General features: G+C 52.8%; 58 protein-coding genes and 2 tRNA genes. 25 read left to right on the plus strand and 35 right to left on the minus strand.

Features of this window, described 5'->3' with window-relative positions; genetic code table 11:
* Positions 1-358 precede the first annotated feature (358 nt).
* From FUA23_RS16200 to FUA23_RS16220, 5 genes are all read left to right on the plus strand, one after another.
* A complete protein-coding gene (locus FUA23_RS16200) occupies positions 359-2,290 on the plus strand; it encodes a DUF294 nucleotidyltransferase-like domain-containing protein (protein ID WP_147931809.1) in 1,932 nt (643 codons plus the stop codon).
* Complete coding sequence (locus FUA23_RS16205; protein ID WP_147931810.1) at positions 2,290-3,012, plus strand: 3'-5' exonuclease; 723 nt, start codon at positions 2,290-2,292, stop codon at positions 3,010-3,012. Before FUA23_RS16200 ends, FUA23_RS16205 begins: the two co-directional genes overlap by 1 nt.
* A gap of 334 nt (positions 3,013-3,346) precedes the next feature.
* Positions 3,347-5,590 carry a glycosyltransferase family protein gene (locus tag FUA23_RS16210; protein ID WP_147931811.1) on the plus strand — a complete coding sequence of 748 codons (2,244 nt, stop codon included), beginning with the start codon at positions 3,347-3,349 and terminating at the stop codon, positions 5,588-5,590.
* A 160-nt stretch (positions 5,591-5,750) separates the two neighbouring features.
* Positions 5,751-6,446 (plus strand): CoA transferase subunit A, encoded by a 696-nt coding sequence (locus FUA23_RS16215; RefSeq protein WP_147931812.1) that lies wholly within the window; start codon positions 5,751-5,753, stop codon positions 6,444-6,446.
* A 76-nt stretch (positions 6,447-6,522) separates the two neighbouring features.
* Positions 6,523-7,176 carry a CoA transferase subunit B gene (locus tag FUA23_RS16220; protein ID WP_147931813.1) on the plus strand — a complete coding sequence of 218 codons (654 nt, stop codon included), beginning with the start codon at positions 6,523-6,525 and terminating at the stop codon, positions 7,174-7,176.
* Positions 7,177-7,323: 147 nt separating this feature from the next.
* Here FUA23_RS16220 and FUA23_RS16225 read toward each other — a convergent pair whose 3' ends face one another.
* The 4 genes from FUA23_RS16225 to FUA23_RS16240 form a co-directional block, all read right to left on the minus strand.
* Positions 7,324-7,941, minus strand: a complete 618-nt coding sequence (locus tag FUA23_RS16225) for a low molecular weight phosphatase family protein (protein WP_147931814.1) — start codon at positions 7,939-7,941, stop codon at positions 7,324-7,326.
* Positions 7,942-8,236: 295 nt separating this feature from the next.
* Positions 8,237-12,001, minus strand: a complete 3,765-nt coding sequence (locus FUA23_RS16230; protein ID WP_147931815.1) for a metallophosphoesterase — start codon at positions 11,999-12,001, stop codon at positions 8,237-8,239.
* A gap of 385 nt (positions 12,002-12,386) precedes the next feature.
* Positions 12,387-13,856, minus strand: coding sequence for a PQQ-dependent sugar dehydrogenase (locus FUA23_RS16235; protein ID WP_147931816.1), 1,470 nt, complete (start codon positions 13,854-13,856; stop codon positions 12,387-12,389).
* Between the two features lie 161 nt (positions 13,857-14,017).
* Complete coding sequence (locus tag FUA23_RS16240; RefSeq protein ID WP_147931817.1) at positions 14,018-16,294, minus strand: glycoside hydrolase family 113; 2,277 nt, start codon at positions 16,292-16,294, stop codon at positions 14,018-14,020.
* A 516-nt stretch (positions 16,295-16,810) separates the two neighbouring features.
* Between FUA23_RS16240 and FUA23_RS16245 the strand changes: the two genes are divergently transcribed.
* Positions 16,811-17,236: a hotdog fold thioesterase gene (locus FUA23_RS16245; RefSeq protein WP_147931818.1), complete on the plus strand. Its 426-nt coding sequence runs from the start codon at positions 16,811-16,813 to the stop codon at positions 17,234-17,236.
* Positions 17,237-19,614: 2,378 nt separating this feature from the next.
* Here the strand turns inward: FUA23_RS16245 and FUA23_RS16250 are convergent.
* The 6 genes from FUA23_RS16250 to FUA23_RS16275 form a co-directional block, all read right to left on the minus strand.
* The gene (locus FUA23_RS16250; protein WP_147931819.1) at positions 19,615-21,192 is read right to left on the minus strand and encodes a sulfatase family protein; all 1,578 of its coding nucleotides are present in this window, start codon (positions 21,190-21,192) and stop codon (positions 19,615-19,617) included.
* A gap of 267 nt (positions 21,193-21,459) precedes the next feature.
* Positions 21,460-21,888: a DUF1801 domain-containing protein gene (locus FUA23_RS16255; RefSeq protein ID WP_147931820.1), complete on the minus strand. Its 429-nt coding sequence runs from the start codon at positions 21,886-21,888 to the stop codon at positions 21,460-21,462.
* Between the two features lie 41 nt (positions 21,889-21,929).
* A complete protein-coding gene (locus FUA23_RS16260; protein ID WP_147931821.1) occupies positions 21,930-22,691 on the minus strand; it encodes a hypothetical protein in 762 nt (253 codons plus the stop codon).
* A 339-nt stretch (positions 22,692-23,030) separates the two neighbouring features.
* A complete protein-coding gene (locus FUA23_RS16265; protein ID WP_147931822.1) occupies positions 23,031-23,498 on the minus strand; it encodes a hypothetical protein in 468 nt (155 codons plus the stop codon).
* Between the two features lie 20 nt (positions 23,499-23,518).
* Complete coding sequence (locus FUA23_RS16270) at positions 23,519-24,976, minus strand: sensor histidine kinase (protein ID WP_147931823.1); 1,458 nt, start codon at positions 24,974-24,976, stop codon at positions 23,519-23,521.
* A 156-nt stretch (positions 24,977-25,132) separates the two neighbouring features.
* Positions 25,133-26,644: a M28 family peptidase gene (locus FUA23_RS16275; protein ID WP_147931824.1), complete on the minus strand. Its 1,512-nt coding sequence runs from the start codon at positions 26,642-26,644 to the stop codon at positions 25,133-25,135.
* A 3,772-nt stretch (positions 26,645-30,416) separates the two neighbouring features.
* On the opposite strand from FUA23_RS16275, the gene FUA23_RS16280 reads away from it, so the two are divergent.
* Positions 30,417-31,082: an MCP four helix bundle domain-containing protein gene (locus tag FUA23_RS16280; RefSeq protein ID WP_147931825.1), complete on the plus strand. Its 666-nt coding sequence runs from the start codon at positions 30,417-30,419 to the stop codon at positions 31,080-31,082.
* Between the two features lie 156 nt (positions 31,083-31,238).
* Entirely contained in the window at positions 31,239-32,327 is a 1,089-nt protein-coding gene (locus tag FUA23_RS16285; protein WP_147931826.1) for a fatty acid desaturase family protein, read from the plus strand.
* A gap of 35 nt (positions 32,328-32,362) precedes the next feature.
* Here the strand turns inward: FUA23_RS16285 and truB are convergent, their stop codons facing one another.
* The 6 genes from truB to FUA23_RS16315 form a co-directional block, all read right to left on the minus strand.
* On the minus strand, positions 32,363-33,085 hold the full coding sequence (gene truB / locus FUA23_RS16290) for a tRNA pseudouridine(55) synthase TruB (RefSeq protein ID WP_147931827.1): 723 nt from the start codon (positions 33,083-33,085) through the stop codon (positions 32,363-32,365).
* Positions 33,086-33,267: 182 nt separating this feature from the next.
* Positions 33,268-34,233 (minus strand): c-type heme family protein, encoded by a 966-nt coding sequence (locus FUA23_RS16295; protein ID WP_147931828.1) that lies wholly within the window; start codon positions 34,231-34,233, stop codon positions 33,268-33,270.
* Between the two features lie 187 nt (positions 34,234-34,420).
* Entirely contained in the window at positions 34,421-35,212 is a 792-nt protein-coding gene (locus FUA23_RS16300) for an undecaprenyl-diphosphate phosphatase (protein WP_406603410.1), read from the minus strand.
* Between the two features lie 63 nt (positions 35,213-35,275).
* A complete protein-coding gene (locus tag FUA23_RS16305) occupies positions 35,276-35,629 on the minus strand; it encodes a DUF3098 domain-containing protein (protein ID WP_147931830.1) in 354 nt (117 codons plus the stop codon).
* Between the two features lie 72 nt (positions 35,630-35,701).
* Complete coding sequence (locus FUA23_RS16310) at positions 35,702-36,559, minus strand: cell division protein FtsX (protein ID WP_147931831.1); 858 nt, start codon at positions 36,557-36,559, stop codon at positions 35,702-35,704.
* Positions 36,560-36,686: 127 nt separating this feature from the next.
* Entirely contained in the window at positions 36,687-37,823 is a 1,137-nt protein-coding gene (locus tag FUA23_RS16315) for a T9SS type A sorting domain-containing protein (RefSeq protein WP_147931832.1), read from the minus strand.
* 267 nt (positions 37,824-38,090) lie between these two features.
* On the opposite strand from FUA23_RS16315, the gene FUA23_RS16320 reads away from it, so the two are divergent.
* A complete protein-coding gene (locus tag FUA23_RS16320; RefSeq protein ID WP_147931833.1) occupies positions 38,091-41,288 on the plus strand; it encodes a glycoside hydrolase family 2 TIM barrel-domain containing protein in 3,198 nt (1,065 codons plus the stop codon).
* A gap of 149 nt (positions 41,289-41,437) precedes the next feature.
* Here FUA23_RS16320 and FUA23_RS16325 read toward each other — a convergent pair whose 3' ends face one another.
* From FUA23_RS16325 to FUA23_RS16345, 5 genes are all read right to left on the minus strand, one after another.
* Positions 41,438-45,412: a sulfatase-like hydrolase/transferase gene (locus tag FUA23_RS16325; protein WP_147931834.1), complete on the minus strand. Its 3,975-nt coding sequence runs from the start codon at positions 45,410-45,412 to the stop codon at positions 41,438-41,440.
* Between the two features lie 91 nt (positions 45,413-45,503).
* Complete coding sequence (locus FUA23_RS16330; protein WP_147931835.1) at positions 45,504-47,423, minus strand: sulfatase-like hydrolase/transferase; 1,920 nt, start codon at positions 47,421-47,423, stop codon at positions 45,504-45,506.
* Between the two features lie 757 nt (positions 47,424-48,180).
* Positions 48,181-49,659, minus strand: a complete 1,479-nt coding sequence (locus FUA23_RS16335; protein ID WP_147931836.1) for an arylsulfatase — start codon at positions 49,657-49,659, stop codon at positions 48,181-48,183.
* Positions 49,660-49,740: 81 nt separating this feature from the next.
* A complete protein-coding gene (locus FUA23_RS16340; protein ID WP_147931837.1) occupies positions 49,741-51,306 on the minus strand; it encodes a RagB/SusD family nutrient uptake outer membrane protein in 1,566 nt (521 codons plus the stop codon).
* Between the two features lie 21 nt (positions 51,307-51,327).
* Positions 51,328-54,366 (minus strand): SusC/RagA family TonB-linked outer membrane protein, encoded by a 3,039-nt coding sequence (locus FUA23_RS16345; RefSeq protein ID WP_147931838.1) that lies wholly within the window; start codon positions 54,364-54,366, stop codon positions 51,328-51,330.
* Between the two features lie 237 nt (positions 54,367-54,603).
* Here FUA23_RS16345 and FUA23_RS16355 point away from each other — a divergent pair, with 237 nt between their 5' ends.
* Positions 54,604-58,725, plus strand: a complete 4,122-nt coding sequence (locus FUA23_RS16355) for a hybrid sensor histidine kinase/response regulator transcription factor (protein ID WP_222707051.1) — start codon at positions 54,604-54,606, stop codon at positions 58,723-58,725.
* Between the two features lie 150 nt (positions 58,726-58,875).
* On the opposite strand, the gene FUA23_RS16360 is transcribed toward FUA23_RS16355, so the two are convergent.
* Positions 58,876-59,553 carry a cell division ATP-binding protein FtsE gene (locus FUA23_RS16360; RefSeq protein WP_187271098.1) on the minus strand — a complete coding sequence of 226 codons (678 nt, stop codon included), beginning with the start codon at positions 59,551-59,553 and terminating at the stop codon, positions 58,876-58,878.
* Between the two features lie 315 nt (positions 59,554-59,868).
* Between FUA23_RS16360 and FUA23_RS16365 the strand changes: the two genes are divergently transcribed.
* The gene (locus FUA23_RS16365; RefSeq protein WP_454786870.1) at positions 59,869-60,963 is read left to right on the plus strand and encodes a putative type IX sorting system protein PorV2; all 1,095 of its coding nucleotides are present in this window, start codon (positions 59,869-59,871) and stop codon (positions 60,961-60,963) included.
* 157 nt (positions 60,964-61,120) lie between these two features.
* A complete protein-coding gene (locus tag FUA23_RS16370; RefSeq protein WP_147931842.1) occupies positions 61,121-61,843 on the plus strand; it encodes an L-type lectin-domain containing protein in 723 nt (240 codons plus the stop codon).
* A 124-nt stretch (positions 61,844-61,967) separates the two neighbouring features.
* Here FUA23_RS16370 and FUA23_RS16375 read toward each other — a convergent pair.
* From FUA23_RS16375 to FUA23_RS16395, 5 genes are all read right to left on the minus strand, one after another.
* Positions 61,968-62,043, minus strand: a tRNA-His gene (locus FUA23_RS16375).
* Between the two features lie 85 nt (positions 62,044-62,128).
* Positions 62,129-62,938 carry an orotidine-5'-phosphate decarboxylase gene (gene pyrF, locus FUA23_RS16380; protein WP_147931843.1) on the minus strand — a complete coding sequence of 270 codons (810 nt, stop codon included), beginning with the start codon at positions 62,936-62,938 and terminating at the stop codon, positions 62,129-62,131.
* Positions 62,935-63,540: a hypothetical protein gene (locus FUA23_RS16385; RefSeq protein WP_147931844.1), complete on the minus strand. Its 606-nt coding sequence runs from the start codon at positions 63,538-63,540 to the stop codon at positions 62,935-62,937. Before FUA23_RS16385 ends, pyrF begins: the two co-directional genes overlap by 4 nt.
* A 101-nt stretch (positions 63,541-63,641) precedes the next feature.
* Positions 63,642-69,386 carry a choice-of-anchor L domain-containing protein gene (locus FUA23_RS16390; protein WP_147931845.1) on the minus strand — a complete coding sequence of 1,915 codons (5,745 nt, stop codon included), beginning with the start codon at positions 69,384-69,386 and terminating at the stop codon, positions 63,642-63,644.
* 545 nt (positions 69,387-69,931) lie between these two features.
* Entirely contained in the window at positions 69,932-71,023 is a 1,092-nt protein-coding gene (locus FUA23_RS16395; protein WP_147931846.1) for an XdhC family protein, read from the minus strand.
* A gap of 325 nt (positions 71,024-71,348) precedes the next feature.
* Between FUA23_RS16395 and FUA23_RS16400 the strand changes: the two genes are divergently transcribed.
* Together FUA23_RS16400 and FUA23_RS16405 are read left to right on the plus strand one after the other, a co-directional pair.
* Positions 71,349-71,819 carry a DUF6428 family protein gene (locus FUA23_RS16400; RefSeq protein ID WP_147931847.1) on the plus strand — a complete coding sequence of 157 codons (471 nt, stop codon included), beginning with the start codon at positions 71,349-71,351 and terminating at the stop codon, positions 71,817-71,819.
* Positions 71,820-71,941: 122 nt separating this feature from the next.
* Positions 71,942-72,268, plus strand: coding sequence for an ArsR/SmtB family transcription factor (locus FUA23_RS16405; protein WP_147931848.1), 327 nt, complete (start codon positions 71,942-71,944; stop codon positions 72,266-72,268).
* Between the two features lie 33 nt (positions 72,269-72,301).
* On the opposite strand, the gene aceK is transcribed toward FUA23_RS16405, so the two are convergent.
* Positions 72,302-74,071, minus strand: coding sequence for a bifunctional isocitrate dehydrogenase kinase/phosphatase (gene aceK, locus FUA23_RS16410; RefSeq protein ID WP_147931849.1), 1,770 nt, complete (start codon positions 74,069-74,071; stop codon positions 72,302-72,304).
* 8 nt (positions 74,072-74,079) lie between these two features.
* On the minus strand, positions 74,080-75,597 hold the full coding sequence (locus FUA23_RS16415; protein WP_147931850.1) for a sulfatase-like hydrolase/transferase: 1,518 nt from the start codon (positions 75,595-75,597) through the stop codon (positions 74,080-74,082).
* Between the two features lie 225 nt (positions 75,598-75,822).
* Here FUA23_RS16415 and FUA23_RS16420 point away from each other — a divergent pair, with 225 nt between their 5' ends.
* A complete protein-coding gene (locus FUA23_RS16420; protein ID WP_147931851.1) occupies positions 75,823-77,181 on the plus strand; it encodes a pyridoxal-phosphate dependent enzyme in 1,359 nt (452 codons plus the stop codon).
* 64 nt (positions 77,182-77,245) lie between these two features.
* Here FUA23_RS16420 and FUA23_RS16425 read toward each other — a convergent pair whose 3' ends face one another.
* Positions 77,246-77,905 (minus strand): metallophosphoesterase family protein, encoded by a 660-nt coding sequence (locus tag FUA23_RS16425; RefSeq protein WP_147931852.1) that lies wholly within the window; start codon positions 77,903-77,905, stop codon positions 77,246-77,248.
* Between the two features lie 62 nt (positions 77,906-77,967).
* Positions 77,968-78,108: a hypothetical protein gene (locus FUA23_RS22595; protein ID WP_222707052.1), complete on the minus strand. Its 141-nt coding sequence runs from the start codon at positions 78,106-78,108 to the stop codon at positions 77,968-77,970.
* Here FUA23_RS22595 and FUA23_RS16430 point away from each other — a divergent pair.
* On the plus strand, positions 78,107-80,254 hold the full coding sequence (locus FUA23_RS16430) for a right-handed parallel beta-helix repeat-containing protein (protein WP_147931853.1): 2,148 nt from the start codon (positions 78,107-78,109) through the stop codon (positions 80,252-80,254). The genes FUA23_RS22595 and FUA23_RS16430 overlap by 2 nt on opposite strands.
* A 145-nt stretch (positions 80,255-80,399) precedes the next feature.
* Here FUA23_RS16430 and FUA23_RS16435 read toward each other — a convergent pair whose 3' ends face one another.
* Positions 80,400-80,822, minus strand: coding sequence for a hypothetical protein (locus FUA23_RS16435; RefSeq protein ID WP_147931854.1), 423 nt, complete (start codon positions 80,820-80,822; stop codon positions 80,400-80,402).
* A 212-nt stretch (positions 80,823-81,034) separates the two neighbouring features.
* Between FUA23_RS16435 and FUA23_RS16440 the strand changes: the two genes are divergently transcribed.
* The 3 genes from FUA23_RS16440 to FUA23_RS16450 all read left to right on the plus strand — a co-directional run bounded on the left by FUA23_RS16440 (position 81,035) and on the right by FUA23_RS16450 (position 85,352).
* On the plus strand, positions 81,035-82,612 hold the full coding sequence (locus FUA23_RS16440) for a bifunctional GNAT family N-acetyltransferase/carbon-nitrogen hydrolase family protein (protein WP_147931855.1): 1,578 nt from the start codon (positions 81,035-81,037) through the stop codon (positions 82,610-82,612).
* A gap of 112 nt (positions 82,613-82,724) precedes the next feature.
* Positions 82,725-84,017 carry a S28 family serine protease gene (locus FUA23_RS16445; RefSeq protein ID WP_147931856.1) on the plus strand — a complete coding sequence of 431 codons (1,293 nt, stop codon included), beginning with the start codon at positions 82,725-82,727 and terminating at the stop codon, positions 84,015-84,017.
* A 27-nt stretch (positions 84,018-84,044) separates the two neighbouring features.
* On the plus strand, positions 84,045-85,352 hold the full coding sequence (locus FUA23_RS16450) for a serine hydrolase domain-containing protein (protein WP_147931857.1): 1,308 nt from the start codon (positions 84,045-84,047) through the stop codon (positions 85,350-85,352).
* Between the two features lie 9 nt (positions 85,353-85,361).
* On the opposite strand, the gene FUA23_RS16455 is transcribed toward FUA23_RS16450, so the two are convergent.
* Entirely contained in the window at positions 85,362-86,531 is a 1,170-nt protein-coding gene (locus tag FUA23_RS16455) for a DegT/DnrJ/EryC1/StrS family aminotransferase (RefSeq protein ID WP_147931858.1), read from the minus strand.
* A 262-nt stretch (positions 86,532-86,793) separates the two neighbouring features.
* Between FUA23_RS16455 and FUA23_RS16460 the strand changes: the two genes are divergently transcribed.
* The 3 genes from FUA23_RS16460 (at position 86,794) to FUA23_RS16470 (ending at position 88,267) form a co-directional block, all read left to right on the plus strand.
* Positions 86,794-87,117 (plus strand): hypothetical protein, encoded by a 324-nt coding sequence (locus FUA23_RS16460; RefSeq protein WP_147931859.1) that lies wholly within the window; start codon positions 86,794-86,796, stop codon positions 87,115-87,117.
* 84 nt (positions 87,118-87,201) lie between these two features.
* Positions 87,202-88,059 carry a hypothetical protein gene (locus tag FUA23_RS16465; RefSeq protein WP_147931860.1) on the plus strand — a complete coding sequence of 286 codons (858 nt, stop codon included), beginning with the start codon at positions 87,202-87,204 and terminating at the stop codon, positions 88,057-88,059.
* Between the two features lie 134 nt (positions 88,060-88,193).
* A tRNA-Ala gene (locus tag FUA23_RS16470) sits at positions 88,194-88,267 on the plus strand.
* 729 nt (positions 88,268-88,996) lie between these two features.
* On the opposite strand, the gene FUA23_RS16475 is transcribed toward FUA23_RS16470, so the two are convergent.
* Both FUA23_RS16475 and FUA23_RS16480 read right to left on the minus strand, forming a co-directional pair.
* Positions 88,997-89,698, minus strand: a complete 702-nt coding sequence (locus tag FUA23_RS16475) for a hypothetical protein (RefSeq protein WP_147931861.1) — start codon at positions 89,696-89,698, stop codon at positions 88,997-88,999.
* 10 nt (positions 89,699-89,708) lie between these two features.
* On the minus strand, positions 89,709-91,253 hold the full coding sequence (locus tag FUA23_RS16480; RefSeq protein ID WP_187271099.1) for a type IV secretion system DNA-binding domain-containing protein: 1,545 nt from the start codon (positions 91,251-91,253) through the stop codon (positions 89,709-89,711).
* Here FUA23_RS16480 and FUA23_RS16485 point away from each other — a divergent pair.
* From FUA23_RS16485 to FUA23_RS16495, 3 genes are read left to right on the plus strand one after another with little or no spacing between them, the layout of a single operon-like run.
* The gene (locus FUA23_RS16485) at positions 91,252-91,629 is read left to right on the plus strand and encodes a hypothetical protein (RefSeq protein WP_147931863.1); all 378 of its coding nucleotides are present in this window, start codon (positions 91,252-91,254) and stop codon (positions 91,627-91,629) included. The two genes, FUA23_RS16480 and FUA23_RS16485, sit on opposite strands and share 2 nt — an antisense overlap.
* Before the next feature lie 3 nt (positions 91,630-91,632).
* Positions 91,633-92,031, plus strand: a complete 399-nt coding sequence (locus FUA23_RS16490; protein ID WP_147931864.1) for a hypothetical protein — start codon at positions 91,633-91,635, stop codon at positions 92,029-92,031.
* A complete protein-coding gene (locus FUA23_RS16495) occupies positions 92,031-92,927 on the plus strand; it encodes a hypothetical protein (RefSeq protein WP_147931865.1) in 897 nt (298 codons plus the stop codon). Before FUA23_RS16490 ends, FUA23_RS16495 begins: the two co-directional genes overlap by 1 nt.
* Positions 92,928-93,010 lie beyond the last annotated feature (83 nt).

Below are 93,010 nucleotides of genomic sequence, written 5' to 3' on the forward strand. Positions count from 1 at the left end.
GATGTCTGATATCGTGACGGCCTATCGCAACGAACGCATAGCGTATCACCTTTTGGACAAGTGTGGTGTCGACCCACACACGCCCAAAATGCAAGCGGTAATTGCAGAGCTTAAAGTCTTTGGGGCCCGAGCGGCCTAAAATCGTAGCGGACCATTGTATCACGAGATGCACTACTATCACGAACTTGCCGCTTGTCACGTCTCCCCTCTCCCGAGGAGAGGGGCCGGGGGAGAGGGGGATCCGTGCATCTCGTGATATACACCTTTTGGGGAGCCATATGGGATGTCCGCTAATGAATTCCTACCTTAAGCCCCGCAAACTGCGCTAAGCGCCAGTTCAACCAACTTTTTCAGTCTGATGCCAAACCAGGTAACCCGCCGCATATTCGATTTCCTGAAGGACATACCACCTTTCACTTTTGTGGATAGTGAAGAAGCACTGATGAAAATTGCGGAAAGAGCAGAGGTGGAGTATCTGCCACCAGGCACAGTGATTTTCAGGCCGGGCGATCCGCCGCTCGATCGCTTTTACATCGTAAAAGAGGGCGCGATTGACCTGCTTCGCTTGGTCGGTACCGAGGAACAACTCGTCGAGCGCTGCGGCGAAGGAGAGAGCTTTGGGTTGAGGCCTTTACTTGCCGAAGACAACCACTTGTTTTTGGCGCGGTCTGCAGAAGAGAGTCTCGTTTATGCCATCAATACCGAAGGCTTCAAAAATCTGCTCAACAACTTCCCGGCGTTGACCCAATACCTTGCGGTGAGCATGGCGGGCAGCAACCGCTACACGATGGCGCCTCCGGCGCCAACCACAAGCACTACCGCGGAGGTGCCATTGGTTACCAGCCTGCTGGAGTCGCAACGCCTCGAGCGTTCGCGCCTGCCGATCACCTGCCAGACGACCGCCCGGATCATCGATGCCGCCAAACTTATGACGGAGCACAATGTGGGGTCTATCGTAGTGGTGGATCCGGCCGGGCATCCTGTTGGGATTATCACAGACCGGGACTTCCGGCAGAAGGTTGCTACCGGTGTTCGCAGCCCTAAAGACAAGGTTGGAACCATTATGGGCAAACCGGTGGTTTGCATCAGCCGGGATAAAACAGCTGCCGACGTACAAATCATGATGGTTCGTAAGAAAGTGAATCACCTGGTGCAAACTGAGGACGGGACGGATAAGAGCCGCATCACCGGTGTTGTCAGTAAGCACGACTTATTGGTCATTCAGGGCAACAACCCTGCGGTCCTGATCCGGGAAATCGGGCGGGCTAAATCGGCGGGTTACCTGCGCACCCTACGGGAGCGTGCCGAGAAGATGCTGGCTACTTACCTGGGGCAGGAAATAAGCATATCCTTCATCACCACCGTGATGACCCAACTCAACGACGAGATAATACGAACGTGCATGAAACTTAGCCTGGCCCGGATGCAGGCCGAAGGCAAAGGCAACCCGCCCGCTCCTTTCGACTGGCTGGCGCTGGGCAGCCAGGGCCGGGGCGAACAACTGCTGCGCACCGATCAGGACAATGCCCTCATTTTTGAAGATGTAGCGCCCGCCCGCTACAACGCCGTAAAAGACTACTTCCTCCAACTGGCGGGCTACGTCACCGAGTTCCTCCACCAGGTAGGGTTTAAGTATTGCCCGGCCGATATGATGGCCAGCAACCCGAAATGGTGCATGCCCGTAAGCCAGTGGAAACAACAGTTTAGCCACTGGATGGCCGAAAACACCGCTGAAAACCTGCTCAACATCAGTATCTTCTTCGACTTCCGCGGAGTATGGGGAGATGGTAGTTTGCCCGCTAAACTCACTAAGCATATCTTCCAGGAGTTGGAAGGAGGCCGTGACCGCTTTTTGGCATCGCTGGCACAATCTGCCCTGGATAACCCAAGTCCGCTCACCTTTTTCCGGAACTTTGTTGTGGAGCGTTCCGGAGAGAACAAAGACCAGTTCGATCTTAAAAGAAGAGTTATGCGCCCCCTGACCGACGCGGCAAGGGTACTGACCCTAAAGGCGCAAATAGGGTCGGTCAACAATACCTTCCGGCGTTACGAGGCACTGGCAAAGCTGGAGCCCCAAAACGCTGAACTTTACCGGGAAGCCGCACAAGCTTATGAACTACTCATTCGCCTGCGGGCGACCATTGGTCTGCAACGCAACGACTCGGGGCGCTACCTCAAACCAAAGGAATTGTCCTCCACTCAGCGCCTGTTGCTGCGCAACAGTTTTACGCCCGTTAAAGAAATACAGAGCCTGCTCGAGCTTAGGTTTCAGTTAACCTTTTTGCGCTGATGAAAAAGGAAAGCTGGTTGAACAAAATATGGGGGTACCTGCCCGGAAGATATACCCCTGACCGGGCAGAATGGCCGGAGTGGTACACGTCTTATGCTGATGCTTCAGCTGCGGATCGCCCCCCAGGAAAATCGTTACTGAGCAGCGCAAGAATCCTCGTCATCGACGCCGAGACCACCGGTCTCGATTACCGCAAAGACCGGCTCATCAGCTTGGGGGGATTGCGACTGAGCGGATCTACCATTTACGTAGCAGATCACTTTGAAGCTTACCTCCCTACCCCAACGGAGCTGAGCGCTGAAAGCGCAGTTTCTATTCATGGCATTGTTCCCAACTCCAGCAGGTACGTCTACGATACCGAAGCCGAGCTACTGCGCCGGCTACTGCTGTTCCTGGGGCCGCAGGGAATAATAGTGGGCCACCACATCGGGTTCGATGTGGCCATGATCAATATGGCATTGGGTCGTCAGGGAGCGGGGCCTCTGCTCAATAAAGTCGTGGATACCGGCGGTCTGGCCGAACGGCTGCAACCAGCCGGTTACTGGACTCCGCCGGAGAAATTCAGCCTCGACAACCTTGCGCGCCGGTACAGGATTCCGCTCTCCGACCGTCACACTGCTCTGGGCGACGCTTACATCACTGCCGTTTTGTGGCTGAAGCTCACCGCCCGGCTCTCTGATAAATTAGGACGAGAACTTACCGTTGAGGACGTGGCAGGATAAACGCGTCCTTTCGAGAAATTAGCTACCCGTTTATGGATTCCCCAAAAACGAGCACTGCTCCTGCGTCAGCGCCCCATGATGCTTTATTTAGCTGCCTCCGCCGAAGTACCCGGGATTCCACCAAACAGTAATGAGCGGAAATGCAGAAGATGGGCAATCATAGCACTACACAGACGCACAACCGGGTGGTTGCAAAGAGGATTCAGGTTAAAATTTATTTTTAGATTATTACGGATGAGTAAAATTAACTTCTTCTCCGCTGCTTCGCATCTCCGGGGCTGCATTTTGGGGACAGGGGCGATCAACTCCCCAATTACCCTTATTTTGGCCGCAGATGTCGAAGTTACCCATTTCACCGCCGTACCAGCACCTGATCGTTTTTATCGTTGCCAGTTTAGTTTTTGGTCTGTTCTTTCAGGACCTGATGCTTAAACCGGGCGAGAGCTCTCCGGTCGTTTCGGGAGATGGCCTTACCATACACTACAACCTTGCCTACCATACAACTTACGGGAACGGGGCATTGCTGAAGAGCCAGTACCATCCGTACGCCGAAAACATATTCATGACCGACGGTCATGCGCTCCTTGCGGTTGTTCTTTCAGCACTGAGACCTGTTTTCCCCGGCATTGGGGAACACGCCATCGGAATAAGCAATTTTCTGGTTTTCTGGAGTAATCCTCTGGCGGCGCTGCTGCTGTTCCTTGTTCTGCGCCAACTGAAAGTACGCTGGCCGCTGGCCATGGTCGGGGGCATCCTTATTGCGATGCTTTCTCCGCAGATTCACCGGCAAATGGCCGGTCAGTTCACACTGGGGTTCGCCTGGCTTATACCACTGGTTATCTGGTACTTGCTGGCATGGAACAAAGGAAAGCTTTACTGGTTAAAAAGCCTGGGTGTAGCGCTCGTAATTTACTTTCTGGGCCTCAATAACCCGTACATGTACGCCATTGCAGCTACGTTGATCCTGGCTACAACGGGGTTCGCAGCAATTGCCAAATTACTGGGGCTACGCCTGCCAGAGTGGAAACAAACCGGTTACTGGCTACTGGTCTTTGTGGCTTCTACTATTGCGCTGTACGCTACGGTTAGCTACTTCGACACCGTAACCGACAGGGTTGAAGTTCCCTTCGGCTTTTTCCATAACATGGCCAACTGGGGTGGTTTGCTTTCCAGCACCGGGTTGTTCGCGTACGACTTCTTTCACGGCCTGTTGCCAGAGCTGGGCAAGCCACGCCACGAAAACCAGATTTACCTGGGGCTGATACCAATGGCCCTCGCCGTGGCTGTTCCTGTCCTGTTGGCATTCAGGCGCTGGCGTGCTGAATTCAGCAGCCAGCCCGTGCTTCTGCTCGCCTTGCTCGGTTCGCTTGCCGGGCTGGTGTTTGCCTTCGGATTGCCCTTTAAGTGGTTCGAATACTGGAGTTACGACCACCTGGGCTCCGTACTCCAGTTTAGAGCACCGGCGCGTTTCGGCTGGCCATTCTATTATTTACTGAGCCTCTCGGCTGTTTATTTCCTCGACAGGTTATACGAAGGGCCGAAACTGAAAATTTCGGCTGTGGTATTCATCGGAGCAGCCCTCCTGGTGTGGACTGTAGAAGCGGGGCAATACCTGGCGCAAAAGCTTGACGGTATGCACAAAGAAAATGCTCTCGGTAAAGACCTGCTCGACCGTTACCGGGTCATTGCTTCGGAGAACGACATCAGCAAAGAAAACTATTCAAGTATTTTTTTGCTGCCAACAGAACTGGGCTGGTCCGACAAGATCCACCACAACGGAACCTGGCGAAGCAACCACGATGGATACCAACTCGCCTTAGCTACCGGAATCCCCTTGCTCAATGGGAAACTATCGCGTGTTTCGTTGAGTCGTTCGCTGCAAAGCCTCCAGATTACTTCCGATCCGTTGGTCGAAAAGCCCCTGCTGGATGAGATAGATGACGGAAGAGACATCCTTATTTTAGCGGTGAAAGACGACGTGCTTGACCCGGAAGAACTGGGCGTCAAGAAACTGGGAACCACCATTTACAGGAATGAAGAGGTAGAACTGCTTAGACTCTCGCCCTCAGACTTCAAAGCCGCGAACCGCAGGGCCATCGTACAGGCATTGGCCGATACCACAATTACCAATGAATACCTGCGGTACGACTACGAAACGAATCAGGAAACCGCGTTTACGGGTATTGGTAGCCGGAGGGTAGAGAAAGGATGGACCGACTTGCTGAACCTATCCTTAGACAGTCTACCGGGCGCGAACGAATGGCAACTTAGCGCATGGGTCTTTGCTGACAAACGCAGATTCGGAGGACCAAAATTCGATCTGAAACTGATCGACCCGGAAGGAGAAAGAATTGAAATTCAGAACAAGTGGATCAACACCGTGTACCAAACCCAGAACGGTTGGCAACGCCTGGATTTTAGCTTTTCCGCAAAAGCCGGCGCAGCCCGGCTGGTGCTCACGGCTAATTACGACCATCCGTTTTACTTCGATGAACTGATGATCAGGCCCGCAGGGCATGATGTACGCATAATGCGGCAAGACGGAACGCTCTACAACGGCTTTTGGATTCAGGATTAAAACCGCTCCTCTACCCTGCCGTTGAACTTACTTTGCACCTGCGGCCCCGCCTGATCTGCGGCGCAGGTTCACGTCCGTTTCCCTCCTGGAGCATCAATAAAAAAAATAAAGTTGTCGGAACAACAGTCCAATTTACGTACCTTACCCAAAATTTAAGATCATGAACAAAGTATGCGCGAACGCAGGTGCGGCGATAGTTGGAATCAGCAATGACATGACACTTATGCTCGGTGGCTTCGGCCTCTGTGGTATCCCGGAAAACTGCATCGCTGCTCTGGCGAAAAGCGGCGTTACCGGACTTACCTGTATCAGCAATAATGCTGGTGTGGACGACTTCGGCCTCGGGCTTATGCTGCAGAGCCGTCAGATCAAAAAAATGATTGCGAGCTACGTAGGCGAGAACGCAGAATTTGAACGCCAGATGCTCTCGGGCGAGCTTGAGGTAGACCTCATCCCTCAGGGTTCGCTTGCCGAACGCTGCCGTGCCGGAGGTGCAGGGATCCCGGCCTTCTTCACCCCTGCGGGCTACGGCACCGAGGTAGCTGAAGGAAAAGAGGTTCGCGAATTCAACGGTAAGCCGCACATTCTCGAATCTGCTCTCACTGCCGACTTCGCTATCGTTAAAGCCTGGAAAGGAGACACCCTCGGCAACCTGGTGTATAAAGGAACGGCCCGCAACTTCAACCCCGTAATGGCCATGGCCGGTAAAATCACCATCGCTGAAGTGGAAGAACTCGTTGAACCAGGAGAACTTGACCCAAATCACATCCACACCCCCGGTGTTTTTGTCCAACGCATCTTCCAGGGCAAATCCTTCGAGAAGCGCATTGAGCAACGTACCGTTCGTAGTAAATAGCAGGCAGAACGCAGTCGGTAGTTCCCGACTCCTGACTCCCGACTCCAAACTCCAGACTTATTACTCCCCCTTACCAATGTTAGACCGCAACCAAATAGCCCAAAGAATCGCCCAGGAAGTACAAGATGGCTGGTACGTGAACCTCGGCATCGGCATCCCGACGCTGATCGCTAACTACGTCCCCGAAGATATCAGCGTCGAATTTCAGTCGGAGAACGGCATACTGGGCATGGGCCCTTTCCCCTTTGAAGGCGAAGAAGACGCCGACCTTATCAATGCCGGTAAACAAACCATTACCGCCCGCCCCGGCGCTGCGATCTTTGACTCCGCCACAAGCTTCGCTATGATCAGAGGGCAGCACATCAACCTTACAGTTCTGGGGGCGATGGAAGTAGCCCAGAACGGCGACATCGCCAACTGGAAAATCCCCGGAAAACTCGTGAAAGGAATGGGTGGTGCGATGGACCTTGTTGCCTCCGCCGAAAACATCATCGTAGCGATGATGCACACCAACCGAAAGGGGGATTCCAAAATTCTGGAGCAGTGTACCCTACCCCTCACCGGCGTTGGCTGCGTAAAAAAGGTAGTCACCAACATGGCCGTTCTCGAAGTCCTCGGCGATGGCTTCCGTCTTCTGGAACGTGCACCCGGTGTAAGCGTGGAAGACATCCGGAACGCAACCGCTGCCCGCCTCGTCGTTGATGGTGAAGTACCCGAAATCACCTTCTGAAGCCTAAGCCCCTAAGGCCAAAAAAGCGATACCGACTTGAACAACGGTGAATACAATAGTAGAACAATTGCTATCCTGTCGTCGGTATCGCATTAAATAGTGCAAAAAAGCTGGATTATCCAGCCGTAGAATTAAACTTAGTGGTTCTTAGCGGGCGTTGCTTAGCGCAAAGAAAATCTCACGCCCGATCTGTCGGACCCGCTCGTCGTAACGTTCCGCCTCCTGAGGCGTATCGTCAGCGACCTTGGGGTCTTCGTAGGTGAGTGGCAAACGGAGGTCCACACCGGGAATGAAAGGGCAGTTTTCGTCAGCGTCCGAGCAAGTCATAATGGCGGCGAAGTCACCCTCGGGGTTCGCAGGATCATCAAACGTTTTAGACCAACACTCAAGAGGTTCGGCAGCTTCCCCGAACTTTACGCGGTAATGAGGATTTTCGCCTCCCGGGTTTACGATATCGAAACCGGCTCTTTGGAGAGCAGCCACCGCACGGGGATTGAATGCCGTAGCTTCTGTACCGCCAGAAAAGGTAGTAACCTGCTCCAGCCCGAACCAGGCGGCAGCAACACTGGCCCAGATCTGAGCCAAATGGCTGCGACGTGAGTTGTGCGTGCAAATGAAATTCAACTGAACTGGCCCGCCTTTCTTTTTCTGGATATATCCGCTGAGCTTAAGCAATAACTCTTTGCGCTCCTGCGGAATCAAGGTTTCCTCATCGGTCAGTTCCTTTATGTAGGCATCCAGTTGAGGAAAAAATTGTAGGGACATTATCCAGCTTTTTAAGATGACGAAGGCTCAGTGACTGGCTTAAAACCGCTTAGCGAATTATAGACTCCTTTATTCGGATCACTGAAAAAGACCAGGAAGAGCGCAATGAGCAAATCAACGTATGCAAATATAGCAATATCGCAATCAAATAAGCAAGCGTATCTCTTTCTATGTCAGATTTTACTCTTTTTGTTCTCTGAGAGGTTCATTGCAGTCTCCGCTTCTATACTTCTGGTCCACTAGGGGGGGAGAAAACCGTAGAATTAACCCTTAGCCACCCTGTTAAGCGGTATCCTTAGAAAAAAAAGCCGGTCCCAAACGAGAAACGCCCGATCTCACCGTCACCGATGAAGTAGGAAAAACTGACCGTAGCGTAATCAAGCGGGCTGATAAAAAAACCGCCTCCATAACTATAATGCCATTTGTTGGATCTTTCACCTTCGAGCCACACCCGCCCCAGATCATACCCGGCAATCACCCCCAACGAAAATGGCAACCTGCTGTTTCGTGAACTCAGTATTCGGTATCGGATATCGGAATTGAAATAAAAGGCCTGATTGCCCGAAAACCGCTCCCGGCGAAAACCGCGAAAATTAGGAAGCTCTCCCGATCCGCCCAAGGTCGCAGCCTGAAAATACGCGAGGTCATCGGCGAAGACGTGGTGGTACCCCACCCTGTTGGCAATAATCAAGTCGCCGTAATCGTCCACTTGCTGGTTAAAGGTGAGGTTAGTTCTGAAGGTGAAGAAATCCTCGCCCGGCCCGTACAGCGAAAGCTGGTACCCGCCCTCTATCAAAAAACGTATTCCCCGGCCGGGGAGGTAAGACGGGATGCGGTTATCGAAGGTAAACCTGCCATTCAGTCCGAGATAATGGTAATTGCTGAAGATTCCTTCGTCAGACTGATCATCGGAATTTTCAGCCAGAAACCTTCCCGGAATGCGGTCAGTTTCGACGACTGAATAAGATGGGCCGTACGAATAGCTCGCCGCAGGGTTCAGCCGGCGCAGTACCTGCGGAGAGAACTGGACGTATTGCTGCCGCACCCGGTTGTAATCTCTGCCCAGCGGCTCAGTCTCCTCGTTGTTTACCGTCTCATTGCCGAAGCCGTAAAAGTTTACTCCAAAAAGGGAAGTGGAGGCTTTCGACTCTATCAGCAATTCACGGTCTCCGAATACATCCGTAAACTCGCCCCGGTAGGCAAAACGGAATCCGTTAGTGGCTGCAGCATAGCGGCCGTTGAGAACCTGCCGGCTGGCAAAAGGCTCTTTCTTGAACCCGTAAGTCGTTTTAGTAGCTATTGCCCCCAGCAGCAGTCCATTGTCAGGGTTGCTGCCCAGGATGGGCAGCAGGGAAAAAAAGTCGTAGTCCTTGTTCTCCGATAAACGGCTGTAGATGTTATACCTGGCCGCCGAAGCTCTTTTGTCGCGCATACCACGCACCCCCGCAATCAAACTGGCTTCAGTCCGAGCTTTATAGTCGTAATAGAATACTTTTCCCAGTTTAACTTTATCTCCACCAGGGCCGTAGGCAACGGTATCTTCGTCTGGTCCGCCAACGATTCGGATAATCATACCCGGCTTGCCCGCGCCGTTAAAAACAAATTTGTCCTGATCCCGCAGACCATACAAAATGAGCTCCCGGGTTTCGTCGGCAAGAAAAGTACGGTCGTAGCAGGCCCTCCCTTCCTGAAGGCTATTTATGGCCGGACCAAACACCTGAACGCGTACATCGCCTCCGGAGAGGACGTCGATCTGAAAAAGGTCAGTAGTGTCTGAACCAGTAATTTCAACTTCCCGGGCACGAAAGTCATAGTAGTCTTCTACAATCCGGCGAAGGTTATTACGACGGAGTTTCAGGATCGATACTATTTTGTTTCCGTCTAGTTCCATCATCTCATCGGGCCATACTTTCTGAAAGGACATGTCTATTACCCGGTCGGTGAGTTTTTCCTGCAGGTGTTTCGTTTCCTCCATGAGCATGTCTCTGTTGACGCCAGCCATAAATGTGGCGTCGAAAAAGCGTGCTCCGCGGGTAGATATACCCACTTTTTGGGGGTTAGCGACAAACGGCCGCAAGGGAGCTACGTCGGGCACTATTCTTCGCGCAATGCCCAACAAAAGGCCGTCGTAGTTGGAAAAAACCTGATCGCGGTCGCGCGGGATGGGGACGTAGTACGTGCGCCCGTCTTCCCTCTTCTCTACTTTCCAGCGCCACTGATCATCCTGCCGGTCCCAGTCACCTAGCAAAAGGTCAAAAGCCCGGGCCCGGGCCACCGCCCGGAAGTCGATCAGGTGATCGGGATGAGTACGTATCGATTTCAGGGCTTGATCCGTACTCCGTATATCCTGTGGCTTCCCGAAATCAGCGTAAGACCTCCAGTCTTCATCGTCCGGGCGCTCTTCCAGGAGGTAAACTTTTTCGCCGTACGCCGGGTTGTATTTCCCTAATGCCGGTTGAGCGGGAACATAGTAAATCCCCGGATTGGTATGGTTGATTCCTACAGCTTTTGCCATCCCGATAACAGGTAGCGCACCGATCGGGTGCGCAGCGGTGAATCCATCAGCCACGAGGGCCTGTACAATTCTGGAACGCGAAAGCCGTAACCCGAGTGTAGACGTCGGATCTTTTTCTAACGATCTCATTGTGTATTCTCTGCCATCTTCGGCAACAAGCCGCAGGGAGACCGTCTGTGTTCCACTTCCGACTTTTACGGGTTCCAGGCCTCCTTTGAATGTACTAAGATCGAGCAGCGGAATATCGACGGCCATATCATAAGCGTCACGATAGTGATCGCCCAGGAAGAAACGGCCAAACTTGCCGACGTTATAATCTTCCCGAACGAGTTGTGCTTTCAGCGTAGGCCTGGTGATGGGATAGTCGGTATAGCTCGCCGGGGGCTCGTAAAGGTCAGCCGCCCTGGGGGCGGCAATTTCCTTACGGTAAAGCAATTCTTTAGCGGTACCGGCATCGTTGACGGTGAAGAACGACAGCCACAAGGAGCCATCTTCGTAAAGGTCTAACTCTCCGTAGCCGCGTCCGCCGTAGGCAAAGCGGCTGCCGTCTCCCATGCCCGAAGGAGCCGTTTTTGAGGCTGCTCCACTCACGATGTACCGCTGCCGGTCTTTTTCGATGTACTGCAGGTTGTGGTCGTGCCCGGAGACGAAGGTTGCGTTCCCGTTCAGTTTTACAGCGCTAAGCATTTTTTTGCGCAGTTCCTGAAAACGGGCGTTCAGGTTGTCCTGGGAAGTCCCGATGTTGCCGCGTACGAAGGGAACCACAGAGCCAATTACGGGAAGCGGAGAAAGGTGATCCTTCAGGGTGAAATGCCCGCCGTGCCGGCCGTAGGTTTCCATGGGGTGGTGCATTACCACCACAATTTGCTTCTCTTTATTCTTCTTTACGGCTTCCCGGAACAAGCGGATAAACTCTGTGCGATTGCTGGCCGCGCAGCCCTCGTTCACACCAGGATGTTTTTTCCAGTTGGCCAGGTACCACTGGGTATCGATAATGATGTATACCAGGTTTTCGTGTGCTTCCACGACTTCTGGCCCACCACAATTTACTTTAGGGAGCCAGATGTTTTTACGTCCGGTTTGAGCTCTCAGGAAACGCCTTTGCTCCTTCAGCCCCTCAAGGCCGAACCTGTACCAATCGTGGTTTCCGGGAACCCAGAGCACCCGGCCGGGGTAGTTTGCAACCGCGTTTGTCTGTACGATCAGGCGGTGCTCGGCAATTTCCCGTTCGGGATGATCGGGCGGTGGGAAGCCGCCCGGGTAGATATTGTCGCCCAGAAAAATTGCCGTACTGTTTGCGGGTGCTGCGGAGAGCTCAGTTTTCAGGTAGGAAAGTACGGGCGGCACTTCCCCCGAACGCGCATTGCCGGCATCGCCGATCAGGTAGGTTTTATGGGCGAGGACGCGGGTGCCTGGTCCGTTGATTTCAGCCCAGTTTTTCTCAGCTTCGTCGAGTTGCACCTGGTAGCTGGCGCAGCCCGCCAAAAGAACAAATACGAAGAAGGACAGTGTACGTCTGAGACACAAGGCTAAAAAGTGCGACAATGTTGTTGGCTTAAGTTCACTGGGCTTAACAGTATTTCAGGGACTGGTGTTTGCTGAGAACAAACCGAATTGTGTCCCCTGTAATACCAGCTTCACCGCTGCAGGTCTGCAGAGAGGAGAACGGGTAAAACCAATTGGCTAGCATCCGGGAGAGGGCGGACGCAACGAACGGATTTTAAAAAACCATCTCAGGCACCTGCGTCCGCGCCCGCATTTTTCAACAAGCCGCATACGTAAATGCACGAATTCAGACCATAAGAGAACTATTCCCCCGCCGAATCTGCTATAGCAATAAGGGATTTATCAACTACCCTTATTACCTGTTTTTCTGTAGCCCGTCCGTATCACTTCCGATACTTTCGGGCTATTTGGTTGCTTTTGAGCACTACTTCACCACCAGTCTTCTGATGAATTTCCCTTGGTCGTAGGTAATCAAGACCTGGTAAACGCCCGCAGGAACGTCGGGCAAAACGTAAGTTCCCCGCACCGGTCCGCCATTTTCAACGTGTATCTTTTGGTACACCAGCGTTCCGTCTCCCGCAAACACCCGTACGCTCACCGGACCTGCCTGCTGCAACTCAGGAATACGGATCGCAAAATCTCGATCAGCAGGGTTCGGAATGATATGCGGACCTGAGTTTACGCTTTGTACATCAGTCGTGTTTACCGGATTGCCTCCACCAGAAACGCTGTAAATTTCTCCGTCCGATAAATTCGCGACGTAAAGGTTCCCTTCATCGTCTTCGCCGAAAGTAGAAACGGAACGAATGGACAGGTCTCCCTGCACTGTGAGGCTACGCCCCTCCCCCGTGTCTGGTGAAAGGATGAAAAAATTGCCCGATACGTAATCAGCGCAGATGTAGTGTCCACTGAGGTCGTTTGCCGCAGGCCCACGGTACACATACCCTCCTGACACCGAAAAGCCACCGGTCTCGGGATCACGCGGATAATCGAAGACCGGATCGGTATATACACTTCCGTTACCACAAAGCGACGAACTGTTGCCGCTGTATTCAATCTCGCCTTCCCGGCAATCCCAGCCATAGTTTTCACCACCCTCACTACCCGCGGGTTGCAGGTTGATTTCCTCTCTTGCAACCTGCCCTACATCCGCGATCCAGAGGTCTCCGGTTGTCCGGTCAAAAGATATCCGCCACGGATTACGGAGCCCCAGTGCCCAGATTTCGTCTCTCACCCCGTCGTTACCCACAAAAGGGTTGTTGGCCGGGATTTCGTAGGGAACTTCATCGTCTTCAACGTCTACATCGAGGCGGAGCATTTTACCCAGCAGTGCCTGAGGGTTCTGGCCGTTTCCATCGGGGTCTCCCCCGCTGCCGCCGTCTCCCGTGCCGATGTACAGGTACCCGTCAGGACCAAAAGCGAGCCCTCCGGCGTTGTGATTGGAGTAAGGTTGATCGATCCGGAGGATTATTTTCTGGCTGCCAGGGTCTGCCGTTTCCAGGCTTTCACCCGTGGCTGTATACCGGGCAATTACGGTTTGCCCGTTGTTGGTACTGCCTCCGTATTCGTTGGAGGTGAAGTTGACGTAGAAGTATCCGTTGGCCGCAAAGTCGGGATGAAACGCCAGGCCGAGCAGCCCCTGCTCGTTGCCCCCGTTCAGCACGATCGGGGTGATGTCCAGAAAGTCATCCGGTTGGACCACGCTGGTTGTTTGGTCGATTACCCTGATCCGACCAGCCTGCTCTACCACAAAGAGCCGGTCGCTGTTGTCTCCTGCACCCGAGATGTCTACCGGACGGTTGAAGCCGTCGGCCAGGAGTTCAATTTCTACCGCGGGTTGAGCGAAACAGAGCAGAACGGACAGGCTGCAAATGAACGAAAGTAGATAACGCATAAGACAGGAATTTTGGTAGTTACTGCTGAGGAATGAAAAACCGGTCGCTCCATGCTGAATGGTTTTTAGAGCGTACCGAAACCGGTTCATTGCATATATGCCGCGCGGAGGCTTCAATGTTCACCCTGCGTTTCAGCCTTCGGTATTTTGTGCGGCAAAACTCATCGTTTGGCCCATGCATGGTTGAAGATTTCCAGCACTTTAGCGGCGGGTTTACCGCCGGGCGAGAACTCCTTTCCGGTGCCTCGTCTGCTTGTACGGCCCAGGTAGCTGGGCCACTTCCAGATAAACATTCCTTTGAGTTCCGGGGTCTCGGTGGCAGCGGTAGTCAGGGCTGCGAAGCAGCGCGCCTGGGCCTGGCCGTTGACGTTGCGGTCACCTCCGTCGGCGTGGGGATTTACCCAGGCGTTGTCTACCGAACGGAAGCCCACCTCGGTGAGCCACAGCGGGCGGTCGACGGCACGGCTTACCCCGGCCGCCATGCTCATCCAGCGGCGGGCGCCGTTGAGGAGTTCTTCGTCGGTGGGGTCGTCTTTTTCGCTTAGGGGATAGTAAGAATTGAGGCCGATAGCATCGAACTCCTCCCAAAACGTGAAGCCTTCAAATTCTTCTCCCCAGTTGGCAGCGTAGGTGAGCTGGCCGCCGTAGACCAGGCGAACTTTGCGGATGATCTCTTTCCAGCGGGCGGGGTGCTTCAGGGTAGTTTGTACCAGTTCCGTTCCCAGGCAGAGCGCTCCGATCTGTTCTCTTTCGGCCAGCATGGCGTAGTGCATAATCCAGTAGGTGTAGTTAGCGAAGAAGGTGTCCCATTCTTCGTCGGTGGCGAAGTCTACGTCGCCCGGCCAGTGTCCGCCCCCGATCCAGATTTGAGGTTTCAGCATCGTGAACCATCCCCGTTGGTGGGCTTCGCGGGCCGAGCACATGGTGGCCCAGTCGTTCTCCTGGCCGGCATCGTTGGGGATGGAAAGCGTGGTGGGCGCGTTTGGGTTTCGCATAAAAGTATAGGGCACAATGGCCAGCGCATTTACGTGCAGTTTGCCCAGGCTGTCCAACGATGGTTTTATCTTTTCGCCTCCATATCCGTTGTGAATGCGGTAGCCCTCGTGGGCAAAGGTCATCCCTGCCAGCGTTTGGGTCGGGGGGAGTAATTTCAATACGGGCGCGGTCGCAGGTGCAATGGTTCCGGTGGAAGGCAGGGCATTCAGGTCTCCGCTGGTGGCAAGCGTCCGGAGGTCGTCGGCCAGGTGGCCTTCTGCTTTAGACCGAACGGCACCAGCCTGTAGCCTCAGCCGGGCCTCTTCGAGGTATCGGCTGGGGTTTTCCTGAATCCGCATATCCGTCAGTCCGGCGGCCTCAAGTCTTTGCGCTTCGGCCAGGCGCTCAGCGTAGCCATTCAGGGCCGAACCCGCTTGCCGCTGCACGAGCGCTATCGCTGCGTCCCAACTGCCCGGTTTGCCTTCCCAGTCGACAAACGGTCGCCAGGTCTCGAAGGACAAGCGCAGGTCTTCGGCACTGACGAACGACGGCACCAGGTGCAATACCTTTTCCTGCTCGTTGTACTGGATGGCGGCCATGCTTCCCGTCCGCAAACCAATGCGCTCCAGGCTTGGGTACAGATGAACCTCCGGGTAGAAGTCGGACGCTACGTTGAGGGTAGTATTTGCGAGCAGCCGGATCAGCGTCAGATTTTTCCGGACCTTGCCGACTTCGCTTTCGCTCACCTGGCCGTCGTAGGCAAATATCTTTATTCCACCGTCTTCCGAGACTGCTTCTCCCGGGGCTTTCAACGAAATCTCCGCTTCCGGGTCAAATTTCCAGCTGGAACCGGCAAATGAACCGTAGACCAGGTCTCCGTTCTCCCGATGCAGTTCGTACGCCCAGTTGGGCCAGAACATCTGTTCGGGCTGCTTACCGTACTCAACCTTCAACCGGCTCACCAATGCGGGGAGGTTGGCTGATACAAACAGGCCCGCAACGCCGGGCGTTGCCGACCACGGGTTGCGCATGTAGGGCAGAAACAGGACGTCTTCTCCGCCAAAACGTTTGCCGGGGGCGAGTTGCCATCCGGATTCGTGCCTGCTTACGGGCAGGCTGTCGGCACCTTTGGGCAGGCGGTTGCCAAAAATCGCTACGGGGGTTGTGCTCATGTCGTCAGCTCCGACGGCGTCGCAGTTAACAACTTCGATGCGTTTGCCCATCGGTTCTTTACCGGCCATTTCGGTCAGGAGGTCTTTCAGCCCGGCATCATCAGTGCCTTCCTCAACGCAGTAAACGAAGCGCCAAACCTCCGAACGACTCGCCTGGCGCATCGCCTGGCGGGGCGATGGCTCCGCCACAGTCACAGCTTCGGTTTCAGTACCTGAGTTTCCTGTGCTGCCGCAGCTTTGCAGTGAAACGAAGAATACCGGGAGAATGATGAAAAAGGGGAAATACTTCACTGAGTTAAATTTAAGATGGCGTACGCACTGCCCGACCCTACAAGGAGAAAAACGCTGGGAACGCCGTAACTACGACAAATATCATCCGCATAGGATGAACCGGCCCTGGATTGTTGTGCATATGGCAATTGGCGATAGTTACGAGGTCACACAAAAGGGTTCGCCTGAACCGAACGGCTACCGAATAAAGCCAACGCTAAGATGCATGCTTTTATGACTTTGCTCCTTTAATCCTTTCCCGGCACCTGCGGCCGCGCCCAAAAAAACACGAAGCGCTACCGACAACCGCGTGCTGTTTTACGCCTTTTGAGTTAATGTGTGTCTTGCCAGAGGAAATCTGCCTTACGATAACTGAAATTGCTGTCTGGAGTGAATGAAGTCCCTTTGGGACTGTTTAGAACCTAATTTGGGAGCGCGTCTACTGCTTTCAACCAGCGAATTGTCAGGTAGAGGGCTTAGTTCGTTTGTGCGCGGCAGCAAGCGGGAGAACTGGAGCATGAACACTAACTTCGCCGCATGATCTGGAAAATACTCCCTACCCTTGAAGGCCTGAATACTTCCGGCCAGAATACCGCAGTAGAGCACCTCGGCATTGTTTTCACCGAAGTCGGCGAAGATTACCTGCTCGCCGAAATGCCCGTCGATCATCGTACGGTGCAGCCCATGCGCCTGCTGCACGGTGGGGTGTCCTGCGTTCTGATCGAAACATTGGGTAGTGTTGCGGGAATGCTCTGTGTCCCGAACCCGGGAAGTGATTATATCGTTGGCACCGAAATCAACGCCAGTCACTTACGCGGAGTAGGTGAAGGCGGAAAGGTATTCGGTAAAGTAACCGCTGTACGTTTAGGGAAACGGGTACAGGTTTGGTCGGTCGAGATTACCAACGAAGAGGGCAAGGTGACGTGCGTTGGTCGGCTCACCTGCCAGGTTATGACTGCCTGATTCAGTCCGGCTGCCTTCACCTCCGGTGAATAGCAGGGATTAGCGACTTCAGGTCGCATAATTTTCCTATTGGGCTCAATCGGAGTAGAACCTATCTATCGGTGCCCGAGGACTACGTTCCCTCCCGTTTTGCACGTTCATTTTTTCTTGATAAAAAACGAACCAAAAAATCAAGGCTGTGCCACCGGCTGATCGTGGAATCCAGTTCTTGAAGCCTAAAATGGAAAAACTCGCGTCGGCGTTGGTTGGGTTGTTTCCTAACTTGTTAGTCCGTCGAAATCTTTGGTGCTGATCCTGGGGCTTTGAGAACGCTCAGACAGTTTCCATTTTTTAACGGCTTCAAAAACCGGATTCCACTGCCGGTGTCAAGGCCGAAGCAGTAGGGACTGAACTCTGCGTTCTGCACTCTACACTTTGATTGCTGAACGAATATTCAGAATTCCGATCCGGTCCGACTCTCCTGAAAAACTGAAATTTGTCAATGAGGGCCGCCGGCAGGCAAGGTGAGACGAGATGTAGCGAAGGCTCAATCGGAGTAGAACCTATCTATCGGTGCCCGAGGACTACGTTCCCTCCCGTTTTGCACGTTCATTTTTTCTTGATAAAAAACGAACCAAAAAAATCAAGGCTGCGCCACCGGCTGATCGTGGAATCCAATTGTTGAAGCCTAAAATGGAAAAACTCGCGTCGGCGTTGGTCGGGGTGTTTCCTGGCTTGTTAGTCCGTCGAAATCTTTGATGTTGATTTTTGGGCTTTGAGAACGCTCAGACAGTTTCCATTTTTTAACGGCTTCAAAAACCGGATTCCACTGCCGGTGCCAAGGCCGAAGGCGGAGTGTCAGAGCTCTGTGCTTTGTTTTCAATTACGAAAGTTGGAGCATTGAAGTAAAGCTTTGCCCGGCCACCTTCACTTCTGGTGAACAGCAGGGATTAGCGACTTACGGTCGCATAATTTTCCTGTTGGATTCAGTCGGGGTAGAACTTATCTACCGATGCCTTCGACTATTTTCATTGCGCAGCTACTTCGGCCTTGGCCCCGGCCACTAATGCGGTTGCTGGTGGCCGTTAAGAAAAGCAAGTTGTATGAGCCAACACAGAGTTGCTGCATTTCCGAAGGACTTCGACTCCCGACAGTTTCAGACTTCGAAGGGCAAGTTTGATGGTGAGTTTTTGCTTTTTAGGCCAGCAGTGACCGTATTAGTGACCAGCCGGGGACACAGCCTGAAGGGTTTGCTTCTTTGCCCTGACAAAGAAGGCCGCCGGCAGGCAAGGTGCGACGGGATGTAGCGCGGGGTCAATCGGAGTAGAACCTATCTATCGGTGCCCGAGGACTACGTTCCCTCCCGTTTTGCACGTTCATTTTTTCTTGATAAAAAACGAACCAAAAAAATCAAGGCTGCGCCACCGGCTGATCGTGGAATCCAATTTTAGAAGCCTAAAATGGAAAAACTCGCGTCGGCGTTGGTCGGGTTGCTTCTAAACCTATCGGTCCGTTGAAGTCTGGGTGGCTATTTCCTGGGCTTTGAGAACGCTCAGACAGTTTCCATTTTTAAACGGCTTCAAAAACCGGATTCCACTGCCGGTGCCAAGGCCGAAGGCGGAACGTCGCAGCTTTGTGCTTTGCTTTCAATTACGGTGTTTAGAGAATCAAGGATAAGCTTTGGTCCGGCTGCCTTCACCTCCGGTGAATAGCAGGGATTAGCTACTTCAGGTTGCTTGATTGACGGGTTGGATTTAATCGGAGTAAAACTCCTCCATCGATGCCTTCGACTATTTTCATTGCGCAGCTACTTCGGCCTTGGCCCCGGCCACTAATGCGGTTGCTGGTGGCCGTTAAGAAAAGCAAGTTGTATGAGCCAACACAGAGTTGCTGCATTTCCGAAGGGCTTCGACTCCCGACAATTCCAGACTTCGAAGGATCAGTTTGAGGCGAGTTTTTGCTTTTTAGGCCAGCAGTGACCGTATTAGTGATCAGCCGGGGACACAGCCTGAGGGGTTTGCTTCTTTGCCCCGTCAAAGAAGGCCGCCGGCAGGCAAGGTTAGACGGGATGTAGCGCGGGCTCAATCGGAATGAAACTCCTCCACCGGTGCCCCAAGACTGCACTTCTTCCCGTTTTGCCCGTTCATTTTTTCTTGATAAAAAACGAACCAAAAAATCAAGGCTGTGCCACCGGCTGATCGTGGAATCCGATTGTTGAAGCCTAAAATGGAAAAACTCGCGTCGGCGTTGGTTGGGTTGTTTCCTGGCTTTTTAGTCCGTCGAAATCTGTGGTGCTGATCCTGGGGCTTCGGGAACGCTCAGACAGTTTCCATTTTTTACGGCTTCAAAAACCGGATTCCACTGCCGGTGCCAAGGCCGAAGCAGGAGGGACTGAACGGTCAATCCACCTTGAGCGCAACGCGCTGCTCTTTAATCCGTTCCATCAGTTCCGTCTTCACACCTTCCAGTTCAGGGTCATCAATTCGGTTGTCCATTTCGTTGGGGTCTTTCTCGAGGTCATAGAGTTCGTAACCTTCGAAGCCGGGCTCGGTGAAGTGGATAAGTTTGTAGCGCTCTCCGCGCACACCTTCGTGGCGCGCAACGCGGTGGTAGCTGTCCATCTGTTGGTAGTAACGGTAGTAGATGTCTTCGCGCCAGTCGTCGGGCGAGTTGCCCTCCAGAATTGGCCGCAGAGATACGCCCTGGACTTCCGCTGGCGGCGTAACTCCGGCGTAATCCAATAAAGTAGACCCCAGGTCGATGTTGAGTACGAGATCCTCGGTCTCCGAGCCGGCCTTTACGGCGGCCGGGTAGCGGATCATGAGTGGCGTTCGGTGGCTCTCTTCGTACATGAACCGTTTGTCGTACCAACCGTGCTCACCGAGGTAAAATCCCTGATCGGAGGTATAAATAACGATGGTATTTTCGGCCAGCCCTGCTTCGTCGAGGTAATCGAGCACGCGGGCAACGTTGCGGTCAACTGATTCGACGCTTGCGATATAGTCCTGCATATAGCGCTGGTAGCGCCACTCCAGCTCGTCGGACGTACCCTTGACCTGCAGCCACTCCTCGCCTACCCTTTTCAGGAAAGGGGCCCAGGCTTTTTGTTGGGCCGGCGTGAGCCGGCTCAACTGACGGTCAGTGTTCTTCACCTGGTCAAAGTCGGGGTTCTTGATGAAAGTTGCTCCGCCGGTTCCGGGGTCTGGGTTTTGGTATTGGCCAGTCACCTTCAGGTCGTGGCTGGTAAACATATCGGCGATTCGCATATCGGCGTGCTGAGCGGCGGGCCGGCCCTCGTAGTCGTCGCGCAGGTTAGCGGGGACGGGAAAGCGGCGGTCGAGCAGGCCGGGTAGGTCGCTGGTGTCGGGCATCCAGTTGCGGTGGGGAGCTTTGTGCCAGTAAAGCATGCAGAAAGGTTGATCTCCGCCTGCACTTCGTTTCAGTTCCTCGATGGCGTAATCGGTTATCAGGGTGCTGGTGTAGCCCGGTTCGGCGTCAAGGGTGTCACCGTTATGTACGAACCGGGGAGCGTAATAGCTTCCCTGACCGATGAGTCCCCGGAATTCATCGATGCCACGTGGTACGGCCTTAAGGTGGTGCTTCCCGATGAGAGAAGTACGGTAGCCAGCATCATGAAGTGCTTCCGTGAATGTCCACTGATTGGGGTTAAAGGGGCTCAGGTTGTCGATCTTACCGTTGAGGTGGCTGTACTTTCCGGTCAGGATGGCCGCGCGGCTCGGCGCGCATATCGAATTGGTAACGAAGCTGTTGCGAAAGAGCATTCCTTCCTCTGCAATCCGGTCCAGGCCCGGCGTACTCACTAATTCATCCGTATAGGCCGAGATGGCGCGTTGCGCGTGATCGTCGGACATGATGAAGAGGATGTTTGGCCGGGTTGGCGGTGAGGTGTCTTTTTCCGGGGCGCTGCCGCAGGTGCACAGTAAAGGGATAAGGAGCAGGGAAAACAAGTAGCGCATGAATCGTATGGTTGGGTGAATCGACGTAAAAAATTACGGCTTAAATATACAGCGGGAGATGGTTCTGGTCTACCTGTATACTCGATGGACCTTGTACTGTCATCGTTGTTGGTGCGCTTGCGCTGGTTTTAGTTGGGTTTCCGCTTTTGGTTGGGCTTAGTGAGGAGTCAGGCAGGGTTGTTGAAAAACGAGGCTGCGAGACTGCTCATCTGAGTGTGTTTAACTCTAAAGTAATGTAGATACGCTTAGATGAACAGTCTCCCGGGCTTACCTTCCCAGCAGTGGCTTGTCTTTTAACAGGTGATACTGCAGTGCCATTTCGACACACTCCCTGAGCTCTGTTTGGGGAATATCTTCGTCCAGATCAAAAAGGATAGCTCTGTTTTTCTCGTATTTGAATAAATCTCCATAAACCATTCTGAATGTCTCTACCAGGCTCGTGCTACAGCTGAAGTACATAGCATACTGATCTGGATTCTTAGACTTCCAGTCTATTCTGACAGTACTGCCTTTTTTGACGATATAGCTAGGTTCTCCCCACTTCAGCGTTTCTTCGACCTCCTCAATATGCTCAATTTTAGCAGCAACTTCCAGGATCAGGCTTCTCAATGCTTTCAGCTTTGCCCTTACGTTTTTGGGGTAAGAATCAAACTTGGATGCAACTGGTGGGTCCGTTTTGACTTCCATATATTTCATTTGCTGGGCTTAATTTATTGCGGATGTAAAATTCATCCTTTTCAAAACCACAACCAGTACCAAACGTCGATGGGCGGAAACCGGACCCAGCCCAGGTAGAAGAAGTTGACCAGGCCAAAAACAAGGCAAGCAAATACTATCCCAACCGCTACCCGGCCAAGCTGACGCGTGGCAACATCATACGCCCAATGCTTTACGCCGTTCGGATCGCGCCGGGAGCCAGCAACATAATACAGCAGTATCCCCAGCGAAATCAGTAGGCTGACAATCCAGACCGCAAGGCCGGCAAAGCCTCCGTAGAGGGTAAAAAAGGCCATCACCCAGCGGGTACCGGAACGGGGGATGTACTCCCTGGCCAGGCGCTCACGGGATTTCTGGCGGAGGGCTTTGAGGTCGACATCACGGCCCTGCCGAAGCAGTAACCTACGAGCAACCACTACCGCCTCTGCATCCCATTCCGTTTCTTCCAACAAGACTTCTTCCAGCTCTTCTATCGAATAATCTGCAAAAGGATGCGCAGCGAGGTCTTCTTCGGCAAGGTTCTTTTCTGCTTCCTCCTGTAGGACGTAGTTCGCCTTTTCAAACTGAACGGCAGGGATTTCGATCCAGAATTTGGGCTGCAGAGGGGCTCCGATGATTGTTGCCTCACGCCATTCTCCAACATCTTCGCCGGAAGTCTTCACCAGTATATCGTTCTCTCTCAGGACCGTTACCACAGCCCGCAGGTCTTCCGATCTGTTGAAGCGCTGGTAAACAGCAAGATCCGTCGGTATCCGGTGATCGTCAAGTAGGTTGGAGGGCATGACTGCGAAAATAAGTCTAAATCCGTAAAGTCAGGAAATTCGCTCTACCCTGTCCGTATCACCAGATGCAATACTCTTGCGAACTTGCCGCTTATCACGTCTCCCCTCTCCCGGGGAGAGGAGCCGGTGGCAGGGCTAACGCATAGGCCAGTTAAGCCGTGTTAAACCCCCACCCCAATCCCTCCCCACGGAGGATTGGCTAGTGAAAACGCTACGCGTTTTGGGTTGTAATCTGTTAGCGACGGCTATGATCTCCAGCTAAAAGCTTAAAATCGAATCCTATGCGTCAGCCTTGGGAGCAGGGGGAGAGGGAGATCCATGCCTCTCTTAACACACCCACTACCCCCCAGAGGTTACCGGTTTCTTTGCAGCCGCCTTCTTTTTCTTTTTGACGGCTACTTCCTGAGCGATCGCCTCTTCGCCTCCTTTGCGTGGCCAAAGGTGAAACCCGCCGTGTGATCTCGCCGTAAAGTCGCCAAAAGAATCTCCCAGGGCGCTCCTCAGATAATTCGTTTGCTGTGCGCTCAGTAAATCCCAGCGGCCATAGATTCCGATTTCATCCGCCATGCCTTTGTAGTAAACGTTATGGGTGGCGTAGCTTTTGGTCATTATTACCGCAAAGGAATCAGTGTCGTAAGTGCCACGCCAACTGAAGCCTCCAACATCGTCAGTGCCCGTTCCGGTAACTACTCCGTCTTTGAAATCGAGGGTGAAGTGCATTTCGTGGCGAGACCCGTCGTGATCCGAAGGGTATTTATAAATACCCTCCCAAACACCGCTGGGAAAAAACTTATGCTGCTCGGACATAGAAAGGGTTTACCCCAAAATCACGTTCTGGGCAACTCAAATATAAAACTTGTACCTTCATTTAGCCGGCTTTTGATCCCAACTTCCTGCCCGTGGAGATCAAGTATTTTTTTAACGATCGCTAAACCCAGCCCTGCACCTGCGTTCTCGCCATTACCAGCTCTGCTGCCCTGACTGTAACGGTCAAAAATGAAAGGAAGCTCATCTTCAGGAATCCCCGGTCCGGTATCCGTTACTGACACCTGCACGCTGTGCGGAAAAACCGAGAAATCTATATTTATCGCACCTCCTTCGGGGGTGAATTTGAGGGCGTTATCGATCAGGTTCTGCATTACTCGTTCTATCAGTCCAAGATCAGCGGTAACAAACGGAAGGTCCTCCGGCTGATCTACCTTTATTTTGATCCCCTGAGACTTGGCCAGAACACTGTACTTCCGGGCTACATCAAAGGCCAGTTCGCAAACACAAAATGATTCTTTATCGAGCTGAACCTGGCTCGCTTCCAGCTTTGAATATTCGAAAAGCTGGCTGATCAATACATTCAGCCGTTCGGTACCTTTCATTATCGTATTCAGGTGACGCTTGCGCTCTTCCAGCGGCATTGTGTCGGACTTCATGATGAGTGTTTCCACAAATCCCTGTACAATGGCCAGCGGGGTTCTAAGGTCATGGCTTATGTTCGCCACTAGTTCCCGCCGGAGCCCGTCAACGGACTTCAGTTCGTCAATATTGGCGTTGATCCGGTCGGCCATCTCGTTAAAAGTAGCCGCTACAAAGGCGAATTCTCCCCCCTGATCCGTGTCCACTCTCGCGGCGTAGTCTCCTTCCTGAAAACGATGAACGGTGTTCTCGATGTGTCGGAGGTTACGCGTGAGGTACCGGATGGCCAGGAGGCTCATTAAAAACGCTGCCAGCAAGCTGAGGAAAAACAAATTTCTGCCCAGTTTGAAGTTATAGTTGGAGTTCAGCATCGCCGCTACCGAGGCCTGCTCGTCTCCACTCAGAATGATGTAAACGTAGCAATCCAGATTTCCGGATTCATCGAGGATTTCAGCGGCCGAAAATATATTAGGCTCATCCGGGTGCCGGGGATCGTCGCCTCTGATGAAGGGCCGGCTTTTAGGTTCGGCGGCAACGAACTGTTTCACTGGCGCCAGATCAACCCGGTCCAGCATCACCCTGCCCTTCGGGGCGTCATAAGCGAGGATGTCTCCTTTGGCGTTCAGCAGGTACACCTCAACGCTCGGGTTGATATCCATCAACGACTTGATGATGTCTTTGATCATGCTCGTGTCCATCACGGCATGACTTCCTTCCATCTGTTTTACCGTGTATTCGGCAATACCTCCGTTGAGTCGTTGGCTCATTTCGGCCTGGTACTCTCCGTTGGTGTAGGAAGATATCTTTACGTAGGCAGTCCCTACGATCAGTAAAATCCCCAGAATGATGGCGCTAAACTTAAAAAGCAGACGGTTCATACGGCAAAGCTAAGGTAAAATGCTCTCCGTACCGTTCATCAATGGTCCCGGCGGTCAGTATACGACAGGTTTGTACGAAGAGAGCAGAATACAGAGCACGGACCTCAGGGGGCATTCCGTACGCTGCATTCTGCTCTTTTCGCCTTGTACCTACGCTTACTTTTTCTTGTAGAGCTTGTCTCCGGCCTCGCGGTACTTATCTCCATCTACCCAGTAAGGACGGGTGTCCCGGTTGGCGATCAGGCGGGCAGCCAGGGTAAATGCCTGACAGTATTCTTTCAGGTAAGCCATGTTGATGGTTTCGGGGTTGTCCGTTACCTGGTGGTAGTACTTGAATAGTTCGTCGGAGAAGCCCGTAATACCAGGGCTGAAACTGAGAGCAGGTACGCCTTTGGCGGCAAAGCTTACGTTGTCTGAACGATCAAAAAGGCCCTGTTCGGGAGCTGGGTCTTCGATAACTTTCTTACCGAATGCTTCGGCTGCAGCGGCTACCTGGGGGTCGATACCGGTACGGTTGGCACCGATCAGGCTAATGCCGGAGATGTCATCGTAACCGGCACCGTCGGTATTGAAATTAAAGATCGTTTTCTCGAGCGGAACGAGTGGGTGTTCTGCGTACCACTGGCTGCCGAGCAGTCCCATTTCTTCACCGGTCACGGCCAGCATGATGATCGAACGACGGGTTGGACGCTCGGCGAACGCGCGGGCACTTGCGAGCAGCGAGATGGTACCGAAAGCATTGTCGCGCGCACCGTTGAAGATGCTGTCCTGCTCGGTGAACGCTCCACCACCCTGCTTGCCTACACCAACGTGGTCGAAATGAGCCGTTACGATCATGTATTCGTCCTTCAGGTCAGGGTCGGTACCTTCCAGTATGCCACCAACGTTGAAGCTCGAGGTACGTTCAACCATCATTCCGGAACTGGCCATGCTGCCTTTGAGACCTTTTTTCTTTTTAGTCAGCCGGTCAACGAAATCGTCCTGCACCTTTACGAAACCGTAAGGAATAGTTGCAGACTCTGCTCCGTTGTCGAGGCCCATGCGTTCGCCACCGAGGTAGCCCTTGAAGGCACCCCAGGGAAAGGGCAAGGAGTAAATCTCGAAGATACCGACCGCGCCTGCGTCAGCTGCCATTTTGGCTTTCTCGCGGATTCCCTTGAACACACCTGCCTGACTCACATCGCCGGGGATGCCGGCGCGGGTAACAACAATTTTGCCTTTTACGTCGATGTCGGCATAGTCGTTATGGTCTGTCTCACCATCGACCCAGCCATAGTTGGCGAATACAACAGAGGCATCCGCAGTCGCTTCGGGGCCGCGCATAATCAGCAGATCACCCATTTGGGTGAAGCTCATGTCATCGACCATCAGCTTACCGGTTTTAGGCGCAGCTGTTTTCATCAGTGGTACGGGTTGCAGGTAGCTTTCACCGTTGATGGGCGCGTAGCCGAAGGCACGCAATTGGGCGGCGATGTACTGTCCGGCAATTTCATTGCCGCGGTTACCGGTCCGGCGACCTTCCAGGTAATCGGAAGCAAGGAAATGCATCTGGCCGGCAAGTTCAAGTTCGTTGAAGGAGAATTCCGGAAGAGTTTTGTCGATCTCCTGAGCAAAAGCGGTGGTTAGGCTGCTTATCACCAAGAGCAAAAAGAATGTTATTTTTTTCATAGCTGTAAAGTTATGCATCGTTTCCCGGAATAACGACTATTGTTGTCAATGCAACAATATTGCATTAAGGGCGCGGGCGCGGGTGCAAGGATGGTTAAAAACTGTGCTCCGATGGTGAAGGATTCTTAACTTCAATTAAACGGTTGCGTATTATTTATACGATCTGAGGTCGCTATTCACCAAGGATGAAAGCGGCCGGGCTGAGGAGTGAAATAACTACCCAAAGTACAAAGTGCAATCCCTCATGCTTCGCAATGAAAATAGTCGAAGGCCTCGGTGGAGGAGTCCTACTCCGATTGAGCGCGCGCTACATCCCGTCTAACCTTGCCTGCCGGGGGTCTTCTTTGCCCAACTTCAGTTTTTCAGGAGAGTCGGACCGGATCGGGATTCTAAATATTCGCTCAGCAATCAAAGTATAGAGTGCAGAGCGCAGGGTTCAGTCCCTCCTGCTTCGGCCTTGGCACCGGCAGTGGAATCCGGTTTTTGAAGCCGTTTAAAAATGGAAACTGTCTGAGCGTTCCCGAAGCCCCAAGATCAGCACCACAGATTTCGACGGACTAACAAGCCAGGAAACAACCCGACAAACGCCGACGCGAGTTTTTCCATTTTAGGCTTCAGAAACTGGATTCCACGATCAGCCGGTGGCACAGCTTTGATTTTTTGGTTCGTTTTTTATCAAGAAAAAATGAACGGGCAAAACGGGAAGAAGCGAAGTCCTGGGGCACCGGTGGAGGAGTTCTATTCCGATTGAGCCCGCGCTACATCCCGTCTAACCTTGTCTGCCGGCGGCCCTCATTGACAAATTTCAGTTTTCAGGAGAGTCAGACCGGATCGGGATTCTAAATATTCGCTCAGCAATCAAAGTGCAGAACGCAGAGTTCAGTCCCTACTGCTTCGGCCTTGGCACCGGCAGTGGAATCCGGTTTTTGAAGCCGTTAAAAAATGGAAACTGTCTGAGCGTTCCCGAAGTCCCAGGATAAGCACCAAAGACTTCGACGGACCAACAAGCCAGGAAGCAACCCGACAAACGCCGACGCGAGTTTTTCCATTTTAGGCTTCAACAATCGGATTCCACGATCAGCCGGTGGCACAGCCTTGATTTTTTGGTTCGTTTTTTATCAAGAAAAAATGAACGCGCAAAACGGGAGGGAACGCAGCCCTCGGGCCTCGGTGGAGGAGTTCGACTCCGATTGAGCCCGCACTACATCCCGTCTAACCTTGCCTGCCGGGGGCCTTCTTTCGCTGCGCGGCTTCTGCGAGGTGACGGGGCAAAGAAGCAAACCCCTCAGGCTGTGTCCCCGGCTGATCACTAATACGGTCACTGCTGGCCTAAAAAGCAAAAACTCGCCTCAAACTGATCCTTCGAAGTCTGGAACTGTCGGGAGTCGAAGCCCTTCGGAAATGCAGCAACTCTGTGTTGGCTCATACAACTTGCTTTTCTTAACGGCCACCAGCAACCGCATTAGTGGCCGGGGCCAAGGCCGAAGTAGCTGCGCAATGAAAATAGTCAGAGGCACCGGTAGATAAGTTCTACTCCGACTGAACCCAACAGGAAAATTATGCGACCAGAAGTCGCTAATCCCCGCTATTCACCCGAGGTGAAGGCGGCCGAACTGAGGGTGAAATAGCTACGCAGAGTACAGAGTTCAGTCCCTCCTGCTTCGGCCTTGGCACCGGCAGTGGAATCCGGTTTTTGAAGCCGTTAAAAAATGGAAACTGTCTGAGCGTTCCCAAAGCCCAGGAAGTAGCCACCCAGACCTCAACGGACCGATGGGTTCAGAAGCAACCCGACAAACGCCGACGCGAGTTTTTCCATTTTAGGCTTCAAGAATTGGATTCCACGATCAGCCGGTGGCACAGCCTTGATTTTTTGGTTCGTTTTTTATCAAGAAAAAATGAACGGGCAAAACGGGAGGGAACGCAGCCCTCGGGCCTCGGTGGAGGAGTCCTACTCCGATTGAGCCCGCGCTACATCCCGTCTAACCTTGCCTGCCGGCGGCCTTCTTTCGCTGCGCGGCTTCTGCGAGGTGACGGGGCAAAGAAGCAAACCCCTCAGGCTGTGTCCCCGGCTGCTCACTAATACGGTCACTGCTGGCCTAAAAAGCAAAAACTCGCCTTAAACTGATCCTTCGAAGTCTGGAACTGTCGGGAGTCGAAGCCCTTCGGAAATGCAGCAACTCTGTGTTGGCTCATACAACTTGCTTTTCTTAACGGCCACCAGCAACCGCATTAGTGGCCGGGGCCAAGGCCGAAGTAGCTGCGCAATGAAGATAGTCGAATGCATCGATGGAGGAGTTTTACTCTGATTAAACCTCTACGTACCAATTACGCGACCGTAAGTCGCTAATCCCCGCTATTCACCAGAGGTAAGGGCCGCCGAACCAAAGCTTATACTTGATGCTCCAACTTTCGTAATTGAAAGCAACGCACAGAGTTCCGACACTCCGGCTTCGGCCTTGGCACCGGCAGTGGAATCCGGTTTTTGGAGCCGTTTAAAAATGGAAACTGTCTGAGCGTTCCCGAAGTCCCAGGATCAGCACCAAACACTTCGACGGACTGACAAGCCAGGAAACAACCCGACCAATGCCGACGCGAGTTTTTCCATTTTAGGCTTCAACAATTGGATTCCACGATCAGCCGGTGGCACAGCCTTGATTTTTTGGTTCGTTTTTTATCAAGAAAAAATGAACGGGCAAAACGGGAAAAAGCGCAGTCCTGGGGAACCGGTGGAGGAGTTTCACTCCGATTGAACACACGTCACCGCCCGTCTCACCTTGCCTGCCGGCGGCCTTCTTTGTCAGGGCAAAGAAGCAAACCCCTCAGGCTGTGTCCCCGGCTGATCACTAATGCGGTCACTGCTGGCCTAAAAAGCAAAAACTCGCCATCAAACTGATCCTTCGAAGTCTGGAACTGTCGGGAGTCGAAGCCCTTCGGAAATGCAGCAACTCTGTGTTGGCTCATACAACTTGCTTTTCTTAACGGCCACCAGCAACCGCATTAGTGGCCGGGGCCAAGGCCGAAGTAGCTGCGCAATGAAAATAGTCAGAGGCACCGGTAGATAAGTTCTACTCCAACTGAACCCAACAGGAAAATTATGCGACCAGAAGTCGCTTTTCTCCGCTATTCACCCGAGGTGAAGGCGGCCGAACTAAAGCTTATACTTGATGCTCCAACTTCCGTAATTGAAAGCGACGCGCAGAGTTCAGTCCCTCCGCCTTCGGCCTTGGCACCGGCAGTGGAATCCGATTTTTGAAGCCGTTTAAAAATGGAAACTGTCTGAGCGTTCCCGAATCCCCAGGATCAGCCCCAAAGATTTCGACGGACCAACAAGCCAGGAAACAACCCAACCAACGCCGACGCGAGTTTTTCCATTTTAGGCTTCAGAAATTGGATTCCACGATCAGCCGGTGGCACAGCCTTGATTTTTTGGTTCGTTTTTTATCAAGAAAAAATGAACGGGCAAAACGGGAAGAAGCGCAGTCCTCGGGCACCGGAGGAGGAGTCTTACTCCGATTGAAGCTCTACGTGGCAATTTTAACGACTAGCCGGCGATACACACACCGGTCCGTTTATTTACCCTATATTGTCTTAGGCAAAGACCAGGTAGAAGCAGGTTTCCGGCCTACCAACCGGAATTTGCCGGTATTACACCCGGACAGAGGGCGTTTCAGGGTGTATAGTTTTGTTTTTCAGCTATTTATTTTGTTCCATGCTTGTTGGCTTTTGATGCGCCGCGGGCTACAGGCTTTTTGTCATTTAAAATTTATCGATCATGAAATGGGCATACAGTATTCAGCAAAAAATCAAGGCGGCAGGTTTGCTTGCCGCTATCTGTTTTCTGGTGATCGGAACCAGTTTTCTGGGAAGGTCCCATATGGATAGTCTTAGTGATTCTTTCTCTTCGGTATACGAAGACCGGCTCGTTGTGGAGAGCTATATCTATATGATCTCCGATCATTTGTACCAAAAGAAGGCAGCGCTTGACCATTGCACTGAGTTTGCCGATGCCGACTTTCGGACAGATCTGGGGGCGCACAACACGGCCATCAACGAGCTGTTATCTAATTACGATAAAACGGTGCTTACCGAAGACGAAGCCGCTTTCCTCCAGGACTTCAAGGCCAACATCCTTGCCCTGCACGAACTCGAAGTAGAATACCTCCGCTTTTCTGACGGAGAGCCAGAGCTTGTCGCGATCCGGGAATCGCTCAACCATCAATTCCACCTTGCTGCAGCCAACCTCCGCCAGCTTTCCGATATTCAGATAAAGGAAGGTAAAATTCTCAACGACCGGTCTCAGCAAATAGTGAAAGGCTCCTCGCTGATCACCAGCCTTGAACTCGTTATCCTTATCTGTATCGCCATCATCCTGCAGGTAATCGTACTGGCTAGCCGACCCGTGATTGCCCGAACCTGGCAGCAGGGTAACCTGAACTGACGGGGAGGCCTTCTGCCTGAGCTGAAAGAAGGGCTTTGAGCGCCCTTTAACGGGCTGTAATCAGCTAAAAGTGATTCTTTTGTCGTCTCTAAGCATTAGAGCACTACCTTCGAGGCTTCTAAATCGCGTCCTCCATACCGGGCCAAATACATTTGCATGCACTTGAAGTTTAATAGAAAGAGCCCGTCTGGGTTCTACGCAGAGGTCAAGAGAGAAGTCGAAGACTACTTCACCTCAAATAGCATAAGCAGGAATGCCAACACCAGTATGGTGCTAAAAACGGTACTTTTTCTTGGGGGGCTCCCCATTCTTTATTGCCTTATCGTTTTTGGGCAGTTCAGCCTGGGCGTAACGTTTGGCCTGACGATACTGATCGGTATGTGCCAGGCATTTATCGGCTTCAACGTTGCGCACGATGCTATTCACGGCAGCTACTCTTCAAACCAAAGGGTCAACAAACTGCTTAGCTACAGCTTCAACGTCATCGGTGCCAATGCTTACGTATGGAAAATTACCCACAACGTGGTTCACCATACCTACACCAACATCCCCGGCCACGATGAGGACCTGGACGTAGCTCCCGGTTTACTGCGGCTGTCGCGGCTGGAAGAGAAAAAACCGATAATGCAGTACCAGCATATCTACGCATTCCTGCTCTACGGTCTGGCTTCGCTCTCGTGGGTGTTTCGTAAGGATTTTGTGAAGTTCTTTCAGTCGAAAATCGGCCACACCGATAATACCGATCATCCCAGGAACGAGTATTACAAACTATTCTTCTTCAAGGCGGTGTACTATACCTTGTTCATCGTTGTGCCCCTCATCGTTATGGACATTACCTGGTGGCAATTCGTGATCGGTTTTGTTGCTATGCACCTGGCCGAAGGCCTGGTACTCGGCCTGGTTTTCCAGCTTGCTCACGCCGTTGAGGAAACCGATTTTCCGGAACCCGATGAGGAAGGGTCTATGGAAGAATCATGGGCTGTACACCAGATGCATACCACGGCAAATTTCTCCCGCAACAGCAAAACGGCTGCTTTTTTATGCGGAGGGTTGAACTACCAGATCGAGCATCATCTTTTTGCCAACATCTGCCATATTCACTATCCTGCCATCTCCGGTATCGTGGAGCGTGTAGCCCATAAACACGGCATTCCTTACCACGATAACGCTACGTTTTACGACGCACTCTGTTCTCATTACCGGATTTTGAAGAAAATGGGGCAAAAGGAAGAAGTGCTGGCGTAACCGATTGGATTGCAGGAACCACTGCACCGGGCGGTTTATTCCCCGGCGTCCATTGGAGGGATTTGCCCGAGAAGATCTTCGAGGTCCCACATACTTGCTTCTGCGAACGGGCCTACCGAAGACCGTCGTAGTGCGGTGAGGTAACCGCCCGAGTCGAGGTTTTTACCCAGATCGTAGGCGAGTGAGCGGATGTAAGTTCCTTTAGAGCAGGTAATCTCGAAGTCGACTTCCGGCATCTCGATGCGGGTGATTTTAAACTCGTGCACGGTTACCGGGCGCGGTTTCACTTCTACCTGTACGCCTTTGCGGGCTTTCTTATACAGCGGTTGGCCATCGACTTTGATGGCGGAAAAAATCGGGGGCAGTTGCTCCAGGTCACCGGTGAGGCCGAGCGCGGCTTGGCGGATCATCTCATCGGTAATATGGTCGGTCGGGAAGGTGGCGTTGATGGGTTCTTCCGCGTCGTAGCTCGCGGTGGTGGCCCCCAGGGTGATGGTGCCGGTGTAGGTCTTGTCCATGCCCTGTAATTCGGCGAGGCGTTTGGTCCATTTGCCGGTACAGATGTTCAGCATCCCGGTGGCCATCGGGTCCAGCGTACCGGCGTGGCCTACTTTAATTTTCTTGATGCCGAGGTGCTTCCTGATGGCCCAGCGAACCTTGTTTACAACGTCGAAACTGGTCCAGCCCTTGGGTTTGTCAACCAGCAGTAAACAACCTTCCTGAAAGGTAAAGGGAGGGGTAGTGGTAGGAGGAAGCATTAAAGTATGCGGTATTTGATTAGTAATGTTAGATGTACGACTCTGGCGCGGCCGCAGGTGCAAAGAACGTTATTTAGAAGGCAATGTGTTGCAAGAGTTGCCTTGCTTCTGAAAACCAGTAGCTTATCTGCCGCAGGCAGCTGGCAGCTTTATCACTTTTCCGGAACTATACCATCGCCCGGCTATTTCTTTCGGGGCATCTCAACTACCCAGATCCCGCGCAATTGATTGGCGGCGTAACCTGTAGCCTGATCTGCGGGGTACAGCTCCCGGAGGGCAGACAAGGTAGCGGGGCTGAGATCATCCGTTGTATCTCCGTGGCACTTCAGGCACATATCGTTGGTTATGATCGGGTAGTAACCCGTAATGATTTCTTTTTCTTCGTAGAGACGGTACGGCTGTGTTTTGCCTCGGGCCAGGTCTTCGCGCAGCGCCGCAATCTGAAACAGTTGCAAGCTGTCGGCGGCATTGTCCGGATTACGGGGGCGGTCACTGACCCTGCGTATGCTGATATTTTGCGCTGTTCCGGAGCTGTCGGTCAGCGTTTCTGCACGGACGTTACAGAAGCTGACGGCGTGTTCAGGCCCGCCGGCCTGAATGGCTTTCAGGAGATTTGAACCGAGTACTGATTTGGTTTGCATCGCAAACCGCCGCCCCCGGTCAGCGAAGCTCTCTGCTGCGTCCGGGCTATCCTGATCGGAGCGTCTCTCCCCGAGGCGTTGTTTTTCTAACCACTCAGGATCCTCCAGGTCTGCGTGGTAAACGAAGGCGGCAATGGCCTTCAGGTCTTCTTCGGGGTATTGGAGCTGGGGCATCAGACCGAAGCGGCCAACGGCGCCAGGCATCTTCGAGTAACCTTTTGATGGGCGTCCGACGAAGCGAACGATGTCTGCGGTGAAACCGGACAGTGTGGTTGAATCATTGAGATAGTGGTTCTTTACCATCAGCATCGAAGGGGCTAACCGGCCCGTAAGCTGAGCTTCAGGGCTGTGGCAAGACTGACAGTTTGCCTCCAGCAACGACTTCCCCGCTTGTATTTGTGCCAGTACCGCCGGGTCGTCCGGCAGGTCATGGTTTGTATCGGGTGGGGTGGGGCTGTTGCAAGAGGTGATCAGGATCGCCAGTAGTGCTGCGAGCAGATTCTTCATTGTGGTGATGTTTAGAATTGGTGCTGAAGTACGGGTGAGGCAAGACCTTCACCGCTGCGCAACAAATCTATTACCACAAAACCGGGGGTTCTGTAATGTGGCTCACACAACAGAAAAAAGAAGAGCAGGCAGGTTATGGAAGCGTTTCCGGAAAACCGGCTTTGCACCTGCGGCCGCGCCCTGATGCTTAACCCACTGCTTTGATTAGCAAAACGATAGCTGCTACCGCAAAACAGTAGTAGGCAAACCACTTCAGTTCGGCTTTTTTGACCAATTTGATCATCCAGACGCAGGCAGCGATACCGGTCAGAAAAGCGGCGATGAAGCCGATGCTCAGTTCCGGTATAGAGACGGTTCCGGAAAAATCGCCGTCGAGGAGGTCTTTGGCCATTTTACCCAAGATGAGCGGGACCACCATCAGAAAGCTGAACCGGGCAGACTTTTCGCGATCGATGCCCAGCAAAACGCTGGTGGAAATGGTCGCCCCGGACCGGCTGATGCCAGGCAGAATCGCCACGGCTTGCGCCAGACCGATGATGACGGCGTCTTTAAATCCGACATCTTTGTTCGTATTCCTTGCCCGGTCCGCCAGAAAAAGCAGGAGCCCGGTAAGGATGAGCATGCAGGCAACCAGCACAATTTGCTTATCGAAGAGTGCCTCCAGAAGATCATCGAACAGTACCCCAACCACAGCGGCGGGTACCATACTCAGGATGATCAGGGCGGAGAATTTTGTTCCGTCGTTCCACTTAAATTTGAAAAGGTCGGAGATGATTTCCAGCACATCTTTACGGAATACGACCAGCGTTGCCAGCGCGGTAGCAGCATGCAGGGTAACGGTCATGAGCATAGACTCGGCCGCGAGGCTGTCGTCCTGCATAATCCATTTGGCCAGCTCGAGGTGGCCGCTGCTGGAAACCGGCAAAAATTCGGTTAGCCCCTGGACGATGCCAAGGACGAGGGCCTTTAATAGTTCTATCATTTGGATCGTTGGATCGCGGAGCGTTAGCCTGTGGAACTCCCACTGCTAACGTCCATCTTACTATTTCTTCAGAATAGCGTAAATAACCGTACCCAGGCCTGCCAGCATAACGATGGGGGCCAGTGTGATTTTACGGAAGGAATAAATAACATTTTCATCAAAAACGGCAGGGTCTTCTCCCCGGCCACCACTCATGAGCAGCAGGCTGAGCACCACCAGACCAAACCCGATACCCATCCAGATGTAAGTGTCGCGGCCGAAGGTCAGCGGACGATCGTTCGCTGGCTTGGCGGCAGCGGTGCGGGAGGAAGTACGGGGCGTTGCGGGTTTAGGGGTCGCTGCCGCTCTGGGAGTATTGGCTGCGGCGCGTTGGGCTTCGCGGCGATCTGACTTTTTATTATGTTGCTTACTCATGTTTTGTCGGTTGGTGGTTGCCGGTTGTCGGTTGGTGGCAGCATTACGTTACCACAGCGGACGACCGAAAAATCAGTATAAATCGTCTAAGCGGAGGCGAAGGTAGCGACGAACGACGACATAATGACTGACGAAGTTGATCAATAAGCCAAGCAGCAGGATTCCTCCGTAAAGGCAAACCAACGGCAGCGGCTCCGCAAATAGGTTAAGTTCGGGTAAAACGGACTGCAGCCAGTACTGTAATCCTGCAACACCGCCAATGGCGATGAGCCCGGAAACAATCCCCTGGCCAACAGCACGCCAGAGGTAAGGCTTGCTGATGAAGCCCCAGCTTGCGCCTACCAGTTCCTGGGTTTTGATGGTGAAGCGGTTGGCGTAAAGCGACAACCGCACAGTATTGTGAATAAGCAGGGCGGCCACCAGTGCGAAAAGCCCCGCCAGGCCAAGGAGGATGTAACCCATCCGGCGGGCATTCTCGGCAATACGGTCCACGAAGTTCTCCTGATAGAACACGGCTGCTACACCGGGCTGCGTTTGTATCTCCGTAGCGATGGCCGCGAGGCTGTCAGACTGTAGGTAAGCAACCGGAACGTTGAAGGTCACAACGTCGAGCAGGGGGTTGTTGAGCCCCAGGTCATTTAGGTCTCTTTGCAAGTCATCACCCATTTCTTCGAGAGCGGCTTGCTTACTGACGTACTCGGGCTGGCTGCCGGGCTTGTTGAACCGGGCGGCTGTGATGTCGGCAATGAGCTCCATACGTTGAATCTCGGTGTGATCGTCGTTGAGCTCCACAATTATGTCCAGGCTCTCCTGCAGTTGTTTTGTCAGATAGTTGGCCTGAAACGTCCATAGGCCAACCAGCCCCAGCAGGAACAAGACCAGCGCCAGGCTGATGATGACGTATAACTGATTGGGGCGGGGAGCGGGCACGGGAGGTTTAGTTGGTACGTTAATATTTTGATGAAACGGAACCGGACAACGTATTGCTGCCAGTTCCTGATGTTCACAAAAGTAAGCAATCGTAAACAGGGTGCCGGTTAATTAAGCTTAATAAACACTATTGGGTCTTAACCACCTTTGTCCACCGCTCAGAACTACCATCGGTAACCCGGACGGAATAAACGCCAACCGGCCAGTCTTTGGCGGATAGCTGGAAAGTATTCTCTCCCGCAGAAAGGTATGCCGACCTCGTCTCCAGCAATTGCCCGTTAGGGGAGTAAATTTCGAGTGTAGCCTGACTTCCGGATGTTGAGTTGGCCTGAATGGTAAGCTGATCAGTGACGGGGTTGGGGTAGGCCCGCAACTCCGGTATCACAAGCCCGGGCTCGGTATTGGAAACAGTTCCCTGGTTGATCTTTACTTCCTGAACGCAGGGAGGTGCCAGGTTGGTGCCAAAATCAACAAATACACTGGCAACAGAGCCGTTGTCTCGGGCCAGATTATCCCGAAAGTGCAAATTCCATTCGCCAGCAATAAGGGAAGAATCGAACCGGCTGAGTGGCTGTTCAGGTTTGTAATCAATGTCTGGCATAGTTTGATTAGAGCCGACGTTGAAAATCGTTACGTGCTCTGACATTGTGTTGGGTGCACCGACAGACCAGCAGTACAGACCGGGCGGGTCAGGAGTAACCGTGCTCTCATCGCCTTGTCCGAGCAACTGGCGGCCTACATCGCTCGCAGGGTCATATGTATGGATGTTAACGGCTGTTCCATCAGAGCAAGTGATCCAGATGTCCAGGTCTCCGAGGTAGCTGTGCTCCATCACGGCACAGATTCGAGCCAAACCACCAGCTTCACCGACAGTCTGATCGCTTCCTCCCGTACCGATAACCTCGAAGGACACTTCGTATTCCGAGCCGTTTCCGTCGGGCAGTAGGGCTGCATCCTGAGTGAATTCCCCGGAACGGCTTTCTGAGTATTGATAGGTGAGTTCTGATGTCCCGGTCTCAAACCCGAATTCACCTGGTACACCACGCCCGGCGGCCCCGACGGGGCCGTTGATGGTGTAGTAGAGGTTTGCAGTTCCGCACTGATTTGTGTCCGGCGGAGAGACGACGAATGTGGTGTCGGATTCGCCTGCTTTCAGGTTAAAAGAAAGGTCTTCGGGGCAGTTTGTAGTCAGGTCTTCGCACTGGGCGGAAAGGTTGAAAGCAGTAGGGACTACGAGGGCTAGTAACAATAGGAAACGTATCATTTTTTGGTGTGTTTTTCTTCGAAAGGAGCGTTGATAGGTTACCTAAAGATACTGGGCGCAAACCAGATTGTCGCGATTGCTCCTCCCCAGCGCAGCGGTGTGGGGAGGCTGGGAGGGGGTTGAGCGACAATCTGGTTTGCGCCCAAGATACTGATCTCTATCTGTGAATTGCACTTTATCCTGATTTGATACCAATGCCCCCCTGATTTGAGACACTGGTTCAACGGCCAGTTCAGACCTTGCGCGACTAATTAATTTTGTCGATCAATGCACACTTCTTTATTTACTAATTCCTTTTCCTGCCTGCTCCTTTTTATAATCAGCAGCATTTCTCTCTCCGCACAGGATCAACCCGACTGGCAAAACCAGTTGGTGATCAGCAAGAACAAACTACCGGCCAGAACCACCCAGTACAGCTACGGCAGCCAGGCCGACGCGCTGAGCATGGACCGCGACCGCGCCGCAATGCAGTCGCTGAACGGCCAGTGGTCATTTGCATTTTACCCCGACGCAAATGAAGCGCCACAAACTCCTGCTTCGGTAGAAAAAGTCCGCTGGGGCAACATCGCGGTGCCGGGCAACTGGGAAACCCAGGGCCACGGACAGCCGATCTATACCAACATCGCCTACCCGTTCAAAAAGAACCCTCCGTTCATCAGTCGTACCAATCCGGTCGGTTTTTACCAGCGCTCCTTTACGGTGCCGGCCGATTGGTCGGGCCGCGATGTGATTCTCCATTTCGGCGGAGTTAGTTCGGCTTTCAGCCTGTGGATCAACGGGAGGGAAGCAGGGTACAGTCAGGGCAGCCGTTTGCCGGCAGAATTCGACATTACGAGCCTGCTGCAAGCAGGCGATAATACCTTAACCCTCAAGGTCTATCGCTGGAGCGATGGCTCTTACCTCGAAGATCAGGATATGTGGCGACTCAGTGGTATCCACCGCGAAGTCCTTTTGCTCGGAGAGCTATCCAATCGGCTCAACGATTGGGATGCCCGCCCACGCCTCAGTTCAGACTTCCAAACCGGTTACCTCGATCTGCGGCCGGAATTTACCGTCGCTGACCGTAAAAAAGCCGAAGGCTTTATGCTCAGGACCCAACTCTATGGTCCGGCGGGAGAGCAGGTTGGTACCGCCCGCGAAATGCCGCTCAGAAAAGCCCTGAAGGAGAATTACCCCCAGCGTGACAACGTTCCCTTTGCCCTGATTTCCGATACCATCCAGAAGCCGAAACTTTGGTCTGCTGAACATCCGAACCTTTACACACTGGTGCTTTCCCTGCACGATGAAAGCGGAAATTTCCTGCAGGCTAAAAGCAGTCGGGTCGGCTTCCGGCACGCAGCTTTTAACGCTGCCGGAGAGTGGGTGGTCAACGGAGAACCAACGTTCATCATGGGCGTCAACCGCCATGATCATGATCACCTGACTGGCAAAGCCGTCAGCCGGGCATCGATGCGCCGCGATATCGAACTGATGAAGCAACACAACATCAACTCGGTCCGTACCAGCCACTATCCCAACGATCCCTATTTCTATGATCTCTGCGACGAGCTGGGAATGTACGTAATGGACGAAACCAACCTGGAAACCCATGGCCTTGGCGGAGCCCTCTCTAACGATCCTACCTGGACCTACGCCTTCATGGACCGGATGATCCGGATGATTGAACGCGACAAAAACCACCCCAGTATCGTCTTCTGGTCTTTGGGCAACGAGAGTGGCTACGGCCCATCTCACGCTGCAATGGGCGCCTGGGTACGCGACTTTGATCCTACGCGCCCCATTCACTACGAAGGGGCGCAAGGCGACCCTACGGCACCGGGTTACATCAACACCAATGCACCGAATTTTAAGGCAGACGTATTTCAGAACAAGCTCTCCAACGGCCGCGATCCTGATGCGGTAGACATGCTGGGGCGCTTTTACCCAACGCCACGTCAGCTCGATATCCTGGCACGGGAAGACAACGGAGATACCCGACCAATCGTCCTGACCGAGTACGCCCACGTGATGGGTAATTCACTGGGTAACTTCCCGGAGTTATGGGAGGTGATCCGCAAATACCCCCGCGTTGCCGGTGGCTATATCTGGGACTGGCGGGACCAGGGTTTGCAGGACACCACGGCGGCGGGTGAGGTCTACTTCGCCTACGGTGGTGATTACGGAGACAAGCCCAACTCGAACAACTTTTGCATGAACGGCCTGCTTACGTCCGATCAAAAGCCCAAAGCTGCTCTCAAGGAAGTGAAATATCAGTTTCAGCCGGTAGTTTTTGAACAACAGGACGAGGAGAACTATACCATCAAAAACCGTTTTCAGTTTACCAATCTCGACCAGCTGAAGTGGAAGTGGGAAGTAGTGGGCGACGGCGCGCAGGTGCAAAGCGGGACGTTTGAGGCAAAGGGTGAGCCGGGCTTCGTCTTCACCCTGAAATTGCCCGCACCGCTGGTAGCTGATCCCCGGGCCGGCGTCCGGTACTACCTGCGCATCAGCGGGGAACTGCCAGCAAAAACCGCTTGGGCACCAGCGGGACACATCGTTGCCGCCGATCAGTTCGAACTGCCCGTCTACCAACCCCGCCCCGTAGCTGAGGCTGTCGCCGGGTCTATAACCGGAACCGTTAATCCGGGCGCTTTGAACCTGTCCGGCAAAGACTGGTCGCTTGGCTTCGATGTACAAACGGGTTGGCTGACCCATTACCTTGTTGCCGGAGACACTGTCCTCAACGCTCCGCTGCAGCCCAATCTCTGGCGGGCACCCACCGACAACGACGTGCGGGGCTACTTCCCCCGCCGGCCCGGCATCCGCAACTATACCAACGCGGAGAAAACAGCGGAGCTCATCTCCTTCTCCCACGACATCGGCGTGAAAACGACCACCGTTACCGCCGATTACCGCCTGCTCGACGGAGACCTTGCCCTCCGCATGAACTATACCATCTCAGCCGATGGCACCGTCTCCGTCACTACCGATTTCAACCCTCTAACCCAGTTGCCGGAACTACCCCGTTTGGGTTTACGTACCACGCTGCCGGCAACGTTCGGTACCGTACAGTGGCACGGCCGTGGCCCCTTCGATAACTACCCCGACCGCAACGCGGCCACTCACCCCGGCTACTACGAAGTCGCCGTCGCTGATGCTTTCGAAGAATACCCGGTTCCTCAGGAAGCTGGCCTGCGAACGGATAACCACCGCCTTACGCTCCGCAACGAGGCGGGGCGTGGTATCAGCATCACCGCTCCAGACCTGTTTCATTTTAGCGCGTTGCCGTATTCCCGCGAAAACCTGGAGGCCGCCAAACATCCCTACGATCTTCAAAAGGACGGCCGCACTCACTTAAGCCTCGATCACCGGCACGCCGGAGTTGGTGGGAACAACAGCTGGGATATGAACGCTGCACCGATCGAGGCTTACCGGATAGCGGCAAAGGCGTACTCTTTCACTTTCCGTTGGAGTCCAACAGAATAACCGGCTTTTCTGGGCTTATTGGCTTACTTCAAAATGCGGGGCCGTTGATTCTATCGTGAATCAACGGCCCCGCATGGTTAAGGCCCTTCCGGAGAGCAATGATTTGGTAGCAAATCACAGAAGTCTGCGCTGCCGCCGAAGGCATAAAACTACGGCTTGATGTTCCGGTAAGGTGCCTGGCTGTAAACCACCGTTCCGGCTGATTTTACGAATGCCCGCACGGCGTAAGTCTTACCGCTTGTAACCGACCCGGCAGGAATTGACACGGTGAATTTACCCGATTTTGCACCTGCGAACGCGCCCGTAAAATTCGTTTCTTCAACGTTAAGGTAGGTTACGTCGCTTATGGCCAGCCCCACTTCGGATTCCTCCGATAGCGGAATGCCATTGATGGTCCCCCTGGCTACAAAATCGCCGGAGGGCAGTTGCTCCAGTGATGTGATCTTGACCTCGACCCGGTCACTGAGTTCAATTATAGTGGCTACGTTGGGATAGTGATTCGACTCGCCGCTGGCGTTAATAGCCGTCACGGTGTAGAAATATTCCTTTCCTTCCGGGCGGGTCCGGTCGGTAAAACTGGTGCCCTTTACGTTGTCGGCAAGCAGGTCAAACTCGTGGAGCTTTTCGCCGCGGTAAACACGGAAATTGGCGGAGCTGTCCTGGCTTAGCCAATTGATTTCAACGGACCCGTCTTCAGCTGCGACGGCAGATACGTTGCGGGCCGGCAGCGGTAGGTTTTCGTCTGGAGTGATGGTTACTGCCGTCGAAGCCGGGCTGGTTCCGTAGCCGTTCCATGCCTGTACGGTGATGGTGTACGGAATGGCAAACGCCTTGTTTTCAAACCGGTACCCGAAGGCCCTGCCGGCCTCAACGGTTTCAGTCTTGCCGGTTTTGTCGTTGCGTATTTGCAGGCGGTACCCGTCGGCGTAGGGGACGCTGCGCCACTGCACGGTGATGGTATTGTCTCGGGTAGCGGTCTGGTAGAAAGAGGGCTTTGCCGGTGCTGCCTGTACTGAGGGTACGGGCGCGGACGCGGGTGCAATTACCGCTCGTCTGGCAGGGCGGACGGTGAAAGAGTACTCCTTGCCCGGAGCCAACCCGTCAACGGTCAGCTTCGTTTTGTCACCTTTGGCTTCGATGGTGGAGGTCGGGCCACCAGCCGTGCTGTAGTCGATCAGGTAACGATCAGCTCCGGTTACCGGAGACCAGTGCAGGGTTGCGGAACCTTTGCCCGTTTCCAGGCGGTAAATCCGGGTACCCGCAAGGCGCTCTTCGTTTTCTGCTGTCCACGAAATCAGTGCAACGGAATTCGGAAGCAGTTCAAGCGCTTCAGCAGCGATTTCTTCTTTCCGCAGTTCAAAATCTTTCGCCACCTGGTCGGTGTCCGAGAAGTAATGGATGCGGACGGAACCGGAAAGTGCTTTGCCATCAATACTGACGGAAAGCGGGCGGCGCTCACTACTGCGGTTGGTTACCAGCAGATAATCTTCTTTCCCGGTTCCCCGAAACGCCCGGGCGTAAAGCCCTTCTTCCGCTTTCCCCTTCAGGCCGGGCAGGTAGATCATATTGTCAATCTCAGCGGCCCACGAGTGGTTGGCGTTGTTCGTTGCTTCGTGAACAATGTGCATAGCCTTGCCTTCGGGAGTGAGCCGTACCCCGGTGCGTAATGAGTCCGATTCCCCCAAAGTCCCTGCGGCGTAGGCTTCGAGCATCTCTTTATTCCGGTTCCGTACAGGGACGCCTTTATTACTCACCTCGTGGCTGCCGATGTACCAGGCATTGGTATGGGCCAGTTGGCGCAGGGTGTACTCGGCGTTGTAGATGGCAGATTGTATGTCACCCAGGCCCAGGTTCCATACCCCGAATTCGGTGATCATGAGTGGAATGTCTTTGGCTGTGTATTCTTCGATTTCTGCCATTGCTGCGGGAGAGGTTACCTGGGGCAAGCGCGTATTCGCCCGGCGGAATGCCTCGGGGAAGGTTTCGCGGTGTCCTACGTGCGTAGCGTAGGAGTGTTTGCTGAATACGTTCCAGTAAGCGCCGTGTTCTTTTTGGTAGCGGTTGATCTCTTTGGCGAAGTCCCAGATCCCGTCCCATGTAAAGTTCAGCGCCATTTGCGCGTCGGGGAAAACCTGCCGGATGGCCTCGGCGTGGGGCTTCATCTTGCGGGCGTAGTCGTAGCCGTCGTTCCACCAGTAGCGCTTCCGGGCGGGGATGTAGAAGTAAGGCTCGTTGCAAAACTGCCAGGCCACCACTTCGATGTTGTTGTTTTTGCAGAAACGGGCAAGTTCCAGCGTGGTCTCCGGTGTTTCCGTGAAGCCATTGATCGTAACGATCAACTTGGAACCGAAGGAGCCCAGTAAGTCGTTCAGGTCGCTGATGAGGTGCGGCCCCTTCGCGGCCGTAAATTCATACCCTTTGATGTACTGGTTTTGCTTGTCCATCATCAGGTAGTAATCTTTATCGTAGAGGCCGGTCGCAGCGTTGAAAGCGTCGCCCATGGTTCCGCTGAAGAAGCGCAGCCAGCCCGGCCGGGTTTGGGCCACGGCTTCCCGGAAATCGGGATGGGTATAACTCCAGACTTTGTCCGCAATGCGGACGTTGAAGCCGCTGCTGCCCACCTCCAGGGGGTGCCCGTCGGAGGTGTTGATGTTAATACCGACAACGCTTGCCTCTTTGACCGCTGCTTTCATGGCCATCGCGTCGAAAGCGGGGTTGGCCTCCGTGGGAACCGGTGCATTCGTCCGTTCCCGCCAGGTAATGAGCTGACGGTGGAGCGAGTCACGTACGGCGGGTAGGGTCGCGGCCAGGTTATTGCGTTCGCCGGGGTCGGTGGTTAGGTTGTACAACTCCAGGCTCCCGTCTTCGAAGTATTCGTGTAGCTTCCATTCTCCGGCGAGCAGGCTGCTGCCGGGCCGGGTGCGGAAGAGCGGATCGCGGCTTTCCGCTCCGGTCTTCTGGTAGGCTTCGAGGTAGATGGGGAAGTGCCAGTACAGGTTTCGGGCCGCAAGGCTTTGTCCGCTTAGGAGCAGCGAACTCAGGTTGGCACCGTCCAGCGAACGGGCGGGTGTCTCCAGCCCGGCCAGGTCGGCCAGAGTGGGGTAGATGTCGAGGTTGGTGACGGGGGTTGGGTCTTCGCGGGACGCAATTTTGCCCTGCCAGCTGATTAACAGCGGAACCCGGACTCCTCCTTCGTAGTAAGCACCTTTACCCGCACGAAGAGGCTTCTGATCAGAAATTTTGTCTACTCCACCGTTATCTGAGGTGAAAACGATGATGGTGTTTTCGGCCAGGTTGCTTTCTTCGAGTTGAGCGATGACTTTTCCGACGTTGCGGTCGAGCACTTCTACCATCGCTGCGTAGGTGGCGTGCCTCTTGTCTTTGATACCGGGACGGCCGAGGTAGCGCTGTACCATCGTATCCGGTGCCTGGATGGGAGTGTGTACGGAATAGAACGGCAGATAGAGAAAGAAAGGATCATCCCCTGAATCCTGAATGAATTTGACGGCTTCATCTCCCAACCGGTTTGTCAGGTATTCGCCCTGTGGCCCGTTCTCAATGTTCGGGATGTTGTACGGACTGAAGTAGGACCCCTTGGGGTTCCCGTATTTGCTGCCGGCTACGTTTTTGTCAAAGCCTCTTGTCAGTGGGTCTTCGCCGATATGGAACTTGCCGAAGTTCCCCGTCCGGTATCCCTGCCGTTGCAGGAATTGTGGGAGGAGCTCAACATCAGCGGGAGGGAAGTGTGCGTTGTCTGTCGGGATCAGTCGGCGGTGTTTATCGTTGCCCCGCGCAGAGGGGCTGACGGTGTAAACGCCCGTTCGCTGGGGCCACAGGCCACTCATCATTGCCGCCCTGCTCGGTGCGCAGTTTGATGCACTGGAGTAGGCCTGCGTAAAGTTGACGCTCCTTTCACTCAATCGGTCGAGGTTTGGGGTGTGGTAGACGGTGTTGCCCATGTAAACGGGGTCTGCCCAGCCCATGTCGTCGGCTACAATCAGGACAATATTGGGAGCATCTTCCTTCAGGGCGGGAGGAGCCGCAGTGGTCCTGTTGCTCGTAGCACACGCAGCGACTACAAGCGTGAAGATCAGCAGAGAAAGTAAATGGCGAATTTTGAGCATGGAACATGATTTAGTAGTGGGCATACGGATGTATCAACGGTCATTGCATCCTGCGTCCGCGCCGCAAAGAATGCCGGCGTGAGAAATGAATTTACCTGGTGAAGTCTGGCTCTTCCCGCAGGAGGTTTTCGTAGGGAAGGCGACCAGTATTAATGAGCGCTGAACGAAGATGAAAACGCAAGGCCGGTTTCACCTGAGGGTAGATAGTGATGAGTTTGGCGTTCAGCGGCGCTGCGATTTTGCCCAGGTTTTGCAAGCTGGCAAAGGCGGCAGTGTTGTCGTTTATTAATTCGGCCAGCAAGGCATCGTAGCCCGGGCTGTGGCCAGCGTATACTGCTGCTTCGGCCAGCAGCGCCCGTACTTCGGGCGCCGTCTCTTTCGCGATGTATTCGATCAGGTCTGCGCCGGGAACAACGCCGCCGCTGCGGCGCGCCAAACCAGCCAGGCCGGAGGCGCCCCAGTACCTGATGGCGGGGTCTGCGGCGGATAAGAAGCCGATCAACTGAGAAGCTGATTCTGGATCGGCATCCATGGCCAGTTCTGCGGCTGCGATGATGGCACCGATGTCCCGGTCTGTCCCCCGCACCCGCTCGTACAGCGGCTGAGGGTTTTGGGGTTCTCTCATGCCGGGGGGTAAAAATCCGAGGTCATTGATTTCCCGCAGGTGAGCCGATAGCTTCGCTTTCATCCGGTCGGCGACTTGAGTAAACTCCAGTACGTCAATGAGGTTGTTGACTTCGTTCGGGTCTGCCTGTACGTCGTACAGTTCGTAGGGTGGGTTGAGCCGCCAGAAACGATTACTGCGCTCGTTGCCTCCGCCGGTCATCCATGACTTTTGCCAGGCCCTTTGACCCGGCATTTGCCACTGGAACGCTTGCGGCGTACCGTCGGGATAAGCTGATTGGTAGTTGGCGATGATCTTGTAGCGTTCTTCTACGAGGGCGCGGGAGGGGGCGTAGGTCTCCGCCTGGTTGGCCCGGAACAGGAAAACATCTTCAGCGATATTGCTGGCCGCATTGCTTTCCGGCCCAAGAAAGGGCCGGCCAACCATAGCGGGCGGAGCCGGTACACCAATCAGGTTGAGCAGGGTAGGGCCGAAGTCGGCAAAGGCAACCAGCCGGCCCGTCGTTTCCGGCTGCCCGTCGGGGTAGGCCAGTTCCCGGTAGGCTGGCGGCACGTAAACGATCAACGGCACGCGTCCGCCGGTTTCGTAGGTGTACGCTTTCCCGCGCGGGATGCAGCCGCCATGATCGCTGAAGAAAAAAACGATGGTGCTGTCTGCTTGTCCGGATGCCTCCAGTTCAGCGAGTTGCTCCCCGACCCAGGTGTCCATCTCAGCGACGGCGTCGAGGTGCCAGGCGATGTCGTCGCGCACTTCGGGGAGGTCGGTAATGTAGGGCGGAACCGAGACCTTTGCCGGGTCGGTGATCCGTCCCGCGCGTTTCCCGATGGGAGTCTTGGTCAGACGGCTCATGTGGGTTGTACCCAGGTTGAAAACGGCGAAGAAAGGTTGCCCGGGGTTGGGGCGTTTGTTGTAGTGTGCTTTGTTCTTCGATATATCCCATACATCGGTTGGGATGTCGCTGTCGTTGTAGTCTCTTTTTGCGTTGTTGGTCGTGAAGTAGCCCGCCTGGCGCAGCAGGCGCGGGAAATAAAATTCTGACGGCACGGCCCGGGCTTCGCGGTGCATATCGGTGCCCAGCATCGGGGCGTACATTCCCGAGATCAGGGTGGAGCGCGCCGGGCTGCACTGCACACCGTTGCTGTAGGCGCGCTTGTACAAGGTGCCTTTGCCTGCCAGTGCATCAATGTTCGGGGTGCGGGCCAGGGGATGGCCGTAGACTCCGATGTTGGGGCTCAGGTCTTCTACCGACAGCCACAGGATGTTTGGGGGTCTTTTCTCGCTTTCCTCCAGGTGACCCTGAGCGCTTTCCGGGGCGGGGCCGCAGGTGCAAAGCAGGCTGCCCAGGAGCAGGCAAAGAAGGACGGTCGCAGATCGGAACTGGCACATACACTTATATTTTCTGAACAGTAAAAAGGGGCGGTAGCCGATAACACGTAATTGTCGTTATTTCTGCTCCGCCCCGGCCAAATCACTAGTAGTTACTGTTTGATGATTTTAAATACTTGTTGTCTTCCCTGCCCGGTGCTTATCCGAAGGAAAAGGTGCCGGCTGGTACTTCCATAGGAACCTCCCGGGTGCTGGTGCCGGCTATATTTTAGGCCAGGACCTTGCGCCCCACAGGATCATACACCTCATAAGTTGCATTGGGGGTGGACAGCGGGAATGATGAGTCTCCGCTACTTCGCGCACCGGGTTTTTCAGCTCTCCACCGTCGGTGCGTTAGCTCTCTCCGGTGTCGTTCTCCGTTTTGACGATATAGTAGAAAGTACCATTTTGGTCCGCCTGCCCGTCGGTATAACTGAATTATGTCAGTACCCTTGCCATCAGTTGTCCGCCCGTATAATTGGTGAGTTGCGTCACTTGAGCACTTAGTGTGGCCAGTGAAGCGGTCAGCAGGAGGGAGGAAAACAGTTTTTGCATGATTTAATTTTTTGGTGAAGACAAAACGGAGTTTCTCTTACCTGCAGCTGCTGCCGGACAGGAAGAAAAATGGGTTTAACCACGCCTTTCAGGATGAAAGGGTAAACTATTTCTGGCTGCTGAATAACCTATTATTGCACCTGCGGCCGCGCCTGAAAAGGTGCTTACAGAGAGACGCCGTAGAAGTGGGCGCAGACGCAGGTGCAAAAAACAGGATGGAGATCTAATCACCCTTATATGCTTCCTGGCCAAAGGAGAAGACCTCGGATGGCGTGCGGGCATTGTCCATTATCAGGCGGAGTTCCTGCTCTACTGCGGGGTGTTCGAGGGCGATGTCGGTCTTTTCCCCCGGATCGTTTTTCAGGTTGTAGAGCTGTACGTTGGAGTCGGGGTTCTTTTTTACGTTGTAGCGTACTGCTTTCCAGTCGCCCTTCCTCACGGCCTGGCGGCCTCCTTTTTCGTGGAATTCCCAGTAAAGGTATTCGTGCTGTTCCTGTTCACCTTGTCCTAGCAAGGTCGGAACCATAGAGATGCCGTCCGTTGCGGATGGAGGCTCGGCTCCCGCAAGATTGGCCAGGGTAGGAAAGACGTCCCAAAACGCGGAAACGTGATCGGTCCGGGAGCCGGCCTCAATCTTACCGGGCCAGCTCGCGATCATGGGCACGTGGATGCCTCCTTCGTAGAGGTCGCGTTTTGTGCCACGGTAGATTCCGTTGCTGTCGAAATAGTCGGGGTCGGCTCCGCCTTCGCGGTGGGGCCCGTTGTCGGAGGTGAAGATGATCAGGGTATTGTCCGCAATACCCAGCTCTTCGACCCGCTGAACGATCTCTCCGACCTGACGGTCGAGAATACGGATCATCGCAACGAAGGCCGCGTGGGGCGTTGGCTGCGAGCCGTACTTGCCTTTTCTGTACTCAGGGCCGCTGTCTACTCCTTCATAGGGCTTTTCGGGCTGAAAATTGCCTTCATATTCGGCAAGGATAGAATCCGGGGCGATCAACTCAGCATGCGGAATTATAGAAGGAACGTAGAGGAAAAAAGAAGTGTCTTTATGCTCCTCCAAAAAGGCCATGGTTTGGTCATGGATCATGTCCGGAGCGTAGGATTCTTTGTTGAGCCCGCTGTTGCCCTCCAGCACGATGGAGTCTTGGTTAGACCACAGGTGATCGGGATAGTAGTGATGGCCCAGGCGCTGGCAGTTGAAGCCGTAGAAGGTGTCGAAACCCTGTTTGTTGGGGTCTCCCTCAGAACCAGGATAACCCAAGCCCCATTTGCCAAAGGCTCCGGTGACATAACCGGCATCTTTCAGCGCCTCAGCCATGGTGTTTGTTTCGTCGGGGATCGGGTACTGACCCTCGGGTTGAATCTCGTAGTTGCCCCGGATGAAAGTGTGCCCGGTGTGTTGCCCGGTAAGCAGCGCAGAACGGGAAGGTGCACAAACTGTGGCACCCGAATAATGCTGTGTGAATAACATTCCGTTGGCCGCAAGCCGGTCGATGTTCGGGGTGCTGAATCTTGTTTGGCCGTAGCAGCTCAGGTCACCATATCCCAGGTCGTCGGCCAGAATGTAGATGATGTTTGGCTTAACGGTTGAAGACTCCGATGCGGCCTCATTGATTGGTTCAGCAGAATTAAAACAGCCCGAGAGCAGTAGCAGGCAGAGCCCCGCACCCGCACACAGCGCCTGGTAGTAGAATGTCATAAATTCAGTTGTTAAGGAGGTCTGGATAAAATGGAGGTCGCCCGGGCGGGCTCCAATAGGAGTTGCCCGGACGACGGTCCATTAGCGGTAACCGTTATTAGAAGGGTCGCTATTAAGAAGGTTCGGATTAAGAAGAATTTCGGCCAGCGGAATCGGCAGGAGTACGTGCTTTGGCTGGATGTTGGCCGCAGGGTTGTTGAATGAGCGATGCTCGGTGTTCATCACTGTCTCGAGCAGGATACCCCAACGGATGAGGTCCATCTTGCGGTGGCCTTCGGTAGCCAGTTCGAACTTGCGCTCGTCGTACATCGCTTCCCGGAATTCTTGCTGTGACATGCCGGACCACGGGCGGTCGGGCTCGAAAGCACGGGCACGAACGGTGTTCACGTAGGTGTAAGCATTGGCGGGGCCATTCAGCTCGTTTTCTGCTTCGGCTGCCATCAGGTAGATGTCGGCCAACCGGAATACGATGTAGTTCTCCGGGTGGTTGCCACGCGGAGAGTTCTCCTGATTGAGGTTCCAGTTTTTGCGGTAGTAGGGAAATGCAAGCTGGAAGCCGAGGTATTCGGTAACAATGGATGCGTCGTAACGGAGGTCACCATCTTCCCAGTTTGCGGGGTCTGCAATTTCGGGCAGAGGAATCGCCCAACCGTAGCCGGTCATGTCTTCTCCCTGTTCAGCAAGCGCAGCCGAGAGCAGTTCCACGTTGGTTGGCGTTCCGTCTCCTCCGGGGCGAACGTTGCGGTTCGCTGGTTCATCACGGATACGGGGGTTGTAGTCATCGGTACGCTGGGTGTTGCCATCGCTGCCAACGGGGTCTTTGGTGAAGTCTACTACAAAGATGTGCTCGTCGTTGTACTGATCGGTCAATGGGTTTTGATCGAAAACGTCGGCGAAGTTGTCCAGCAGGCGGTGAGGAGAGTTGTCGATGATTTCCTGGCATTCAGTCAGGCAGTCCTGCCACTCACTGTCCAGCAGGTGGAACTTTGCCTTGAGGGCTGCGGCGGCCCACTTAGAGACCCTGCCCAGTTCACTGCTGCCGTATTCTGATGGCAGCAGGTCGAAAGCGCGGTCGAGGTCTTCTTTCATTTCGCTGCGGATCAGCACTTTGTCGGTTCGTTCGATTACGGAGAGTTCTTCCGTCGAAGGCAGTTCTCTGAAATAAGGCACGTCTCCCCACAGGTTGGTGAGGTGGAAATAGGCAAGTGCCCGCATGAAGAGAAGCTCGCCGGTAACCTGGTTACGAATGGACTCAGAAAGTTTCTCGTTGCCTTCTACGCTGGCGAGGAACAGTGCAGCGTTCCGGGCCAGTTCATAGCAGGAGTTCCAGGTGTCTGCGCCGTCGGAAACCCCTTCGCCAATGAGGTAGTTGTGGATCTGCCCGTTCACATTACGGTTCGGGCCTACTTCATCGGTTCCGTTCACATAGTAGTTGTCAAGGCCACGGGTCTTGTAGAGGCTGGCACGGTGCAGGATCCGGTAGGTTCCATTGACTGCCAGAAGAGCCTCGGCGTCGTTGTTGAAGAAGTTATCTGTAGTAATACCACTGCGGAAATCTTCTTCGAGAAAGTCTTCACACGCGGAGAATGAAAGCACCGTGAAGAGGGCGACCACTATGGTCAGTAGAGAATATATATTGTTTTTCATTTTATCTTCGGTTGTCGGTGATTAAAAGGTTACGTCGAGGCCCAGCGTGAAGGAGCGTGCGTAGGGGTACTGGCCGGTAGCAACGCCCTGCTCGAGGCCGCTGCCATAATTGCTTACCTCAGGATCTCCGAAGGAGAAGTCGGTAAAGAGAAGCAGGTTGTTCCCGGTTGCGTAGACGCTCAGCGAGCGGAATACATTGTCGATTCCCATATTACCGACGGGGAGGTTGTAGCGAAGAGAGAGGTTTTTAAGCCGGATAAAAGATCCGTCCTCAATACCTGCAGTACTGTTAGGGTTGAACAGGCTGGTGGATGTACCAGCACGTGGGATGTCGGAGTCTTCGTTTACACCAGGAATGTAACGGTCTACTACAGCAGGAAGCAGGGTTTGATCTCCGCGGCCAAATAAGCCGGTTTGGATTACGCCGTTGTAAACATCGTTGCCAAGTGAGCCCTGGAAGAAGATGTCGAGGTTGAAGTTACCCATGGTGAAGGTGTTGCGGATGCCACCGTACAGGTCAGGCTGAGGGCTTCCGATAACGACAAAGTCTTCTTCGTTAATTACACCGTTACCGTCCATGTCTTCGTAACGAGGGCTACCAATGAAGGCTCGTCCGGTCTGGCCGTCTGCTTCAATTTCTTCTGCGGAGCGATAGGTGCCCAGGTAAACAGCACCGACGAATACCGGTGCCGGCTGACCAGGAATGAGGCGCACACCTGATCCACCCTGATTGGTTGGCTGACGCAGGTCAATGAAATCATCGCCGCCCAGTTCGAGCACTTCGTTTTGGTTGGTAGAAAGGGTGAGCTGGGTTTCCCAGGTAAAGTTCGACTTAGATACGTTGAAGCTGCGCAGTGCAATCTCTATACCTTCGTTACGGATAGAGCCTACATTTTGCAACTGGCTTCCACCTGCAGTACCGGGGAGGTCTCTTGCCAGTAGAAGATCTTCGGTTGTTTTGCGGTAGTAATCGAATTCGAAGAATATCCGGTCCTGCCAAAGGCCTAATTCGAGGCCAAGGTCCAGCTGACGGGTTGTCTCCCAAGTGAGGTCCCGGCTGGGAAGGCTGCCAATGATGACTGCATTCAGCAGGGTTTCGTTGAAGTAAGCGTTCTGGTTATTGAAGCTGGCAACTGAGTTGTAGGGGTTGACGCCCTGTTCTCCGACTTCACCAAGACTTGCCTTCAGCTTAAGACGGGAGACAAGGCGGGAATTAACGAGGAAAGGCTCACGGTGGGCGTTCCAGGCCGCTCCTACGGATGGGAAGAAAGCGTACTTGTTGCCTGTTTCAAATACACTGGAGCCATCTCTCCGGCCGGTAACGGTAAGGAGGTACTTGCTGTCGAAGCCATAGTCAAGACGAGCGAAGTAAGAGGCGAAGGTGCGCAGTTGGTACCCAGAGCCTATCTGGTAGGTGTCGGGGTCGGAGCCGAAAGACAGGTTGTTGAACTGTACCACATCATTGGGGTAGCGTTCGGCCTGCGCACTGAACGATTCAATCTCGGTGCGCTGTACTGAGAAACCTCCCAATAAGCTAACTCTGTTTTTATTGAAGTTCCTGGTGTAGTTGATCGTGTTCTCGTTCAGCAGGTCGTTCTTCTGGTTGGTGGCAAGACTTGCGTACCCGCCGGCATTATCGAGCTGCCGCTCCGGAAGAGCTCCCGGTTGGTAAACATTCGTTTTAAACGAAGAGAGTTCTGCCCCAAGGGTACTTTTGATGACGAGGCCTGCCAACGGCTCAACCTGTACGTAGATGTTGCTGATTAGGTTGTTGTCCAGACGATTGTCTACGCGGAGGTTATAATCCGCTACCGGGTTCCGCTGCGCGGTACCACTAACGGGGTTTACTGCTGTGTACAGGCCGTCTTCGTCGAACACTGTCCGGGTGGGAAGAACGCTGCTTATGATCTGACCGTAGTTCACTTTATTGTTTTCCCGTGTATTCCGGGAAAGGTTAAGGCGAACACCAGTAGTGAACACATCACTGATTTTGAAGTCCATGTTCGTCCGCAGCGCGTGGCGTTGAAAACCGGAACCCTTGACAACGCCTTCCTGATCGAAACGGTTAAGGGAAACATAGTAGTTGGCAGACTTGCTGTTGCCGCGGATAGACAGGTCGGTGTTGAAGATTTGTCCATTCTGGGTAACGAGGTCCAACCAGTTCGTATTTGCCACGTTAGCAGGATCGTCAAAAATGAGCGGAAGGGTAGGGTCGGTAGCACCAGTACCATCAGGACCCGGGACGAATTGACCAGCTTCGTTCACGTAATTGGCGTATTCTTCTCCCCCCAGGAGTTCGACCTGATTAGCTACGCTTTGGGTAGTGTAGTATTGATTAAACGAGACTACGGGCTTTTGCTCCTTAACGTCTTTACCAGTTTTAGTGGTGATGAGGATCACCCCGGATGCACCTCTGGTTCCATAGATGGAGAGTGCGGTTGCATCTTTGAGGACTTCGATTGATTCGACGTCATTGACGTTAAGTGAATTGAGGTCGAAATCTGTACCGGCAATGAAACCGTCTACTACAAACAATGGGTTGTTGTTGCCATTGACTGAGTTCGTTCCACGAATACGAATAGTAGTGCCACCGCTGCCGGGAGCACCGTTGTTGGATGTTACTGAAACACCGGTCGCACGGCCCTGAAGTGCCTGGTCGATACGGGAAACCGGCTGATTAGCCAACGCTTCTCCTTTTACGGATGCCACCGAGGAGACGAGGTCTTCCTTTTTGGCAACGCCGTATCCTATCACCACTACCTCATCGATCATATTGACATTCTCGGAGAGGGTGACGTCGATCTGGGTCTTATTACCGACGGGGATTCGTTGGGTGGTATAACCAGTAAAGGAAAAGACGAGCGTATCGCCCGGTGAGGCTGTAACGGTATAACTACCATCGAAATCTGTAGCAGTTCCCCCGCCGCCGGGGCTGACGATCACATACACGCCAATGAGACCGAGCTGGTCTTGTCCGGAAACTGTTCCGCTTATCTGTTGCTGGGCGTGCAGGCAGCCACAGATAGTTAGCGCAAGAATGAGAAAAAACGTTTTTTGCATGATTAAACTTTTTAACTAGTGTCGTAAAACAATCAACACGAAATTCGGCTTGTTGCCGGTGTTAATTTTGCTCAATGTATGGGTTGCCTAATTTGTGTCTGTTTCAAATAAGGGGTAAAAATGTTGCATGGGTTGCCAGAGTCTCTTATGTTGGCTCTGATTGCAACATATTTGTCTCATATTCCGTCTCAACCTCGCTCACTCATTGGTCGAGTACTTTCAATAATGACACGACAAATGAAGATTACCTGCTTCCTGAACAACCTCTCTCTGTACTCTGAAAGGATTATCGGATTGCTGGTCATTTCACTGTTTTTTGCCCACTTTGCTACTGCACAACAGCAGCAGTCATCGTTTTCCCATCTGGAGGTTAAAGGCAACCGGTTTAAGCAGGAAGCCCGCACCCTGTACGAAGACAGTTTTGGGTTTCTATGGATCGGTACCAATAACGGATTGTACCGCTACGACGGAAACCGAATGAAAGGTTATTATCATAATCCTTTCGATTCAGTCTCACTGGCCAACAACACCATCCATTTCATAGTCGAGGATGATCAGCAAAATCTTTGGATAGCCAGCGACAGCTACCTGTCTTTCTTCGATCGGAGGAAAGAAGTTTTTCAGAACTTCTTCAAAGGTCAGCGTACCTCTTATTTGTATGCCGGCAAAAAGGGATCGATCTGGGCAATGGTAAATGGTAAGGGATTACTGAAAGTATCGCGTGATGAATCCAGTGGCCAGATAACTTTCGATTCCGTCAAGACCGCCGCCTCAGGCGGCAACACGCTTATTGGCGATGAGTTTGGCCGGGTGTGGATAGGCGCTCAAGATGGACTAACGCAGGTTGAAAATGGAACAGCAAATAAACCCGCAACCGGCTTCGGTTTCCCGGTCAACCAGCTGGAAAAAGGCAAGGACCAGGGTTTTTGGGTCGCCTCCGGGGCTACATTGCGCCGGGTTATGTACTTCAAGGAAGAAAATCGCCTGGAAGTAACCGCAGTTTGCGAACTCCCACCGCTTCATGAAAGGCCTGAACAGCTCAACCGGATTGTCTCTTTGCGCAACGGCAAAGACAACCAACTCTGGATCGGTACCGAAGATGGTTTGTACCGTTTAAATACCCTCGAGGCAAACCCCGTTCCTGTGCGCGTAGAGGATCCAACCCAATTTACCCGCAGCGCACTGCAGGGGAAAATCAATGCGATCACTACCGATAAGTATAATAATGTATGGGTTGGCTCTACCCACGGGGTAGTGAAAATTCTGGCGAGAGCAAGTATGCTCAGCTATACTGATCTGCGCCAATTGTCGGCCTCAATGTCCGATAACCGGGTAAAAGCAGTGTTTGAGGATGGAAAAGGAGACACCTGGATCGGAACGGAAGAAAGCGGACTGTACCATCAGCCGGCGGGAAGCAACGCGGTCAACAGAATTCCCCTGGCTGCACAATCCGTCGCTAATATCGCCCAGCGGAGATTCGGGGAAGGACTCTTTGTAGCGGGTGGTAATCATTTGTACGAGGTCGATACAAGTCTCGACCGACCGGTGGCAAGCATTAAATACTCATTGTCCAAAGCTGTAATGGCGGAGGTGGAAGTCTCGGAAACCGAACAATGGGTCGGCACCTGGGGCGACGGACTGAAAATTTTCAACGATGACCGTGAGCTTCCGATCTGGAAGCAGGAACTCGTCGAGCAAACAAAACATGATTTCATCTCCCTAATGGTGGTTGGGCGTAATAAGTACGTCTGGATCGGGACACGGGGAAACGGGCTGTACCGGGTATCACTTCAGGAAGGTAAAGTCTGGCACTATCTTCCTTCCCGCGAAAAAGGAGTCACTTCCAATGCGTTCATCTCTGTCGTAAACGACAGTAACGGTAATATATGGTTTGGTACCAGAGGAGGAGGCGTGCTGCTGTATAACGAAAGCACCGATACCTTCACGCCTTATACCACCGGGGAAGGGCTCCCCTCAAATACTATCTCAGCAATGCTGATAGACCTCGAGAACAACCTCTGGCTCAGTACCCCCGAAGGGATAGCCGTGTTCAGACCCCACGAGCAGACTTTCTATACGCTGACAACAGATGACGGGATCTACGAAAATAACTTTCAGTACAACTCTGCGGGGAGTAGCCCCGACCGGCAACGCCTCTATTTTGGAACTACCGGGGGCTATTATACCATCAGGGGCGGCGACTTTAAACCCCGGCAACTTCAGGCTCCGACGGTCATTACCAATTTGCGAACCTACGGGGCAAACGCACTGGCACACGACACCAGCTTTGTGGCAGCCGAACTGTTCAGTACGCCCCGTCAGATCAGCTTGCCGTACTACCGGAATAACCTTTCGATCGGCTTTTCTTCGCTGGATCTGACCGCGCCAAATAAAACAAGGTATGCCTACCGACTGACCGGGATCAATGATTACTGGATTTACCCTGACAACGATGCCCGCGAAGCAATTTACTTTGACCTCCCGCACGGCAAATACCATTTTGCTGTAAAGAGTACCAATAGTGATGGTGTCTGGAACGAGGAGGCTGCCTCCCTCGAACTCACGATCCTCCCGCCATACTACCTTACGGTATGGGCTTATTGGGGGTATGGCATAATTGCGGTATTCATCGCTTATTTATTGTACCGGCTCTACCGGCAGTGGTATCAGCTGCGGAAAAATCTGCTGGAAGAGAAAATATCCCGCGAAAAGAGCCAGGAGTACCACCAGATGCGCCTGGTTTTCTTCACCGATATTTCTCACGAACTCCGGACTCCGCTGACGCTTATTCTGGGGACGATCGAAAACTGGAAGAAGCGGGGAGGAGAAAACCTGCCCGTTACTTCGATCCAGCGGGTATACGCCAACAGTATAAAGATGAAGCAGCTCATCAACCAGCTGCTCGACGTTCATAAACACAATGCCGGTGAGTTCGAACTCAAAGTCAGACCGGTAAACGCCGCGCGGCACTTCCGTCAGGTGGTTTCTACGTTTACGGACCATGCTGCAATGAACCAACTGAACCTCGGCTTCAGTTCCGACGGTGCCAACCTGCAGGCGTTCCTCGACCTTTCCATCACGGATAAAATTATCGGCAACCTCGTTTCTAACGCTATCAAGTATACCACCTCCGGCGGTACCATCAACGTAAGCCTGAGTCAGCAAACCCTGAAGAAGAAAGAAGCTGCTTCCCTCGAAATCACTCCGGGAGAATACCTATCAGTAGTGGTGGAAGACAACGGCATAGGGATGGATGAACAGGATTTGCTCCACGTTTTTGATCGCTACTACCAGGCCAAAAACCAAACACCCGCTCATCAGTCAGGGTCTGGCATTGGTATGGAGTTGGTGTACAAGCTGACCCGCCTGCACCAGGGAGCTATCATAGCTGAAAGCGAACTAGGCCTTTTCACCCGGTTCATCGTCTACCTGCCCGTCGAAGCCGAATTATACCCGGAAGCAACGGTGCTGAAAACCAGCCCTGAACCTGCGTCCGCGCCGGAAAACCTGATCGCTCCACCGGTAGAACATCCCGCTTATACCCCACGAACGGAACAACCCTCCGGAGGGAAAAAAGGTAGCGTGTTGGTAGTAGAGGATAACGAAGAACTCAGGCAAACGATCGTGGATATACTGTCCGACGATTTCAATGTGCTAGAGGCCGCCAACGGAAGAGAAGGATTCGAACAGGCTAAGCAACACACCCCAAGGGTCATCATTACTGACCTCGTTATGCCCGTCGGTGACGGGCTTTCTCTGATCAAAAATGTCCGCAGCGACGAAGCAACCCGTCACCTTCCCGTTTTTGTCCTGACCGCAAAGTCATCGGATGAGGCACGCAAAGAATGCCTCGAGGCCGGCGCTTCGGATTTTATCGAAAAGCCTTTCAGTATGGAATTTCTGCGGTGGAAAATCCACAACAGCATGGATCAGCAAAAGTCTATGCGCGATAAGTTCAGCAAGACGATCAGCGTGCAATCGTCCGAAATAGAACTGGAATCGCCGGATGAATACCTGATTCAGGATTTGATCAAACTGGTGGAAGACAACATCGAAAACCCCGAACTGAGCGTACAGTTTCTGGCCCACGAAATAGGTATGAGCCGCGCCAATCTGTACCGTAAGCTCAAAAGCATCGTGAACGATACGCCCGTGTCTTTCATCAAGAAGATCAGGTTGGATCGCGCCCGTAAAATTCTGAAGATGAATAAGTTTTACGTTTCTGAAGTAGCCTACATGTGTGGTTTCAGTAGTCGTAAATACTTCACCAGGTGCTTCCAGAAAGCTTTCGGTTGTTCACCTTCGGAGTACGCTGAGCAGCACAAGTCTTCGTTATCCGAAACAGAGCCGACTACCTGATGATGGTTTCGTCGATCAATAAGCATAGCGGCTCCGTCGGATTCGATGAGAATGGTGTTGGTACCCCGCTGTAACCCGATGGTTGCGCTGTGCGCGCCCCGGAACGCTACAAAAGTGCCAGCAAGGTTATGCCACAGGAAACGGAAATCGTTACCCTTCCGAGTTAAACACCTTTCCTCCTTCGCACCGCACTACGCGGGCATGGAAGGTGTCCAGCAAGCGATAGTCGTGGGTGGCAAAAAGCACGGCCGTGCCGTGTTCGCGGCCGAGGTTGCGCATCAGTTCCAGAATGTCTTTGCTGGTTTCGGGATCCAGGTTGCCGGTTACTTCGTCGGCGATCAACAGGGTAGGGGCGTTGAGCAGCGCACGGGCAAAAGCCACCCGTTGTTGTTCTCCTCCGCTGAGGGTGTGGGGCATACTGCGCCGACGATCGGCCAGCCCTACTTCCTGGAGCACCTGATCGATGCGCTCTTCTGCGCCGGTACCTTTTTTCCACCCGGTTGCTTCGAGGGCGAAGCGGAGGTTGTCTTCGACGGACCGGTCCATGAGTAAGTTGAAGTCCTGAAAAACGATGCCGAGTTGGCGGCGCAGTTTCGGGATTTTTCGCCGGCCCGTTTTCCGGAGATCAAAACCGGATACCGTTGCCGAGCCGGAGGCGAGCGGAAGAGCAGCGTAAAGGGTTTTCAGCAGGCTCGACTTGCCGGAGCCCGTTTTGCCAACGAGGTAAACGAATTCGCCGCGGGCAATACGTAAGTCTACATTTTCCAGGATGTTGCGGTTTCCTTGTCGGATATTTACACCGCGTAGTTCAACTATCGCCTCGGTCATTTGGTATGATTTGTGTCCGCTCTCAACGTTTTGCGGCTTCAAGGTATCTAAAAAGTAACTGAGTTAGCAGTTTTGTGGTTTATTGAATTAATTGCTGCCCATACTGGTCTCTGTACTCTGCTGGTTCGTCTTCCGGGATTCAACCAGGCCGCAACTCAATAACTAATCCGACAAATCAGTTAGTAGATGACCAATGAAATCACTTTTCGCCTTTTCCGCTTATTACCTTTGGCGAGCGAGCGCAACGTAGCGAATGGCCTTTGCCGCAGCAACCCGGCTTCGCCCGAACTCACCAACTCACTAATTCCCCCAATGTTGAAAGAACTACTAACGATTGTACTTATTACCGCTTTTTGGGCGGGAACGCAGGATGCAATGTACGCTCAGAAGTACAGCAATGAATTCTTATCCATCGGCGTCGGTGCCCGCGCCCACGGCATGGGGACGGCCGTTGTTGCCGGACAGCAAGATGTGTACGCTTCTGCCTGGAACCCGGCCGGCCTGGCCGGCCTGTCGTCCGACGACGGCCTGGAGATCGGAGCCATGCACGCCGAATGGTTCGGCGGCGTAGGCAATTACGATTACCTCGGTTTTACCCTCCCTCTCTCGGGCAACAACCAACGTCTTGGTTTCAGCCTCATCCGGTTCGGGATCGATAACATCCCGAATACGCTGTCCCTCTACGAGGCGGACGGAACGATCAACTTCGACAACATTACTGAGTTCTCCGCCGCCGATTACGCGTTCATCGGTACCTACGCCAGGGCTTACCCCAAACCGAACGGTGCCCTGCGCCTAGGTGGTAACGTGAAGGTGGTGCGCCGCACCATCGGCGAGTTCGCCAACAGTTGGGGCTTCGGCCTTGATCTCGGGGCACAGCTCGAAAAGAAAAACTGGACTTTCGCCCTCCTGGCCCGCGACATCACCACCACCTTCAATGCGTGGTCGTTCTCCTTCTCCGACCAGGACAAGGAAACCCTGGAGCTGACCAATAACGCCGTTCCAATCAACAGCGTGGAAACTACCAACCCGACCATAATCCTGGCCGCTAACCGGAAGTTCACCCTCACCGATAAAATCAACCTCACGGCCGAACTCGACCTCATCGCTACCACCGATGGCGAACGTAATACCCTGATCTCCGGTGATCCGGTTTCGCTGGATCCGGCCTTCGGCCTCGAAGGGGCCTATTCCGATTTCATCTTCGTGCGCGCCGGCGTTTCCCAGCTCCAGCGTATTCAGGATTTTGACGATATAGAACGGCTGAATTCCCGCCCGAGCCTCGGGCTCGGCCTCAAAGTTGGCCAACTCAACGTAGACTACGCCTACACTGACCTCGGCGATGATGACGGGCGGAGCACCTACAGCCACATTGTTTCGTTGCGGTTGGGACTGAAGCCGCAAAACTAGCCGCCCGGCAGCCTTCAGGCTGCTGTTCTTTTTGCCTTCAGGCAGAGAACGAGCTGATGCTGAAGGGCCTGACGGCCACAGAAGGGCAGCCTGCAGGCTGCCGAATAGGACAACGATTGGTGAAAAATTACGTTGATAGCCATAAGACTCCCCGCTTATGCTCCAACGTACCCTCCTTCCCCTGCTCTTTTTAACTCTCCTCTGCACCAGCGTCCGCGCCCAAAGCAGTGTCGAGGAATTCAGACTTGGCGGTACCGCCCGCATCCTCGATGATGAGTGCATCCGGCTTACACCAGACGTGCAGTTCGCGAGCGGATCAGCCTGGTACGAGAAAGCGATTGACCTCAACGAACCCTTCGAAATCACCGTCTGCCTGGTTCTGGGCAAGAACGACGAAGATGGTGCTGATGGCATCGGTTTTATCTTTCACCCAACCATGCGCACTGGCTACCGGGGAGAAGGAATGGGCTTCGCCGGTCTGGTGCCCTCGCTTGGCATTGAGTTCGATACCTACCAGAATTATCACCTCGGAGACCCTGCCGAAGACCACGTTGCCATCAACATTAACGGGCGAACCCATCATGCCAGCAGTATTACCGGCCCAACGCCGGTGGGCAACCTTGAAGACGGCAGCAAACACCTCCTTTGGATCAATTGGGACCCCATCGAAAAACAACTGTCCGTCATGCTCGACGGCAAAGAACGCGCCAAACTGAGCGCCAACATCGTCGCTGAACTATTTGGTGGTAACTCTACCGTTTTTTGGGGAGTGACTGCGGCCACCGGCCGCAAAACCAACTTTCAGGATATCTGCATCAAGAAACTCACCTTCGCTGAAGCTAAGGTGCAGCCGAAAGTCGATTTCGGAGGAAAGAGGTAAGGCTTGTCGTCAAGGTCACCCGCCGGGACGTTCAGTTGATTATACCTGAATCACTTCGGATCAGGTGTAAAACAAGAAACCCCGGCAAGCGATGCTTACCGGGGTTATTCAACTGAGTCAGTTAGGGTGAAAGACCGGTCTCGAACCGGCGACCTCCGGAATCACAATCCGGCGCTCTAACCAACTGAGCTACAATCACCATTTGAATGGGCTGGACTCAGTTTTCTTGGCTGCTTAGTATTAAAGCGCCGCAAAGATAAAAAGTTCCCTCGTAAGGATAAAACTTTATGGAAGGTATTTTTTTAAAGCACTTGCCATTTTTGTCTGGAGATCCTGTGCCGCTGCTCTGGATTTATCCGCAAAGTCCTCACCATCACCGGCGTAGAGAATACCTCGGCTGCTATTTACGAGCAGGCCGCAATGATCATTCATCCCGAATTTACACACGCCTTCGAGGTCGCCTCCCTGCGCCCCAATGCCGGGAACAAGGAAAAAGTAGTCTGGAGTAAGTGCCCGCAACTCCGCAAACTTCTCTGCCTGGGTGGCGCCGCATACAAACATCAGCTGGTCGGCCGTACCCCATTCTGCGGCACGGGTCATCACTTTAGCGTAGAGCGGCTGCTCGCCGTCCTGACTTGCGTGCTGAAAATCCTGGCTGCCTTTATTGCTGGTCAGCGCAAGGAGAATAGTCCACTTCCCATCGTACTCGAGGAAGGGTTTGACGGAGTCGGAACCCATGTAAGGCGCTACCGTGATGGAGTCCGCGCCCAAGGTGTTGAACGCGAAGCTGGCGTAATAGCGGCTGGTGTTACCGATGTCGCCGCGTTTTGCGTCCACAATTGTAAAGTGCTCATCACCAATGTAGTCGATGGTTTCTTTCAGGATGCGCATTCCGTCGAGCCCGAGTGCCTCGTAGAAGGCAGTATTCGGTTTGTACGCGACGCAGAGGTCGCGGGTAGCGTCAATGATTGCTTTGTTGAAAGCGAGCACATCGCCGTTCAGGTGAGCGGGCATCTTGGCCGGATCGGCGTCAAGGCCGACACAGAGAAAGCTTTGTTTGCGTTGGATCTGTTCAAATAGCGCTTCTCGGTTCATTCCGTAGGAGATTCGTATTGGTAAATAATGCGGGTGACGAATTCATTTTCGTCGGCCGTTTGTTGGGGCCCAACGGGGTATTCTTCGATGCTGGGACGCAGCTGTTTCAGTCCCCGGAGGTTTAATTCCTTCCCGAGCGCAACGTGCATAGCCGAGAGGGCGCTGTAAGACCCGTTCATGTCCAGCGCGATGGCGCTGGTGGCGGGGAGGGTAACGGTAACGTAGGGAGGGAGCTTGGTTCCGGCTTCAACGGGTAGTGCTACGGCGACATCGGCCCAGCCGCGTTCCGTATCCCACGCGTAGGTGAAAGCGTTCATGGGGCCGGTTGCGATTACGCCGGCCTTGCTCGCCGCAACCGAAAGGGCCTCGGTCTCCATTCCGAAAAAGCCGTTTACGTCCAGCAGGGAAAGCTCCTGACGAAAGACGAGGTAGTGGCGCTCGGGAAGTTCCAGGTCAAGGTATTCAAGCTGCAGGGATTGTACGCTTGTGTCACCGCCTTCAGTGGCAGTCGAAATTACTTCTTTTACCTCCCCGCTTTTGCCGCAGGCAAAAAGAAGCAGAAAAGGGATAAGGAAGATCGGAATACGAAGGGTCGCTCGCATAGTTAGGTTTTACTTTGGGGCAAAGGTAATATTATGCCCGGAAGGAGAAGCAGATTCCGGCGCGAACGCAGGTGCAACGGAGGTTGAACGGAGCAGAGTAGTTACCTCACCAGCGTAACCCCCCCCTTTACGATCTCGGTTATCCCGTCAAAACGCTCGTAGGAGACCACGTAAGCGTAGACACCACCGGGAGATAACTGCCCGTTCGGTGCAGTTCCGTTCCAACCAGCATTCGGATCATTGACCGGGAAGTTCTCAAGGCCATAAACGCGGTTGCCCCAACGGTCGAAAATGTGCAGGTAATTGATAATTTCTACAAACTCCGGATTGCCGAATACAGTATAAATATCATTGACTCCGTCTCCGTTGGCCGGGCTGAATGCCGTTGGCATGTAAATGAGGTCTCCTTCATCCACAATCACATTCTGGCGCAGCATGAGCTCGCAGCCGTTGGTGTCCAGTACCGTAACGGTGGCAATGAAGGACTCCAGAGGGGAGGTTGTGGGGTCAGGACAGTCAAGGCAGGCGAGTGAGTCGTTGATGTTGCCCCAGCTCCAGGAGGCAAGTTGGCCATCCTCGCGGTTGGTTAAAACCCCAAGCGTCGCCTCTTCGCCAAGGTTGATCGTCACGTCAGGGGCATTGCCGGTAAAATCCTCGCCCTCAAACATCAGGAAGGTGTCACGGAGTTCGCAACCCAACTGATCGGTTACGATGAGCACATTGGAGCCCGGTTCGAGTCCGCGCAGCCCGTCGATGAAAGGCTCTGTTTCACCGGTTGGGCTACTGAAGTCAAACGGTCCGTTCAGCCCGGTAACACTGGTTACGAAGAGCCGGCCGCCAACCTCAGGGCAGGGTGGCTGCTGAAGGCTGTAAGTCACCGCCGTCGGCGCGTTGTCGATCACCATGACGGTGTCGAAGCTGCTGCATCCGGATAGCGGATGGATGACTTCCAGAACATGCGGGCCAGCTACCGTGGTGAATACCTGGGTACCCGCACCGATCTCGTTACCCTGCGGGTCGTACCAGATCATATCCGTACGGCCCAGGTTGGGGGAGAAGCTTCCGTTGAGGACGGTACCGAGACCGGTACACACCAGGGTTTGGTCCGTTCCTGCATTTGCCGTCAGGGTTTCTCCGTCGAGTACGATGTCGACGTTTTCTGTAGTAGTACATCCGTTGGTCGTATCGGTAACCACAACGGTATACCGGCCGGCCTGATCGGCAGTGGTAATTGCCTGGTTGGTGGATCCGGTGATGTTTCCGTTAGCAGTGCTCCAGGCGAAGGTATTCGGTCCGTTGGCCGAAACGCCGATCGTGACCTCCGGGGCAAGACAGTTCGAGGTGACGGTTCGCTCCGGTACCATCACGGTAGGTGGTGTCCGGTCAATTATTACTTCCGTGGAAGCAACCGACTGGCACCCGTTGTCAACCCGTGTAACCGCTACCTCATAAACGCCGGGAGTTGATATGCCAGCGAGGGTTGCGTTGCTGCCAATATCGTTGCCGTTGAAGGTCCACTCGTAAGTAACGGAGCCGGTAAAGTCAGGGTGGCTTACTGTCAGGTCTACCGTATTGGCGTTGCAATTGATCGCGTATTCTACGGGGAACTCCAGGTTGATCACATCATCGCTTTCGTCGATGTCGATCGAGTCTGTTGCGGTACAACCGTTACCAGGGTTGGTAATCAGCACAAAGTAACGCCCGGGTGAAGAAACTGAAATGCCGCGGGTGGTTCCCAGGGTAATTCCGTTGCTGTCTGACCATTCATAGTCAACTACCTGGGTGTTCTGGGCAGCCGAAAGGTCGAGCGACTGCAACGAACAACTGAGCTCCGTTGCACTGGCGGAGATTGATGCCAGTACGGTCGTGGTTTGGTCCTGCAGGTTGAATACCCTTGTGGTTTCACAGTTGTTCTCGTCCGTGACGGACAGGGTGTAGAGGCCGGCGCTGACTTCTCCCAGTGAGTTGCCGGTAGTACCGTTACTCCAGCGGTATGTGAGCTGTCCGGTTCCTCCCGTATAGTTGGCACTCGCGAAAGCAAGGCTGCGGCAGGTTTCGTCCCGTAAACTATCGCTAACCAGGGTAATAGCTGTTACCGGCTCAAGGATATTGAAGGTAGTATCGAAGGTGCACGCCGAAGGCGTGCGGTCCGTGATGGTAAGGCTGTAAGCACCGGCTGCGAGGCCGGATACACTGGGGCCGGTAAGTCCCGCTTCGCTCCAGGTGAAGTCGTACTGAGAGTTGTCTGCGTTGGTTATGATGCTGATGGATCCGGTCTGGCTTCCGTTACACAATACGTCTGTCTGATCTACCTCAAGGCTGAAGTTGCCGTCGGTTACCGTTGCGATTCCTCCCGCCGTACCCGTGCAGCCGTCTCCGCCAACTACGGAAATAAGCTGAATGGTTGTAGCCTCGGTATAGTTCAGTAATGTGTCGGTGGTTGCTGTAAGCATTCGGTCGATACCGTTTTCACGGATGGTAAAGGTAAAAGGCCCGGTGCCGGTCAGCAGAATAGGTACATCGACGTTGAAGGGAGCGTTACAGACAGAGTAGTTGCCACTTACTTCGGCGCGGGTGTCGCTTAAGTCGAGGAACACGGTGTCCAGAAGGATAATCCCACAAGCATCTGTAAGGGCGAGGGGGTAGGCCGTAGTTCCTCCCATTGTTGTGACCTGGTAAAGACTGTCAGTTTCTGAGCCGTTGTCCCAGTCGTAAGTGTAGGGTGGAGTTCCGCCGGTCACTTCCGGGATGAGGGTTGCCATCTCTCCCCGGCAGGAGACAGGGGTATTGCTTACGCTAAGCGTAAGTGCTGCAGGTTCGGCAATAACAAAGCTGGTGTCCCGGAAACAGGATGGATCTGCAGCATCCGTGATCGTCAGGTTGTAAGTGCCGGCAGCCAGATTGGTGCGGCTGGAGGTGTTGTCCGGGATGTCTCCCCAGGAGAAAGTCAGGGGAACTGTGCCAGGATTAAGCAAACTGATACTGCCGGAGCTTTCTCCTTCACAGCGAATTTGCTCTATTGTGGCTTCAAAGCCGATCATTGGATCAACGATGGTGGCGGTGCCACCGGTGATGTCTCCGTCACATCCCGCGCTGTTGGTGAAGGCCGTGATGGTAATGGTAGCCGCAAAATCAACGGGGAGGATGGCGCCACCACCCGATGTTGTCAACGTTCTTTGCACCTGCGTTCCCGCCGAATCAACGGTAAAGGAAACAGTGTACATATCTACCGGGCCATTGATAAACAGCGGCAGGTTCACTACACTCTGGTTGCATAGGGAGTAACGCCCACTCAGTTCGATATCGAATGCGGGTAAATCGATGCTAACGGTATCCAGAGCGGTGAAACCACAGGAGTCGGTGACCATGAAGGGGTAGATCGTCTGACCGTTACGCGTTACGATGGTAAGCAGGCTGTCGGTGGCGGAGCTGTCTGGCCAACTGAACGCATACGGAGGCGTGCCTCCGGAAACAACTGGTGCCAACACGATGGTCTCGCCCGCACAGGAAGGCCGGCTGTAATCGAAAGAATCTATCTGGACCGAAGAAGGTGAGGCGAGTTCGTAGGTGACGGTATCGGTACAACTCGCGTCAATGAGTGGGGCAATTACAACTGAATAGGAGCCTGGTGATAAGCCAGAGCGGCTGGCGGTCGTCTCGGCCGGATCGTCAAGCCATTCGAAGGTAAATTCATTGTTACCCGCAGCGGTGGTAAGATCGATCGTTCCGATCGATTGCCCGCAGGTAGCCGGACTGATGTCGGCCATCACGCTGACTTCCGCCCCCCGAATCGTGGCCGTTCCACTGGCTGCTCCTCCGCAGCCTGAAGGGTCTGCCACCCCGATGATCGATACATCTGCGGTGAAATCGTATTCAAGGGTGGTATCTCCGGTTACCCGGTAGGTGATGGTATCCCGTACGCCGTTTGAGTTGAGCTCGATGGTCAGGTCGTAAATGCTGCTGCCCTCAAGATCGATGGCGACGGTGGCTGTTGGGTTGCTGCAAAGTGAATATAACATGTCTGCAGTAGAGGCAGATATAGCGGGTGCGCCGATGAAGACAGTATCTGTTCCCGGAAGGCCACAGCCGTCCATCACGTTTACAATGATAGAGGTGTCTCTGCCGCTGGCGGTGTACGTGATGGTTTGGCTGGTCAGGGCCGGATCTGGCCAGGAGTAAGTGTAATCGCCGTTTCCGCCCAGCGGGTTGGCCGTGAGTTCTATCTCCTCGCCGGCACAGGAGGTGAGGTCCGGGCCCAATTCGACTTCAAACGGGACGTTGTCCTGAAGCCAGAAGGTGTCGGCGTTTTCGGAACAGTCACACGTTCCATCGTAGCGGATAACGAAGGCTTCTAACCCTTCGGTAAAGTCGGTGTCGGCAAGGATCGGAATAGACAGTACCGCCGAAGTGTCGCCGGCCGGAATGATGAAGGGGGACGGAGGGAGAATGTAATCGGCACCCGCGGTTACCGCAGGGTCGGTTGCGCGAACGGCCTCGGTAGCTGTTCCGAAATAGGGAATGATGTTGTACTTGACGGGCAGCGGTGTATTGATGAATGGCTCATCGAGTGTTCTGCGCGTAAAACGGATTGTGGCCGTATCGCAGCCTTCAACGGGTTGGAGTACGTCGATTTGTGCGGTGGTGTTTGGTTCCGGCTTATTGACAAGCCCCGCCAGAAAAGAGCCGGCTTCGAGCATCACGCCGCTGTCGAGGATAAAATCCCCCGCATCGACAACGATGATCTTGAGCGTGTGCGGAGCACACGGTACCACAGCTCCTTTTGCCTGCAATACGGTACTGAAACCATCGTAGGCAATACCCGCCAGGCGTTCCGGTGGCGGAGGTGTATCCATACACGGGTCATCGAAGTTGGCCGTCGTGTTGTTCAGAAAAGAGGCTGCGTCGACGGTCCCGGGGTTGAGGGTAGCAGGAGACACGACGTCTCCGCTGACGGGCAAGCGGGCGATGTTACGGGTGACTCCGTCGGGACCAGTAAGCAGAAAGCCGAAGGCGTCGTTCGTTACGCCAGCACCGCTGGCGCAGTATTGCTCTGAGAAGAATACGTAGTTGAACGTAATGGTGTCGGTGGTGGGGATGAACTCAAATTCGATCATCGCTATGTCGTAGACATCCACGCCCGGAGGAACCAGAGAGGCTGCGTCTGGGTCAATGCCATTCATATCGAAAATGTCAATCAATCCGGACTGCGAAGAGGAGAAGAAGTTCGGCCCCGGAGCGCTCTCAACCCAACCGGTGCTCACAATCAGCCCGGAGTCAATACCAACGGTTGGCAGACCGTTCCGGAAAACACCAGTTTGATGCAGGACCTCTCCTCCGATAACGGGCCGTTGTACGCTGATCAGGTCCGTCGGGGTCAGCGCGAAGCAGCTGTCTTTACGGAAAATGGTGTTCAGCATGTAGTCAAGATCGCGTGTCCCTTCTGTTTCAATGGTGTCCCCTGCGATCTTAAGTCCTCCCGGTTGGAACCGCTCACCCTTCTCGACGAAGATGCGGAACTCAGGGACGGATTTTACGGCTACGTCGAGGCAAAACTCGACGGTGCCTGTTTTGGCGATGCCACTCAGCATCAGGGCGTCGTGGCTGACGATGTCGGCGGGCAAGTTGCCCGGGGTAAGTATTGGATAGCTGTGGTCCTGCGGTAAATATACCGTGTACTCTTCCCCGGGGCTGAGGCCCTTGAGGCGAATTATCAACTCATCCTTTCCCTGCAGATTGAGGTCGTGCCGGGTGGGATGGTCAAAAACAGGCAATTCAATGGCTTGCGCGCACAGGGGGAGTTGGGCGTGCGAAAAGATTGCGATAATCGTAAAAAACAAATACTTCATGTCCTGGGGCTTGGTCCGGCGGGTCGGGGAGTAAGACGGCAAAAGAACGGAAAAGTCATGATCGCTGAACAGTAATAACGATAAGCCCGCAAGAATTTAGCAAAATGTGTTCAAGTGATCGGCAAATATAGGCCTATTTCACCTGCTCTTGTTGTTCTCGTCATGTTAAAAAGGGGCTTCGCTATTGATCTGGCGGGAAACGACACAATGTTTTGTGAGACCCAATAGAGCGATGGCTGAAAGAAAGCTTTCTGTTGGTAAATGTAAGCCCACAACTCTATCTTTTCCGGGAATCGAGCGGCAAAGTTAAGGGGGGCAGGCAGGGCTAACGCATAGGATTCGATTTCAAGCTTTTAGCTCGAAATTATAGTCACCGCCTAAGAGCTTGCAACCCAAAACGCGTAGCGTTTTTACTTGCCCATCCCCCGTGGGACCGCCGAAGGCAGCAGCGAAGCTCACGGGTTGGGGTGGGGATTTAAACACGGCTTAACTAGCCTATGCGTTAGCCCTGGGGGGGGGAGGCCTATCACCGAAGTTACCTTGTGTTAAGTATGTATTGACCCGGAACGCTGCCGCAGCGGGCCTCCGTTTCGGTCTCGGAAAACCATGATTATCTCCGAGACAAGGCTGGCGGCAATCTCCTCAGGAGATTCAGCGCCAATGTCGAGGCCAACCGGGGAGTAGAGATTAGGGAAGCTGAGCAGGTCGAACCCGGGAAGCTCTTTTGCCATGCTTTCAACCCTTTTGCGCGGTCCGAGCATACCAAGGTAGCGTGGTTGGCGGGGAAGAAAAACCTCCACCATCCGGCGGTCCCAGTCGTAATCATGAGACATCAGCGCGATGGCGGTCGCTGCGTCTGGCCGGATCGTACCGGCTTCGCTGTAGTCCAGCAACTGATCGGCGAGGGTTTCCATCTCCCGGGTGAATTTCCGGCGCGCTCCGATCACGGTCGTTCGCCATCCGAGATGCCTGGCGGCACGAAGGGTAGGGGGGATGTCGTAATTAGTCCCGGAGATAACCAGGTGTATTTCGGGCTGCACGATTTCAAAAAGGACAGGCCGGACCTGGCCTTGTTCATCGCTGATTCTGGCAACTTTGCTTCTGCCGCCGGCGAGGTGGCGGGCGGCTTCTGTTTCCAGCGCAGCGGTTGGTACCCCGAGCTGTTCGGCCAGCGGAGCGAGGTCTCCGGTGCTGTAAACGCTGGGAGGAGGAGGTACATCGTCTTTCCCTTCCAGCAAACGGGCCAGGAGCACTGGCTCTCTCGTGTGGACGACTGTACGCAGGCGTTCGATCTCATTGCTCGGGTCACTGAAATCGAGTGGTAAAAACATGATTTTGATCCGTCCGTTACAACCCAGGCCGATCCCGATCACTTCATCTTCGCCGTCAAGGGTGTCGTAAATGTGGAAGGAGGGAGTATCGGACAAAATTGCGGTGCGTGCCCGCCGGAGGGCATCACCTTCGAGGCAGCCTCCGCTGATGCCACCGATGTACCTGCCGTCGGACGCGACCAATAATCGGGCGCCTACCCGGCGGTAACTCGATTGCTCAACCTCCACTACCACCGCAAGGGCCGCAGAAGTATCATCGGCTTTCAGCCGGTCGTAAAGTTGGATGATTTGTCGGATTTCTTTCACCGGGGCAAGATAATCAAGCAAAATGAGCCGGGTACAAGAGTTGTCTTTTTAACACCTGAGGAGGTACCGTTAGCAATCCTGGCTAACGGGGTGAACCGGAAGCATACCACGGGGTGCGGATCGGAATGACATTCTGGGGCGCGGCCGCAGGTGCAATGAACGTTTACAGAGCGGCGCTCCCTGGCACCTCAGCCCGCTATGCACCCGCTGCCGCGCACCTTTTAGTGTCATAAAACAAGGTGGAACACAAGTTTTAACCGCAAAGACTTGCACTTTAATAGCAATATTGCTATATTGCGTGTCAAAACCAATTAAATCCTTCACCATGCGACTTACAGAAATCAAATCTTTCCTTGCTCCCCTCGATACGCTGCTCATTAATTTACCGGACGGAACCCGCGTTCCCGCCCATTTCCACGTTACGGAGGTAGGGAAGGTGACGAAGAACTTCATTGACTGCGGTGGAACGCTGCGCGACGAGAGTGTGGCCAACTTCCAGTTGTGGAGCGCTAACGATTACGACCACCGTCTGCACCCCGGAAAATTGATCTCTATCATTGAACTGGCCGAAAACAAACTCGGCCTGGGCGATCTGGAAATCGAAGTAGAATACCAGGGCGAAGACTCGATCGTTAAATACGACCTCGAAGCCCGCGACGGAGAACTTCATCTCGTTGGTAAAGCAACCGCTTGCCTGGCAATGGATGCCTGCGGCATCCCCGAAAAGAAATCGGTAGACCTTTCCAACCTGGTTGCAACCGGAGGTGGCTGCACCCCCGGCGGCGGTTGTTGTTAGTGGCCTTCGCTTCTCTCTGGTTAACTGTCTTCAGGCCGAAACCTTATCTTTCAGCCTGAAGACAGGAATACCGCAATTTGATTAACCTTTCAACCTCCGGGTTGGAGCACTACCGCCGAACAATGGGACTAACCAAGACCGATGCTTATACCGAAGAGCAAAACCGATTAGCTGACCTTTGCCGCGCGCTCGGCCATCCGGCCAGGATCGCTATTTTGCAGAAATTACTCTCTGCCGAGTGTTGTATCTGCCGTGATTTCACGGACGAGATCGACCTGTCTCAGCCGACTATAAGTCGTCACCTCAAAGAACTGAAAGCCGCCGGACTGATCTCAGGCACGATTGAGGGCACTTCGGTGAGCTACTGCATCGATCCCGGCCGTTGGCGGGAAGTTCAGGGCCTCCTCAACGGAATGTTCAACTCTTTCAATATGGATGGTTGTTGTTAGTGCAGCAATAAGTTGCCTCTAGGTCTAAGGGCTCTATTCCCGCAGAAAGCGGAACCCCGTACGATATGGAAATACATCCATGATCTCACCCGCCTGGATGCGGCGCTTCAGGTCATTCCAGAAGTCTGCATCGAAGATCTCACCGTGCTTGTCCCGCAGGTAGTTCAGGTTGGGGCCGGCCCGCATCAGAAAACCGGGGAACTCTTCGGGGAAAATATCGTTGGGCCGGACGCTGTACCAGGGCTGACTCGCCATTTCCTGTTCGTACGTTTTTGCTTCGGGAATGTGGCGGAAGTTGCAATCGGTAACCAGTTCTATCTCATCGTAGTCGTAAAAAACCACGCGTTTCACGCGTGTAACCCCAAAGTTTTTCAGCAAAAGGTCTCCGGGGAAGATGTTGGCGGCTGCCAGTTGTTTGATGGCCCTGCCGTAGTCGCGCAGTGCTTTCTGAGCGTCAGCTTCTCCTGATTCTTCTATGTAAATATTCAACGGCGTCATCTTTTTCTCCACGTAGACGTGGTCGATCAGTACGGAGCCGTCAATAATTTCAACTTTCGAGGCTGCGGTTTCTCTGAGTTCGGCAAGGCAATCGGGATCAAAGCGGTTTAGTGGCAGGCTTAGTTTTTCGAAGAGGTAGCTATCTGCCATCCGTCCTACCCGATCGTGGCGCTTTACGAGGTCGTACTTCTCTTTTACCACCTGGGGGGTTACCTGCTTTGGTGGAGCAAACTTATCTCTGATGATTTTGAATACCATGTTGAGGCTCGGCATGGTGAATACGTACATAACCATTCCGGCAATACCCGGCGCAGTAACGAACCGCTCGACCGGAGCATTGGCCAGGCCGGGGGGCGCAGCATGATGCTTTTTGTCTGTGAGCCTGAAGTGACGGGTCAGCTCGCGGTAAAAGACGGTTTTGCCGTGCTTCTCGAAACCGATCGCGTTGTAAAGCTCACTCATCGCCTTGGTGGGCATGAAGGTTTTCAGGAAGTCCACCATATCGCTTGGAACGGTAATGTCGGCGAGGAAGTACGACCGGTGATAGCTGAAAATGGATGTAACCTGATCGGATTCCAGCAGGAGTGCATCGATGAGAATGCCCCGGCCGTCGGGGTGCAAAAGTGGAAGAATGAAGGGGTGAACGGATCCATCCTTGAGGAACCGACCTACGATATAGGCCGATTTGTTGCGGTAAAAAAGCGAAGTGAGTATTTCGAGCCTGTCGTCAGGAGACCGGCCGCCGAGTAAATCGATGTGGTGCTGCCACCGGTCAGCTACAAGCCTGAGGTCGGCTTTTTGATCGTCCCATTCTGCATTGAAGCGGAAGTGGTCGAGCATTTCCGCGAGGATGTCGTTGAGGTCACGCGAGCCCAGGTTGTAGTCGTAACTGATGGTGGCGTGCCCCTGGTATTCGCGGTAAGAGCCGGTGCGGGAAACGAACATCAGCTCCTTACTGGCGCCAACTTTATGAAAGTGACGATAGACGGAATTGTAGAAGGTTTCGGCAATGTTGCGGGTGTTGAAGTGAGCAATCTCTTCGGCGAATGAAGCCTTGACTTCGGCCCAGAAAGACGCATCTGCGGGAAAGTCCTTTAGCAGGCTTGCTACTTCTTTGGTCGTTTCGTCTACGTCTTCGCGGTAAAGATCAATGCGGCTTTTGGCATCGTCCTGAATACCGTGCCAGTCGCGTTGTTCAAAACGGATGCGGGCTCTTTTAGTGATGAGCTTGAACCGGTAATAGTAGTCCATATAACCCATCAGTATCTTGTGGGTGGCATCGTAATGTTTGAGGGAGTGGAACATGTCGTTTTTTACTGGTAATCCTGCAGGTGTAAGGTAAGGGTATCGCTCACTTCCCGTTGTAGTTGTTGCAGACCAGCGAAGAGCTCAGCCACGCGTTCGGGGTGTGCTGCTGCGAGGTCATTCATTTCTGCGGGGTCTGCGTTCAGGTCGTAGAGGGCGAGTCTGGGTACCCGGGGGTACAAGATGAGTTTGAAACCATCTTTCCGGATGCTGCGCTGAACGAAGATATAGCTTCCGTAAACTGCGTCGAGGCCCTTCTCTTCGCCGTTGATGAGCGGCAGAAGTGAGTTGAAATCTACGTAGTCGGGTTTTTCGATACCGGCGAGGTCGAGCGCGGTGGCCATCACATCCTGCAGGTACACGTCCTGATCGTTTGTGGCTCCTGCAGGGATGCCGGGGCCACAGATTATGAGGGGGACCCGGACGCTGTGCTCATACAGGCTTTGTTTTCCCATCAGCCCGTGGCGGCCCATGGCCAGCCCGTGGTCCGATGTGAACATGATAACGGTATTGTCGGCTTTGCCTGATTTTTCCAGAGCTGAGAGGATGCGGCCTACCTGCGTGTCGAGGTGGGTAATCAGGGCGTAGTATTCGGCTTTGTGGGTACGGACGGCAAACTCGGTACGTGGATAAGGAGCCAAAGCTTCGTCGCGCAGGGTTGCGCCGTTACCGATAGCTTCTTTATCGGGGTGAACGGGTTGGAAGTTAACGGGGATGGTCAGTTCTCCGGGGGTGTATTTAGCGAGGTACTCCGCCGGGGCCTGCTTCGGGTCGTGGGGCGCGTTGAAGGCGAGGTACATAAAGAATGGTCGCTCGTCGGTCGCTGCTTTTTTCAGGAAGGCTTCGCCTTCGTCGGCAACCACTTCACTCCAGTGTTTTCCGCCTTCCCAATAGCCTCCGAATTTAGGGTCGCTGGGGTCGTAGCTGTCGTCCGTTTCACTTAGCGGGCGGTTGTAACCCGGCGGGAGAACGGCCGCAACGGAATCTCTGGGCGGATGACCGTCATGACGCTTGAACAACTGATGGAGTTTGCGACCGTTGAACCCATCGGAAGGCATCCCTTTGCGTACGTGACCGACGTGCTCGAAGCTTAGTGCGGGGTTGACGCTCACGTGCCATTTCCCCGCCATGTAGGTTCCGTAGCCAGCTTCGTTCATGAGGTTGCCCCAGAGTTGGGAGACGGTGGATCTATCGCCCTTTTGCCAGGTTTTGTCCAGTTCTCTGGCGCGCCAGACGGACCGGCCCGAATTCAGCATAGCCCGGCTGGCCGCGCATACCGCCCCGTTCCACGCGCCCATGTTGTAGGCGTGGGTGAAGGTGGTGCCGGTGTTCACCAACCGGTCCAGGTTAGGGGTGATGATTTCGTCGTTGCCCAAAGCGTGGAGGGCCGTATATGTTTGGTCATCTGTGAAAATGAACAGGATATTGGGGCGTTCAGGCCGATTGCCGGGCTGGTTTTTATCGCTACAGCCACTAAGCAGAGCGAGGAAGACCAGGGCGCTGAACGCAGGTGCAAGGTTTCTCATTATGAAAAGCATGATTGAGTAAAAGACACAACATAAGACTTTGCCCCCGAAGGAGCCGGGCCGCTGGACAATGCTGGCCTTTTTTGAGACGTTTGTTGCACCTGCGGCCGCGCCTTGTGCTGCCCCTGATTCTCCTGATTCGGTATTATTCCGGGAGGCAACCGGTGTTACTACCAACTACCGTTCTATCTGCCTACCTTTGCTCTCCCTAACCTAAAGAACCAAATGGACGTTAAAAATAATATTCTCGAAACCATCGGCAACACGCCTATGGTACAGCTCAATAAAGTAACCAGTGAGTTGCCCTGCCGCGTGCTGATGAAGGTGGAAACCTTCAACCCCGGCCATTCCATCAAGGACCGCATGGGCCTGAAAATGGTGGAAGACGCCGAAGCAGATGGCCGCCTGAAACCCGGCGGCACCATCATTGAGTGTACCTCTGGTAACACCGGTATGGGCCTCGCCCTCGCCGGCTGTGTGAAGGGCTACCGGTGCATCTTTACTACCTCCGACAAGCAGAGTAAAGAAAAATTCGACATCCTCCGCGCCATGGGCGCCGAAGTGATCGTTTGTCCCACCAACGTTACCCCGGACGATCCCCGCAGCTACTACTCCGTAGCTGAGCGCCTGAGCAAAGAAATTCCGAACAGCTACTGGTTCAATCAGTACGATAACCTGAGCAACCGCAAGGCCCACTACGAAAGCACCGGCCCGGAAATCTGGAAACAAACCGACGGCAAAATCACCCACATGATCGTGGGCGTAGGAACCGGTGGAACCATCTCCGGCACCGGGAAATACCTCAAAGAACAGAACCCCGACGTCAAAATCTGGGGCGTAGACACCTACGGCTCCGTCTTCAAAAAGTACCACGAAACGGGTGAATTCGACGAAAAAGAAATCTACCCTTATATCACCGAAGGAATCGGCGAAGACATCCTGCCCAAAAACGTCGATTTCGACGTTATCGACCACTTCGAGAAAGTAACGGACAAGGACGGTGCCGTAATGGCCCGTCGCCTCGCCCGCGAGGAAGGTCTGCTGCTGGGCTACTCGGCGGGAAGCGCCGTCGCCGGTCTGCTGCAAATGAAGGACGAACTCAGGCCCGACGACCTGGTCGTCGTGGTTATCCACGACCACGGAAGTCGCTACGTCGGGAAACTGTACAACGATAACTGGATGCGGGAGCGCGGGTTCCTGGATACCGAACTCCGGGTCCGTGACCTTGTCGCACTAAAGAAAGACGCCGCCTTTGCCGGGATCGAGCAAAGCGCCACGGTTCGTGAGGCCCTGAAGATGATGAAGGAGCACGAGTTCAGCCAGATGCCGGTCGTAAATGGCGATGAATCGGTTGGATCAATTATTGAGACCGATGTGCTTAACTTCCTGCTGGCCAATCCAATGGAGAATGCGGAGAAGCCGGTCTCTGAGATTATGCGTAAGCCTTTCCCGGAGGTGAGTACGGATATGTCACTGTCTGAACTCGGCAAGCACATCACCAAAGAAAACCCGGCTGTAATCACTACCGATCGTTCCGGTAAGAAGATTCTGGTGGCACAGTACGACATCCTGCAGGCAATCTAAAAAGTCGTTTCTGAGATGATCCGTAAGCGTTTAGTCCCGGGCGTCAGTCAATGGCTGCCCGGGGCTAAACGCTTTTTTTGTGTTCAGCCAGGGCTGAACCCTCACAGAATTTAACGAATGCTCCCTTACCTGTATCGAGGTTCAGAGCGGTCAGGTAGCCCATTCCTTTGTAGGAGTGTGCACACCCCGAATCGATGCAGACCCGTTGGGCCGTCTGCATATTCTCGATTCCGAATTTGACGGAGTTCACCGGTTCCGGCGTATGGCCATGAACGATGATGCGGTCGCCGAGCCAGTCGCGGTCTGTCTCTTCGTACCAATACCGGATCCAGAGCATATCGTAGGTCGCGTCCAGTGGGTCTTCTGCCCGGAAATTCAGGCCGGCATGAACAAGGATGTACCCCGGCGTTTCGTGGTAATAATCGAGACTCAGCATCCAGCGGCAGACCTCCTGGTGCCGGCTAATGGGGACAACACCGGAGTGCTCGCCCCGGCCCACCTCATTGATGAACATTTGCTCGTGGTTGCCACGCAGGCATTTCACTTTGTAGCCTTCTGCCTGCAACTCCCAGATGTGCTCGATCACTCCCATACCATCCGGCCCCTTGTCGATATAATCACCGAGCAGAAAGAGTTCGTCTTCTCTGCTGAAATTGATTTCGTGGAGCAGTGTTCTAAAGGTGGCCGGGCAGCCGTGGATGTCGGAAATAGCGTAACGGGGCATATGTGTGGCTTGGGTTGCGCTTTTAAAAACGATGCATCGGGGGAGATTGGTTGCGTCGGGATTTAAAAGTCTACCACAAACGTGTAAAGGCTGGCTGCTACTGGTTTTTCCGCGTACAAAGTCGGTAGGAGCTTATTAGTTTGGCTTACGGCCCGGTTGCAGTACCGGGCGACTTTATTCATCTCTGCTAATAACTCGATCATGCAAAAATTGTTCTTTTTCTCCTTTTTTTGTCTTTTCATCCTCTGTTCGGGGGAGCTTTCGGCCGCCGACTATTTCGTGGCGAAAACCGGAAACGATGCCAATGACGGCTCCGGACAAAGGCCGTTTCTTACCATCGGGAAAGCTGCTGAAGTAGCGCAGGCGGGAGATGTGGTTTACATCTTTTCGGGCAGCTACGAAGAAACCCTGCGGCCCGCCAATTCTGGCACTCCGGGGAGCCCCATTACGTTTCGGGCGGTGGAGGGGGAGCGCGTCATCCTCACCGCAATGGAGGCGCTGAATGGTTTCACTCCGGACGCAGGTGGTATCTACAAAGTTGCGGTAGACTGGGACCTGGGACAGCAAAACTTTGTGATGAATGGCTCCGCTGCGATGGACCTCGCCCGCTGGCCAAACAATACCGACGGAGACCCATTCACCCTTAATCACCTGCGCAACGACGGCGGTAGCCCGGGGGAAACCGAAATAAACGCATTCTTAACCGACAGCGATATCCCTGATTTTGACTGGACGGGGGGCTCGCTTCTGTTCTACGGCGACCGGCCGGGATCAGGCTGGACTACCTGGAAAGCATTCATCAAATCCAGCTCCACCGGCCGTGTCAATTTCGACCTGATCAAGGATCAGGAATGGATCAGAACTTTCCATCCTCCCGCCGACGGCGGAGACTACTTCCTGGAGGGAATCAAAGATGCGTTGGACTATGAAAACGAATGGTGGTTTGATGAGCAAACCCGAACCCTGTACGTGCAACTGCCCGGGGGCGAAGCCCCCGCCGACGGCCAGGTTCAGATGCGCCGCCGCGAACTTGCCGTAGACCTCAATGGCCGCAGCTACATCAATCTGGAAGGCTTCGCCGTTTTTGGCGGCGGTATCGACATTGAAGGAGAAGGCAACCGCCTGTTCAAAATGTCGAGCTTTTACGGAAGCTACACCCGCGGAGTAACCCGTAATTTCCACGCCGAAAGTCGTGCTGTTGACGTGAAATGGAACGCTGTCAACACCGTCATCGAGCAGTGCGAAATCGCCTTCGGGGCAGGTTCCGGGGTTTGGGACAGCGGATCGGGAACAAGGATCGAAAACAACTACATCCATGACTTTAATTTCCTGGGCGACTACGATGCGCCGCTGATGGTCAGAGGCCAGCGTGATGCTCTCGTGACCCGCAACACCATCCGAAGAGGTGGACGCGACGCGATCCAGATCATCAGCAAAAATTCACGTGTATCTTACAACGATGTCTCGGAGAGTAACCTGATTGCCGACGACTGTGCTTTGCTCTACACCATCGGCCTTGACCTCAATATGGAAATCGATCACAACTGGTTTCACGACGCTCAGAGCAGGGGAACCCTGAAAAAAGCGGCCGGGATTTACCTGGACAATGACCCCGGTAACGTGAAGGTGCACCACAACGTTGTTTACAACACCGAATGGTCGAGCATTCAGATGAACTGGAACGCCACCAACATTGAAATCTACAATAATACCCTGTGGGACGGCGAAGCGGCCTTCGGGGCCTGGCACCTGGCGGGAACGGCCTTCAGCAACGTCAAAATCTGGAACACCCTGACCAATATGAACTCACTCGAGCCTCAGGCCGACAAGCAAAACAATAAAGTACTGCAGGATAGCGCTGAGCCTTTCACCAACGAGGCTGCTCTGGATTTTACGTTAGTTTCCGGGGCTTCTGCTGTTGATTTTGGCCGCGAAATTCCCGGGTTTACCGATGGATTCATGGGAGCTGCACCTGATGCCGGTGCCTATGAATCAGGTGCCGATCGCTGGGTTGCCGGTATCGATTGGGAAATAGAGCGGGGGCCAAATGAGACCTGTTACTACCTGCCGGGAGAGGGTGAATGCAGCAGGTTTCCGGTAGCTACGGGAAACCCTTTTTCCGGCAATTCCGGCTTGGAAATCTTCCCTAATCCGGCGTCTGAGAGGCTTCACTTCAAGGACCTCAATCCTACGGCGGTACTCCGCATTTACGACTTCAACGGGCGGGTGGTCCGCACCTCGATCCGCTCTTCCGAATACAATGACGGGGTCGATATCAGCGGTCTGACTCCGGGGATGTACCTGATATCCGATGGGGTAGGGGCTTCGGCAAAATTCCTTAAGCAGTAGGCAGGCGGCAGTGCTTTTGGGCGCGGCCGCGGGTGCAAAGACGGTTAATGTACCACGGGATCACCAGCTGGCGGTGGTCCCGTGTATAAGCAAGCCACTCCGACGCCAGCTGCAAAACCGATAACCGGCCGTGGACGCGCTTTGCTCAAAGTCTTGCCCCTTCGCGGGCTACGTGAACCAGGAGGAGGGTGCAGCACACCCTCAGCCCTGCGTAAAGCCAGGGCAGCGTTTGCACAATTGCCGTTGTGATGAAACCTTTATTGTAACCCGTCATGTTGAGCGTCATCGCCGCTTCGGGAATACCGAAGGTGAGCCATTCGAAGATCAGGCCAGCAATATATCCCGCTACGATCAGCAGGTTCATGCTTGTGTTTTTCCAGGAGTAGTAACGGAACAGGACCAGAAGGATGAGGCCAATGGCCCAGAGCAATTGTGGTCGGCCTGACGAGAGTAATGGTTCGTCGGACAGCATGTAAAAGATGGTTCCGCACATCAGATGAACCGCGGCGGCGGTTACTATTCCGGCTTTGCTGTCGGAGAAACGGTACTGCTGAATCCGGGTTTCCATGACGGTATGGTTGGGTAATTATAGTCTACGTAATTTAACGAAAAATCGGGTATTGCGCCAATTCATTCGACCAATGGAGGAGGAAGGCAGACCGTAAACTCTCTTTGCACCTGCGGCCCCGCCCTGCTATTCGTAACCAGCCACAAATACTTTTCGGAACCCGCACAAATGCCTGGCGCTGCCGTTTAATTGTTTCAACTAAGTGTCAGCGAATGCAAACCCCCACGCAAGTAACCAATATACCCGGCGAAAGCCCTGAAATCGAAAAGATCGAACTTAAGTACCTGAGCATTCAGGAGTACCAGCAACTCCGTGAACTGATGGAGGAGGCCTACGCCGTTTTGCCCGATTCAGCCTGGGAGCGCGAAGAGATTCAACGGCTCATCGATTGCTTCCCCGACGGGCAAATTGCTATTCTCATCGACGGGCAACTCGCTGGTTGTGCCCTCAGCATCATCATCGATTACTCGAAGTTTTCCGACAATCACACGTACGGGGAAATTACCGGTAACTATACCTTCAGCACACATACTGAAGAAGGAAACCTGCTCTACGGAATCGATGTATTCGTTGCGCCTGAGTTCCGCGGACTTCGTCTCGGTCGGCGCATGTACGACTACCGTAAAGAATTGTGCGAAAAACTCAACCTCGAAGGCATTCTCTTTGGTGGTCGTCTGCCGCAGTACCACCTCTACGCCGAAGAGATGGGACCGCGTGGCTACATCGAAAAAGTGAAGGCGCGGGAAATTCACGACCCTGTCCTTAATTTTCAGTTTGCTAACGACTTCTACGTAAAAAAGGTAATCAAAGGTTACCTGGAAGGGGACGCCCACAGCATGGAATACGCTGCGCTGCTGATGTGGAACAACGTACTGTATACCGCCCCTACCAAGGAGTTGAAAACAGAAAAAAGCGTGGTCCGGCTTGGCTTGGTGCAGTGGCAAATGAGACCCTACAGAACCCTGGATGTTCTGATAGAACAGATGGAGTATTTCGTCCAGACGGTGAGCAACTACCGGTCTGATTTTGCTCTGTTTCCTGAGTTTTTTAATGCTCCGCTGATGGCGGAATACAACGACCTTTCGGAACCGGATGCAATTCGGAAGCTGGCTGAATTTACGGAGCCGATTATGCGTAAATTCAGTGAATTTTCGATCCAGTACAACATCAACATCATCACGGGGTCTATGCCTTCGGTCGAAAATGGTGCGCTCTACAACGTTGGATACCTGTGCAAGCGTGACGGTACCATCGAGAAATTTTATAAACTACACGTTACCCCGGACGAAGCCAAAGTATGGGGTATGACCGGCGGAAACCTGGTAAGAACATTTGATACCGACTGCGGCAAAATCGGTATTGTAGTCTGCTACGACGTGGAATTCCCGGAGTTGCCCCGTATCATGGCGGAAGACGGTATGAATATCCTGTTCGTGCCGTTCCTGACCGACACCCAGAACGCTTACAGTCGCGTGCGTCACTGTGCCCAGGCACGAGCCATCGAAAACGAATGTTACGTCGCCATCGCAGGATCGGTCGGAAATTTACCGAAAGTGCACAATATGGACATACAGTACGCCCAGTCGATGGTGTTCACGCCGTGTGATTTTGCCTTCCCCAGTAACGGTGTAAAAGCGGAAGCGACACCGAATACGGAGATGATCCTCGTTGCTGATGTGGATTTAGACCTGCTTAAGGAACTGCACGAGCATGGTTCCGTACATAATCTGCGCGACCGGCGGACGGATGTTTATCGTCTGGAGTTGAAGGGCAAGGCCAGCAGAGAGTAAAACGTGAAGATTTTCCGGAGCTGTATCAGCGGTCTGTCTTAGGGCAGGATACTTTTTTCTTCGTAGAAAGGGTTTTTCTTTTGCCAACTTCCACACTTAAACATTCCGGAATATGCAACGAACGCTTTTCTCCCTGCTGATCCTATTTGCTCACATTGCTTTTCTGCAAGCGCAAACTGCGGACCTGCGGGTGCGCCTGCTGAATATGCCAGGCGTAAGCATCGAAATGATAACGCCTGGCAAAGGAGACGGAGATATCTACGAGCTGATGGTCCGTCAGATGATCGATCATGAGGATAGCCTGAAGGGTTTTTTCTACCAGAAAGTTTACCTCAATCATGTCGGCTATGATCGTCCGGCGGTCATCGTTACTGAAGGGTATAACCGCGACCGGCCCCGAACCTACGAACTGACCAGGTTGCTGAACGCGAACCAGATTCAGGTGGAACACCGCTTTTTTGGTAAGAGCGTACCGGATTCTATGGATTATCGTTTCCTGAACCTCAAACAGGCAACTGCTGATTTACACCATATCCGCCAGCTACTGGGGGAGGTTTACGAGCAAAAATGGATCAGCACCGGCATCAGTAAGGGCGGAGCAACCACCATCTTTTACCGCTACTTTTACCCCGACGATGTCGCAGTCAGCGTTCCTTACGTTGCTCCCATCAACCGCGCTTACGAAGAGACGCGTTTGTACACTTTTCTGGATACCATAGGGAGTGAGGCCTGCCGGATGGATATTGATGCTTTCCAGCGCCGGATGCTGAGGAACAGAGAAGAAATATTGCCTTTGTTGAAGTTTTACAGCCTTGGTGCCCGGACCAGTTATACTTATCTTAACCTGGAGCAAGCCTTTGAATACGCTGTACTGGAATATCCTTTTTCTTTCTGGCAGTATGGCCAGGATTGCAGTAAGATTCCTACCGTAGATACGCCTCTTCACGAGGCGCTTATTTACCTTTTGGAAGTATCCGGTATCGATTTTTTCAGCGACGCATCGGTAGACCAGTATGTTTCTCATTATTACCAGTCGGCCACCGAAATGGGATACTACGGCTACCGGACAAAACCGTTCGAAGACCTCATCGAAACCCTGCCGACTGGTCAAAATCCGATGGCGCTTTTCTTCCCGAAGCCTATGACGGATGCTTTTAATGGTGAATTGCTGAAAAAGGTTAACGAATGGTTGGCTGGCAATCAGGCCAATCAAATGGCTTATATTTACGGAGGCGTTGATACTTGGACGGGCAGTGCAGTCCCAGAAAACGACAAGGTAGATGCCGAATGGTTCGTACTGCCGGGGAAGCACCACGGCAACGCCAGGATAAAGGGAATGACGGAAGCCGAATATGAGCGCTTCGTTGCTTGCCTGGAACGCTGGTTAGAATTGGAATTGGATTAGGATTGTACCCCGATAAACCTGTACGTTATGACAAAAGCCAAGTACCTCTTTGCGCTTATGCTGCTGCCGTGCGCGCTCTGCGCGCAAGCAAGCTATTTCCCACCCACCAATTCGTTCAACTGGGATACCATCTCCCTGGAAGAAGCCGGTTTTTGCGCCGACAACGAGCAAGCGCTCTACGATTACCTTGAGGAGACCAACACCGATGCTTTCCTCTTGCTCAAGGACGGAAAGATTGTGATGGAGCAATACTTCGGCAACTTCACCCGCTTCTCGTCTCATCTATGGAATTCCGCCGGAAAATCATTGATGGCGTTTACGGCCGGCATTGCAGTCGGGCTGGATTCTCTTAACGTAGAAGACCCGGTTGCCGACTACCTTGGGACCGGCTGGACCAATTGCCCGGAAACCGAAGCCGCCATCCGGGTGATTCACCAACTTACGATGACCAGCGGACTGTCTGATCAAACAATCGAACTGTTCTGTACCGACCCCGAATGCCTGGTATGTCTGGCGACGCCCGGAGAGCGATGGGCCTATCATAACGGCCCCTACACTTTGCTGGGCGAAGTGATTGAATCTGCCGTTGAACAAGACTTGAACGATTTCATCGACGATCGTATTCAGGCCCTGACGGGGATAACGGGAAGCTTCTCTTACCTTGGCGACAACAGAATCTACCTGAGCAATGCAAGGGCAATGGCCCGGTTCGGGCTTCTGGTTGCGAACGAAGGGACTTGGGACGGCACTCCCGTTATCAATGATCCGGAATATTTTCGGGCTATGATCAATAGCTCGCAGGACATCAACCCCTCTTACGGCTACCTTTGGTGGCTTAACGGAAAAGACAATTACCGGTTGCCGAGCTTGCAAACTGATTTTCCGGGCCCCATTATGACCGAAGCCCCCGCCGAAACGATTGCCGCGATCGGGAAGAACGGGCAAATCATCAACGTGGTTCCATCGCAAGGGCTGGTAATGGTCCGCATGGGAGGGAGCCCAAGTGATGATTCATTAGTGCCGACATTCTACAACGATTCTATCTGGTCCAGAATCAACGCGCTGTCCTGTACTACGACAATTGAAAACCGGGTCGATGTTTCGACCCTTAGGGTATTTCCCAACCCCGCAGCTGAAGAGATCCGGGTCTCTGCAACCAAAGCCATGCTTAGGGGCGCGATTTATAACTATGCCGGAGACCTGCTTCGGGAGGCGCCCGTTACGGGCGCGACCGACGCAAGCATATCCCTCGCCGGACTGCCGGCGGGTTTATTACTCGTCCGCATCGGCTTTGCCGATGGCTCGTACCGCTGGGAAAGGGTAGTACGGCAGTAAAAGAATCGCTTAAAAGAAACTGCGCACCTTATCAACGATATAAGCGAGAGTGGCCTCGTCGAATTCAGAGTGCATAGGCAGAGAGATGACCTCTTTGCATAGCAAATCTGTAACGGGCAGAAAATCAATATCGTTGGCCGCTGTTCCACGGAAAGCTTCCTGGTCGTAGAGGGGAACGGGGTAGTAGATCATACTCGGAATTCCAGCTGCTTTCAGGTGTTCCTGCAGCGCATCCCGACGACCTCCATCGATACGCAAGGTGTACTGGTGGAAGACATGGGTGCTGTTCTCCTGGCGGGCGGGCGTCAGCAAACCTTCCAGCCCCTGAAGGTGAGCATCGTAGTAATCGGCAGCCTGGCGGCGGCGATCGCAGTAGCCCTCTAGGCGGGGGAGTTTGCAGTTTAAAACTGCAGCCTGAATAGAATCCAGGCGACTGTTACATCCTACTACATCGTGGTAGTAACGACGGCTCTGCCCGTGGTTGGCCACCTTGCGCAGCTCATCCGCTAGTTCTTTGCTATTGGTATTGATGGCACCTCCGTCTCCGTAAGCACCAAGGTTTTTGCTTGGGTAGAAACTCGTGCAACCGATATCTCCGATAGCGCCAGTACGAACACGGCGGCCGTCGGAAAAAGTGTACACCGCGCCAATAGACTGTGCGTTGTCTTCCACAATGTGGAGGCTGTGCTCGTTGGCCAGTGCGATAATGGGCTCCATATCGCAGCTCTGCCCGAACATATGGACGGGAATGATGGCCTTGGTCCGCGGGGTAATGGCAGCTTCAATATCTTCGGCACGAATGTTGAACGTACGCGGATCTACATCTACCATGACCGGGCTCAGGCGGAGAAGAGCGATGATTTCAGCGGAGGCGACATAAGTAAAGGCAGGAACGATGACTTCGTCTCCCGGCTCAAGGCCCAGGGCCATCAGTGCGATCTGCAGTGCATCTGTGCCGTTGGCACAGGGAATCACGTGCTGAACACCCAGGAAATCCTCCAGTCCGGCCTGGAACTGTTTTACTGCAGGGCCATTTATGAAGGCTCCGCTACGCACTACATCGAGAATTGCCTGATCCACTTCTTCCTGCATGGCTGTATATTGGGCCTTCAGGTCTACCATCTGGATGTTGGTGGGAGGAACAGAAGTGTTTTCAGGGGTGCTTGTGGTGGTAGCCATGATCAGGATAGTTTTGTGGCGCAAAGGTAGTGCTTCGTGCTTCTTTAAAATCTTCGCTATGTAAAATTATCAATCAGGAGAGCAAATACATCCTGTTCCGGATCGGTTGAATACTTATACTCACCTCATGTGACCGAGGGGAGTATCCATCTGGGATTGTTGGGTTGGCTGCGCCCCGGAACTTCTGTCGACAAAGCCCCTGACTTCGTAGATTGTTCTTTGTGCGTAACTCAGGATTAACTTTATTTGTCACATAATCAAAATGTACCTAATCATGGCCAAAACACGGATGACCCCCTTCAGCCGATTGCTCCTTTTTCTGCTGGTATTCCTTCCCCTTGCTTATTTTGGAGCTAGCTATTACAACGGTGAAGATCCGGTTGCCAACATCAAGAATGCACTCGGGATGAACGATAGCCCTCGTACAGAGCAACCTTCGGGCAGTACTACCTCTAACAGTTCCGACAATAAGCCTGCCACTTTTGAAAACGTACAAGACCTCCGCGATGAGATCACCGAGCTCAAGGTAGACCTGGCAGTTACGAAAGAAAAACTTGCCCGGTGTCAGGCCGATAACGTGGAATAGAAAACAATACTACAAGTCGGGTGAGGAGCAGGGGGCTTTGTCGGTCTCCTGCTCTTCAGGCCCTGCACTCGCTACAGCTTTCAAATGCATCGTCTCAAACTATCCATACACGAGTTTTTCTATACCCTTCTGGCGTTTCCCCGCGCCTGGCGCTTCATGCGCAATCATCGCCTTTGGGAGGGACTGCGTGAATACGGCTGGGTAGCCCGTTCGCTGGTTGGAATCGGTGTTTTCGGAGCTGCTTATGTGATCTTCGAAGCGGTAGACTGGTACGATCATCATGCTGATGCGCCGCTTTCAGCCATGATGAGCGGGGAAAGCCTCTTTCTGCAATGGTTCAACGAACTTACGGGCTCCTTCTCGGAAGGGCTGCTCAACTGGGTAACCCTCATATTACTTGAGGTGGTAATCTACCATTTCATGCGCAGGACGCTGCAGATTGTCCTTAAGAAGAACGTCGAGAATGCTCACACTTTCAAGCCTTTCGTAAATGCCCAGATTCGTATGATTATGGTGTCTACCGTAGCTTTGGTAGGCGAGGCACTCATCCTCAACGCTGGGGAAATGATTACTGATGGCCCGGTTTTCTGGCTGTTCTCACTCTTCATCCGCTCTACGATGCTGGGGTACGTGATCGCTGATAACTACAACGAACAATTCGGACTATCCATCGATCAAAGCCGCAGACACTTGTACCGCGGCTATATCGGTATCTGTTTCGGCCTTGGGTTGCCGCTTCTGCTAATGATGAAGGTCCCGTTCTTCGGCACTGTACTGGGCCCACTGGTAACTTCGGTAACGGCTGCTATCGTGCTGCGCGAGAAAAGTGATTTGCACATCATCGGGTACCAGATGAACGAAAAAGAAAGAGCTGCCGCGGAAAAGAAGGCCGCAAAAAAAGCCCGAAAGCTTCAAAAGAAGCGACAACGCTCTGTTGCTTAGGCAGGTACAACGACCAAGGATACCAGAGCGGCAATGAAAAATCAGAAACTTTTACGAAAGGCTTTGATGTTAAAGAATCACCGCATATATTTGCGTCCGCTTAAAGAAGTTAGCCGCTTTAAGACACTCCAAATGGGGGATTAGCTCAGTTGGCTAGAGCGCTTGCATGGCATGCAAGAGGTCACCAGTTCGACTCTGGTATTCTCCACAAGGCTTTTGGCCGATTTCTTTCCACAATTTACAAAAAGTGGCAAAAGAAAGTGGCAAAAAGTGGCAAAAAAGCCCCTTGATCTGAAAAGGTTGAGGGGCTTCTGTCGTTCAAGGACTAAGAAAGTTTAGAATCGAAAGCCTGGAAATGATGCGGACCATCAACCTATGGTGATCCGTTTCTAACACTTCGAGGAGTTCGGTGTGGCAAACGTAAATACTTTCCTGTGTGATCTCTTTGATCAATTTGGATGATAGCTATCCTCTTTGAAGCTTTCTTCTAGTTCTCCTTTGGTGGTTTGTAAGAGGTTGTTGAGTCGTTTCCCCGCAGTAAGCCACGAAGTAAATTTTCTTCGATACGAGTGACAAGCTTTTGTCTTTTATCAATCATCTCAGGGAGTGCATTGAGAAATTCGTCTCCTGTTCAGAGCCTTGCGTTAGCTACCATAGCCTGCCATCGGATCACCTGGATAATTGCCTTTTCTTCGTCTGATAAGATGGAATAACTTGGAAACCTCTTACTCGTTAGTGAAACGAAACTTGATATGGCTTCTTTACTATCAAATCATAAAGAGTCCAACTCATCAAGTTCTAGCTTAACACTTTCGATAAACTCTTCAGAATCAAGAATGGGTTCTGCATTAGGATTAGGCATTGAGTTGGCTGAGAATAAAACCTAGTTTGACTTATTTTACTTAAAACGAATCTATTTGTCAATTGCGTAAAAAGTCTATGTGTAGTAAAGCTTACGTTCTTTACCTACTAGATTATACCAGTTTTGAAGGTCGTTAGAAATCAAAAAATTCTCTCTAAAGTTAGACTTTGTGTCTTCCTGAACCTTTTTTAAAACTCTTTCTAAGATGTTTTTATGCTCTACAACAAGCAGTACCCTATATCCTCTCTTAAACTCCAAGTGGTTCGGAATAGCACCTACTTTTAGTGCTAGTACATGAAGTTCAATCTTCTGAGTAATCTTCTTTAGGTCGACTCCCTGCTCTACCTCAACGAGGTAAAGTTCCTCCTGCTTGGATGTTTTTATTATCCCTATTAGATCAGGTTCAAAACTCTTGCCAATTAGGGGGATATTCGTTTTCTTCCCTGGATCATAGTATTTACTACAAAACTTCAAATTGTGCTCACTAAGCAAAATTTCTACATCTACTGTGCGTAATCTATGATCAATTTCTAAAGGCCTCTTTTTATATTTCTTCCTCCCACAACCACCGAAACGCTTAGCTCCCTTGTGGCTTAGATGAAAAAACGATTCATAAGTCGGTCTTCTCCATTCATGTACATAGCCGTCCTTTATTAAGCCTCTCAATATGGGAGAGAGGTTAGAGTTTGTGGTTCCGACACCTAAATTTATAAGCTGCCTGTAGGTTAAAAAATGGTATCTCTTTAGCCCTTCTATTACTTTTTCCCAGATTCTCATTCTTGTAACCTTATTCTGCATCGTCAATGAACACATCTGTACTAAAGTCTGAAGGCTTATCAGAATTCACATTCCTTGGCTTTGAATCTATTTTGACATAGTACTTGTCAATCATGGATTGGTTAAGCCGTTCCTTCACTTCTTCCGCCACATCATGCTTTCCTGAAAGTAAAAAATTAGGCGCAATGAAGCTTGTTGTCCTATCATGCGTCTCAATGATCCATTCATATTTTTTTAGATTAAGTTGCCCTTCCTTTAAGTATCTCTCGGGGACAATCATAGTACTGAGGTCCGACGTTCTTTTAGCTCTCCCAATTTTTACGCCCACCTGTTTTTTAATGGCAAGTCTACTGTAATCATCTCTTATCTGTTCGATAAATTGATTAGCAAGAATAAGTTTTACTCCAAATTTTCTCATCTCAGAGATGAATTTCTCATAGGCTCCTGTCACAAAGACTTGGCATTCATCAATCCAAAGAAACAATGGTGCTGGTTTCTCGTGAAGTCCTCTTTGTTGAACCATGTTTTTGATAGATGCTAGGAGGAGTTTTGCGAAAGCTGGCTTACTCATTTCTTCAGGCAAACCACTTAAATCGAACAAAATAGTGTTTCCTCCTTTCTTGATAGCCTTACCTAGATTTACAGTTCCTTTCCCCCTAAGAATATTCCTCAATGCTACGTTTTCTAAAAGTAGGTTGAATCTAGCCTCTAAAGCCTTTCGAGTATTTGAGTTTGTAAACTCTTTATTAGCAAATCTCGGGTCAAACCTCGCTGCATCTGTTAATGTCTCTGGCTTAAGAGAGAGTAAGTCTAAGAAAAGATCAAAATGTGGATTCTCTTTACTATAAACGTAATTCACACACATTTGAAGAACACTTATCTGAATGTCTGATACTCCATTAGATTCGAGTACAGCCTTCATTACTCCTGTAACATTTTCTGATGCAAAGCGGATTGTTTTATCTTCACGGTCAGGGATGTCTAAGATGTTAAGTTTGTATGTCCAGCCTTTCTTAAAATCAAGGTCTAAGTAAATGGTGTTTTTACTATTGGTTTGATCAGATTTGTAAATTTCCTTCGCCAAAAGGCCATGAGGGTCAAGTACAATATGAGTTGATCGTGGTAACTTTTCTCTAATTCGGTAAATTTTATGCCTCAACAGAGTAGACTTTCCCGAATTTGTTGCTCCTAAAATATGACAATGAGAGTCGTACTGATGCAGAGGAATTTTGTGTTTAAGTCTCCTAGATTGTCGTAAGTACCTAAGCAATTCACCATGATTAGTATCTAAAAGGCATTTCTCGTAACTTTCTGTATTGTAACTATAGAGGTCTCTATAGAAAGCTCTTTGTGTAGCTGTTTCTATTTTCAAAAACCAGAAGATAATGTAGCGATTAAAATTTTCTTCTTGTATCTTGTCGTTAAATAAGTCGAAGAACTCTCGATAGGTAAATCCTCTATCTGCTTCTAGTTTACCTTGATCTATTTTATAGCACCAATCATTCATTGATTCTATGAGGCCATAACCTTCCTTATAACCTAATTTTATTTTCATGACTAAAAAAGATATAAGCGTTTTAATATCCGTATTGGGAGAAATCATAGGATGGTTATCCAAGGAAAAAAAATACTACCTTGATGAGACATTAATCATTAATGATGTAAAAGATTGGATCGACTCCGAAGAGTACGCTAACGATGATGTAGAAGCCACCCTCAAGAAGTTAGAGGCATATCTTAGGGATTTACGTAAAGGTAAGAGTTTAGAATCTTCTGTGAGGGAGGAAGAACAACTGGAAAAGATAAAAAGCCTAGAAATAGAAATAAAGCTATTAGAGACTAAAGTAGATATGTACGAACGTTTCATGCAACACAAAGAGAAGAAAGTGCCAGACTTTCCTCCTATGCCAGACTTAGACTTTAAAAATTAGATTATGAATAGTAGTCAACTATATGACGCATGGGAATCTCTATCCGACACTTTGCATGATGAAAAGTTAGATGAGTCCATTAATCTCGAAATTGCTCGTGTCGATTCTCAGGTTAAAGTAGCGTTTGAAATATACAGCGAGCTAAATAGCATCATAAAAAGGCAAAATAAAATCATAGAAACTCTAGGAGGTATTTCTAATAAGAAAGACCCTAGGGAAAAGCTTCTAGAAGCAAAGATTAAAGCTGAAAATCAGTACTACACTGAGAGACAGCTACGGATAGCAGATGCACAACGCTACCAGATGGCAATCAATCTTATAAGAGAGATGAAGTCAAAGGGCATGGAAGAGATACCCGACTTCGACCTTCCACCAATGCCTGAACCTCTAGAATTTAAGTGATGAGTAAAGACAAGAAGCCACCAAAGAACTATAGTATCAGTGAGTTTCAAGAGAAACAGGAAAAGAAGCTAGAAGAACTCAGAAAAGAGCTAAGGAAAGAGAACGAAGAAGAGCGTAGAAAGCGTGATGTAGAGAAGCGTGAGTTAGAGGCATGGCAAATGAAGATGATGGCGTGGACACAGCAAACCATTGCCAGTTACACACAGCACATGTATCAGCAGATACATCAAATGAGAGAAAACATCATCGGAATACAACAATCCGTACTGGATGTTAGAAACACTGTTCAAGAGCAAATGTATGGTGTACAGAATCAGATGATGCTTCTTAAGAGTAGCGTAATGGAATTGGACTATCAACAGCAACAGCACGCATTAGATGTCTCAAGGGAGCTACAAGAGTATGCAGGGCTGATAGACTCATTCCAAAGAGATGTCACTTACGAGTTAAAAGACAACTATCAGAAGATGCAAGCACTAGAAAGTGGTGTTCGTACTACGCTTGACGAGTATGATAATCGACTTGAAGGGTATGGAAACAATATACAGTCTCGTTTCTTAGATTTTCGAGAGAAAATATTAGAGATAGATAACAGGGTAACTGATGGTATTGACCAGATTGAAGACTATAGTAGCACGTATGCACTAGAAGCACAGAATCTTAAGCATGAGCTGCGTGATGCTTACAAGACTTTTGAAAATTCTAAGGAGCTATGGGCTTCTGACATCTCTGGCCAAATAAAAGTGCTAGATGAAAGAAGACATCGTATGAACCTAGAGACTATTGTAAGGTCAAAAAACACTAAAATAGGAGAGCTAAAGCAAAAAAACGGCGGTGTATCAAATGTAAGGATGGATAAACCTAAAAAATGCAGTGGAGCAAAATCACTATCTTGATAGTGACAAAACTCTCAAAACATGCTCATCTGCCCCAGCTGCACAAGTGGTAAGATAGTCAAGAATGGCAAGACTTACTACGG

This window comes from Neolewinella aurantiaca, assembly GCF_008014675.1.
Taxonomy (GTDB): Bacteria; Bacteroidota; Bacteroidia; order Chitinophagales; family Saprospiraceae; genus Neolewinella; species Neolewinella aurantiaca.

Coding starts and splice junctions, on each gene's coding strand:
- FUA23_RS16200 (WP_147931809.1), top strand. CDS start 359: ATGCCAAACCAGGTAACCCGCCGCATATTCGATTTCCTGAAGGACATA.
- FUA23_RS16205 (WP_147931810.1), top strand. CDS start 2,290: ATGAAAAAGGAAAGCTGGTTGAACAAAATATGGGGGTACCTGCCCGGA.
- FUA23_RS16210 (WP_147931811.1), top strand. CDS start 3,347: ATGTCGAAGTTACCCATTTCACCGCCGTACCAGCACCTGATCGTTTTT.
- FUA23_RS16215 (WP_147931812.1), top strand. CDS start 5,751: ATGAACAAAGTATGCGCGAACGCAGGTGCGGCGATAGTTGGAATCAGC.
- FUA23_RS16220 (WP_147931813.1), top strand. CDS start 6,523: ATGTTAGACCGCAACCAAATAGCCCAAAGAATCGCCCAGGAAGTACAA.
- FUA23_RS16225 (WP_147931814.1), bottom strand. CDS start 7,941: ATGTCCCTACAATTTTTTCCTCAACTGGATGCCTACATAAAGGAACTG.
- FUA23_RS16235 (WP_147931816.1), bottom strand. CDS start 13,856: ATGCGTTATCTACTTTCGTTCATTTGCAGCCTGTCCGTTCTGCTCTGT.
- FUA23_RS16245 (WP_147931818.1), top strand. CDS start 16,811: ATGATCTGGAAAATACTCCCTACCCTTGAAGGCCTGAATACTTCCGGC.
- FUA23_RS16250 (WP_147931819.1), bottom strand. CDS start 21,192: ATGCGCTACTTGTTTTCCCTGCTCCTTATCCCTTTACTGTGCACCTGC.
- FUA23_RS16255 (WP_147931820.1), bottom strand. CDS start 21,888: ATGAAATATATGGAAGTCAAAACGGACCCACCAGTTGCATCCAAGTTT.
- FUA23_RS16260 (WP_147931821.1), bottom strand. CDS start 22,691: ATGCCCTCCAACCTACTTGACGATCACCGGATACCGACGGATCTTGCT.
- FUA23_RS16265 (WP_147931822.1), bottom strand. CDS start 23,498: ATGTCCGAGCAGCATAAGTTTTTTCCCAGCGGTGTTTGGGAGGGTATT.
- FUA23_RS16270 (WP_147931823.1), bottom strand. CDS start 24,976: ATGAACCGTCTGCTTTTTAAGTTTAGCGCCATCATTCTGGGGATTTTA.
- FUA23_RS16275 (WP_147931824.1), bottom strand. CDS start 26,644: ATGAAAAAAATAACATTCTTTTTGCTCTTGGTGATAAGCAGCCTAACC.
- FUA23_RS16280 (WP_147931825.1), top strand. CDS start 30,417: ATGAAATGGGCATACAGTATTCAGCAAAAAATCAAGGCGGCAGGTTTG.
- FUA23_RS16285 (WP_147931826.1), top strand. CDS start 31,239: ATGCACTTGAAGTTTAATAGAAAGAGCCCGTCTGGGTTCTACGCAGAG.
- truB (WP_147931827.1), bottom strand. CDS start 33,085: ATGCTTCCTCCTACCACTACCCCTCCCTTTACCTTTCAGGAAGGTTGT.
- FUA23_RS16295 (WP_147931828.1), bottom strand. CDS start 34,233: ATGAAGAATCTGCTCGCAGCACTACTGGCGATCCTGATCACCTCTTGC.
- FUA23_RS16305 (WP_147931830.1), bottom strand. CDS start 35,629: ATGAGTAAGCAACATAATAAAAAGTCAGATCGCCGCGAAGCCCAACGC.
- FUA23_RS16315 (WP_147931832.1), bottom strand. CDS start 37,823: ATGATACGTTTCCTATTGTTACTAGCCCTCGTAGTCCCTACTGCTTTC.
- FUA23_RS16320 (WP_147931833.1), top strand. CDS start 38,091: ATGCACACTTCTTTATTTACTAATTCCTTTTCCTGCCTGCTCCTTTTT.
- FUA23_RS16325 (WP_147931834.1), bottom strand. CDS start 45,412: ATGCTCAAAATTCGCCATTTACTTTCTCTGCTGATCTTCACGCTTGTA.
- FUA23_RS16330 (WP_147931835.1), bottom strand. CDS start 47,423: ATGTGCCAGTTCCGATCTGCGACCGTCCTTCTTTGCCTGCTCCTGGGC.
- FUA23_RS16335 (WP_147931836.1), bottom strand. CDS start 49,659: ATGACATTCTACTACCAGGCGCTGTGTGCGGGTGCGGGGCTCTGCCTG.
- FUA23_RS16340 (WP_147931837.1), bottom strand. CDS start 51,306: ATGAAAAACAATATATATTCTCTACTGACCATAGTGGTCGCCCTCTTC.
- FUA23_RS16345 (WP_147931838.1), bottom strand. CDS start 54,366: ATGCAAAAAACGTTTTTTCTCATTCTTGCGCTAACTATCTGTGGCTGC.
- FUA23_RS16355 (WP_222707051.1), top strand. CDS start 54,604: ATGAAGATTACCTGCTTCCTGAACAACCTCTCTCTGTACTCTGAAAGG.
- FUA23_RS16360 (WP_187271098.1), bottom strand. CDS start 59,553: ATGACCGAGGCGATAGTTGAACTACGCGGTGTAAATATCCGACAAGGA.
- FUA23_RS16370 (WP_147931842.1), top strand. CDS start 61,121: ATGCTCCAACGTACCCTCCTTCCCCTGCTCTTTTTAACTCTCCTCTGC.
- pyrF (WP_147931843.1), bottom strand. CDS start 62,938: ATGAACCGAGAAGCGCTATTTGAACAGATCCAACGCAAACAAAGCTTT.
- FUA23_RS16385 (WP_147931844.1), bottom strand. CDS start 63,540: ATGCGAGCGACCCTTCGTATTCCGATCTTCCTTATCCCTTTTCTGCTT.
- FUA23_RS16390 (WP_147931845.1), bottom strand. CDS start 69,386: ATGAAGTATTTGTTTTTTACGATTATCGCAATCTTTTCGCACGCCCAA.
- FUA23_RS16400 (WP_147931847.1), top strand. CDS start 71,349: ATGCGACTTACAGAAATCAAATCTTTCCTTGCTCCCCTCGATACGCTG.
- FUA23_RS16405 (WP_147931848.1), top strand. CDS start 71,942: ATGGGACTAACCAAGACCGATGCTTATACCGAAGAGCAAAACCGATTA.
- aceK (WP_147931849.1), bottom strand. CDS start 74,071: ATGTTCCACTCCCTCAAACATTACGATGCCACCCACAAGATACTGATG.
- FUA23_RS16415 (WP_147931850.1), bottom strand. CDS start 75,597: ATGAGAAACCTTGCACCTGCGTTCAGCGCCCTGGTCTTCCTCGCTCTG.
- FUA23_RS16420 (WP_147931851.1), top strand. CDS start 75,823: ATGGACGTTAAAAATAATATTCTCGAAACCATCGGCAACACGCCTATG.
- FUA23_RS16425 (WP_147931852.1), bottom strand. CDS start 77,905: ATGCCCCGTTACGCTATTTCCGACATCCACGGCTGCCCGGCCACCTTT.
- FUA23_RS16430 (WP_147931853.1), top strand. CDS start 78,107: ATGCAAAAATTGTTCTTTTTCTCCTTTTTTTGTCTTTTCATCCTCTGT.
- FUA23_RS22595 (WP_222707052.1), bottom strand. CDS start 78,108: ATGATCGAGTTATTAGCAGAGATGAATAAAGTCGCCCGGTACTGCAAC.
- FUA23_RS16435 (WP_147931854.1), bottom strand. CDS start 80,822: ATGGAAACCCGGATTCAGCAGTACCGTTTCTCCGACAGCAAAGCCGGA.
- FUA23_RS16440 (WP_147931855.1), top strand. CDS start 81,035: ATGCAAACCCCCACGCAAGTAACCAATATACCCGGCGAAAGCCCTGAA.
- FUA23_RS16445 (WP_147931856.1), top strand. CDS start 82,725: ATGCAACGAACGCTTTTCTCCCTGCTGATCCTATTTGCTCACATTGCT.
- FUA23_RS16450 (WP_147931857.1), top strand. CDS start 84,045: ATGACAAAAGCCAAGTACCTCTTTGCGCTTATGCTGCTGCCGTGCGCG.
- FUA23_RS16455 (WP_147931858.1), bottom strand. CDS start 86,531: ATGGCTACCACCACAAGCACCCCTGAAAACACTTCTGTTCCTCCCACC.
- FUA23_RS16460 (WP_147931859.1), top strand. CDS start 86,794: ATGTACCTAATCATGGCCAAAACACGGATGACCCCCTTCAGCCGATTG.
- FUA23_RS16465 (WP_147931860.1), top strand. CDS start 87,202: ATGCATCGTCTCAAACTATCCATACACGAGTTTTTCTATACCCTTCTG.
- FUA23_RS16475 (WP_147931861.1), bottom strand. CDS start 89,698: ATGAGAATCTGGGAAAAAGTAATAGAAGGGCTAAAGAGATACCATTTT.
- FUA23_RS16485 (WP_147931863.1), top strand. CDS start 91,252: ATGACTAAAAAAGATATAAGCGTTTTAATATCCGTATTGGGAGAAATC.
- FUA23_RS16480 (WP_187271099.1), bottom strand. CDS start 91,253: ATGAAAATAAAATTAGGTTATAAGGAAGGTTATGGCCTCATAGAATCA.
- FUA23_RS16490 (WP_147931864.1), top strand. CDS start 91,633: ATGAATAGTAGTCAACTATATGACGCATGGGAATCTCTATCCGACACT.
- FUA23_RS16495 (WP_147931865.1), top strand. CDS start 92,031: ATGAGTAAAGACAAGAAGCCACCAAAGAACTATAGTATCAGTGAGTTT.